General features: G+C 57.5%; 104 protein-coding genes and 13 pseudogenes (2 of these 117 running past the window's edge). 82 read left to right on the top strand and 35 right to left on the bottom strand.

Annotated elements, in window-relative coordinates:
* Positions 1-212 carry the 3' end of an MBL fold metallo-hydrolase gene (locus AC4CWF_RS19905; protein ID WP_491286992.1) on the top strand. Its footprint begins 628 nt before the window's first position, so 212 of the gene's 840 nt are visible here — the last part of the coding sequence; its start codon lies off the left edge, out of view; it ends in the stop codon at positions 210-212.
* 205 nt (positions 213-417) lie between these two features.
* On the opposite strand, the gene AC4CWF_RS19900 is transcribed toward AC4CWF_RS19905, so the two are convergent.
* Entirely contained in the window at positions 418-555 is a 138-nt protein-coding gene (locus AC4CWF_RS19900; RefSeq protein WP_491286991.1) for a hypothetical protein, read from the bottom strand.
* 26 nt (positions 556-581) lie between these two features.
* Positions 582-1,052 carry a hypothetical protein gene (locus tag AC4CWF_RS19895; protein WP_491286990.1) on the bottom strand — a complete coding sequence of 157 codons (471 nt, stop codon included), beginning with the start codon at positions 1,050-1,052 and terminating at the stop codon, positions 582-584.
* Positions 1,053-1,158: 106 nt separating this feature from the next.
* Between AC4CWF_RS19895 and AC4CWF_RS19890 the strand changes: the two genes are divergently transcribed.
* The 8 genes from AC4CWF_RS19890 (at position 1,159) to AC4CWF_RS19855 (ending at position 7,887) form a co-directional block, all read left to right on the top strand.
* Positions 1,159-2,130: a LysR family transcriptional regulator gene (locus AC4CWF_RS19890; RefSeq protein WP_491286989.1), complete on the top strand. Its 972-nt coding sequence runs from the start codon at positions 1,159-1,161 to the stop codon at positions 2,128-2,130.
* A complete protein-coding gene (locus AC4CWF_RS19885; RefSeq protein ID WP_491286987.1) occupies positions 2,127-3,602 on the top strand; it encodes an NAD(P)-binding domain-containing protein in 1,476 nt (491 codons plus the stop codon). The genes AC4CWF_RS19890 and AC4CWF_RS19885 overlap by 4 nt, the downstream gene beginning before the upstream one ends.
* The gene (locus AC4CWF_RS19880) at positions 3,599-4,081 is read left to right on the top strand and encodes a CMD domain-containing protein (protein WP_491286986.1); all 483 of its coding nucleotides are present in this window, start codon (positions 3,599-3,601) and stop codon (positions 4,079-4,081) included. The genes AC4CWF_RS19885 and AC4CWF_RS19880 overlap by 4 nt, the downstream gene beginning before the upstream one ends.
* The gene (locus tag AC4CWF_RS19875) at positions 4,078-4,671 is read left to right on the top strand and encodes a peroxidase-related enzyme (protein ID WP_491286985.1); all 594 of its coding nucleotides are present in this window, start codon (positions 4,078-4,080) and stop codon (positions 4,669-4,671) included. The genes AC4CWF_RS19880 and AC4CWF_RS19875 overlap by 4 nt, the downstream gene beginning before the upstream one ends.
* 61 nt (positions 4,672-4,732) lie before the next feature.
* Positions 4,733-5,692, top strand: a complete 960-nt coding sequence (locus AC4CWF_RS19870; RefSeq protein WP_491286984.1) for a tripartite tricarboxylate transporter substrate binding protein — start codon at positions 4,733-4,735, stop codon at positions 5,690-5,692.
* Entirely contained in the window at positions 5,683-6,156 is a 474-nt protein-coding gene (locus tag AC4CWF_RS19865) for a tripartite tricarboxylate transporter TctB family protein (RefSeq protein WP_491286982.1), read from the top strand. Before AC4CWF_RS19870 ends, AC4CWF_RS19865 begins: the two co-directional genes overlap by 10 nt.
* A 41-nt stretch (positions 6,157-6,197) precedes the next feature.
* Complete coding sequence (locus AC4CWF_RS19860) at positions 6,198-7,649, top strand: tripartite tricarboxylate transporter permease (RefSeq protein ID WP_491286981.1); 1,452 nt, start codon at positions 6,198-6,200, stop codon at positions 7,647-7,649.
* A gap of 19 nt (positions 7,650-7,668) precedes the next feature.
* Entirely contained in the window at positions 7,669-7,887 is a 219-nt protein-coding gene (locus AC4CWF_RS19855) for a hypothetical protein (protein WP_491287830.1), read from the top strand.
* A 263-nt stretch (positions 7,888-8,150) separates the two neighbouring features.
* On the opposite strand, the gene AC4CWF_RS19850 is transcribed toward AC4CWF_RS19855, so the two are convergent.
* Positions 8,151-9,986 carry a hypothetical protein gene (locus tag AC4CWF_RS19850; protein WP_491287705.1) on the bottom strand — a complete coding sequence of 612 codons (1,836 nt, stop codon included), beginning with the start codon at positions 9,984-9,986 and terminating at the stop codon, positions 8,151-8,153.
* A 730-nt stretch (positions 9,987-10,716) separates the two neighbouring features.
* On the opposite strand from AC4CWF_RS19850, the gene AC4CWF_RS19845 reads away from it, so the two are divergent.
* A complete protein-coding gene (locus tag AC4CWF_RS19845) occupies positions 10,717-11,823 on the top strand; it encodes a Fic family protein (protein WP_491286980.1) in 1,107 nt (368 codons plus the stop codon).
* 63 nt (positions 11,824-11,886) lie between these two features.
* Here the strand turns inward: AC4CWF_RS19845 and AC4CWF_RS19840 are convergent, their stop codons facing one another.
* Complete coding sequence (locus tag AC4CWF_RS19840; protein ID WP_491287703.1) at positions 11,887-12,630, bottom strand: helix-turn-helix transcriptional regulator; 744 nt, start codon at positions 12,628-12,630, stop codon at positions 11,887-11,889.
* A gap of 132 nt (positions 12,631-12,762) precedes the next feature.
* Between AC4CWF_RS19840 and tnpA (AC4CWF_RS19835) the strand changes: the two genes are divergently transcribed.
* From tnpA (AC4CWF_RS19835) to AC4CWF_RS19795, 9 genes are all read left to right on the top strand, one after another.
* Positions 12,763-13,104, top strand: a complete 342-nt coding sequence (gene tnpA / locus AC4CWF_RS19835) for an IS66-like element accessory protein TnpA (RefSeq protein ID WP_491281694.1) — start codon at positions 12,763-12,765, stop codon at positions 13,102-13,104.
* Entirely contained in the window at positions 13,101-13,448 is a 348-nt protein-coding gene (gene tnpB / locus AC4CWF_RS19830; RefSeq protein WP_491281693.1) for an IS66 family insertion sequence element accessory protein TnpB, read from the top strand. Before tnpA (AC4CWF_RS19835) ends, tnpB (AC4CWF_RS19830) begins: the two co-directional genes overlap by 4 nt.
* Positions 13,449-13,526: 78 nt before the next feature.
* On the top strand, positions 13,527-15,182 hold the full coding sequence (tnpC, locus tag AC4CWF_RS19825; protein ID WP_491281692.1) for an IS66 family transposase: 1,656 nt from the start codon (positions 13,527-13,529) through the stop codon (positions 15,180-15,182).
* The gene (locus AC4CWF_RS19820) at positions 15,182-15,766 is read left to right on the top strand and encodes a plasmid pRiA4b ORF-3 family protein (protein ID WP_491281691.1); all 585 of its coding nucleotides are present in this window, start codon (positions 15,182-15,184) and stop codon (positions 15,764-15,766) included. The genes tnpC (AC4CWF_RS19825) and AC4CWF_RS19820 overlap by 1 nt, the downstream gene beginning before the upstream one ends.
* A gap of 89 nt (positions 15,767-15,855) precedes the next feature.
* Positions 15,856-16,026 carry a hypothetical protein gene (locus AC4CWF_RS19815; RefSeq protein ID WP_491286979.1) on the top strand — a complete coding sequence of 57 codons (171 nt, stop codon included), beginning with the start codon at positions 15,856-15,858 and terminating at the stop codon, positions 16,024-16,026.
* 133 nt (positions 16,027-16,159) lie between these two features.
* Positions 16,160-17,131, top strand: coding sequence for a TonB-dependent receptor plug domain-containing protein (locus AC4CWF_RS19810; protein ID WP_491286977.1), 972 nt, complete (start codon positions 16,160-16,162; stop codon positions 17,129-17,131).
* Complete coding sequence (locus AC4CWF_RS19805) at positions 17,132-18,184, top strand: TonB-dependent receptor (RefSeq protein ID WP_491286975.1); 1,053 nt, start codon at positions 17,132-17,134, stop codon at positions 18,182-18,184.
* A gap of 6 nt (positions 18,185-18,190) precedes the next feature.
* Positions 18,191-19,408 carry an MFS transporter gene (locus AC4CWF_RS19800; RefSeq protein ID WP_491286973.1) on the top strand — a complete coding sequence of 406 codons (1,218 nt, stop codon included), beginning with the start codon at positions 18,191-18,193 and terminating at the stop codon, positions 19,406-19,408.
* The gene (locus AC4CWF_RS19795) at positions 19,405-20,580 is read left to right on the top strand and encodes an FAD-dependent monooxygenase (protein ID WP_491286971.1); all 1,176 of its coding nucleotides are present in this window, start codon (positions 19,405-19,407) and stop codon (positions 20,578-20,580) included. Before AC4CWF_RS19800 ends, AC4CWF_RS19795 begins: the two co-directional genes overlap by 4 nt.
* Positions 20,581-20,853: 273 nt before the next feature.
* Here AC4CWF_RS19795 and AC4CWF_RS19790 read toward each other — a convergent pair whose 3' ends face one another.
* Positions 20,854-21,894 carry an IS110 family RNA-guided transposase gene (locus AC4CWF_RS19790; RefSeq protein WP_491286969.1) on the bottom strand — a complete coding sequence of 347 codons (1,041 nt, stop codon included), beginning with the start codon at positions 21,892-21,894 and terminating at the stop codon, positions 20,854-20,856.
* A 239-nt stretch (positions 21,895-22,133) separates the two neighbouring features.
* On the opposite strand from AC4CWF_RS19790, the pseudogene AC4CWF_RS19785 reads away from it, so the two are divergent.
* The 5 genes and pseudogenes from AC4CWF_RS19785 to AC4CWF_RS19765 all read left to right on the top strand — a co-directional run.
* Positions 22,134-22,616: pseudogene (locus AC4CWF_RS19785) on the top strand (transposase); the annotation flags it as partial.
* Between the two features lie 619 nt (positions 22,617-23,235).
* The gene (gene ltrA / locus AC4CWF_RS19780; RefSeq protein ID WP_491287701.1) at positions 23,236-24,747 is read left to right on the top strand and encodes a group II intron reverse transcriptase/maturase; all 1,512 of its coding nucleotides are present in this window, start codon (positions 23,236-23,238) and stop codon (positions 24,745-24,747) included.
* A gap of 84 nt (positions 24,748-24,831) precedes the next feature.
* Positions 24,832-25,542, top strand: a pseudogene (locus tag AC4CWF_RS19775) (IS256 family transposase); the annotation flags it as partial.
* 321 nt (positions 25,543-25,863) lie between these two features.
* Positions 25,864-26,564, top strand: a pseudogene (locus AC4CWF_RS19770) (IS3 family transposase); the annotation flags it as partial.
* 473 nt (positions 26,565-27,037) lie between these two features.
* Positions 27,038-28,594 (top strand): ISL3 family transposase, encoded by a 1,557-nt coding sequence (locus AC4CWF_RS19765; RefSeq protein ID WP_491286967.1) that lies wholly within the window; start codon positions 27,038-27,040, stop codon positions 28,592-28,594.
* A 185-nt stretch (positions 28,595-28,779) separates the two neighbouring features.
* Here AC4CWF_RS19765 and AC4CWF_RS19760 read toward each other — a convergent pair whose 3' ends face one another.
* Together AC4CWF_RS19760 and AC4CWF_RS19755 are read right to left on the bottom strand one after the other, a co-directional pair.
* Positions 28,780-30,000 carry an ATP-binding protein gene (locus AC4CWF_RS19760; RefSeq protein WP_491286966.1) on the bottom strand — a complete coding sequence of 407 codons (1,221 nt, stop codon included), beginning with the start codon at positions 29,998-30,000 and terminating at the stop codon, positions 28,780-28,782.
* Positions 30,001-30,201: 201 nt separating this feature from the next.
* Positions 30,202-31,485, bottom strand: a pseudogene (locus AC4CWF_RS19755) (type IV secretory system conjugative DNA transfer family protein).
* Here AC4CWF_RS19755 and AC4CWF_RS19750 point away from each other — a divergent pair.
* Positions 31,461-31,772: pseudogene (locus AC4CWF_RS19750) on the top strand (transposase family protein); the annotation flags it as partial. The pseudogenes AC4CWF_RS19755 and AC4CWF_RS19750 sit on opposite strands and share 25 nt — an antisense overlap.
* Positions 31,773-31,887: 115 nt before the next feature.
* On the opposite strand, the gene AC4CWF_RS19745 reads toward AC4CWF_RS19750, so the two are convergent.
* The 9 genes and pseudogenes from AC4CWF_RS19745 to AC4CWF_RS19705 form a co-directional block, all read right to left on the bottom strand.
* The gene (locus AC4CWF_RS19745) at positions 31,888-32,532 is read right to left on the bottom strand and encodes a DUF6904 family protein (RefSeq protein WP_491286964.1); all 645 of its coding nucleotides are present in this window, start codon (positions 32,530-32,532) and stop codon (positions 31,888-31,890) included.
* A 36-nt stretch (positions 32,533-32,568) separates the two neighbouring features.
* On the bottom strand, positions 32,569-32,991 hold the full coding sequence (locus AC4CWF_RS19740) for a type II toxin-antitoxin system VapC family toxin (RefSeq protein ID WP_491286962.1): 423 nt from the start codon (positions 32,989-32,991) through the stop codon (positions 32,569-32,571).
* Positions 32,988-33,254: a type II toxin-antitoxin system Phd/YefM family antitoxin gene (locus AC4CWF_RS19735; RefSeq protein ID WP_491286960.1), complete on the bottom strand. Its 267-nt coding sequence runs from the start codon at positions 33,252-33,254 to the stop codon at positions 32,988-32,990. Before AC4CWF_RS19735 ends, AC4CWF_RS19740 begins: the two co-directional genes overlap by 4 nt.
* Positions 33,255-33,474: 220 nt before the next feature.
* A complete protein-coding gene (locus AC4CWF_RS19730) occupies positions 33,475-33,633 on the bottom strand; it encodes a hypothetical protein (RefSeq protein WP_491287829.1) in 159 nt (52 codons plus the stop codon).
* A gap of 28 nt (positions 33,634-33,661) precedes the next feature.
* Positions 33,662-33,760: pseudogene (locus AC4CWF_RS19725) on the bottom strand (type II toxin-antitoxin system RelE/ParE family toxin); the annotation flags it as partial.
* On the bottom strand, positions 33,750-34,031 hold the full coding sequence (locus tag AC4CWF_RS19720) for a ribbon-helix-helix domain-containing protein (protein ID WP_491286958.1): 282 nt from the start codon (positions 34,029-34,031) through the stop codon (positions 33,750-33,752). The pseudogene AC4CWF_RS19725 and the gene AC4CWF_RS19720, both read right to left, overlap by 11 nt.
* A gap of 157 nt (positions 34,032-34,188) precedes the next feature.
* On the bottom strand, positions 34,189-34,893 hold the full coding sequence (locus AC4CWF_RS19715) for a hypothetical protein (protein ID WP_491286956.1): 705 nt from the start codon (positions 34,891-34,893) through the stop codon (positions 34,189-34,191).
* A gap of 146 nt (positions 34,894-35,039) precedes the next feature.
* Entirely contained in the window at positions 35,040-35,744 is a 705-nt protein-coding gene (locus tag AC4CWF_RS19710; protein ID WP_491286955.1) for a DEAD/DEAH box helicase, read from the bottom strand.
* Positions 35,745-35,987: 243 nt separating this feature from the next.
* A complete protein-coding gene (locus AC4CWF_RS19705; RefSeq protein ID WP_491286954.1) occupies positions 35,988-36,953 on the bottom strand; it encodes a LysR family transcriptional regulator in 966 nt (321 codons plus the stop codon).
* Between the two features lie 101 nt (positions 36,954-37,054).
* Between AC4CWF_RS19705 and AC4CWF_RS19700 the strand changes: the two genes are divergently transcribed.
* From AC4CWF_RS19700 to AC4CWF_RS19660, 9 genes are all read left to right on the top strand, one after another.
* Positions 37,055-38,047: an MBL fold metallo-hydrolase gene (locus AC4CWF_RS19700; protein ID WP_491286952.1), complete on the top strand. Its 993-nt coding sequence runs from the start codon at positions 37,055-37,057 to the stop codon at positions 38,045-38,047.
* A 69-nt stretch (positions 38,048-38,116) separates the two neighbouring features.
* Positions 38,117-39,031 carry an aldo/keto reductase gene (locus AC4CWF_RS19695; RefSeq protein WP_491286950.1) on the top strand — a complete coding sequence of 305 codons (915 nt, stop codon included), beginning with the start codon at positions 38,117-38,119 and terminating at the stop codon, positions 39,029-39,031.
* 326 nt (positions 39,032-39,357) lie between these two features.
* Positions 39,358-40,449 carry an alpha/beta hydrolase gene (locus AC4CWF_RS19690; RefSeq protein ID WP_491286948.1) on the top strand — a complete coding sequence of 364 codons (1,092 nt, stop codon included), beginning with the start codon at positions 39,358-39,360 and terminating at the stop codon, positions 40,447-40,449.
* Positions 40,450-40,538: 89 nt separating this feature from the next.
* Positions 40,539-41,285: an SDR family oxidoreductase gene (locus AC4CWF_RS19685; RefSeq protein WP_491286946.1), complete on the top strand. Its 747-nt coding sequence runs from the start codon at positions 40,539-40,541 to the stop codon at positions 41,283-41,285.
* A 105-nt stretch (positions 41,286-41,390) separates the two neighbouring features.
* Positions 41,391-42,581, top strand: coding sequence for a (R)-mandelonitrile lyase (locus AC4CWF_RS19680; RefSeq protein WP_491286944.1), 1,191 nt, complete (start codon positions 41,391-41,393; stop codon positions 42,579-42,581).
* 59 nt (positions 42,582-42,640) lie between these two features.
* Positions 42,641-43,051: a cyclophilin-like fold protein gene (locus AC4CWF_RS19675; RefSeq protein ID WP_491286942.1), complete on the top strand. Its 411-nt coding sequence runs from the start codon at positions 42,641-42,643 to the stop codon at positions 43,049-43,051.
* Positions 43,052-43,449: 398 nt separating this feature from the next.
* Complete coding sequence (locus AC4CWF_RS19670) at positions 43,450-44,895, top strand: DUF7125 family protein (protein WP_491286940.1); 1,446 nt, start codon at positions 43,450-43,452, stop codon at positions 44,893-44,895.
* Complete coding sequence (locus AC4CWF_RS19665) at positions 44,892-45,929, top strand: sensor histidine kinase (protein ID WP_491286939.1); 1,038 nt, start codon at positions 44,892-44,894, stop codon at positions 45,927-45,929. The genes AC4CWF_RS19670 and AC4CWF_RS19665 overlap by 4 nt, the downstream gene beginning before the upstream one ends.
* A gap of 147 nt (positions 45,930-46,076) precedes the next feature.
* Positions 46,077-46,448 (top strand): response regulator, encoded by a 372-nt coding sequence (locus AC4CWF_RS19660; RefSeq protein ID WP_491286937.1) that lies wholly within the window; start codon positions 46,077-46,079, stop codon positions 46,446-46,448.
* 106 nt (positions 46,449-46,554) lie between these two features.
* Here AC4CWF_RS19660 and AC4CWF_RS19655 read toward each other — a convergent pair whose 3' ends face one another.
* The 4 genes from AC4CWF_RS19655 to AC4CWF_RS19640 all read right to left on the bottom strand — a co-directional run bounded on the left by AC4CWF_RS19655 (position 46,555) and on the right by AC4CWF_RS19640 (position 49,718).
* Positions 46,555-46,833, bottom strand: a complete 279-nt coding sequence (locus AC4CWF_RS19655) for a hypothetical protein (RefSeq protein ID WP_491286935.1) — start codon at positions 46,831-46,833, stop codon at positions 46,555-46,557.
* Positions 46,834-46,966: 133 nt separating this feature from the next.
* Positions 46,967-47,176: a cold-shock protein gene (locus tag AC4CWF_RS19650; RefSeq protein ID WP_007605510.1), complete on the bottom strand. Its 210-nt coding sequence runs from the start codon at positions 47,174-47,176 to the stop codon at positions 46,967-46,969.
* Positions 47,177-47,555: 379 nt separating this feature from the next.
* Positions 47,556-48,557, bottom strand: coding sequence for a sensor histidine kinase (locus AC4CWF_RS19645; RefSeq protein ID WP_491286931.1), 1,002 nt, complete (start codon positions 48,555-48,557; stop codon positions 47,556-47,558).
* Between the two features lie 162 nt (positions 48,558-48,719).
* Positions 48,720-49,718 carry an IS5 family transposase gene (locus tag AC4CWF_RS19640; protein WP_491286929.1) on the bottom strand — a complete coding sequence of 333 codons (999 nt, stop codon included), beginning with the start codon at positions 49,716-49,718 and terminating at the stop codon, positions 48,720-48,722.
* A gap of 265 nt (positions 49,719-49,983) precedes the next feature.
* On the opposite strand from AC4CWF_RS19640, the gene AC4CWF_RS19635 reads away from it, so the two are divergent.
* The 3 genes and pseudogenes from AC4CWF_RS19635 to AC4CWF_RS19625 all read left to right on the top strand — a co-directional run.
* Positions 49,984-50,238: a FitA-like ribbon-helix-helix domain-containing protein gene (locus AC4CWF_RS19635; protein WP_491286927.1), complete on the top strand. Its 255-nt coding sequence runs from the start codon at positions 49,984-49,986 to the stop codon at positions 50,236-50,238.
* A complete protein-coding gene (locus tag AC4CWF_RS19630) occupies positions 50,235-50,654 on the top strand; it encodes a type II toxin-antitoxin system VapC family toxin (RefSeq protein ID WP_491286926.1) in 420 nt (139 codons plus the stop codon). Before AC4CWF_RS19635 ends, AC4CWF_RS19630 begins: the two co-directional genes overlap by 4 nt.
* Before the next feature lie 181 nt (positions 50,655-50,835).
* Positions 50,836-51,468: pseudogene (locus AC4CWF_RS19625) on the top strand (IS6 family transposase); the annotation flags it as partial.
* 414 nt (positions 51,469-51,882) lie between these two features.
* On the opposite strand, the gene AC4CWF_RS19620 reads toward AC4CWF_RS19625, so the two are convergent.
* Positions 51,883-52,176, bottom strand: a complete 294-nt coding sequence (locus AC4CWF_RS19620) for a type II toxin-antitoxin system RelE/ParE family toxin (protein WP_491286924.1) — start codon at positions 52,174-52,176, stop codon at positions 51,883-51,885.
* Between the two features lie 2 nt (positions 52,177-52,178).
* Entirely contained in the window at positions 52,179-52,457 is a 279-nt protein-coding gene (locus AC4CWF_RS19615; RefSeq protein WP_132442741.1) for a type II toxin-antitoxin system ParD family antitoxin, read from the bottom strand.
* 249 nt (positions 52,458-52,706) lie between these two features.
* Between AC4CWF_RS19615 and vapB the strand changes: the two genes are divergently transcribed.
* Both vapB and vapC read left to right on the top strand, forming a co-directional pair.
* A complete protein-coding gene (gene vapB / locus AC4CWF_RS19610; RefSeq protein ID WP_491287700.1) occupies positions 52,707-52,946 on the top strand; it encodes a type II toxin-antitoxin system VapB family antitoxin in 240 nt (79 codons plus the stop codon).
* Complete coding sequence (gene vapC / locus AC4CWF_RS19605) at positions 52,946-53,347, top strand: type II toxin-antitoxin system tRNA(fMet)-specific endonuclease VapC (protein WP_491286922.1); 402 nt, start codon at positions 52,946-52,948, stop codon at positions 53,345-53,347. Before vapB ends, vapC begins: the two co-directional genes overlap by 1 nt.
* Before the next feature lie 111 nt (positions 53,348-53,458).
* Here the strand turns inward: vapC and AC4CWF_RS19600 are convergent, their stop codons facing one another.
* The 3 genes from AC4CWF_RS19600 to AC4CWF_RS19590 form a co-directional block, all read right to left on the bottom strand.
* Complete coding sequence (locus AC4CWF_RS19600; protein WP_491286920.1) at positions 53,459-54,580, bottom strand: DUF2218 domain-containing protein; 1,122 nt, start codon at positions 54,578-54,580, stop codon at positions 53,459-53,461.
* A gap of 18 nt (positions 54,581-54,598) precedes the next feature.
* Positions 54,599-55,636 carry an ABC transporter substrate-binding protein gene (locus tag AC4CWF_RS19595; RefSeq protein WP_491286918.1) on the bottom strand — a complete coding sequence of 346 codons (1,038 nt, stop codon included), beginning with the start codon at positions 55,634-55,636 and terminating at the stop codon, positions 54,599-54,601.
* 94 nt (positions 55,637-55,730) lie between these two features.
* Positions 55,731-57,881: a TonB-dependent siderophore receptor gene (locus tag AC4CWF_RS19590; RefSeq protein ID WP_491286917.1), complete on the bottom strand. Its 2,151-nt coding sequence runs from the start codon at positions 57,879-57,881 to the stop codon at positions 55,731-55,733.
* 158 nt (positions 57,882-58,039) lie between these two features.
* On the opposite strand from AC4CWF_RS19590, the gene AC4CWF_RS19585 reads away from it, so the two are divergent.
* Positions 58,040-58,690 (top strand): TetR/AcrR family transcriptional regulator, encoded by a 651-nt coding sequence (locus tag AC4CWF_RS19585; RefSeq protein WP_491286916.1) that lies wholly within the window; start codon positions 58,040-58,042, stop codon positions 58,688-58,690.
* 255 nt (positions 58,691-58,945) lie between these two features.
* Entirely contained in the window at positions 58,946-59,212 is a 267-nt protein-coding gene (locus tag AC4CWF_RS19580; protein ID WP_491286915.1) for a hypothetical protein, read from the top strand.
* A 141-nt stretch (positions 59,213-59,353) separates the two neighbouring features.
* Here the strand turns inward: AC4CWF_RS19580 and AC4CWF_RS19575 are convergent, their stop codons facing one another.
* Positions 59,354-60,277 (bottom strand): nucleotidyltransferase and HEPN domain-containing protein, encoded by a 924-nt coding sequence (locus tag AC4CWF_RS19575; RefSeq protein WP_491286913.1) that lies wholly within the window; start codon positions 60,275-60,277, stop codon positions 59,354-59,356.
* A 551-nt stretch (positions 60,278-60,828) separates the two neighbouring features.
* On the opposite strand from AC4CWF_RS19575, the gene repA reads away from it, so the two are divergent.
* The 3 genes from repA to repC all read left to right on the top strand — a co-directional run bounded on the left by repA (position 60,829) and on the right by repC (position 64,914).
* The gene (gene repA, locus AC4CWF_RS19570) at positions 60,829-62,097 is read left to right on the top strand and encodes a plasmid partitioning protein RepA (protein WP_491286911.1); all 1,269 of its coding nucleotides are present in this window, start codon (positions 60,829-60,831) and stop codon (positions 62,095-62,097) included.
* Positions 62,098-62,130: 33 nt separating this feature from the next.
* On the top strand, positions 62,131-63,261 hold the full coding sequence (repB, locus tag AC4CWF_RS19565) for a plasmid partitioning protein RepB (protein WP_491286910.1): 1,131 nt from the start codon (positions 62,131-62,133) through the stop codon (positions 63,259-63,261).
* A 387-nt stretch (positions 63,262-63,648) separates the two neighbouring features.
* A complete protein-coding gene (gene repC / locus AC4CWF_RS19560) occupies positions 63,649-64,914 on the top strand; it encodes a plasmid replication protein RepC (RefSeq protein WP_491286908.1) in 1,266 nt (421 codons plus the stop codon).
* Positions 64,915-65,046: 132 nt separating this feature from the next.
* Here repC and AC4CWF_RS19555 read toward each other — a convergent pair whose 3' ends face one another.
* Entirely contained in the window at positions 65,047-66,555 is a 1,509-nt protein-coding gene (locus AC4CWF_RS19555; RefSeq protein ID WP_491286907.1) for a methyl-accepting chemotaxis protein, read from the bottom strand.
* A gap of 245 nt (positions 66,556-66,800) precedes the next feature.
* Between AC4CWF_RS19555 and AC4CWF_RS19550 the strand changes: the two genes are divergently transcribed.
* From AC4CWF_RS19550 to tnpA (AC4CWF_RS19510), 9 genes and pseudogenes are all read left to right on the top strand, one after another.
* Positions 66,801-67,532, top strand: a complete 732-nt coding sequence (locus AC4CWF_RS19550) for a LuxR C-terminal-related transcriptional regulator (protein ID WP_491286906.1) — start codon at positions 66,801-66,803, stop codon at positions 67,530-67,532.
* Positions 67,533-67,771: 239 nt separating this feature from the next.
* A complete protein-coding gene (locus AC4CWF_RS19545; protein WP_491286905.1) occupies positions 67,772-69,577 on the top strand; it encodes a methyl-accepting chemotaxis protein in 1,806 nt (601 codons plus the stop codon).
* 264 nt (positions 69,578-69,841) lie between these two features.
* Complete coding sequence (locus AC4CWF_RS19540) at positions 69,842-72,043, top strand: ATP-binding protein (RefSeq protein ID WP_491286904.1); 2,202 nt, start codon at positions 69,842-69,844, stop codon at positions 72,041-72,043.
* Positions 72,036-72,494 carry a response regulator gene (locus AC4CWF_RS19535; RefSeq protein WP_491286902.1) on the top strand — a complete coding sequence of 153 codons (459 nt, stop codon included), beginning with the start codon at positions 72,036-72,038 and terminating at the stop codon, positions 72,492-72,494. The genes AC4CWF_RS19540 and AC4CWF_RS19535 overlap by 8 nt, the downstream gene beginning before the upstream one ends.
* Positions 72,481-73,551, top strand: a complete 1,071-nt coding sequence (locus tag AC4CWF_RS19530) for an HWE histidine kinase domain-containing protein (protein ID WP_491286901.1) — start codon at positions 72,481-72,483, stop codon at positions 73,549-73,551. The genes AC4CWF_RS19535 and AC4CWF_RS19530 overlap by 14 nt, the downstream gene beginning before the upstream one ends.
* A gap of 308 nt (positions 73,552-73,859) precedes the next feature.
* The gene (gmd, locus tag AC4CWF_RS19525) at positions 73,860-75,002 is read left to right on the top strand and encodes a GDP-mannose 4,6-dehydratase (RefSeq protein ID WP_491286899.1); all 1,143 of its coding nucleotides are present in this window, start codon (positions 73,860-73,862) and stop codon (positions 75,000-75,002) included.
* 2 nt (positions 75,003-75,004) lie between these two features.
* A complete protein-coding gene (gene fcl, locus AC4CWF_RS19520; RefSeq protein ID WP_491286898.1) occupies positions 75,005-75,967 on the top strand; it encodes a GDP-L-fucose synthase in 963 nt (320 codons plus the stop codon).
* Between the two features lie 146 nt (positions 75,968-76,113).
* Positions 76,114-76,917 (top strand): annotated as a pseudogene (locus AC4CWF_RS19515) (IS701 family transposase); the annotation flags it as partial.
* Between the two features lie 89 nt (positions 76,918-77,006).
* Positions 77,007-77,301 (top strand): annotated as a pseudogene (gene tnpA / locus AC4CWF_RS19510) (IS66-like element accessory protein TnpA); the annotation flags it as partial.
* A 47-nt stretch (positions 77,302-77,348) separates the two neighbouring features.
* Here the strand turns inward: tnpA (AC4CWF_RS19510) and AC4CWF_RS19505 are convergent.
* The 3 genes and pseudogenes from AC4CWF_RS19505 to tnpA (AC4CWF_RS19495) all read right to left on the bottom strand — a co-directional run bounded on the left by AC4CWF_RS19505 (position 77,349) and on the right by tnpA (AC4CWF_RS19495) (position 79,208).
* Positions 77,349-78,569: an IS256 family transposase gene (locus tag AC4CWF_RS19505; protein ID WP_491286896.1), complete on the bottom strand. Its 1,221-nt coding sequence runs from the start codon at positions 78,567-78,569 to the stop codon at positions 77,349-77,351.
* Between the two features lie 49 nt (positions 78,570-78,618).
* Positions 78,619-78,741: pseudogene (tnpB, locus tag AC4CWF_RS19500) on the bottom strand (IS66 family insertion sequence element accessory protein TnpB); the annotation flags it as partial.
* Complete coding sequence (tnpA, locus tag AC4CWF_RS19495) at positions 78,738-79,208, bottom strand: IS66-like element accessory protein TnpA (RefSeq protein ID WP_491286895.1); 471 nt, start codon at positions 79,206-79,208, stop codon at positions 78,738-78,740. The pseudogene tnpB (AC4CWF_RS19500) and the gene tnpA (AC4CWF_RS19495), both read right to left, overlap by 4 nt.
* A gap of 361 nt (positions 79,209-79,569) precedes the next feature.
* On the opposite strand from tnpA (AC4CWF_RS19495), the gene AC4CWF_RS19490 reads away from it, so the two are divergent.
* The 9 genes from AC4CWF_RS19490 (at position 79,570) to AC4CWF_RS19450 (ending at position 90,546) form a co-directional block, all read left to right on the top strand.
* Positions 79,570-80,865 (top strand): hypothetical protein, encoded by a 1,296-nt coding sequence (locus AC4CWF_RS19490; protein ID WP_491286893.1) that lies wholly within the window; start codon positions 79,570-79,572, stop codon positions 80,863-80,865.
* A gap of 413 nt (positions 80,866-81,278) precedes the next feature.
* Positions 81,279-82,448 carry a glycosyltransferase gene (locus tag AC4CWF_RS19485; RefSeq protein ID WP_491286891.1) on the top strand — a complete coding sequence of 390 codons (1,170 nt, stop codon included), beginning with the start codon at positions 81,279-81,281 and terminating at the stop codon, positions 82,446-82,448.
* Positions 82,449-82,472: 24 nt separating this feature from the next.
* Positions 82,473-83,747, top strand: a complete 1,275-nt coding sequence (locus AC4CWF_RS19480; RefSeq protein WP_491286888.1) for a lipopolysaccharide biosynthesis protein — start codon at positions 82,473-82,475, stop codon at positions 83,745-83,747.
* Position 83,748: 1 nt separating this feature from the next.
* Positions 83,749-84,201, top strand: coding sequence for an LbetaH domain-containing protein (locus AC4CWF_RS19475; protein WP_491286886.1), 453 nt, complete (start codon positions 83,749-83,751; stop codon positions 84,199-84,201).
* 2 nt (positions 84,202-84,203) lie between these two features.
* Positions 84,204-85,241, top strand: a complete 1,038-nt coding sequence (locus AC4CWF_RS19470) for a glycosyltransferase family 4 protein (protein ID WP_491286884.1) — start codon at positions 84,204-84,206, stop codon at positions 85,239-85,241.
* 4 nt (positions 85,242-85,245) lie between these two features.
* On the top strand, positions 85,246-86,445 hold the full coding sequence (locus tag AC4CWF_RS19465) for a glycosyltransferase family 4 protein (protein ID WP_491286882.1): 1,200 nt from the start codon (positions 85,246-85,248) through the stop codon (positions 86,443-86,445).
* On the top strand, positions 86,442-87,056 hold the full coding sequence (locus AC4CWF_RS19460; RefSeq protein WP_491286880.1) for a CatB-related O-acetyltransferase: 615 nt from the start codon (positions 86,442-86,444) through the stop codon (positions 87,054-87,056). Before AC4CWF_RS19465 ends, AC4CWF_RS19460 begins: the two co-directional genes overlap by 4 nt.
* A 14-nt stretch (positions 87,057-87,070) precedes the next feature.
* Positions 87,071-89,212: a glycosyltransferase gene (locus tag AC4CWF_RS19455; RefSeq protein ID WP_491286878.1), complete on the top strand. Its 2,142-nt coding sequence runs from the start codon at positions 87,071-87,073 to the stop codon at positions 89,210-89,212.
* On the top strand, positions 89,212-90,546 hold the full coding sequence (locus AC4CWF_RS19450) for a right-handed parallel beta-helix repeat-containing protein (RefSeq protein WP_491286876.1): 1,335 nt from the start codon (positions 89,212-89,214) through the stop codon (positions 90,544-90,546). Before AC4CWF_RS19455 ends, AC4CWF_RS19450 begins: the two co-directional genes overlap by 1 nt.
* Before the next feature lie 424 nt (positions 90,547-90,970).
* On the opposite strand, the gene AC4CWF_RS19445 is transcribed toward AC4CWF_RS19450, so the two are convergent.
* Positions 90,971-91,906 (bottom strand): nucleotidyltransferase and HEPN domain-containing protein, encoded by a 936-nt coding sequence (locus tag AC4CWF_RS19445; RefSeq protein WP_491286874.1) that lies wholly within the window; start codon positions 91,904-91,906, stop codon positions 90,971-90,973.
* 280 nt (positions 91,907-92,186) lie between these two features.
* Positions 92,187-93,080, bottom strand: coding sequence for an AraC family ligand binding domain-containing protein (locus AC4CWF_RS19440; protein WP_491286872.1), 894 nt, complete (start codon positions 93,078-93,080; stop codon positions 92,187-92,189).
* Between the two features lie 200 nt (positions 93,081-93,280).
* Between AC4CWF_RS19440 and AC4CWF_RS19435 the strand changes: the two genes are divergently transcribed.
* The 9 genes and pseudogenes from AC4CWF_RS19435 to AC4CWF_RS19395 all read left to right on the top strand — a co-directional run bounded on the left by AC4CWF_RS19435 (position 93,281) and on the right by AC4CWF_RS19395 (position 104,051).
* The gene (locus tag AC4CWF_RS19435; protein ID WP_491286870.1) at positions 93,281-94,747 is read left to right on the top strand and encodes an alpha-glucosidase/alpha-galactosidase; all 1,467 of its coding nucleotides are present in this window, start codon (positions 93,281-93,283) and stop codon (positions 94,745-94,747) included.
* A gap of 108 nt (positions 94,748-94,855) precedes the next feature.
* Complete coding sequence (locus AC4CWF_RS19430) at positions 94,856-96,940, top strand: ABC transporter substrate-binding protein (protein ID WP_491286867.1); 2,085 nt, start codon at positions 94,856-94,858, stop codon at positions 96,938-96,940.
* 81 nt (positions 96,941-97,021) lie between these two features.
* Positions 97,022-98,029, top strand: coding sequence for an ABC transporter permease (locus tag AC4CWF_RS19425; RefSeq protein WP_491286865.1), 1,008 nt, complete (start codon positions 97,022-97,024; stop codon positions 98,027-98,029).
* Position 98,030: 1 nt separating this feature from the next.
* Entirely contained in the window at positions 98,031-99,170 is a 1,140-nt protein-coding gene (locus tag AC4CWF_RS19420; protein WP_491286863.1) for an ABC transporter permease, read from the top strand.
* Positions 99,171-99,184: 14 nt separating this feature from the next.
* Positions 99,185-100,852: an ABC transporter ATP-binding protein gene (locus tag AC4CWF_RS19415; protein ID WP_491286861.1), complete on the top strand. Its 1,668-nt coding sequence runs from the start codon at positions 99,185-99,187 to the stop codon at positions 100,850-100,852.
* A 24-nt stretch (positions 100,853-100,876) separates the two neighbouring features.
* On the top strand, positions 100,877-102,250 hold the full coding sequence (locus AC4CWF_RS19410) for an alpha-glucosidase/alpha-galactosidase (protein WP_491286859.1): 1,374 nt from the start codon (positions 100,877-100,879) through the stop codon (positions 102,248-102,250).
* 736 nt (positions 102,251-102,986) lie between these two features.
* Positions 102,987-103,220, top strand: a complete 234-nt coding sequence (locus AC4CWF_RS19405) for a hypothetical protein (RefSeq protein ID WP_491286857.1) — start codon at positions 102,987-102,989, stop codon at positions 103,218-103,220.
* Between the two features lie 61 nt (positions 103,221-103,281).
* A pseudogene (locus AC4CWF_RS19400) lies at positions 103,282-103,624 on the top strand (GSU2403 family nucleotidyltransferase fold protein); the annotation flags it as partial.
* A 109-nt stretch (positions 103,625-103,733) separates the two neighbouring features.
* Entirely contained in the window at positions 103,734-104,051 is a 318-nt protein-coding gene (locus AC4CWF_RS19395) for a transposase (protein ID WP_491286855.1), read from the top strand.
* Between the two features lie 117 nt (positions 104,052-104,168).
* Here the strand turns inward: AC4CWF_RS19395 and AC4CWF_RS19390 are convergent, their stop codons facing one another.
* Positions 104,169-105,716: a Fic family protein gene (locus tag AC4CWF_RS19390; RefSeq protein ID WP_491286853.1), complete on the bottom strand. Its 1,548-nt coding sequence runs from the start codon at positions 105,714-105,716 to the stop codon at positions 104,169-104,171.
* Positions 105,717-105,924: 208 nt separating this feature from the next.
* Between AC4CWF_RS19390 and AC4CWF_RS19385 the strand changes: the two genes are divergently transcribed.
* Complete coding sequence (locus AC4CWF_RS19385; protein ID WP_491286851.1) at positions 105,925-106,122, top strand: hypothetical protein; 198 nt, start codon at positions 105,925-105,927, stop codon at positions 106,120-106,122.
* A 202-nt stretch (positions 106,123-106,324) separates the two neighbouring features.
* Positions 106,325-106,571, top strand: a pseudogene (locus AC4CWF_RS19380) (type II toxin-antitoxin system VapB family antitoxin).
* Between the two features lie 196 nt (positions 106,572-106,767).
* Here the strand turns inward: AC4CWF_RS19380 and tnpA (AC4CWF_RS19375) are convergent.
* Positions 106,768-107,060: pseudogene (gene tnpA / locus AC4CWF_RS19375) on the bottom strand (IS66-like element accessory protein TnpA); the annotation flags it as partial.
* A gap of 244 nt (positions 107,061-107,304) precedes the next feature.
* On the opposite strand from tnpA (AC4CWF_RS19375), the gene AC4CWF_RS19370 reads away from it, so the two are divergent.
* The 5 genes from AC4CWF_RS19370 (at position 107,305) to AC4CWF_RS19350 (ending at position 110,615) form a co-directional block, all read left to right on the top strand.
* The gene (locus AC4CWF_RS19370; RefSeq protein ID WP_491286849.1) at positions 107,305-107,568 is read left to right on the top strand and encodes a DUF4143 domain-containing protein; all 264 of its coding nucleotides are present in this window, start codon (positions 107,305-107,307) and stop codon (positions 107,566-107,568) included.
* A 43-nt stretch (positions 107,569-107,611) separates the two neighbouring features.
* A complete protein-coding gene (gene tnpA, locus AC4CWF_RS19365; protein ID WP_491281694.1) occupies positions 107,612-107,953 on the top strand; it encodes an IS66-like element accessory protein TnpA in 342 nt (113 codons plus the stop codon).
* Positions 107,950-108,297: an IS66 family insertion sequence element accessory protein TnpB gene (gene tnpB / locus AC4CWF_RS19360; protein WP_491281693.1), complete on the top strand. Its 348-nt coding sequence runs from the start codon at positions 107,950-107,952 to the stop codon at positions 108,295-108,297. Before tnpA (AC4CWF_RS19365) ends, tnpB (AC4CWF_RS19360) begins: the two co-directional genes overlap by 4 nt.
* A gap of 78 nt (positions 108,298-108,375) precedes the next feature.
* Positions 108,376-110,031 (top strand): IS66 family transposase, encoded by a 1,656-nt coding sequence (gene tnpC / locus AC4CWF_RS19355; RefSeq protein WP_491281692.1) that lies wholly within the window; start codon positions 108,376-108,378, stop codon positions 110,029-110,031.
* Complete coding sequence (locus AC4CWF_RS19350) at positions 110,031-110,615, top strand: plasmid pRiA4b ORF-3 family protein (protein WP_491281691.1); 585 nt, start codon at positions 110,031-110,033, stop codon at positions 110,613-110,615. The genes tnpC (AC4CWF_RS19355) and AC4CWF_RS19350 overlap by 1 nt, the downstream gene beginning before the upstream one ends.
* 270 nt (positions 110,616-110,885) lie before the next feature.
* Here AC4CWF_RS19350 and AC4CWF_RS19345 read toward each other — a convergent pair whose 3' ends face one another.
* Positions 110,886-111,239, bottom strand: a complete 354-nt coding sequence (locus tag AC4CWF_RS19345; RefSeq protein ID WP_491286847.1) for a MarR family transcriptional regulator — start codon at positions 111,237-111,239, stop codon at positions 110,886-110,888.
* 97 nt (positions 111,240-111,336) lie between these two features.
* Between AC4CWF_RS19345 and AC4CWF_RS19340 the strand changes: the two genes are divergently transcribed.
* The 4 genes in view from AC4CWF_RS19340 to AC4CWF_RS19325 are tightly spaced (at most 4 nt apart) and all read left to right on the top strand, a layout consistent with a single transcriptional unit that may run on beyond the window.
* Entirely contained in the window at positions 111,337-111,873 is a 537-nt protein-coding gene (locus AC4CWF_RS19340; protein ID WP_491286845.1) for a hypothetical protein, read from the top strand.
* Positions 111,874-111,876: 3 nt separating this feature from the next.
* Positions 111,877-112,539, top strand: a complete 663-nt coding sequence (locus tag AC4CWF_RS19335; protein WP_491286843.1) for a lysozyme family protein — start codon at positions 111,877-111,879, stop codon at positions 112,537-112,539.
* The gene (locus AC4CWF_RS19330; RefSeq protein ID WP_491286841.1) at positions 112,536-112,835 is read left to right on the top strand and encodes a TrbC/VirB2 family protein; all 300 of its coding nucleotides are present in this window, start codon (positions 112,536-112,538) and stop codon (positions 112,833-112,835) included. Before AC4CWF_RS19335 ends, AC4CWF_RS19330 begins: the two co-directional genes overlap by 4 nt.
* A gap of 4 nt (positions 112,836-112,839) precedes the next feature.
* Positions 112,840-112,860, top strand: partial view of a VirB3 family type IV secretion system protein gene (locus AC4CWF_RS19325; protein ID WP_491286839.1) — the 5' end (the start) only. It continues 324 nt past the right edge of the window; 21 of the gene's 345 nt are visible here — the first part of the coding sequence; the start codon lies at positions 112,840-112,842; the stop codon falls past the right edge of the window.

The following is a 112,860-nucleotide window of genomic DNA, read 5'->3' as shown; positions in this document are numbered from 1 at the left end:
ACATCGTTCATTTCCCCCAGATCCAGGTTCCGCGCCCGGAGGTGTCGATCGCGTTCGATCAGGATGCGTCGCTCTCAGCCGCGACACGATCAAGGCTTTTGAACTGCGTGGCCGCCGAGCAACTGCTGATCGCCGGCATGCACCTGGGCGAACCCGGCTTCGCGCGGATCGAGCGAAAAAAGCTGGCCTACGGTGTCGCATATGAGGAATGAGCGAGTGCCGCTGTTGGCGCGAGCTACGTTCGAAACCACAGAGCATCCGCCGCGGCGTGCTGGCCCACGGCCCTTCGCTGCTATCGAGGGCTATTATGGAAGCGGCAGCCGTTCATCCACGCTTACGCGCTCAAACCGCACGCAGCAGAAAATCTCTTACATGCAAAACACGAGGATGGCGGAGTGCCGTCTTATTCCAGACGAGCTAGAGCGCGTTGTCCGGCCCCAGGCGCGCCGTCGGCAGTTCCATGAGTTGCCCGGTGGCCAGAGCTTCGGCGCACAGATAGTCCAGCAGCACAGCCCATCCCGTTCCTGCCTGCGCCATGCCGATCAGGATTCGCACGAAGGTTCGTATTGGTTCAAGAGCAACTATTCTACAAGCCTCAGTCCAATCAGGCCCCGCAACCGACAAAACATGAAGCTCCTGGCCATAACGGGCGAGGAGCTTTTTGCGTTTGAGCTCACTGTCGAGCTCGCGAAAGCTGTACTCACCATCAGATCGTTGCCCGCAGTGAGGAACTGGTGCTCCATCAGATCCAGGACCTCCCTGGAGGCCATGATGTTAAAGATGGCGCAATGGACCTGCAAGCGCGCCGGCCGGTGGCCGGGTGTCTTGCCGATCCCAACCATCTGTATCAGATCGCGGACAATCGACATCAGCCGCTGCTTGGTTTTGTCGCCATTGTTGCGGGCAAGGAGGAGAAGCTTCCGTGTCGCAATCTGTATGTTCGCCGCACTGAACTGCGCTGTTAGATTCTCGATCTTCCCCTTTAAATCTTTCGCTGGCCACCCAGCGGTCGCCAGCTCTCGTGAATTCACGAGCCACTTGACCTTGCCCATAAATTAGCCCGCCGAAAAAATCTCACAGAGATTGACCATTCATGTTGACATATATCAAATGTGGATTGATCATCGATAATCATTCTTAATACGCATTAAGGAAAAAATGGAAACCCGCGATCTTCAGACATTCCTCGCCGTTGCTGCAAGCGGCAGCATCACCAAGGCGGCCGAGCTGCTTGGACGATCGCAGCCTTCGGTAACCCGCACGGTTCAGGACCTTGAAACGGAGCTTGGCTTTCAGCTGCTGCATCGGATCGGCCGGAGAATTCAGCTTTCGGAAGAGGGTGTCGCGTTCGAGGAGGAGGCCCGGCGCCTGCTGATGTCATTCACGGAACTGGCAGCGCGCGCAAAGACGATCGCCGCCGGCAAGGGAAGAATTCTCCAGATCGTTACAACATCCGCTATCGGAACCGGTTTGATCCCTTCCGCAATGGCGGAGCTTGTCGGCGTGGAATTGCCGCATGAAACCCATCTGGGGCAGTTTCTTCCCTCGATCGTAGCCCAGGAAGTTCGCTCGGGGCGCGCCGAGATCGGCTTTTCCAGCCTTCCGCTTGACACGCCCGGTCTGGATGTTTTGCGGCTTTATTCTGCGCCTGACGTCGTTGCCCTGCGCGAAGATGATCCACTCGCCGCGCTCGATGTCGTGCCCTTGTCCGCCTTCGCCGGTCGCCGCCTCGCAACGATGCTCAATCCATTACGCTTCCAGTTGCATATCGCAAAGGCGTTGGTCGCGCGCGGCATCGAGACCGGTCCGGTCATTCGGACGAACATCTCTTACGGCGCGTTGCAGATCGTACGCCAGACGGGGGTCGCCGCCATCATCGATCCCGTCACAGCCTACGGCCTGAGCCTGCCTGGCGTGGTCGTCAGACCTATTGACGTTACCGTTCCATTTTACTGGGGCGTTCTGGCCGCAGAGAAGCGGCCTCTGCGCCCCGTCGCACAGGCTTTGATGGATGCTGTCGAGGTGGTGGCGGAGAGGTCGATTGCAGGGTTCAGGAAGCTCGATCCTGCATTGGCGGGACAATTGGTGACGGGTCCTGTCTCGGACACAAACCATGGAAATGTATCATGAGCAAAATTCCCAACGCCGCGCTGCAATTGCCGGCAGGTCTCGCCGCACTTGAGGCCCAGCTCGCACAGGATCTGGAATTCCTTGAATTGCCCGCAAAGCCATGGGTTCCGGCTCACTCGAATGGCGGCGTCGAGGTTCGTGACGTTGTGGTTGTCGGCGCGGGTATGTGTGGACTGGCGGCCACTGCAAAGCTGGTCCTGACCGGTATCCCGAATGTCGTCGCCTATGACGCGGCTCCGGCTGGGCTTGAGGGGCCCTGGGTCACATTTGCAAGGATGCAGACACTCCGGTCGCCGAAAAGTCTGCACGGTCCGGCGCTGGGCCTGCCGCAGTTGACCTTTCGCGCCTGGTTCACGTCGCAGTGGGGCGTGGAAGCTTGGCAGGCGCTCGACAAGATCCCCAAGAGCCAGTGGATGGATTATCTTATCTGGTATCGCAAGGTTCTCGATCTTCCGGTGCGCAACGGCGTGCGGATGACCGGTGTATCGACCGTTGACGGTCTGATTGCCGTCGATATTGATGGAGCTGAAAAGGGCCGCGTTCTCACGCGCCATCTCGTGCTCGCAACGGGTCGGTCGGGGCTTGGTGGCTTTGCCGTCCCGGATTTCCTGACCGGTATCGCCCGAAAATACTGGGCGCATTCCGCGGACGACATCGATTTTGAGACCCTCAAGGGGAAGCGTGTCGCGGTCATCGGGGCAGGGGCCTCATCCATGGACAACGCCGCAACTGCGCTGGAAGCGGGCGCAGGCTCTGTTGACATGCTGATCCGGCGAAAGGAAATGCCGCGCATCAACAAGATGACCGGCATCGGTAGCCAAGGGGTTGTGCATGGCATGCACCAGTTGCCCGATGCCTGGAAGTGGAAATTCGTCGAATATACGGCGTCCACACAGACGCCGCCGCCCCGCTCATCGACGTTGCGCGTATCCCGCCACAGAAACGCACGCTTCTTTCTCGACTGCGGCATTGTCGCCGTCAGGGAAGATGCTGGTGCCTTGCTGATCGAAACCACGCAAGGGTCCATGCGCTACGATTTTCTGATTGCGGCGACCGGCTTTTCGAACGACTTCACCGGCCGGCCGGAATTCGCATCCATAGCACCCCATATCCGTAGTTGGGCGGATGGCCGCTATACGCCGGACATGGGGCCACCCCGCGGCGGCATGTCCGAAGCGCCGGATCTTGGCCCCGCCTTCGAGTTTCGCGAGCGGGTAGCAGGTTCCTGCCCGATACTCGCGCATATTCATTGTTTCAATGATGCGGCAATGCTGACGCATGGAAAGGTCTCCGGGGACATCCCTGCCGTCAGCGCTGGTGCCGACCGGCTGGTCCGTGGGATTGCGGCATCGCTTTTCGCTGCGGATGTCGAAGAGCACTTTGCCAACCTCACAGCCTATGACACCCCCGAACTTCAGGGCGACGAATGGGTCGATTCAACACCCTTGCTGCAGAAGGAGACTGCGTTGTGATTGACGCCATGGACAAGGCTGCCGGTCTCACTCCGGGTAATCCAGTTTTCGAGGCGCGGCGGTTGCGGTCGGAATTCGTGCAGGGTGCCGAACTCTGCCGTTTGTCGGTTTTGACCCCGCAACACGGTCTGGGGCTTGAAACCGGCCTGCGTATTGCGCTTGCCCGCCGCATTGCCGCGTTGAATGCCGATGAGATGCTAATTGCTGACTATGACGCCCAACTGGCGGAACACGACCCGTCCGGGCAGCTTCTAGCCCTTTCGCGAGGGGCAGAAGATCTGGATGAGCCGCTGGCGACGATCGCCCGCCATGTCGATCTCATCACATCGACACCCAGCAAAGCTGCGGCGAGTGATATTGCCAGATTGATGGAGGCGGGTCTGGATAATCCGCAGATTGTCGCGCTTTCCGAGCTCATTGCGTTCGTCAACTTTCAAACGCGTGTTGCGACCGGCCTGCGCCTGATGAGGGCACCATGATTTCCACTGTCCGCCTGAAGCCGCTGACGTGGCATCCCCACATAGCTCCGGTCGAGCTTTCCGAGGCCACACCGGAGCAACTCGATGCAATGAAGGTCACGCCCTCCGCAAAGAAGGTTTCGGAATATGTCCGGACATTGGCTCATGACCCTGAAAGCTATGTGGCCCGAACGGTGCTGTTCAATGCGATCATGTATGTCGAGGGCGGACTACCCCGCCCGGACAGGGAACTTGGCGCACTTGGCGCATCGATGGTCAACGGCTGCCGTTACTGTGCCGTGGTTCATGCGCGCCAGCACGCCCATCTGACGAAAAGCCATGCACTCGTTACGGCCCTTTATCTCGGAAAGCCGGAGATGCTCGGTGAGCGGGATGCGGCAATCTATCATTTCGCAAACCGGCTTTCGGTCACGCCGTCACAAGCGACGCAAGAGGATATCGCCAGGCTGCGTGCGGTCGGAATAGACGATATCGAAATCATCGATCTGATCCACGCTATCGCGATCTTCGGCTGGGCCAATCGGCTGATGCACGTCCTGGGACACGCCCAACCCGCGACATCTCTTCCCAATCACCAACCGGGCACCTGACAACGGGTGTCCTCGACAACAGTCGCACCAACGCGGCTCAACAAAAAAAAGGGGTTCTGAAATGAGTATAAAATCCTGGCTGCTTGGCAGCCTCATCGCCAGTATTGCCGTCTTTCCGGCCGCCGCTGAATATCCGGAAAAGCCGATCGAAATGATCGTCGCTTTCGCGCCCGGCGGCGGTACAGATGTCGCTGCACGCTCGATCGCGCTGTTCATGGAAAAACACCTGGGCAATGGAGCCAGCATCGCCGTCATCAACAAACCGGGCGCCGGTGGAGAAATCGGTTGGACGACGCTCGCCCGCGCCAATCCGGACGGTTACACGATCGGGATGATCAATCCGCCGGCCTTCAACGCGCTCGTCGTGGAAGGCAAGGCAAAATACACCATGGACAATTTCCAGCCGATTGGAAATCTGGTCTACGATCCGGGCATTCTCGTCGTCGGCAAGAACAGCCCCTACAAGACGCTGGCAGACATTATGGAGGCCTCAAAGGCAGCGCCGGGCGCCATCGTCGTCGGCACCTCGGGTGCCGCGGGTTCCTCGGAGCACATCGGCATCCTCAACCTCAATCGACTTGCCGGCACCACCTTCACGCCCGCATTCTTCGGTTCAACGGCCCCGGTTCGCCAAGCCATTCTAGGCGGCCACGTTCCTGCCGCGACCATGAACCTCTCTGAGGCGCTGCAACTGGCCCGCTCCGGCGACATCCGCATCCTTGGCGTCATGGCCGATCAGCGCCAGGCCTCCATGCCGGACGCGCCGACCTTCCAGGAACAAGGTGTCGATCTGATCGTAACCACCTCACGCGGTATCGCGGCGCCCGCGGGTGTCCCGCCTGAAATGGTTGCCCGGCTTGAGGCCGCACTCGACGCGGCGCTGAAGGATCCCGACTATTTGGCGTCGGCCAAGAAGGCGGAAATCCCGCTGCACTACCTGAACGCCACCGACTACAAGGCGCTGATCGCCAAGATCACTGCCGATCTCTCCGAAACTTGGAAGGTGACCCCGTGGCGTTGAGCTTCAATCCGACGCACAAGCAGGCGGAGATCGGGTTTGCGGCGGCATTGATTGCCGTTGCAGCCTGGGCCTTTGTCGAAGCTGGCACCTATCCGACGCAGAGCGCGGGATACCCCCGCGTGCTCTGCATCATGCTGGCGGGAGCATCGTTCCTGGTTATCCTGCGCGCTTTACTCGTGCAGCCGGACGACAAAAGCCAGCGCCTCCTCGATCATCCAGGCCGTTTCCTGCTCGGATTTGCCACGCTGCTGACCTACATAGTCGCGGTCGATCTTCTGGGATATGTGGTGCCGAGCCTCGTTGTGGGGGTCGGCTTGCCGGTGCTGCTGGGATACACAAACCTCCGCCTCGTCATTCCGGTCGTTGTCTGCACGATCTCCGTCATTCTGCTGGTCTTTGCAGGGCTTCTGGAGCGTCCCCTTCCGCCCGATCTTCTCGATTTCTTCCTGGAGGCCGTCCTGTGATAGATGCGATCTGGAGTGCGCTACCCAATGTCTTAGATCCCATGAACCTGTTTGCGGTGTTTTTGGGCACCGTTGCGGGGCTGGTGGTCGGGGCGCTGCCCGGCTTGACCGTGACCACGGGCATTGCCGTTCTTATTCCACTTACCTTCGGTCTCGATCCGCTTTTTGCGCTGGGGATGATGGCCGGCATGTACAATGGCGGCAGCTACGGCGGCGCGATACCAGCAATTCTGCTGCGGGTGCCGGGCACACCGGCATCGGTTGCCACCATTCTCGATGGATACGAGATGACGAAGCAGGGCAAGGCAGCATACGCTTTGCAGGTCGCCGTCGTCTCCGGCGTCATCGGGTCGGTGATTTCGGCCATCTCGCTCATCCTATTTGCGCCGGCTCTGGTGAAACTCAGCCTGCTGTTCGGCCCGGCAGAATATTTCTGGGTCGCGATTCTGGGCCTTGCAACGGTTGCTTCCCTGCTCGGGGACGATTTCCTCAAGGGTATCATTGCCACCGTGATCGGCCTCCTGATCGGCACCATGGGGACGGACATCTCGACGGGCGCGGAACGCTACACGTTCGGCCTGCTGGAATTTGCCGACGGGCTCGATATCGTCGTGCTTTTGACGGCTCTGTTTGCTGTTCCTCCGGTCATCCTGATGATCGAGGAAGCACTGAAGACGGGCATGGCGGGTGATCTTCTGAAGCTTCAGCGCCAGGGTTCGGTGTTCCGGGAGTGGAGACGGTTTCTTCCGGTCTGGATGCGAAGCTCAGTCATCGGGGTCATCATCGGGATCCTGCCGGGTGCCGGCGGCTCAATGTCCTGCTATCTCGCTTACAACGACGCCAAACGGACTTCCAAACATCCCGAGACGTTTGGCAAGGGCAATCCGGAAGGTGTCGCCGCTTCGGAATGCGGCAACGGTGCCGACAATGCGGCATCGCTGATCCCGGCCCTGACCTTGGGGATTCCTGGCTCCGGCGTGGCCGCTGTCATTCTTGGCGGGCTTCTGGTGCATGGCCTGCGGCCCGGCCCGCAACTGTTCAGCGAGTCTCCGGATATCGTCTATGGTTTCATGCTGCAGATGCTGTTGTCAGCCTTTCTGCTTGCAATCGTTGGCGGCCTGACGGCCACCCGCGTGTTCGGCCAGGCCCTGCGTCTTCCACGCGTGGTTCTAGCACCGATCATAATGCTGTTCGTGACAATTGGCGTCTATGCGGTGAACAACTCCATGTTCGACCTCTATATGCTCCTCGCCATTGGACTGATCGCGTATCTCCTCGACAAACTGCACTTTCCCAGCGCTCCGATCATCCTTGGCGTCATCCTCGGCCCGATCGCGGAAAGTCAGCTTGCACTTGCGGTGACGATCGCGGGCGGCAATGCATTCGCCCTGGTCTCGTCGCCGATGTCGATGGTCATGGTCGCCCTTACGCTGTTTATCCTGGCAGCCCCCGTCTGGGCCATGTGGAAAGATCGGCGCCGCTCCGCGATCTGAGCACAGGAAGGGCAAGGCGATGCTTGCCCTTCCTATTTTCAATAGCCTGAAATTGAATTCCCAAATCTTATGGGATTATGCGAGCGAGCGGCTGGATCAGCACGGTACAGCAGAACGATGCCACCGAATGGCTTCGTTGATCATGTACTTCGCTATCGTGTTGCGCGACAGCCGGGTGCGCCGGCTGATCTCGCGGATCGACTGCTTCTCGCGCAGTGCCCCGACGGATGATGTTTAACAGTGGTCCCATGTGAATCACTCCGTTGCCCCGTCGCTCACCGCGTTTGGAGGAAGGTTCACATGGCTCAACTCTCAAAGGAAATTATGCGCCTAACCAGCTCAGTTCTGCGTGGAAAGCAATAAACCAAATAGGCTAAGGTTATCAAAAGTTACAAATCTAGTACGCTGAACGATGGTTCGATCCCTCTCAAGGCGGAGACGAGGACGCTCGGCCCAGATGCAACATGTTCTGAGTGTCCGAGCCGAGCATCTCATTCGATCTTACGCAGCTTCCCAAACCTGATTGAGGATCTTGGCGGCCAGTGCGGCCTTGTCTTGCGGAAGGAAGCGGCCGTAGTGCTGCTGCACGACATCGGGCGTATCTTGAATGGCATAGCTCGCCTGCTCGTAGGATCCGGTCTGCTTCAGAATATGCGTCGCAAGAATGTCCCGCAGGTTATGCGGTCCATGCGGCAGGAGGCCCTTGATCGCACCCCGTCCGGTATAGGGATTATAGATGCCGTAACGTTGGATGACAGTCCGCCAAGCCTCGTAGAATGTGGTCGAATTGTAAGCAGCATCAATACTGGTCGTCTTCACCGTCTTGACGAATAGCGTTTGGGGATCTTTCGCACCGCCAAGCAGAACTCCACGATGCCTGTGGATGTAAGCGTCGAGGTATTTGTAGAGATCGAGAAGGTCGGGCAAAATCAACCGGAACGGCTTCTGTCCGAAGAAAGAAGAGCCAGAGTTTTTGAACGCGACCGATGGGATAAGGACCTCCCGCCCATGATCGCGGTCGTTCCAGCGCAGCTCACCGCACTTCATATCCTCCAGCCGGCGTTCTGACGTCGGATAGTGTCCACGGGGGCAGACACGAAGTTGGCGAAGGTTCTTCTGTCTGAGCCCAAGGTGCAGGCCCAGCCGAAGCAATAGGAATGATCTAACGGCTTCGGCGGCCGGTCGTGGATATCTCTTCTCATCCGGCATGTGTCTCACGATCTCGTCCGTGATCTTACGGTATTCCGCCAGCGGGCTGTCCGCTTCAAGTACACACATGATCGGTTCAAATGGATCGCGATGCACGCGCATCACTCGCTGGATCTCCTTGGAACGGTTAGCGGCATGTCGGTGAAACGCATCACAGGCGCCATGCCAATCGCGAGCCGCAAAATCGATTTCTTCCTGCTCAATCAAGCCCGCAATGGGCCTGACATTCCGAAGCAGCTCCGGATGCTGCCGGATCCAACCGACTTCCGCGCGAGATAGGGCTTGGGCGACCATCAGCATGTCTTCTTCCCACTTGGTGTAGAAGCCACGTCGCTGTTCCCGCCACTGCAGATACCAGTCCCAAACGCCAGGGAAGACGAGAAGGCCGAAGCTTAACTGGCTGACTGGCACACCGAAACCCTTCACGACACCGTTTGGCGAGGCAGCAAGCGCACCAAACATCAAGCCGAGGTGCTCAATCTTCTGGGAGGCCGTTTCTTCACCCCAGACGCCGTTCCGTTGGAACCCAATCGCCGTCAGCGTCGAAGTCTTGAAGCGGATGAGATCAGCCATTTCCATGGCAAGTCTCGGCGGTGCGTCGACAATGCCGGAGAGCAGATCAGGGTCATCAAGTTCTGCGGCAACGTTTTGATTGGTGCCGGCCGCCGATGCCAATGACCGAGAGGAAAGAAAACTGCTGCCATAGGTGAGGCCGGGAAATCGGATGGCATATCGCTGCTTGCTGGCCGCCGCCTGATAGCGGCGATATTCCGTAGAGCCGGAAATGATCACCCGGCGCACCCAATCGAGGATCTCCTCGCGCTTGGTAAAGGGCAGGCTGTTGAAGTCTTCGGGCAGGTGCAGTGAAATCCGTCGACGCTCAGCTGGGCTGATGTCACCGAGATCGTGACCATACAGCGAGCGTGCCTGATGCGGCAGTTTCTCTTTGAAATATCCCTCTGAAAGTCGATAGCGTCGCTTGATGCGGCGGAGGATGTTGAAACTGGCAACAGATCGGGGCACGCGCTCTCCGTGGATCCAGGATAGCAGCGTCTTGTTGTCGAAGGTCTCATTCAGATGAACAACGGCGCGGTAAAGCTGCCAATAGGTGTCGCCGAACCGACGCATATGGTAGACCAATGCGTCCTGAAAGCTCGTCGGATCTTCTGTCGCTTCAAATAGTGCTTCTGGGAAAGGGCTTATCGGTTTTGGTGCTGGGCCGGGCGATGTTGACGCAGACCGGACAAAGGTGCCAGCGATCGCCGCGCGTTGTGGCTGTCGGGCGGAGCGTGCGGAAGCTGCCTTCTTGGCGGGCGTCATTTTACCCGTGCTACCTGTCGGCTTTGGTGGTCGTCGTTCTTCGGTAGCTGGTGGTGCGCCGAGCCAGCGGATGATTGCATCCAAGCCTGGCCGGACCTGCTTTTTGAGTTCTGCCGTTAACTCGGCTTCGATCCCACAGGCCTGACCGATCATCTTCCAGTCGATATGGCCATTCAGAAGCGGGGGCGATTTGCGGTAGATGATCAAACTGGCCAGATAGGGCCGTATATTTTCGAACACCCGCCTGGATGCGACTGGAGCGATACGAAGCTCGCAGAATTCCGAAATTTTTTTGCTGAAAATGTCGTGATGAAAGGTCGTGTTTGGTCATGCTTATTCCTTTTCGCTCGGCACCAGTGCCGAGGGCGAGCGGAAATAGGGGGCGCCCATTAACAAAATATGTTTAGGGCAAGAGGTTAGCTGTCGATCGCTGCTTCTTGAATGGAGAGATGCAGATTGTGGTGCTGAGCGATAGACGGGCTTGCAATAGCTCATTTCGGGCAATAATTATGAGCTATAGAGAGGGATTCTATAACTCATGAAATGGAACTGGCAAAACACTAACTGGCCAAACTTCAGATACGATACCGCAAGCCTGATATCGTTGGAGCAGAAATTCTTGCAGTCCGCCGGCGAGGTTATCGGTGCTGTTCGACATTTCAACGATGACGACAGCAACCAACTTCGCATTGAGTTGCTGAGCGACGAAGCGGTCAAGACCTCAGAGATCGAGGGGGAATTTCTGGACCGCGTGAGTGTCCAGTCATCACTCCGCCGGCAGTTCGGGCTAAACACTGATGATAGACAGATCCGCCCCCAAGAGCGGGGGATCGCCGAGATGATGGCGGATGTCTATCGAAGTTGGCATAGGCCGCTGTGTCATGAGGGACTGTTCCGCTGGCATTCAATGCTGATGGCCGGAAACCGATATATTGAAACGGTTGGTGCTTACCGCACGCATGAAGACGCCATGCAGATTGTATCGGGTCGATTGGACAAACCCACTATCCACTTCGAGGCTCCCCCATCTCGTCAGGTTGCCGCTGAGATGGAGACCTTCAGCACATGGTTCAATCAATCCGGGCCAGATGGTCAAACGTCGCTTCAAGCTTTGACGCGCGCCGCAGTAGGACACCTTTACTTTGAAAGCATACATCCATTTGAGGATGGCAACGGCCGAATTGGGCGCGCGCTCGCCGAAAAATCCCTAGCGCAAAACATAGGGCAGCCAAGCCTCATTTCACTCGCCTTCACAATCGAGAAGCGCCGGAAGGCCTATTACTCAGAGCTTGAGCGGCACCAGCGCACGCTTGATATCACCGACTGGGTCATTTTCTTTTCAGAAACTATCCTGGATGCTCAACAGGCGACGCTTGAGCGCGTAGATTTCTTCATCCAGAAAGCAAAGTTCTATGATCGTTTTCGGGACAAGCTGAACGAGCGGCAAGAAAAGGTAGTCGCGCGCATCTTCAAGGAAGGCACGGCTGGCTTCAAGGGAGGTCTAAGTGCCGAAAACTATATCTCGATCACAGATACATCCCGCGCTACAGCAACACGCGACCTTCAGCAACTCGTGGAGATCGGTGCACTGACGCGTACGGGTGAACGTCGGCATACTCGGTACTCACTGTCATTGCAGAAATAATTCGCTACCACTCCAATGAACACCACCAAAGTCATTATCTAGCGAACGGCTGTTCGAGTCCTTTCAAGACCAAGAATTAGCAGCACTGTTCCGGTAGCGGCTGGGCAGCACACCCTTTGCTTCGCGGAACGCCTTGCTGAAATGGCTCAGATTATCGAAGCCAACGGCATAGGCCGCTTCGGTGACGCTTGAGCCTGCGGAAAGAAGCGTTGCGGCGACATCCAGCCGTGTCGCCCGTAGATGGGCATGGACCGACGTGCCGATCGCCAGACGAAATCCTTCCTTGAGACGGCGCTCATTGAGGCCGACCTCGCGAGCCAGCCGAGCGATGGTCCAGTCGGCGCTGTAATGCTGTTCGATCAGCGTCATGGCCGCGCGAAGCCGCTTCCGTTCCTCTCCCGTCAGGGGTTTGAGCGGCGAACCATCGGACTGGCGGGTCACGGCATCGAGGCCGATACTGACGGCCTGGATGGCCTTGCCATAGAGATAGGCGCGGCGCGCCAGCCCTGCGCCGAAGCGGGATTGCAGAACATCGGCGGCGACGGTCAGCAGTTCGGCAGGCGCCTTGAAGCCGATCAGGTAAATATCCTGATCCGGCAGGCTGTGCTCTGTTATCACGGCACCGCCAAGGCGCGCGAGCGAAATACCGCCTAACTTTTCGAGCAGCGGCCTTTCCACACGAATATCCACGATGCTCAGGCGGCGGCCGGCATCGACATGATTTTCGCCACGCGTAACCCGGTCGCAGGCGAAGAAAACGGCAGTTCCCGGCTGTACGCTGAGCGGTTTGGCCCCATCGACTGACAGCGTTCCGGTGCCGTCGAGAAAGACGGAAAGGGAAAAGGTCGGTATCCCTCCGGCGTGGACCGCCTTGCGAGTTTTTGGTGATATCGTGATTTTGCGCTCTTGAGAGTGAACTTAAGAGCGCAATGAGGAACGATGGCACAGGCCATTTTGCTGACGGGTCAAGAACGACGTCGTCGTTGGTCACCGGATGAACGGCGGGAGATTGTGGAGGCAGCATTTGCTCCGGGGGCAAATGTCTCGGCAGTAGCGCGTCGTTTTGATGTTTCGACGGGGCTGCTCTACACGTGGCGGCGCCAAGCGCTGTCTTTGAAAGATGAGCCCGCTTTCGTGCCGGCAACTGTCCTGGACGTTCCTGGCAACGGCGATGGTTGTGCGACAACCATCGTTGTGGACTTTGCGAACGGTATCAAGGTGAGGATTGCGTCCGGGGCGCCTTGTGATCTTGCTGCAGCCGTGATGCGTGCGCTCAAATGATCCCGATCAGTTCGAGCGTGCGGGTTTGGATTGCGAGCGGCCATTGCGATATGCGCAAGGGAATGCACGGCCTTGCTCTGATCGTGCAGGAAGGTTTGGGTCGTGATCCGTTCAAGGGTGACGTTTTTGTCTTCCGCGGGAAAAGCGGCCGGCTGATCAAGGCTCTTTGGCATGACGGATTTGGGCTTTCGCTATACGCAAAGCGGCTCGAGCGCGGCCGTTTCATTTGGCCGGCGACGCAGGGTGGAGCTATTGCGCTGACGGCTGGCCAGATGTCCTATTTGCTTGAGGGAATTGACTGGCGGAACCCGCAGCAGACATGGCGGCCGACGAGCGCTGGATAGTGTCTTTTGGGGCGGGATTTGCGAGCGGGGCGCCAGGAAAAGCTATACAAATCAGTGGTTTTATGATTCACTTCGAGCATGGAAACCGGCTCGGAAAATCCCCGTGATCATGCTGCTGCCCTGGAGGCAGAGCTGGCGATTGCGCGGTTGGAACGAGCTACCGCTTTGGCCGAATTGGCTGTTGCCAAGGCCAAGGAAGCCGATGATCAGGCCATCATTCTTCGCCAGAAAGTCTATATCGAAAAGCTGCAACGGGAACTGCGCGGTCAGAAGTCGGAACGGACGGCGCGGCTGATTGCTCAGATGGAGCTGATGCTTGAGGACGCCGAAGCGACGGCGACCGAAGATGAGCTTGCTGCCGAGATGGCCGTTGCGGCGGCGGCGATTGCGGTCACCGGCTTTACGCGCAAGCGGCCGGTCAAGAAGCCATTCCCGGAACATCTGCCGCGTGAGCGTTTTGTCGTGCCAGGCCCGGTTGCCTGCAACTGCTGTGGCGGTGAACGGCTTCGCAAGCTCGGCGAAGACATTACCGAAACGATGGAGAGCGTACCGCGGAGTTGGAAGATCATTCAGACCGTTCGGGAAAAGTTCACCTGCCGTGACTGCGAGAAGATCAGCCAGGCACCTGCACCCTTCCATGTCATACCGAGAGGGTGGGCTGGTCCGAGCCTTTTGGCGATGATGTTGTGCGACAAGTTTGGCCAGCACATTCCGCTCAATCGCCAGGTCGAACGTTTTGCCCTGGAAGGTGTGCCAATCAGTCTGTCGACTGCGGCAGACGCGATTGGCACGTGCTGCCAGGTCCTGGATCCGCTGGTGCGGCGGATTGAAAGCCATACGTTCGCGTCTGAACGGATCCACGGTGATGACACGACCGTGCCGGTTCTGGCTCTCGGCAAAACCGTTACCGGTCGGATATGGAGCTACGTCAAGGATGATGCTCCGTTTGGCGGTACGGCGCCTCCGTCGGCGATGTTCTATTATTCCCGGGACCGGGCCGGCGAACATCCACAGGCGCATCTGGCCAACTATAGCGGTATCCTTCAGGCGGATGCCTATACGGGCTATGGCCAGCTTTATCTTCCTGATCGAAGTCCGGGCCCGATTCATGAGGCAGCGTGTTGGGCGCATGCCAGGCGACCATTCTTTGCGCAAGCCGATCTGGAGGCCAACGCGCGCCGAAAAGCGCAGGGTAAAAGTGCCGCCGTCATCTCGCCGGTCGCCTTGAACATGGTGCAGCGGATCGACGCTTTGTTCGAAATCGAACGCCATATCAATGGCCGCACTCCCGATGAGAGAAAAGCAATCCGCCAGCAGTTGTCAAAACCGCTGATTGACGACATGGAGATATGGATACGCGAACACCGCGCCAGGTTGCCGCGCGACAATGACTTGGCAAAGGCATTTGACTATATGCTGAACCGCTGGGAATCCTTCACCCGCTTCCTGGACGACGGCCGTATCTGCCTGTCGAACAATTGCGCGGAGCGCTCTCTGCGCGGTGTGGCGCTCGGACGAAAAGCCTGGCTATTTGCCGGGTCCGATCGAGGGGGGCAGCGGGCGGCGTCCATGTACAGCCTGATCGTCACCGCGAAGATGAACCGCATTGACCCACAGGCCTGGCTTGCCGATGTTCTCGCCCGCATCGCCGATCATCCAGCCAGCCGTCTTGATGAGCTTCTCCCCTGGAATTGGCGGAAAACCGCAACATCGCCACTGAGGCAGGCGGCCTGATGGCTGGTCCTCTCGTTCGCTTGAAGGTCACGCTCGATGACGTTGACCCCTTGGTGATGCGCCGCGTTGTCGTGCCATTCCGCATTCGGCTGGACCGGCTTCATGAGATCCTTCAGGAGGCCTTCGGCTGGACCAACAGCCATCTGTATGAGTTCAGGATCCGTGACATCGGCTTCGGCCTGCCTGATGACGGCTTTGGTGGTCCCATCGATGCACGCAAGGAAACGCTTCTTGCTGCCATCGAAGATATTGGCGCGAAGTCATTCAAGTATCTCTATGACTTCGGCGACGGCTGGACGCACTCTGTGAAAATCGAAAAGATCTTTCCGGCGACCGCCGGCTTCGAAGATCCATTCCTTCTCGAGGTTGTCGGACGGTGTCCACCGGAGGATGTCGGCGGTCCCTGGGGCTATCAAGAGTTCCGCGAAGCCATTGCGGACACCAACCATGAGCGTCACCACGAACTTGTCGAATGGTGGGGCCACGCACACTACGATCCGGGCGATGTCGACGCCGCCAATCTCCGCAAAAACGTCGAGGCTCTAGCCGCAAAGTGGAAGCGCCGATCGCGCAAGAAAAGCTGACCTGCGGTCCTCGGCGAATGCTTACAAAGGTCGCGGGTCCCTCGGGCCGGAAAACCAGATCCTCAGGCAGCGTCACGTCGATCGTATAGATGGTGACGTCGTCGCCGGGCTGCTCTATCCGCGTCGCCTCCCGCCAGCCAAGCTGGTCGATCTCAGCATCGACGCATGTCTTCCAGCTGGTCGAGTCCTGCATCGCAACGGCATCTGCCCTTTCCTTCACCGAAGTCTCGATGCAGCTCATGCCTTTGTCCTTTTCGTGACCGTTTTTAGTCCGGATTCCGTCAATTCGCGTCCGGAAAACGTTAGCCTTTGCATTTGTTAACTGGAATACGGAACTCAAGTTTATTTCGCAGGCATTGGGGATTCAATATGTTGCGCGGTAGAAAAATGGCCTTGACGGCATCGGTGTGCCTTCTGGCGCTTTCCGGGGCGGATTCTCGTGCGCAGGACGCCGAAGGCGAGACAGTTCTGGAGAAAATTACCATTACCGCCACCAAGCGCGCGCAGGAGATCGGCAAGGTTGATGCCTCTGTCACGGTCGTCACCGGCAAGGAACTTGCGCAGCGCGGCGTGCGCACGGTGGACGATCTCCAGAAGGTGTTTCCCGGCGTCAGCATGGGCAATCGCGGCAATCGGGTCTATTCCAACGTGACGGTGCGTGGCATTTCCTCGCCGGATTATTTCAATCCGACCGTTCAGGTCTATGTTGACGGTGTGCCGCAACTGCCCTCGACCTTTGCGCAGATGCTGACCGATGTGGAGCGGGTCGAGCTTCTGCGTGGCCCGCAGGGTACGCTTTATGGGGCCAATGCCTATGGCGGCGTGATCAACATCATCACAAAGCGTAGCGACGCAAACCGCTTCTATGTCGAAACGAATGTCTCGTTAGACGAACCCTCCGTTGAGATCGGCGGAACGGCGGTGGTGGTGCCGGACGCGCTTTACTTCGATTATGCTGCCAGTTTCCGTCTCTTCTCCGGCGATATCGACGATGCAACGACCGGCAAGGATGACATTAACAGCTCCAATAACGGGTACGGTAGAGCGACGCTGCGTTATGCGCCGACCGGCGGCGATTTTGATGCCGCCGTCAGTTATTCGAAGGAAAAGCTGCTTTCCCACGAGGAACTCTATTCGTTTGAGGCCGATGTGGACGACCGGATTTACCGGAGCGGTCTCTACGGCGACATTCCCGATCTTCGTCGGGACGTGACCACGCTTTCCGGCCAGTGGAATTACTACTTCGGCAATTTTACATTGTCCGGCATCACCGGCTATCAGAAAAGCGATGTGAAGCGTGACTTCTCCGCCGGTGCGGGCAGCCGTTATCAATGGCCGCAGGATGACGAGACGATCTCGCAATAGTTGCGCCTGAGCTATGAAGGCGATCTGTTCAGCGGCGTTGCCGGGTTGTGGTACAGCCACAACGATTTCACAGGCTGGAAAAGCGCAATTGCACCCTATTATGGAGCGTCGACCAACACTATCGTGACAGATAGCGTTGCCGCTTTTGGCGAGGTTACCTGGCATGCGACTGAGCGGCTCGACCTGACAGGGGGCCTGCGTGCGACCTACGATCGCTCGAGCATCGATGCCTTCCGTGCCGATAGCTACGGCATGGGCATGGGGTTCGATTTTGAACGCGATGCTGACTTCACCAGCCTTCAGCCCAAATTCGCTGTCGGTTATCAGTTGACGCCTGATCTGCGTCTGTTCGGCGTGGTCTCGCGTGGCTACAAGCCCGGCGGCTTCAACCACAGCATTTCCTCGTCCATCGACGCGGCGCCCTACGATCCGGAATCGAACTGGAACTTCGAGGCGGGCTTTAAATCCACGCTTCTCAACGGCGATCTGGATCTATCGGCGAGCGTCTATCACATCCGCTCCTCCGACAAGCAGATCTATGTCGGCATGGTCGGGCAGCAGTTTATCCGCAATGCGGGTGAGGCCACCAGCACCGGCATCGAACTGGAGGCGGCATGGCGTGCCACCGAAAAGCTGACGCTGACCGGCAATGCCGCCTTCGGGCGCTCCAAGTTTACCGATTTCACCGATCCCTATACCGGCACGTCTTATGACGGAAACCGCATTCCCTATGCGCCTGATATCACCACCCACCTGAACATTGCCTATGTCCTGACCGACACTCTGTTCGACGGCACGTTGACGGCCAACGGTGCGGCCAACGTTTATTCGAAGACCTGGTTCGACGAGGCCAATGCCACCGGACAATCAGGTTACGCGACCTTCGACGCCAGCCTTGATTTTGCAAAGGCGGACGGGTTTTCGGCAAAGCTCTACGTCCAGAACATCGCAGACACATCCTACAAGACTTCGGGTTATGTGAATGGAGTCTCTGAGCTTGGCACGCTGGGCAAGGGACGGACCTTCGGCCTGACATTGCGCAAGGAATTCTGAGCGGCCATGCGCGCATCTTCGACTATGCCCCTGCCGCACCTGCTGCTCGCGGCAGGCGGCATCTACACCGCCCAGAGCCTCGTTGGCGGATTGACGTTTCTGGGCGTTCCCGCCGTGCTGCGCGCTGAAAATGTGGCACTTGACCGGATCGGTCTCGTTTCGCTTGCAATGCTGATCTGGGCCTTGAAGTTTCTCTGGGCCGGACCGGTTGAACGATGGCGCATCGGTACAGGCGGACGGCGCCGTTCGCGGGTTCTGATCCTTGCAGGTGAGGCCGTCGTCGTGCTGGCTCTCATGGCCTTTGGCCTTGCCGGGGGGACGGATTTTTCGGTTATTATCGGCCTGCTGGTTATCATGGCACTGGCATCAGCCACGGTGGACATTGCCTGTGATGCTTTCCTGATCGAACAGTTTCCCGATAATCGACGAGGGCTGGCCAATGTGGCGCAGGTTGGCGGCGGCTATCTCGGCATGATCTTTGGTAGCGGTCTCTTCGTTGCCGCGTATGCGGCGCTGGGCTGGTTGGCGGCATCCTTCGTTCTGGCCGCGCTCGTTCTTCTGTTTACAGTGCCGATGGCGATGGTTCGAGAGGCCACCGTGCCGACCGCCCCGCTCACCACTGCCGGATTGCTGAATGCCTTGCGGCGGCGCGAGATCCACATCGGCATCCTCATGGCGATCACGTTCGAACTGGGTGGACGGTTGGCGCAGGCGCTGACCGGGCCATTTCTGGTCGATGCCGGTTTGCCGCTCGCAACGCTCGGTCTGCTGAACGGCGGCGGCGGCGTCGCGGCGGGGCTTGCCGGCACTGCAGCCGGTGGCGCACTCGTCCAGCGCTTCGGGGCGGTCCGGGTTATGCTTTTCGTTGCCGGCCTTCACGTCTTTTCGCTGGTGGCGCTGGCCAGCGCCGTTTTGCTAGCCTCGGAGCATCTCTATCTTCTCGTGAGCCTGTTCGTCCTTGAAAGTGCGGTTATGGCTGCCGGGTTTGTCACCAGTTACGCGCGCTTGATGTCGCTTGCCTCTGCGGAACAGCCGGGTGTCGATTTCACGCTTTTCCAGTGCGCCAGTGCCATTGCCGCCGCGATCTGCGGCATGAGTGGTGCGATGCTGGCGGAAAGATCCGGCTACGCCCCGGTCTTTGCTCTGGCGGCATTGCTGACGGCAATCGTACCGCCGCTACTTTTCCTCTTCGAGCGTCTCTTGAGAAAGGAAGTTTCACCATGACCAGACCGCTTGCCGTCATAGTCGGTGCCGGTGTCGCCGGTCTTGCTGCCGCGTGGTGGCTGGACAAGGCCGGTTGGCGCTCGCTCGTGGTCGAACGAGCTACGGAACTGCGTCGGAACGGCTACATGCTCGGCCTCTCCGGCCTTGGGTTCGAGACCCTCAGCCGCATGGGCCTCATCAAGACGCTGGAGGCGGCGTCATATCGGATCGACGAGAACGTCTACAAGGATAGCAAGGGGCGTGAACTGCTGCGATTGCGGTATCGCGATTTCATTCGTGATCTTCCTTATCTCGCAATACGCCGGAGCGATCTGGTGCAGGCACTGGCAGACAGTCTGCCGGATAAGGCTGAAATTCGTTTCGGTGAGACCGTGGCCGGTTTCGAGGATAAGGGTTCGCATATCGACGTGACCCTGGCCGGCGGTGAGACGGTGACGGCGGAGCTGCTTATTGGTGCCGATGGTTTTCGTTCGCACACGCGGCAAGCGCTCTTCGGGCCGGACGGCGACTGTCTTCAGCCGCTGGGCTATTACTTTTCTGTCTATGATGTCGACGCTCCGAAGGATTTCGAGACCGATTTCGTATCCTATGCGGAACCGGGATATCTTGCCGAATATTATGCGCTGCATGGCGGGCGTCTGGCCGCCATGCATGTCTGGCGCGACAAGCGCAGCGGATTGGAACTGATGCCGGAGAAGGCGGTTTTGCTCAAAAGCGTCAGTTCGACGAGCCATCCACAGGTTCGCGCGCTGCTGGAACAGGCTGGAAGCGGAGAGGATCCCATTGTCGTTGACAGCTTGACCATGGTCGACCTGCCGCAATGGTCGAAGGGTCGGGTGCTGCTCCTCGGTGATGCCGCGCATTGTCTGACACTTGTTTCGGGGCAGGGGGCGGGTATGGCGCTCGCCTCTGCGGAAATGCTGGCGCAAGCGCTGAAGGATGGCGGTTCCGTGACCGGAGCGCTGGCGCATCACGAGGCGGGCCTGCGGCCGATCATCGGCCGACTTCAGGCGAGAAGCCGCAAGATGGCGGCAATTTTCATTCCGCAAAGCCGATTTGCATTCCGTCTGCGCAATTTCGTTATGCGCCACATGCCACGCGCATGGCTTGGCCGTTATTTCAGTGGCGCCATCCGGTCGGAAATAGAACTGGCGCGCATGCGATCGAACTGAATAAGTTCCTGCGTTGGATCGTGTCCCGCCGCGTTCTCTAATCGCGGTTGTCAAGCTGGTCGCAGTGGGCATCGCAGGTCAGGCTCATGGTTCTCTTCGAGGTCGGCACTGTGACCGCCTCATCATGGCGTTGGATAGGCTCAGTCGACCAATGTGGTGTTCGCGGTTATCTGGACGAACCAGCACTCGCATTCCTGGGATCGGTTTTGACTGCGCCATCGTCCTGACCGGACGATCTCGCTAATCTCAGCTAACTAGGGATAACGTCGTAAATCACGCGATCTGACTCGGCTCTTGCGATGACCAGCGGAAGGGTTCCCCGGAGATCCACATCGCGTGAAGGATCACGGCGAGCTTTCGGGCGACCGCCACCTTTGCTTTCCGATAGCCGCCACGCCGGGCGATGCGCAACCCCCAGCTCTTCAAAGCGGAGAACTGTGGGATACGCGTCAACAGCGCATTGGCTGCCTCATAAAGGCTGCGTCGAAGAAAGTCATCGCCCCGCTTAGACACCCGCCCGGATCTCATCGTCTCACCGGAGGCGTAGATGCGAGGCGTCAGCCCAAGATAGGCTCCGGCGCTGGATGATCGTTTGAAGCGTGTCGGGTCATCAATGGTTGCGGCGAAGCCGAGCGCAGTGATAACGCCGGCACCAGGGACCGACATCAGCCGTCTGACGACATTGTTCTGCCGCGCTAGCGAGCGAACCTTCGCCTCGAGATGACGGATCTGCTCAAGGATGTTGGCACGTGCCCGCATCAATGCTCCCACGACAGCCCGGATTGTCGGCGACGCATCGAGCTCGCCATCGATGATTTCCTCAGCACGCCTGGCGAACCCACCAACCCGTTTGCCAAACAGGATACCAAAGGTGCGAAGGACACCTCTGATCTGGTTCTCCAGGTCGCAGCGCGTTCGCACAAATTGGCTACGAGTGGCAAGGAGAGCCCGAGCTTCGTGGCTTGCCGTCGACTTGACATGAACGCTCTTGCACCAACCCGTACGAACGATCTGCGCCAAGCCGATGGCGTCGTTGCGGTCCGTCTTAGCAGGCATCATCTTCAAGGCCGCATTGGCATGGCGAGCATCCATGCAGATGATGGGAACGCCGCGTTCCTTCAATCCATTCCATAGCCAGACCGACAGGGGACCGGTTTCCAGTCCTGCACGGGTGACCGAGAACGGTTCAAGCGCTTCCCCAATCGCGTCTGGGCACGACGCTACCTTCCGCTCGGCAACAATTTTGCCTTCGTCATCAACGATGCAGATTGAGGTCGTTTGCTGGCTGACATCCAGTCCTGCATAATACTTCATGGCGGTTCTCCTCATAGCTTCGGCACACTGGCCACAGTTGACAAGGGGCAGTGTGGAGAGCCGCTGCCTGGAAGGCTAGGCCCTGAGCGATTACGCTATGTGGTGTAGCTGGTTGGTAGCGAAGCCGCTCGCGAACGCACTCTCCAATGTGCTGTAGGGAGCGGGCGGCTTAGCGGTGGTCACCAGTGTTTTCCGGTAGGGTCGGGTTGTTCAAGCTCAACCTGATGGAAAGACCACCGATGACCGACGACATGATGAACCTGCGCTCACTCGTTGAGAAGAGCGCCGACGCCGATTTGCTCCGGGATATGATCGGCTTTGCAGCCGAGAAACTGATGGCGCTGGAGGTCGGGACGAAGACCGGCGCGGGCTATGGCGAGAAGAATGGCTTCCGATTGGCCCAGCGCAACGGCTATCGCGACCGGGACTGGGAAACACGGGCTGGCACCGTCGAACTGCGCATTCCCAAGCTTCGCACCGGCAGCTATTTCCCGAGTTTCCTTGAGCCGCGCCGCATGGCCGAGAAGGCTCTGACGGCGGTCATTCAGGAGGCGTACATCCAAGGCGTCTCGACCCGATCCGTCGACGACCTCGTCAAGGCCATGGGAATGTCGGGCATTTCCAAAAGCCAGGTATCCCGCTTGTGCGAAGAGATCGACGACAAGGTGAAGGCCTTTCTCGACAGGCCCATCGAAGGGGAATGGCCCTATCTGTGGATCGATGGTGCGCCGTGCGGCGCGGGAGGTGCGTATGAGTTAGCGTGACCTCTCAAGCTTGCCGACTTCTAACCGGCGGCTGAGATGCCGCCCGATTTACAGGAGCAGTGGATCGAAGGGGGCCAAGAAGCTCGACCGGGCGTCGTCGGTTGGGTTGCATAAGCAGATTGGCCTTAACTGTACCGGATGCGGGCCATCAACCGCAGGCCGGGCTACCGCAGTGCCTATGGCGAGACAACGAAGTGGGCGTCCGAAACCTCGAAACACAGAAATCGCTTCCATTAGCGGGATGGCGTGGAAGCACCCAACAGCGATCAGAGGCGGCAAGGTTCGTCGATCCTTGCTGCCGGGCTCTCGAAGAGACCCGAGATGGGGCTGGCTCCTATGCCCCATCTCCCGCATTGCACGGGGTAGAGCTCACCGCCTAATGGCACAAGGTTGGGAATCGGAACACGGGAACTTGGATCGTCTGCCCGGTCGGAAGCCGGGCTCGCTGCGACGGCCAGATAGGGACGACACCAAGGGCGGAGCTTTCGTAGTAGTCGGAGTGCGGGAAAGCCGCATACAGGGCGAAGGGAAGCAGGAAGACGATAGGATTGTAGAGACGGGGGAGTGATCCGTGGACATGGATCTTCAGGCAGACAAAGTCTGGGTACTCGGCATTCAAAGCAAACTCTATCAGTGGAGTAAGGCGAATCCCGACGATCAATGGCGGGACATGTGGGGTTGGTTGACCGACCTCAGAGTGCTCCGCCATGCCTGGCATCGTGTTGCTTCCAACAAAGGAGGACGCACGGCTGGGGTTGACGGGATGACGGTGGAACGCATCCGGAATAGGAGTGAACAGCGCTTTTTGGTCGATCTCCAAGCGGATCTGCGCAGCGGCGCATATCGGCCAAGCCCGGCCAGACGCAAGCTCATTCCAAAGGCCGGGAAACCGGGGCAGTTCCGGCCCTTGGGAATCCCCACCATCAGGGACCGCGTTGTACAAGGCGCGGTCAAGATTCTTCTGGAGCCGATCTTCGAGGCGCAATTCTGGCATGTCTCTTATGGGTTCCGACCCGGTAGAAACACGCATGGCGCCTTGGAGTATATTCGTCGGGCAGCCTTGCCCCAGAAACGGGACAAGGACACCCGACGAAACCGGCTGCCATACCCCTGGGTCATTGAGGGAGACATCAAAGGATGCTTCGACAATATCAATCATCATCACCTGCTCGAGCGGATGCGCAAGCGCATCGGTGATCGACGAGTGGTGCGATTGGTCGGACTATTCCTAAAGGCCGGCGTTTTGACGGAGGATCAGTTCCTCCGGACGGACGCCGGTACCCCTCAGGGCGGGATCATCTCACCTTTGCTCGCAAACATCGCCCTTAGCGCGATCGAGGAGCGGTATGAAAGGTGGACGTATCACCGTCGAAAGACCCAAGCCCGTCGCAAAAGCAATGGGGTGGCAGCAGCGGCAAGCGCCCGGGACAGCGATCGCATAGCAGGACGCTGTGTGTTTCTGCCTGTGCGTTACGCTGACGACTTTGTGGTTCTTGTGTCTGGATCGCTGGAGGACGCGATGGCGGAGAAATCTGCACTAGCCGACTACCTGATCAAGACCACAGGGCTAACGCTGTCGCCGGAAAAGACGAAGGTTACGGCCATGACAGAGGGCTTCGAGTTTCTCGGATTCCGCTTCGGTGCCTATTGGGATAAACGCTACGGCTACGGCCCACGCGTTGAAATACCCAAGGCGAAGGCCGCCAACCTGCGTCACAAAGTCAAGCAACTGACGCAACGCGATAGCATCTCCGTCAGTCTTGGCGAAAAGCTCCGGAGGGTGAATTCCATCACCAGCGGATGGGCGAATTATTACCGCCACTGTGTAGGCGCCGGCCGGGTGTTTGTCGCACTCGACTGGTACATCGGTCTGCGTCTGTACTGCTGGCTACGTAATAAGCGCCCAAAGGCAACGGCGAGTGAACTGTGGGGCTCGAAACAGCCCAGCAGGCGCCGGGCAACGAGACGGGTCTGGAGAGAAGGGTCCATTGAGCAACATGTGCTCTGCTGGACGCCTGTCGAGCGATACCGTCTTGCTTGGATGGATATGCCTGACTTTGCCATGTCTTCTGGAGAGCCGGATGCGTAACGAAAGGCGCACGTCCGGTTCGGCGAGAGGCGATGCGAGACCTGCCGCCGTAATGCGGTAAGGCGCGTATCGCCTACTCATCCCACGTATCTGAAGGTCCGGCGCGGTGGGCGCATTGTCTCTGTCGCGGTCATCATCGCAGTCGGCGTCAACACCGACGGCCGACGCGAGGTGCTCGGCATGGAGATCGGCACATCCGAGGCGGAAGCGATCTGGACGGAGTTCCTGCGCAAGCTGACCAGGCGAGGCCTGCGCGGCGTCAAACTCGTCGTCTCCGATGCGCATGAGGGCATCAAGGCAGCCGTGTCGAAAGTGCTCTCCGCCACCTGGCAGAGATGCAGGGTTCACTTCATGCGCAACGCACTGGCCCATGCCGGAAAGAGTGGAAGGCGTGTCGTCTCCGCCTTCATCGCCACAGCCTTCGCCCAGGACACCCCCGAGGCGGCAAGCACCCAATGGCGCAATGTCGCCGACCAGATCAGGCCGAAGGTGCCGAAACTCGCTACCCTGATGGATAGTGCCGAACAGGATGTGCTCGCCTACATGACCTTTCCCAAGGCACACTGGACAAAGCTTCACAGCACAAACCCAATCGAACGGCTCAACGGCGAGATCAAGCGACGGACAGAGGTCGTCGGCATCTTTCCCAACGACGATGCCATCGTCAGGCTGGTCGGTGCCTTGCTGCTCGAACAGAATGACGAGTGGGCAGTCCAGCGCTCCCGCTACATGACACTTGAGACTATCGCCACGATGAGCGATGATCCGCTCATCAGCCTGCCAGCCGCAAGCTGATCCATTCCCGGCTCTGTCCGGAAGGCACGGCGACCGCCGAAGCTACACCACGCGGCGGGACACGATCAGGGCCGATCGTGTCCCGCCGAGTTCTCTAATCGCGGTTGTCAAGCTGGTCGCAGTGGGCATCGCAGGTCAGGCTCATGGTTCTCTTCGAGGTCGGCACTGTGACCGCCTCATCATGGCGTTGGATAGGCTCAGTCGACCAATGTGGTGTTCGCGGTTATCTGGACGAACCAGCACTCGCATTCCTGGGATCGGTTTTGACTGGACTTGCCTCGGAAAAGTGGAGAGGTTTTCTTGAGTTGAAAGGAAACCGGAATGCCGAAGCAGAAGAATTTTACGAAGGAATTTGAGACCGAAGCGGTGCGGCTGGCGCAGACGAGCGGGCGGACTCAGCGTGAGATCGCACAGGACCTGGGCGTCGGCCTATCGACGCTGGTGCGCTGGATCGGCCGTAGCCGTGATCGGGCGATGGATGCGCCGGCGGTATCCGCTGCCACCGAGGACATGGCGGCCGAGTTGAAACAGTTGCGCAGGGAGAACGAAATCCTTCGGCAGGAACGTGAGATACTGAAGCGTGCCGCGACTTTTTTCGCCAAGGAGGGAAGTCGATGAAGTTCCGTTTCATCGACGAGGCGAAAGATGAATTCCCCGCACACCGCCTCTGCAAAGTTTTGGGCGTCAGCCAGAGTGGCTATTTCGCTTGGAAAGACCGGCCAGCAAGTCGTCGGCAGCGCGAGGACATGGTGATGCTCGCGCATCTGCGCTCGGCCTATGCGCTGTCTCACGAGACCTATGGCAGCCCACGCATGACGCGGGAATTGCAGGACAGTGGCTTTGCCATTGGTCGGAGGCGCACAGCACGGCTGATGCGAGACAATGGCCTGCATGCCCGGCAGAAGCGTCGGTTCAAGCGCACGACCGACAGCCAGCATGCTTTCCCGATTGCACCCAACATCATCGATCAGGACTTCGCCGCGATCGGCCCCAATCAGAAATGGGGTGTTGATATTTCCTACGATGCGCCTCGCCCCAATCGGGGAGGCATATGACTGGAATGCAAAGAGAAAGGAGGATGTGAGTATTTGCCTGTCCCCTGCTGCGAGGGGGCATGAGCCCAAGCGGCGGTGACCTGCCGTCAACTGGCAGGGTGACGGAGCCCGCAGGTAAAGGGGATTGAGGCGAAGCCGTTACGCCAAGATGGTTCCCGAGGCTGAAGTATTGGAAGGTTGAGGAACACGAACCGGTTAACCCGCATCTGAGGGCTGAAATGTCGCCTCCGCCTACACGGCTTAACAGGCGGAATGCTGATGAAGCTGCCGGACACGTAAGTCGGCGGCATCCGAATACGGTAGTATATGTAGGTCGCCCGTATGGGGTGTCAATCGGCGTCGTAACGGGACCCCTTATCGGCTCCCAAAATTGGCTCTGACTCACTTTTGATGAATTCTGTGCGTCGGCTGGCGTTGGTTTTGCAAAAGGAATCAGCGCCATGGTTCATTCGCTTCGCCCCTCCGCACTCGTGCCCCGAGGCTTTGTCATCGATGAGACAGCTTCTGCTGGCGACGCGATCATACTCACTGTCCGTTCGACAGATATATCCAGCGGTTGTCCAGGCTGCGGAACAAGATCGGAGCGGATACACAGTCGTTATCATCGACGCCTGACGGATCTGCCCATCGCGGGAAAGTCTGTGCGATTGGTTATTGCCGCGCGCCGGTTCTACTGCGACGCGGTGCTTTGCGGCCGAAGGATTTTTACCGAGCGCTTCGAGACAGATGCCCTGGCGCCGTGGGCGCGGCGTACGGCGCGGCTTGATCATATCGTCCATCATCTCGGGCTTGCTTTGGGTGGGCGACCGGCGGCGGCTTTCGCCCGCAGACTAATGGTGCCGGTCAGCAACGACACCTTGTTGCGCGTCGTCCGACGGCGCGGCACGCCGCGTTTCGTCCCGCCGACGGTGATCGGCATCGACGATTGGGCGTGGCGGCGCAACCAGCGTTACGGGACGATCATCTGCGATCTCGAACGGCATAAAACCATTGCACTTCTGCCGGACCGAGAGCCGGCAACCGCTCAGGCCTGGCTTTCGGATCAGCAACAGATCAGTATTGTCGCCCGCGACCGCGGTGGCGCCTACGCCCTTGCTGCAGCAAAGGCACTGCCTGAGGCAACCCAAGTGGCCGATCGATGGCATTTGATGGAGAACGCCAGTCGGGCATTCCTCGACGCCGTCCGCAAATCCATGCGCCAGGTCAGAACAGCGATCGGGTCCGCAACGATCAATCCGGATCTGCTGACGGCCGCTGAGCGGATCCAATATCAGGGATATCTTCATCGAGAAGATACGAACGCCGTCATTCTGGACTTGGCCAAGTCCGGTGTTTCAATCAAAGAAATCGTTCGTCGCACCGGTCACAGTCGTGGCCTCGTCTGGCGAGTGCTACGCGGTCAGCGATCCGACGTGTTCCGCGTGCGGGAGAACTCGCTTGAAGTTTATCTCCCATGGCTCGATGCTCAATGGAGCGCCGGTCACCGCAATGGCACACAGTTTTGGCGAGAGCTGACGCGCCAGGGATTCCATGGCTGCCTTCGCGTCGTAACCGAATGGGCGACGCGTCGACGAAAGGCAGAAAAGATGGATTGCGAGGCGTTGAGCCGTACACCGTCGGCACGGGCTGTCGCACGCCTCATGACCATCGGTCGCGACGATCTCTCCAAGTCTCAGACCGTTACGGTTGCCGCGATTGAAGGCGGCGTGCCGCAACTCGTAGAAGCGCGGGAAGTCGTCGCCGCTTTCCAAGCCATGATAGGCAAGAAATCTCTCGCCGATCTCGAACCATGGCTGGAACGCGCCCGATCAAGCTTGGTCGCGGCCTTCGCCAAGGGTGTCGCCAAAGACTGGGCAGCCGTGAGTGCCGCGATCAGTTCGCCTTGGTCAAATGGACAGACAGAGGGGCAGATTACCAAGCTCAAGTTTGTAAAACGCCAGATGTACGGTCGAGGGAAAATCGACCTCCTTCAGGCCCGCGTCATTGGCGCCGGATAGGCATCTGACCACCAAAACTGGGTCAGAGCCCTTATTCCATGCCTAATCACACGCAAACCGGTCTGCGTGTTCCCCGCATGCGCGGGGATGAACCGGGTGACCTGTTCACGCAATGCGTGCGCGTTGAGTGTTTTCCACATATGCAGGGTCAAATCTTAGGCGGCGCCTATATGGTTCTGGTGATTTCAATCCCACAGGCACGATAAAGGCGCTGCTGCTAGCCTATCACCAAAGGGGACTGTATCAGTATTGTCATAAAGCACCACGCCAAAAGCGAAACGTTTGCCGGCCGCCTCAGCCATGGCCTTTAGGCCGGAAAAATCTCCTGCCTTGACCGTGGCGCTTGCTTTGACTTCTATACCGACAAGCATTCCGTCGTCGCGTTCCACAACAATATCCACCTCGTGGCCATCTCTATCCCGGAAGTGATGCGCCGTTGCCCTAATGTCAGATGCTGTCATGAGCTTCTGGACTTCGGAAAATACGAAACTTTCTAAGAGCGCGCCGAAGATCCCGCGGTCGGCCTTCACCCGGTCAAATGTGAGCCCGCGTACGGTTGCTAGCAAGCCTGAGTCGACAAAATGCAGCTTTGGTGTCTTTACCATTCGCTTCAGCGCGTTGGTAAACCAAGGTTGTACCGTTGTTATCAAGAAAACCTGTTCGAGCAGCCCCACGTAGCGTTGACCTGTTTTATGACTGACATTGATGCCAGCGCCAAACTGGGAATAATTGACCAACTGGCCGGAATGCTCGGTCAGTAACCGAACGAATTTCGGCAGTTCAGTCAGTTTTTCTACGTCTGCAATATCCCGCAAATCCCTGGTGAGGATGGACGTGAGATAAGATCGAGCCCAATCCTGACGGCGGCGCTCACTCTCTCGGCTAAGGGCTTCCGGAAAACCGCCAAGCAAGACGGTCCTAATCAGATCATCTCCAAGAATCGTGTTTTGCTGGCTTTTCAATTTGCCATCAAACAATCGTTCAAGGAAGCTGGGATGCTGCCCAACAATCTCCGCTCTTGCCAAAGGAAGCATTTGAATGGTTTCCATTCGGCCTGCCAGGCTGTCAGCAACTTTTGGAAGGGTTAGTACATTCGCCGATCCGGTGAGCAGGAAGCGGCCCGGCCTATAATCTTCATCAATGGACTTCTTGATCGCGAGCAGTAGGTCCGGTGCGCGTTGCACCTCATCGATAATCGCTTGATCAAGGCCTCTAATAAAGCCGATCGGGTCCGTTCTAGCGGCCTCCAGAACCGTTTGATCATCCAGCGTTACATATATGCGCTCGGGATTTCTCATCTTTCTGACGAGGGTTGTTTTGCCTGCCCGGCGGGGTCCAATAATTAAAACAACGGGCGTGTCGGAGAGAGCCTCCTCTGCCCGGCGTTCAACAAATCGTCCAAACATGCCATTCCTCGAATCTTCGCTGATTGGTACTATTGGCTTCGGCTAATTGGAAGTCAACTATCCGCTAATTGGGAGTGGTTGGTTTGAGTCACGAGCCGGGGAGCGGTCTATGATGCCTCATCTCAATCAGTATTAGTCTTTTCGATAGGAGAGTGTGGCTGTGCAATTCTTAAAGTCTAAATCTTGGTCGGGATCGCGCGGCTAAACCATCGGATTCCGGTCCAGCTTGCCCTGATATGCCGGATGCAGGTGCGACACGATCGCGTCGATGAGCGATGGCGGTTTCGATCCTGCGAGCAGCAGCATTTTGCCCGTCTTCATCTCCAAAATCTGATCAACGGTCATGAGTTTTTGTCGTTGCTCGGCCGTGGACGTCTTACGGCTCTCGCCAAACTTCGCGGCTGATTGTTTGGTACGGGTCAACACCGTCTGCTCGCCGAGCGCGTTCGCGGCCCAATTTGCGGTTTCGAACTCGGCGCGGCCGAGACCGAAAATGCGGGTGGTGACGCAGGAGCCGAGAATGCTGGCGGTGTCGCCCTTGCCATAGACGCTTTCGATCTGGCCCTTGTCCTGGGTGATGAACAGCGCCTCAATGCCGCAGCCGGCGGCGACGTTGGCGATGTTGATCAGCTTTTCCATGCGGCCGAGACGAACAAACTCGTCCAAGACCAGCAGCACATTCCTTTTCGGCTTCCTGGTTCCTTCAAGACGAACGGCCATGCCGAGAATGATGTTCGTCAGCAGCCGGAGAAATGCGGCCTGGGCGTCCACCTGATCGAGCGGCACGACCATGAAGAGGTCAGCGCGGCCCTCGAAAAGGTTTTCGAGCGAGCATGTGGAGGCGCTGAGGAAACTGCGGAGTTCGTCGGAACGCGCCCAATCGAAGGCCTTCTTGATGGTCGTCTTGATTGCGCCGCGCTCATTCTCGCCGGCTGCTAGGAAGGTGGCTGCGGCGGCGGCTGGGCGGGTACCGAAGGTCTCCGGCGCTCCGGCCCATTCCGTCAGCGTCTTTTCAAGGCCGGCGGAAAACAGCAGGTCCATGACGGTGATCAGGTTGCGATCGGCTTCCGCGCGCCTGACCATGACGACCTCGATCACGGCGGCAATCATGGATTTTGCCATTTCGGCGAAGTGTGCGCCGTTTCCGCCTTACGGTCGCACAAGCCCTTCGGCTATGACCTCGATGTCGCGGACCAGGTGCGCTTGCCGGATGTAGTTGAGTGGGTAGAAACTATCCTTCGATGGCTCAATGACGCCGAAAGGATTGAGAACCACGACCTGACGCCCGAGCGATCGGCGATAGCGGCGCGTTACGGCGAAGTTTTCACCCTTGATGTCGAGGACGGCGACCGGCCCGTCATGGTCGATGATGGCGGGAATGACGACGGACACGCCTTTCCCGGCGCGTGTGCCGGCGATGGCGACATGGTGGCCGGCGCGCCATCCGGTTTTCGGATTGGGGCGGTATCCCTGTTCTGCAGGCATCCCGCAAATCCTTCCCCTTCGTGGAGAAGGCGTTCGCCGACATGGGATATTCAGGCGACCGGCCGCAGAATGCGACGCTTGTCGATGTCGAGATCGTCCGCAAGCCAAAGGATCAGGTCGGCTTTACCGTTCATCCAAAGCGCTGGGTCGTCGAGCGTTTCTTCGCCTGGATCAGTCGAAATCGGCGGCTGTGGAAAGACCCGGAGGCGACCATAAAGGCCGCTGAGGCCTTTCTATATGTCGCATCCATCATGACCCTCATCAGGCGGATCGCACGATCAAAATGAATTCTCGGACAGACTCTAAGCGGAGAATTCTGCTTTTGATTTTGAGTTTACGGTTTCAACCTCAAGCAGGGAGGGAAACCAGTCCGGTTGAGATTGCTGTCGGCACGAATGCAATTTACCAACGCGGATCCGGCCACTCGGCATTTTCCCATGCCGCGAACTCTGTTGGAGAGATCAGGTTCTTTTCGCCGTTCTTCAAACGCATAGGGTAGAAGCGTTCATACATCGGATCGAAACTCGAAAGGAGCTGTGCAAAGCTGGCCTTCCTTTTCGCTTTCGTCCATGAGCAAAAGATTGCCCCTCGACTGTCGATCATGTCGAACACTTCAGGTTGTGCCGGATCAAGGCGCTGCCAGAGATCGATAATATGCCCCGCCTGCACACCAAAATCCTCGCGCAACGCATCTTCGATGACGGCCTCCAATGCGTAGGTGATGGATTGCGTTTTGGCCGTATGGCTGAGGAAGGCGAGGGATTGCCTCAGTAGCCTCTGCTGAAGAAGAAGGACGGGCCAGACGATCTGGACACCATATCGGACGCCGATTTCTTCAATATGTTTTGGCGGCTGAATAACCTCGCGCTGCCTTTCAAACGCCTTGCGCACATCGTAGGCCAAGCCAAGAAACGAGCCTTCCTTGTCGATGACAAGCGGCGAGCGGTCATTCACGTCATGGACGACCTCATGCAGCCAAGTCAGGGACGTGTGGTCTCCGATGAGCAGGATGCCGGCGTGGTTTCTGAGCAAGCTGTAGGAGAGCATCCAGGGAAATCCTTTCCATCACATCCAAGGGCCTTATCAGCCCGCCCACGGGTCAAAAATATCTATTCCGAAGCCTTCGAAATCCTTGGTGTTGCGCGTCGCAAGCGTTAGCTGATGAGCGACGGCAGTGGCGGCAATCAGACCGTCCATTGATGCGAGTCCCCGACCACTTCGCTTGGCAAGTGCCATGAGATCGCCCCAGGCCAGGGCGACAGGCCCTTCCACCGGCAAAATCCTGCTTTCGAAGCGTTGAGGCAGATCATGCGCGAGCCATTCGTCCAGGGCATCGCGTTTTCGCCCGGTATCCATCAACGCAATGCCGAGACGAATTTCAGCAATCGATACGATGCTGATGAACGTGCGGTCTTCGTCCAACCCGTGAAGCCATCGCAGAACACCTTCGTCTGGGCTAGGTTTTGTAACTTCCGACAGCACACTCGTATCGAGCAGCAGTCTCATAACGACAAGTCACGCGGCTCGTCATGTTGACGTTGAAGATCCAGATCCGCACCGCGCAGAGGCGATGCCAACAGAAATTCCGCAAGCGATCCCCGGCGCCCAGTTTTCTTCTGCCACTCATCTGCAGAAACGACGACCACGCTCGGCTTTCCGTTGCGTGTAATCGTCTGAGGGGCCAATTGCGCGCGCTCCATGACTTCCGAGAGCTTTGCCTTCGCGCCGGCGACCGTCCAGCTCCTATCGTCGTGCGTTGATGTTTTCATCGCTTCACCTATAACCAAAATGACTATAGTGACTATAATGCGTCAGCAGTTTTTCTGCAAGCGCTTGAACGGTAGGGGAGGGGATAGCAATCTGGCGCGTTTATCTGCCAGTTCGCATTTGAAGTAATGGCAGGTCGGCGGTTCGGTTCTGTTCAAGAGCATTTGGGACTTGTTCAGGACCTCAATTATTTTTTCAGAACAAGGCAGAAAGATCCCGCCGTCAATCCACCACTTGGATGATCTCAACTGTATGAACAGGTCCGTCCTGAGTGTCAGGCTTTATTTCATAAAGAATAACGTAGGGCGCCTCCACTAACATCCGGGCAGTGCGGAACACTTCCGGATGACGCTCGCCCAGACGAGGATGCTCGAGCAGCATTTCCGCTTTTTTTTCGGAATTTGGAAAAGTAACGTTCCGCGCTCCGAGGCTGCTCTTTAGCGATGTCGGTGTAGATCTTCTTAACGTCGGCTCGAGCCTTTGGTGTCCAGAGAAGCTTAACGGGCATGAGGGTTGGCGGCCGCCATTTCCTGACGCGCTTCATCCAACACCGCGTCAAAATCGACCTCGACCGCGGGGCCACTGGCCTTGCCTTCTTCCCACATCGCGCGCAACTTTGCGATATCGTCGCGCTTCTGGATCCACTTGGCCGACCAATCACGCATTGCTTCGCGGACAACTTCGCTTCCGCTGGCATAGGCGCCGCTGCTTACAGCATCGCGCAACAGCTCGGCATATTGTGGCGTCATCGAGACGCGTACTTTCTCAACATTGGGCATGGTGACCTCCGTATGTGGTGGTAGCAATTATTACCACCGCCCTGCCTTTGCACCAATGCCGATGTTTCGACTTGCACCGTGGAAACTCTTGATCGATCTAGCGCGCCTTGATTGCGCGAGAGGTCCATCCCTTTAAGAACTTAACATCTTCGTAATGTTAAAGGCGCTTTGAGACTGCATCTCCGGGTTCGTGTTCGAGGTCATGACCGTCGCAAAGGTTAATGGCGATGCCTTGGAGCGCGCCATAATCAAGCCGTTCCCGAAGGGTAACCATCGTCATCAGGTCCGATGAAAGATGGTTGTCGAAGCGTGCGATGTTTGGCCGGGCCACCCCCGTCATCAGGGCTTTGATCGCTGGCAGATTGCCCGCCGCCCACCGCGCGAGGCATTGGTTGACGCCATCGGGATCACAGTCTTGTAGTTCGAGGGAGTGTTGATACTGGGCTGTCCGGAAATCGCGGGCGAGGAAAGCAAGGTCGAGGGTGGTCAGCTTCCTGGTCCAGATCCAGGGGAGAACCAGAGCACCATCGGCGTAGGGCAGCATCGATCGCGTTGCCAGCCCGAGCTCTCCGAAGCAGTGTCGTGCATCGGAGAGCATCTCTGCAGCCACGCGCTCAACGTAGGCATACTGTTCGCTGCCTTTGAGCACGCGGTTCATTTCCAGCGCGATGCGATCGTGCAGCCCATCGCCATTTCCGCTGAAGCGTTGCGGCTTTCCACCACGGGTCGGCTTCACGGTGATGACCCGAGTGGCGTCGTCCACCTCGAGGACCTGCCAGCGCCGCCCGGCGAATATCAGTGTCTCGCCCGACCTGATCGCCGAATCCAGCGGGTAGGTGCCCTGCGTTTTTGCGTCGTGCATGATCCGATACTCCCGCTCCGTCGAAAAGACCGGGTAGAAGTCGTGCGCTTCTGTGATCCTCTCCCCGAATGCGGGTTTCACAAAGTCGCGGACAGGGATTTCAGTAAGTCGGGGACACCGATTTCAGTAAATACGGGACAGTGATTTCAGTAAGTCGCGGACAGTTGTCGCGGCGGATTTAGATCGATTTTCGTGAGCGCCGATCTGGCACTTTGCCCTCGTGGTTTGAGCGAGGACATGATGCCCGGGCGGAAGCAAGCGAGACATACTGACGTGAAGGATATCCGATCGATCCGCTCCCGCCCGCACTCGATCTCGATACGGTTGAGGATGGACTGTAGCTGCATGCCCCGCTCGGTCCCGATGAACGCGTGAAGTTCGTCGATGACCACGGCTTCCAGCGACGAGAACAGAAAGCGTATCTCCTTGCCGCGGCGGACGAGGAGGGCCTCCAGCGATTCCGGTGTGATGAGCACCACTCCGCTCGGGTTCTTGCGCGCCCGCGACTTGGCATCGGAAGATACGTCACCGTGCCATTTATGGAGCGGGATGTCGCAGGACTCGCAAAGCGACTCGAGCCGACGGTACTGGTCGTTGATGAGAGCCTTGAGCGGACTGACATATAGGATGCGGAAGCCGTCACGCGCATTGGCGTCGAGGACGCGGGTCAACAGCGGAAGGATCGCCGCTTCCGTCTTTCCCGCAGCTGTCCTAGCGGATACGACGACGTCGCCGCCCGCGAGGATGGCGGGGATCGCCTTTTCCTGAACGTCCCTCAGCCGCTGCCATTTCCGCGCCCAGATCCAGCGCCGGATCGGTTGGCCGAGGCGCTCAAAGGCGGAGGGTTGCAAGCTCGTCGTCCCCGTCGTCCGCGTCTGCAGGGATTTCCGCCTCGTCTGCGCGCTGACGATCCTCGCTCACTTCGATATGGGTCAGCAGGTCGTTCCACTTGACCTCGGGATTCTGCTCTATGTCAATCGGCGCTCACCGCCCAAAAACGACATCTGCGACGATGACTTTCCTTATGAAGTTGAAATCAAGTGCCCTCGCATCCGAACAAAAAAGTCCCTCTCCTTGGTTCGAATTGTGGTTTCTTACCCTCTCGATTGAGCGTCGCCAGTACGGTTTATCGACACGGCGGCTACCGCCTGTTTTAGTCCCGGTACAAGCGAAAAGCCTTGTGCGTTGGCCAGTTCGTCTACGAAACGATCCATAAAGATGGCCACACGGCGGCTCTTGCCCAGTGTGCCGGGCGCACGCACGAGGAATAGCTGCTTGGTGGCGAGTGGATGGGCCGGCAGCACCTCTTCGACAATTCCTGCCTCAAGTTGCGAGCTGACAAAGAACCGGGGAAGTGCTGCGATCCCGAGGTGGTTTTGTACGGCATGAAGCATCAGATCTGGCATTTGCGCTGCAAATGCTATCGTGATGGGCGCTTGGGCTCCATCGGCGAGTGGCAGGAACTTTTCATCAGGATCATCCTTGAACTGAATGTAGTCGAGCTTTGACAGGCCATCCAAACTCTCTGGACGACCCACTCGATCCAGGTAGCCTGGCGAGGCAATAAGCACTTGCTCAATGTCTGCAAGCTTTCGAATTGATCCCTCGGCAGGGCCAATACGGCAGGCTCGTAGCTCCAAGTCATAGGGATTCTGGATGGGATCTTGCGATTGGTCAGTTGCCTTCAGATCAATCTTGATTTTGGGATAACTGCGTCGCAGGTCCGCGAGAACCGGTACCAGTACCGTTTTTGCGATCAATGAAGGGCATGCCACGCTGAGGCGACCCTCTTCCGACGACTGCAGGGCAAACATGGCATCGTCCATGCGAGCCAATTGCGCAAGTACCTGCTCTGCGTGGGTCACCGCGACCTGTCCTGCTTCGGTCAGTCTGACACCATTGCGTCCTCGCACAACAAGTTCAACCCCATAGAGCTGTTCCAATGCGGCGATCTGTTGGCTGACAGCGGGCTGCGTGATTTTCAGGCGGCGCGCAGCAGCAGAAAGTGAGCCGTCTCGTGCAGCCGCCATAAGTGAACGCAACCCAGCGACGTTATCCATAAGCTACTCTTATGCTATCCATAAATACATCTGGAATGTTCATCCGCATTTCATAATCCTACTTATGGCTGGATGCATGGCCAGACAAGGGGCTTAGACCAATGACAGTCAACCGCAGAAGATTTCTCAGTGTGACAGCAATGCTTCCGGCAGCGCTGGCGGCGCCCGCCGTGCTACGAGTGAGCAGCCCCGCACATGCCCAGGAGATAGCTCCAGGCATCACCCGGGGCCCTTTGGCGATGCGGCGTAAAATCGGTGAAGTCGAGGTTTTTGCGCTGATGGATGGGTACGGAACCTTCCCAAACGGGATGTTCCCATCTTTCGAAGTGACTACGGGTGAAACTGCAGCCAAGCAGGCGCACAAACCTTTCGACCCTGCCACGTTTAATATCGGCATAAATGCCTATCTCATCCGGACAAGGGACCGCATTGTCGCCGTGGACGCCGGCGCTCCGGCTGCGGTAGGTCCAAACGTTGGCAACTGGGGGCGAGCCCTTGCCGCGATCGGCGTTGCGCCAGAACAAATCGATACGATGTTTGCAACCCATATCCACGTCGATCATGTCGGAGGACTGACGAACCCGCAAACCGGCATGCGAGTATTGCCAAATGCATCCTTCGTCGCATCGGAAGCCGAATGGACGTTTGTCCATGACGAAGCGATCTATGCGAAACAGCCGAAGGACTTCCAAGCCTACTGGGATGTCTCGCGTGCGATGGTGAAGCCCTATGACAGCGTCAAAGCGCTGATACAACCGGGGTCGGAGATCGCACCAGGGCTGACAACGGTTGCCTTACCTGGCCATACGCCGGGTCAGCTTGGCCTTCGCATCGACAGTGGCAATGAAAGCCTACTGATCTGGGGCGATCTCATTCACAGCACAGCCTTCCAGTTCACCCAGCCGGATTGGTCTTTTGTCCTTGATGCCGATCAGGAAAAGGCGGCGCAAACCCGCAAGGCAATCCTCGACATGGCTGCAACGGATGAGATCATGGTTGCCGGAATGCATCTTGACTTCCCCGGCTTCGGCTTCGTCGAGCGCGCCGGTGGCGCATATCGCTTCATCGGGGCCCCCTATGACTATCGCTCATAATCTCGGGTCCGCTCAGCACATGACGTGCTCCCTATATTTTCATCTCGTTACGAAGCATTGGAACGCACAATGACAGCCCTTCAACAGACCTTTCCTCTCAACGGTGACATGACAATTCCGGCTGTTGGATTTGGCACCTACCTGATCACCCAGGAGGATGCCCGGGAGGCCGTGCGCGTCGCCATCTTGAACGGGTATCGTCACATCGATACAGCAGAAGTCTATGACAACGAAGAAGCCGTTGGCGCTGGAATCCGTGCCGGCATCGCCGAGGCCGGTCTTACCCGCGAAGACATATTCGTTACCACCAAACTCTGGCAAGGCCACGCAGCTTGGGGTCAGAAGTTGAAAAACGAGGAAGAGACCGTGGCCGCCATCAATGGCAGCTTGGAACGACTTGGCCTGGACTATGTCGATCTCTACCTCATCCATGCACCTCACGGTGGCTCCGAGCGTTTGAACCAGTGGCGTGGGCTGCTCGAAATCAAGCGCCTTGGAAAGGCGCGAAGCATTGGTGTCAGCAACTACAGCGAAAAGCATATCGAGGAGATCAGGGTCGCAGGACTTCCTCTGCCCGATGCCAACCAGATCGAGCTCCATCCTTGGTCGCAAAAGCCTGAACTCCTTGCCTACATGAAGGCAAAGGGGATCGCACCGATTGCCTACAGTAGCCTTGCGCCTCTCTCGACCTGGCGAGCCGAGCCAGGTCAGGACAGCGCCAAGACCGAAGCGATGAAGACCAGCGATGGCGTACTTGCTGGAATGGCTGCAAAGTATGGCGTGACCGAAGCGCAGCTACTTTTGCGTTGGGGAGTCCAGAACGGTTACGCCATTCTGCCGAAGAGCCTAAATCCTGAGCGGATGCGCCAGAACATCAACCTTGGCGGCTTTGCCATCGATGCGGCCGATATGGCCTCGATGAGGGAGATGGATCGGGGCGACGGCATAGCGTGGTCGATTGGCGATCCCACACATGCCGACTAGTTCAGTAGTGCACAGCTGCGTGCAGACTTGGGTTGCTATGGCAATGACAGCAGATGATCTACGCTCACAAACAGGCCTTACGGGCATATGCCCGTACGCCACTCCTTTAATAGCAGCACCTCTAAGCTGCTTAAGAGGGGGCGCAGGTTGGACTCGCACACGGTGTTGGCTGCAACGGTGCCACCCAATTCATGCGGTTTGTCGATTCGCCACTGCGAAATTGATCGATGTGGCGCATAAACCCCAGTGACACTACGGGACTAATTCTGCGGATAAAAATGCTCACTTAATTGACCTGAAGTGAACTCAATCCGGAGCCCGGCATCATGGACAACACTCTATCCGCACCGACGCACAAGAAGGATCAACTGGACCTCGCCCGCCGCGACCTTTTGAAGGTCGCAGGCGCAGGCGCAGGTGCAATCGCAACCGGCCTTCTTTCCTATACGCAGACCGCCTCTGCGATGACCGATGAGGCGTGGGACAAAGTCTTTGCCAAGAGCGACAAGGTCGACCATCAGAAAGTGCGTTTCACCAACCGTTACGGCATCGAGCTGGCGGGTGACCTCTACATGCCGAAGAATCGCGCAGCGAGCCTTCCGGCGATTGTCGTGAGTGGACCTTTTGGCGCGGTCAAAGAACAATCGTCTGGATTGTATGCGCAGATTATGGCAGAGCGCGGCTTCGTAACGGTTGCATTTGACGGATCGTTCACGGGCGAGAGTGGCGGCCAACCGCGCAACATCGCGTCCCCGGATATCAACACGGAAGATTTCAGCGCCGCAGTCGACTTCATTGGCCTCCTGCCCGAGGTCGATCAGGAACGTATCGGTATGATCGGTGTGTGCGGCTGGGGCGGAATGGCACTCAACGCAGCAGCAGTCGACAAACGCGTCAAAGCCGTGGTTGCCAGCACAATGTATGATATGACCCGCGTACTTTCGAAGGGCTACAATGATACTGTCACTCTGGAACAGAGGACCCAGAGCCTGGAGCAGTTAAGCCGTCAGCGCTGGGCTGATGCGGAGGCGGGAACCCCCGGATACATGAAGGACTTCAACGTCCTCAGAGGCGGCGAACCTCAGTTCCTAGTCGACTACCACGACTATTACATGACGCCTCGCGGTTATCACAAACGCGCCGTGAACTCGGGCAATGGCTGGTCTTTGACCACGCCTCTGTCCTTCATGAATATGCCGATCTTGTCCTACATCGCCGAAATCTCTCCGCGCCCGCTACTGCTCATCCATGGCGAGAAGGCACATTCACGGTACTTCAGCGAGACGGCCTTTTCTGCAGCAGCGGAGCCGAAGGAACTGATGATCATCCCGGACGCGAGCCACACCGATCTCTACGATCGCCTGGACAAGATCCCGTTCGACCGGATCGCCGACTTCTTCAGCCAGCATCTGGCCTAGGCTACGCCATTTGCGACGCGGCGGGTGCTGGTAGCGCTAGCTGCCCGTAACGCCGCGCGCGTATTTGAATATCCTAAAGGACATTTAAAATGACCGACAACATTGCCGGAAAAACCATCGTCATCACCGGCGCCTCGAGCGGAATGGGTGCTGCCGCTGCACGCCATCTTGCCGCCAAGGGTGCAAGTATCGTACTCGGCGCCCGCCGTGCCGATCGCATCGACGCTCTTGCCAGCGAAATCAACAATGCCGACGGTCAAGCTACGGCTGCTGTGACCGACGTGACGAAGCAGGAAGACCTGCAAAAGCTGGTAGACACCGCTGTCGAGGCCTATGGCCGGATCGACGTTCTGATCAACAATGCCGGCGTTATGCCGCTTTCGCCGATGGAGAGACTAAAGGTCACCGAATGGGACCAGATGATCGACGTGAACCTCAAGGGCGTACTCTATGGAATTGCCGCGGCGCTCCCTTACATGAGATCTCAGAAATCCGGCCATATCATCAATCTCTCCTCCGTAGCAGGTCATAAGCTCTTCGGCGGCTCAGCTGTGTATTCCGCGACCAAGTTCGCGGTGAGGGCCCTGTCCGAAGGGCTGCGCCAGGAAATGGCGGCCTACAACATTCGCACCACGATCATTTCTCCGGGAGCCGTCAAGACAGAACTCCTCGAACACATCAGTGAGAAGGACGTGCGGGAGGCAAACCAGGACTATGTCGGACAGGTCGGCGTTCCCGCTGAGACCTTCGCCCGAATGGTCGCTTTTGCGATCAACGAACCAGACGACGTTGCGATCAACGAAATCCTCTTCCGGCCGACGGTTCAGGAGCTCTGACGCAAGCAGATGTACCGGTTTTGAATCCGCAATGCGGAAAGACATCGGCGGGGCCATCGTCGATATGGCCCCGCTCGTCCCGAATGTATTCCAGAGGAGTTATAGATGAAGTCGATTGCCGCAAGCATTGCAATCTCTGCCATTGCCGCGACAAGTGTTGAAGCTCAGGATGACCGGCGTAGGCTTGCTCCACCAGCCGCTTACGACGTCGCCCCGGGGCTCGGGCAGTTCACCGATAGCATTTTGTTCGGAGAAGTATGGCAAAGAAGCGAACTCACACCTCGGGATCGCAGCCTGGTTACCCTTTCTGCAATCATTTCCACCGGCAAAACAGCGCAGATTGCAGAGCACGTTAGCCGAGCACTGGACAATGACGTAAGCCCGTCTGAGATCGGTGAACTCATCACACATCTTGCGTTTTACTCGGGCTGGCCAAATGCTGTTTCCGCCGTGGCGGAGACTAAGGCGGTCTTCGATCAGCGCGGGCTCGCGTCCGTCACGAACAGCAATGCCCCGCGGGTCGAATTCGATCCGACCGCCGAGGCTGCTCGGAGAGCGACGATTGAGGCCACGGTTGCACCGACAGCTGCCGCGCTGGCCGATTTCACCAACAGAGTGCTCTATGAAGATCTGTGGCAGCGGCCTGATCTTGTCGCTCGCGATCGGAGTTTGGTGACGATGGCCTCCCTGATCGCGATAGGGCAGCCGGAACAATTTCCGTTTCACGCCAACCGCGCCATGGACAATGGGCTGAAGCCGTCAGAAGCTTCAGAGGTGCTAGCACAAGTCGCCTTCTATGCAGGCTGGCCGAGGGCCATGTCCGCCGTGCCCGTGCTCAAGCAGGTTCTCGAAAACAGGAAAGGAACTTCAGTGACCTCGCCTCAGGCAGACCTTACAATCACGCCCGCAGGAACCGGGGCTGCATCAGCTCCGGAGGAATACTTCACGGGCAGTGTTCAAATTTCGGGCCGGTATCAAGCCGATGCACCCGCCCGCATTGGTGGTGCAACAGTCTCCTTCTCGGCGGGTGCTCGAACCGCTTGGCATGCCCATCCCCTTGGGCAGACACTGTTCATCGTGAGCGGACGCGGCTGGGTCCAGAAGGAAGGTGAGCCAGTCCAGGAGGTCGGTCCGGGGGACGTGGTGTGGATCCCCCCGCTGATCCGGCATTGGCACGGTGCCTCGCGCACCGAAGCGATGACCCATTTCGCGGTGGCTGAATCGCTTGACGGCAGCGCGGTCACCTGGATGGAGAAGGTGGCCGACGAGGATTACAGCCTCGGTCTAGGAGAATGATGACAGCGGGGACGCGTGTCTGCGCCCCCCTTTCACGGAGCCAACAAGGAGACGACCACATGCTCAAGACAATTATAGCCGCGGTCGTTTTCGCAACAGGAGCGACCGGACCTGCCATGTCCCAAGAAGCGATTCGAATTTCTTCTGAATGGGGCGAAGTCACTGCTACCCTCGCTGACAATGAAGCCGCGAGATCTCTAGCACGGATACTGCCACTGAAGATCGAGATGTCAGACCATCTCCGTCAGGAAAAGACGGGATATCTGCCCGCAGCGCTCCCTGAGCAGGCAAGGCAGAGAGACTTCTCGGTCGGCACCCTCGGCCTGTGGGGCGGTGGTGATTTTGTGATCTACTATCGCAGCGGCCGCGTTCCATCTCCCGGCATCATCATCCTGGGGCAAGTGACAGGCGATGTTTCGATCTTCGACCGCCCTGGCTCCATCACCGTAACAATTCAGTCCGACGACTGAGTCATGCATGGAGCCATACTCTGTGGGAACGTGTTGATTGACGCAAACAAGTGGTCTCCGGTAAAGCTCAGGCGGCTTAAGTTCCATAATTAACGATTGCGCTGCAGCCCACGCGCGCTTGCATAAAGCTATTGGAGTTCAATTGCTTAGCGGACCACCGCGCGGGCCGACGGTTAGAAATCCTTCAAGGCGCCGATCTTGGCAATAGTTTTGGTCGGTGTACCTTCGAACTCGTCACTCGACATGGCAGCCCGCGATTGTGCTTGAACGGTGCCTGGGCGCCCGGTTCCAATTTCGTTGCAGTTTCGGCACGGCCACCTATAACTGCGGAGCGGCTCTTCTATGGCGAAGCGCGCTGTCGATTTAAAATGCGCCGATCATCAAAGTGGAAGATCATCATGCCCAAACAAAGAAAGCCTGCGGTCGTCAGCACCGGTATCGTGGGCCTTGACGAAATCCTGCGCGGTGGGCTCCCGGCGTCAAACCTTTACATGCTGCAGGGCGCTCCTGGCTCAGGCAAGACCACGGCCGCCCTCCAGTTCTTGCGCGCCGGTGTCGAGGCTGGTGAGAACTGCATATATGTGACTCTCTCGCAGACGGCGGCCGAATTGAAAGCTATCGCCATTTCGCACGGCTGGACGCTTGACGGCATCCGGGTGGAAGAGCTGGCAACGTCTGGTACGGTCAACGAGGCCGATGACCAGAGCATATTCCTGACCTCCGATCTTCGCCTGGATGAAACACGCAAAGCAATTGAAGCCGCGATCGAGGAACACAAACCCCGCCGCCTCGTCTACGATTCACTGTTAGAGATCCGTCTGATTACCGGCGACAGCCCCCGTTTTCGGCGAGAGTTGATCGGCTTCAAATCGTTCCTCGCCAAAAGAAATGTCGTTGCGTTGTTGTTGGACACCCAGACAGCGGGATCCGAGCGCAGCGGAGAGGAAGTCGAGGGTCTCGCCCATGGTGTCATTCGTTTTGACAAATCTCTGGAAGAATACGGTGGGGTGCGTCGTCGTATCGAGGTTTCGAAGATGCGCGGCGTACCCATCGCCGATGGTTATCACGATATGGCCATCCGCGAAGGGGAGGGTGTTGTGGTATTTCCTCGCATCATGCCGAGCGCGGCGGCAGAGGGCACAAAGCCGCAACTGATAAAATCTGGTGTTGCCGAGCTGGATGAGATGTTTGGCGGTGGCCAGGAATCCGGGACAACAACCCTCGTTATCGGCCAGTCGGGCACCGGCAAGTCGACAATGTCGTCACTATACGCAACAGCAGCACTCGAACGCGGGGAAAACGTCGCGCTTTTCCTGTTCGAGGAGCGGCTTGAGACGTTCTTCCGGCGGTCGGAAGGCCTGGGTATGAACCTGAGGCAGTTTCACAAGGACGGCAGACTTATTCTGCGCGATTTCAATCCCAATGAAATTTCACCCGGTGAGTTCGGGCAGATCGTTCAGGACGCCGTGACGCAGAACAAATCGCGCGTCGTCGTGATCGACAGTCTGACCGGGTATTTGAATTCCTTACCGCATCGCGAGAAAGCCGTCCGGGATATACAGTCGCTGCTGAAATACCTAGCACGCTCAGGCGTGCTCACGATGCTGATCGTTGCGCAGCATGGTCTGATCGGCCAGAATGTCGGCATTGATGTCGATGTCAGCTTCCTCGGTGATACCGTCCTGCTTTTGCGCATCATGGAGCACGAGGGACGACTTCGTCGGAACATTACCGTCGTCAAGAAGCGTCATGGACCACACGATCTCAATATCCGGGAGCTTGTCATCGAAAGCGGAGGTGTCAGCGTGATAGCGTACAATCCTCTCCCCGATTCAAAGGGATGACCGTTCTCCCCGAAAGTGAGTTGGACTGGGTGCTGGTGCTTGCTCCTTTTCGCAAGGATGCCGATTACATCGCGACCTTTCTCCAGGAACAGCAGATCGAGGTTACGGCGGCCAAGCCCGATGCAGATCTGGTCGACCATCTGGCCAAGTCGCCGGGCATGATCGTGATCACGCACGAGGCGCTCAATCCGCCTGTTGTCGAAACAGTTGCTGCGCACCTTTCCGAGCAGCCCGACTGGTCGGAAGTCCCAATCATCGTCCTTCTGGAGCGAGCGGCACCAATTGCTCGCATTCGAAGCCATCTGCAAGATTTCTGGCCGGGTGCACGCGTGCTGTTTTACTCTCGTCCGATCACGCCACTGGAATTCGTAAACGGCATCCAGTCCAATCTTTTGGTGCGTCTGCGCCAGCGGGAGGTCCGCAATTCCATCGAGCGAGAAAAGGAGCTGCGCCTCGAGCTAAACCACCGAGTTAAAAATATTCTTGCGAGTGTTCAGTCAATTTTTCAGATGACAAAACGGGGGGCTGCAACCGTGGAAGATCTGGCCATTGATTTTTCCGGTCGCCTACAGGCTCTGTCCAAGGTGCATGCCGCCGTTTTTGAAGCTGGTGGTGAGGAGGTCCCGCTAACGGCCGTCGTTGAACTGACAGTTTCTCCTTACAATGGTGACGGCGCCACCCGTATCGATGTCACCGGAGCTGAAATCGTCGTCAGCCGGGACGCGGGCACCACAATAGCGCTGTGCCTGCATGAACTGGTTACGAACGCCATTAAATATGGCGCGCTTTCGCAACCGGAAGGACATGTCGAAATCGCATGGACTATAGCGGCAAACGATCGAAGCGAGTTCTCGCTGACTTGGGTCGAGGTCGGTGGGCCAATTGTCCGTGAGCCGACGCGGCAGGGATATGGCACGCGCTATGTGCGCTCTGCGCTGGGTTCCTTGTTCGGCAACGTCCCCGAGATCGTGTTTGCTCCGGAGGGGTTTCGCTGCAACGTCCGGGGGCCTGCCGAAAGAATTGGCGCACGTTGACCAGTTTTGAAAAAGCGAATGATACCGCCATTTTAAATATAAGTGAAACGCGCCATTAAAGGCGGATCTATTCGGTTGGGTGCGCGTTCTAAAGGCTAACGCAGTCAGTAGACATATCTGTAGCGTCGCTGACGGAAAGTATCAGGAATGACGCATCAAGGGGCTACAGTCATCGTCGTGGAGGACGAAACGCTTGTTCGCATGCATATCGCGATGTCGCTTGAGGACGAGGGCTTCATCGTGCTCGAAGCGGCAAATGCCCACGACGCGATGGAACTTCTGGATCAGCATGCTGAGATAAGCCTGATGTTTACGGACATCGATATGCCCGGCAGCATGGACGGCTTGAAGCTGGCTGAGGCCGTGCGTGACAGGTGGCCTCCCATCAAGATCATCATTGCGTCAGGCCATCGCCATTTGCGCGGCGATCTTCTTCCTATAGAAGGCAAGTTTTTCAGCAAGCCGTATGATCATGCGCAAATCATATCCGCTATGAAAAAAATGCTTGTTGCAGTATAGGCGTCGCCTGAAGCGGTGGCCTTTCAGCAGAGCCGAGCCTTCACTTTTGAAAATGCTCATACTCTGCAGGCCCGAAAGCGTTGTGAAATCGGGGCTCAGTGTATCCTCACATCTTGTCGTAGGTGAACGACGTCAAAAGCGTGGTCACGAAGTTGCTGGCCTTCTCCTTGACGAGGACTTGCGTCCACTCGTCGGTGCCACGCAGAACCAAGCCTGAGTAGATGTTGTCGACGGCCGTCTCCTCAATACGCTTGACCTGCGACCTGAAGGCCGGCTCGTCGCCGGTCATGTACACATCGCGCACGACCACTCTCAGGATCTCCTGGATGGCGATCTGCCAAGCCGTGTTGATCGCCTGAAGTTCTGCTGTTGCTTCTTGCGTCATGAAGTCTCCCGTCTGCAGTCCGGTAGCGGCTGCGGGTGAGGCATAAAAAAGGCCAGGCAAATTGCCTGACCTTCATTGGTCTCACGCTCTCACACAGCCAGACATCCGTGGCCAGAGGAAAGCAGATCTTGGATCAGGCTGCTTGAAGATTGCAGGCCGACATCTTGCCCGACTTGTTGTCGCGCTCCATGTCGTAGCCGATCTTCTGGCCTTCAACGATTTCGCGCATGCCGGCGCGTTCAACGGCCGAGATGTGGACGAATGCGTCCGGGCCGCCGTTGTCAGGCTGAATGAAGCCGAAGCCCTTGGTGGAATTGAACCATTTAACTGTGCCAGTGGTCATGATGAACCCTCTCGTAGCAATAGGTGATACCACTGCGCATTGCGCAGCGGACTGTGATAGCGATGCTTTAAAGGGAGGGTTCGTTCAGGGCGCGGTGCCAAACGCGCGATAACCAAAGCTCAGCAGCAAAATATCGATGACTTCTCGTATTAGTCTTTGAGAAGGCTGTCAATCATTGGTTATTCACGACTGCATTCAATTGCCGGTGGTTCGGGGTCGGAAAGGGAGTGCCCTTCGTTGAACCGCGAGGCTTCGGAAGAGTGACTATCAGTATCGGGACCGTCCATTCACCAGCGATCTTGTGCAGCACCTGACGAACCTGCGCAGCACCACTCATGTGCAGCTCACCGAAGCCGCTAGGCAAGCACCAGGATCCGTTCTATTTCGCGAGCTTGTCGCCGTTCAACCTTAGCGTCACGATCACTCCGTCTCCTGCCCACTCAAAACCAATCGACCCGCCAAGTTGACCGGACACGCTTCGATTGACCAACTGGCTGCCATAACCTTCGACGCCGTTCGGCGGCTCAACTTGCGGCCCGCCCCGTTCCGTCCACACAAGCTCAAGATCAGGCCCAATCGTGGATCCGGATAAATCAAGCGTTCCAGTATCGGCGGACAGCGCACCGTATTTCAGGGAGTTGGTTGCCAGTTCGTGAATGACGAGGGCGAGCGCTGTTGCCGCGTGTTCCCCTATTCCCATACGAGGAACCGCAACTCTGATGCGACCGCTGAACGCACCGAGGTCTTCATAAGGTGAGAGCAGAATGGACAGAAGATCTCCCAGCAAGGCTGCCTGACCCTGATGTCCCGGAAGCGGGCGGACGAGGTCATGCGCTCGTCCCAGCGCGGCGAGCCTGCCAGTCAGCAACTCCGCCATCTCCTTGGCAGTCGTCGTCGATCGGGACGACATATTGGTGAGGCCCGTAGCGATGGCAAGCAGGTTTTTGACGCGGTGGCTCATTTCTCCGGCGAGCAATTCATGGCCTTCTTCGGCCTGCTTGCGCCCTGTCACATCCAGGAATATGCCGAACATTTGACCGAAATGCAGAGCTGCGTCATCCCCCAAGCCCCGCGCCGAGATCCAGCGTATCTCGTCTTCGATCATGATCCGAAAGTCGATTTCATACGATCCGACGATGCCGCGGGTCGCCGTAAACGCTTCGCGCACACGATCCCGGTCTGCGGGATGGATATGAGCCGACAAGTCTTCGAACTTCACTTCATGACTGTAGGGCAAGCCCCACAGACGGAATGCCTGATCATCCATCGCGAAACGGTCGTCATCCACGCTCCAGGACCAAAGGGCAACGCCGGCCGCGTGGATTGCTCTTCGCAAATTGTCAGGGCGTGCGAGCGGGTGGTTTGGATCGCGAAATGGCATGGACGAGCCCCCGTCAGGATTGTGGGTCAAAGGAAACCAGCTGACAGCGTCCTATAACACTCATGAACCTTGTATCAGCCAGAAAAACAGCGATGTCTGGATATGTATGGCGTTGGTGCAACGTTCAGCGACAGTTCATCATTCGGTCTTTGATGCGCCGGCTTATTTGGTTGCTCCCACTGAGGCTCGGCAACGAACGGAATTCGGGCGTCCACAGGCGAACATTCGGTTAAGAATGGCCACACCGATCGCAGCCTCTGTCTGTTGAGCAAGGAATGAACGAGCCCGTAGCCGCGGGCAGATGACGCCTTTGTATCGACCCATCGCGGTTTCAACCAAAGCTCGTTTGCCATAACCGGTGGACGTCTGCCATTTCAGCCGACCATCTGCCTGCATGGTTGCTATGTGGTCGTCTCTCTGGCAGCATGCTTGGGCGTTGGGCCGTTCAACCGCCTTCGAGCGCGGTGGAATAACGACCCTTGCGCCTGGACTGTGAGGCAGGACAGCTTCGTAGGTTGGAGTGCCATCATAAGCTCCATCGGCGGTGAACTGGTCGATCTCATCGTCGATCTGATCCAGCAACGGCTCCAGCTCCGAGGCATCGCCGGTTTCCTGATCTGTCAGACTATGTGCAATGATCTCGCCACTGTCGGCATCAACCGCCAGGTGCAGCTTGCGCCAGCCACGCCGGGACTTTGCCCCATGTTTTTCTTCCAGCCATTGGCCAGCGCCATAGATCTTCAGCCCGGTGCTGTCGACCAGAACGTGAATGGCGCCGTCCGCCACATGCTGTCGGCCGTTGCCTCCGGCCGATGGTTTCCAGGTTCTGGCCCGTCGGCTCAGCGTGGTGTGATCGGGCACAGGCAAGTCCAATTCCATCATGTCAAGCACCGAACTCAGAAGCCCTTCGCTCTGGCGCAACCGCAATCCGAATACCATGCCCAGCATCAGCGTAGTTTCGATCGCCAGATCCGAATAGAGAGGCTGGCCACCACGCGTCTTACGCCGCGGAGCGGCCCAGCCCACCAGCGCTTCTGGCGTTACCCGAAGAGTTAAACTGCCACGGCGGCGAAGGCCCGCCTCATACTCCGCCCAGTTCGTCACTTTGAACTTCATCTTACCGATGTGATGTCGGCGGGCGGCGTTATGTTTGTGCGGCATGCTGGATCAATCAACCTATTTTCGATCCCGGCCGCATAGCCGCAAAATGTTGAAATTTGATCCCTGCACCAATTCCGATCAGAATGCAAAGTTATCACATATATCCAGTACCTTGCGTCAATTATCCATATTCGTCGCAGGTTCGGGTCCTTTCAAGGCGAAGGAACGCGCGCAAGCACCGGCTTCTTTCTCATAGTGCGACTTGAAAATGCTATCACTTCTGTGGTAGTGATATCACAACGAAAATATAGATAGGATCGTATAAATGGCGGCGGTGACCATACGAAACCTCTCGGATGAAACTCATCGGGCTTTACGCGCAAGAGCAGCTCACCACGGTCGTAGTACCGAGGCTGAAATTCGTGATATTCTCGAAGCCGCTGTTCATCCATCTGGACGCGTGAAACTCGGCTCGCTTCTCGCGGCCATTGGCCGTGACGCCGAAATGTCAAAAAGTGACGTCGAAGCGCTGCAACAACAGCGCGACAGGACCCCGGCGGTACCGATGACTTTCGAATGATCTTGCTAGACACTAATGTAATATCTGAGCCTTGGAAGCCGGATCCTGATACTGCTGTGCTGACTTGGCTGGATGCACAGGCCATCGAAACGCTATTCATTTCCGCTATTTCAATCGCCGAACTTCGTTTCGGCATTGCCTCAATGCCGTCGGGGAAGCGTCAGACAATTCTCCACGATCGCCTTGAAGGTGAAGTTCTACCGATTTTTGACGGGCGCATTTTGACCTTTAACGTCGGTACCTCCCGATTCTACGCGGACCTGATGGCCAGCGGCCGAACATCCGCAAAGGCGATCGGGAAGGCTGATGGATACATTGCTGCTACGGCTGCAGAAAACCATCTCGCGGTCGCAACGCGAGATACAAGCCCATTTGAAGCAGCCGGATTGAGAGTTATTAATCCCTGGGCCACCTAAGCCTTTAGAATTACAGGTCGCTGGTTCGTTCTCATCAAGGCGAAACACCATAGCGCCCCGGACCCAGCTCCTGAGACCTAGGGCGGATCGACATTGACCACATCCAGATCATTGCTGCGGCGAGGCAGATGAATCCTTTGAAGTGCATAGTTGTGCGGTCGTAGCGGGTGGCGAAGCGGCGCGGTTTCCGCTCAGTTTTCGTGATGTTGTAGACCTGCTTGCCGAGCGCGGCATTGACGTCTCGTTTCAGACTGTCTCGGAATGGGCGGGGAAATTCGGGCCCAAATTCGCCCGACAGCTCAGACGGCGCTCCCGAGGCCAATTTGCGGATAAATGGCAGCTTGATGAGATGGTGGTCTCCATCAATGGAAAGAAATACTGGCTCTGGCGCGCCGTCGATGCCAACGGCTACATGCTCGATGCACTGCTGCAAAGCAGAAGAAATAAGCGCGCAGCTCTTCGCCTGATGCGCAAGCTGCTTAAGGGGCAGGGTACCGCTCCTCGGGTGTTGGTCGCCGACAAGCTGCGGTCCTATTCGGCTGCCAAGGCCGAATTGATGCCGGGCGTCGAGCATCGCTTGCATAAAGGGCTCAACAACCGCGCTGAAAATTCGCACCTTCCCGTACGACGACGGGAACGACGTATGATGCGCTTTAAGTCGGCTCGGCAATGCCAGCGGTTCGTCTCAACCCATGGCCAGATCGCCAATCTCTTCCTCCTTCACCGGAAACATCTGTCATCTGCAGATCATCGCCAGCTTCGCTCCAACGCCATCAGCATCTGGAGGGAAATCGCTTTGTGGATTGAGGCGTGAAATTCAGGCCGAGACGACTATCGCGTCTTATGCCTGGTTAAGGCGACGCCCCCCTCAACAGGCCCGTGCCGGCAATCGCTTCAAGCGGCCTCTAAGTCGAACTGGGGTTACGGGATATCGAACCGACCTGTTTCCAAGCGGGCCGGTTTACATCTCGTCACTTTTCAGCTGCAGGAGCGACCTTCGCTCATGACCGTCCGCAGGACGTGTTGTTTACTGATTGTGCGCAAACTCCTAGACGCACCGGTGCTGACCGGTGCCGCCCCAAGCTATCTTGACCGTCACGGAGTTCCAGCCACGCCCCACGACCTGATGCACCACGATTGCATCCTCTTTCGCGACCCATAGCTTCTATCGCGACCTCTCGTCGGCGTCGGCGTGTTTCGTGCCGCTAGCAACGCTGACAGGCCACCCTTAAACAACGACTTGGGAGGAAATCTTCCGGCGCCCGTGCAGCACGCGGATGATTTCGATTGCGCCGCCAGTGAGCCGATAAAGAGTTAGATACTCGCCTGAGACCAGATGCCGAATACCCGGTGCAATGTCGTCGCGCGCCACTCCCGAGTACGGGTGTCGTGCGAGATGCTGCCAGCGCGCCTCAATCGCATCGAGAACTCGATCAGCTGCGACTATGTTTTCAATGGCAATGTAGGACCATATCTCGATCAGATCCTCATCGGCACGATCCGTGCGGACAACGGAAAGCATAGTTAGCTTTCGCGTCGTGAAGATTCAATGCGATGGCGCGCGGCAGCTTTCACCTCTGCCATCGTCGAACGCGAACTCGGACCGCTGTCGATGCCCTCCTGAACAAGCGCTCGCAGATCCTCGACTGTGTAACCAAGCAAATCCCGTCTTTCCTTCCACTCACGCACGGCGTCGCGGATGGCTTCGCTAGTCGACGCATACTCGCCAGCATCAACCGCGCTTCGTACAAATCCGGCCATCTCAGGTGTCAGTGCAATTGTAATCTTCTCAACCGTCGTCATCGCAGGAAGCCTTCTTCTCGTCACATCTATGGTATGCGATCAGCATACCGAAGGCAAGATGCCGATATGTCGGTCTCGGCAACTACTTGATTCCCTTCCGCGTCGGCTTGCCGGCCTAGGTGGTCCGCGGTTCGGATCCCATCAAGCCGAAGGCGCTGGTTGCAGCACTGATCGCATAATCGTACGCCGGACCATCATGTATATCCCATCGACATATCCCAGTCGGCGATCTAAGTTGTTGTCTACGCAATTCGGAGTGATGCAGATGGAGCAGTATTCCAGAGCAATCGTAGCCAAGCAATCCGTTTGCCAAAGGCGGTTGCTTTGCCTGATGATGTAAAGCGTGTCGACATCGTTGCGGTGGGACGCACTCGCATCATTGCACCAGCTGGAGAGATCTGGGACAGCTGGTTTGATGAAGCGGACGCGACATCCGACTTCATGAGTGAGCGTGATCAAGCTGCTTCGCAGGAGCGCGAGGCATTTTAATGCTGAAGTACATGCTGGACACCAATATCTGCATTTTTACGATCAAGAAGCGCCCGCAGCAGGTGAGAGACGCGTTCAATCGCTCCCATGATCGGCTTTGCATCAGCTCGGTTAGCCTAATGGAATTGATCTACGGAGCGGAAAAGTCAGCCAGTCCTGAAAAAAACCTTTCCGTCGTGGAGGGCTTCGTGGCACGCCTCGATGTATTACAGTACGACGAAGTGGCAGCAAGCCATACCGGTCAATTGCGGGCCGAACTGGCGCGTAGCGGAACTCCGATAGGTCCATATGATCAATTGATCGCGGGACACGCGCGCTCGCGTGGACTGATTATGGTTAGCAACAATCGCCGGGAGTTTGATCGCTTACCCGGCTTACGAGTGGAAGATTGGACTGCTTAATTAGTTTCAATATTCAATCGCCTGGCCCCGAGTTCGGCGGAGTTCCCTAAGCATTTAAGCACAGGGTCGTCGGACCGTATACCATCAAGATCAGAAAGAGCTTTTGGGCTTTCACTGCGGCAGATATGCCTCTGCTCCTGCGGTTATGATTTCTTCTTCGCTGAGATGCCTGTGCCAGTGAGAGTAGAGCACGAGGCGATCGCGGGAAAGCCCGATATTCTTCTTCAGGTGCCGATAAATAGCACTGAAAGTTCGGTGCTCGCATCCGCCCCAGACAAAAACCGTATCGAGCTTCTCAGGCCATTTCACTGAGCGTACGGCATCCACCAGCAACGTCGTCGCGCCGGCGTCGGCGCCGTTTCGATGAAGCCAAGCGACCACCATGCCTGCGGGACAGCGAAGTGGCAACTCGTCTGCTTTGGTGTCCACCTCGATAAACACATGGCCGGTCGCGGTGGCGGGCAGGTTTTCGAGGACTCGTGCGATACCCGGCAAAGCGGTTTCATCTCCGACCAAAACATGGAATTCTGCGTGTTTGGGACCATTGGCGGCGGGGCCGAGGATGCCAGCAAGATCACCGGCTCGCGCATCCATGGCCCACCGGGTTGCAGGGCCGGGGTTCGCGTGAAGTGCAAAGTCGATCGTGATGTCTTGGGCTGACGCGTCGATATGCCGGATTGTGTAGACCCGTGTCGGAACAGCCTTGTCATCCGGCCACACGACATGGCCGCGGTGGTCGAGCATCGGCCATCGTGGTTCGGCTGTGCCACGCGGCTGGAAGATGAGCCGACAGTGGAACTGGTCGTTGCGATCGTATCGTTCGAGATTTTCCCCTTGGAACACGATGCGGCGGAGGCGCGGCGCAATGTCCTCGACGGATTTGACATGCAGGATGCGCAAATCGGCGGGCAGGGCCGGTTCGGCATGATCGCCTAGCCACTGGATTTCCAGCTTTTCACGGGCGGCGATGAAGCCGATTGGCCCGACGAGCGCGTGCTTCAGCCGATTGAGACCACCGGCGTCCGGGGCTTCCGCCGTCAGCCGGAAGCCGTTTCCGGTCGCTTCGAGCGTGGCAGTGCCGAACGGTGAGCGGATATGATGAATGCCATCGGCTTCTTCAACAGTCATGTCGTGGGTCGCGATCGATTCAACGATCGGCCCCACGTAGTCCCTGATGTTTGCAAACTGCACCATGGCGCTTGCGCGATATCGTTTGTTACTGATCAGTGACATCCGGATTGCTCCATGAACTCAGATCGAGGCCCACAACGGTCCTTCGATGGGGAATGCCGCGAAATCGCGATTGATGCGATCGAGCATGGCCGCAGGGTCGAGATCGGCGCATTGCTCGGGGTGCAGCCATTTTGCGGTTTGGGCTACAAAGAGAATATTGAGTGGAAGATTGGTGATCAGCCCGGTCCAAATCCCGTGAACGCGCTTTGCGCGAACACTGGCTAGATGTTCGAAGGTGGGCCTTCCGTCGATCAAACGCTGCAGTCCTTGCCGGCCCCAGGCGGGATCGATACCAGGCCCGATCGCGGGGCGGCTCCCCGAGGCCCATCCACCGCCAGAGGCTATGTAGACGTCGTGGGGCGTGGACAGCAGATATTCGAGCGAGAGTTTTTCAAACCAGGGCGCAGTCACGCCTGGCAAGGGTTGTCCGCCGGCAAGGGCCAGAAGATCGCCCCAGACCTTCCGCCCTGCCGCCCAGCAGCAGTCGTCAAGGGTGGACTGGACCTCCAGATAGGTCGTGACGGGTTTCGTGCCAGCAAGCCGCGCGGTTATCCCCGCCAATTCCCGCTCATAAAAGGCGATGAACGCCTCCGCCTTCGCCGATGCGCTGATGAGTACGCCCCACATTCTCATCGACTTCTTGAGTTCGGCAACAGGATCGGCGGTCTGCGTGCCGGCAATGGTATTGCTCGATGCATCGCTGAAGACCACCGGAATGCCAAATTGCGTCAGCCTTTCCACCATTGGGTCGGTGTCACCCTGCGGCGTCATGAAGGCGGTCGTGACAATGAGATCGGGCGCGAGGCCGATCAATCCTTCCAGTGAAACGGTATCGGGAGACTGTTTGCCGACGGTGCTGACCGGATGGCCGTTCAGCAGGCGCTTCTGCAGGTGCTCGCTATCGATCCGATCGACAGCCGCCCAGCCGTCGACGAGCGAGGCGGGATCGGTATGCAGGAGGGACATGGTCAGGAGATCGTGTGCCTCGAGAAGTATGATCCGCTTTGGCAGCTTGGGCAGTTGCACCTTGCGCCCAGCCATATCCGTCACTGTCATTGGTTGCTCCGCCGCCGCCGGCCGGGTCCCAGAAAGGATGCCGGTGGCGGCGATGAAGGTGCAAAATCGGCGTCGTGTGAATGTCACTGCCGCCTCACCACTTGTATCTCAGGCCGGCGAGGACCGTGCGACCGTTCCCGTACTGGCAATAATATTCGGAGCTGCAGGAGGAATAATATTCCTTGTCGAGCAGGTTCGTGACATTAAGTGTTGCCTGAAGCCCTTTCAGGCTTGAGTTCTTCGCGCCAAAATCGTAGCGCAGCGCTGCGTCGAGCAGCGTGTAGCCATCCGCCTTCACCGTATTTGCGTCATTGCTGTAGCTGGAGCCAACGAAGCGTGCGCCCCCGCCAATGCTCAAACCTTCCAGCGCGCCGGTGTCGATGGTGTAGTTTGCCCAGAGCGAACCGTAGTAGCGCGGCACGGCCTGTGGACGGTTGCCAATGATCGACGCGATGCTGGATTCGGAAACTTCCGTGTCGAGCAGAGACAATGCCGCAATCAGTTCAAGGTTGCTGGTCAGGTTGCCTCTGGCTTCAAATTCCACGCCGCGTGAATGGATCTCGCCCTGCTGTTCGTTGAATCCGGTTGAAGCATTGTAATAAACGACGTTTTGTTGGCGGATGTCGAAGACAGATAGGGTGAAGACGGCGTCCAACCCTGCTGGCTGGTACTTGATGCCCACCTCGTATTGTTCCGCTTCCGTCGGTTTCAGCGGACTGCCGACGGCTCCCACGCTGGTCGACGGCTCGAATGAGGTGGAGTAGCTGACATAGGGCGCTATGCCGTTATCGAATAGATAAAGCAAGCCTGCCCGATAGCTCGTCGCGCTGTCGGATCGCTCGGTTGACGTGCCGGTGAGGCGATTATCCGTATCCTGGTTTGCCCAGTCGTGCCGGACGCCGAAGACACCGCGCAGGCTGCCGATTTCGATCTGGTCCTGAACGTAGACACCCGTCTGGCGAAGCGTTTGGTCGCTATCGATCGCGGTCATGAACGGGCCGACCGGCTGACCATAAACGGGGTTGGTGACATCAAGCGATGTCGCGCCGCCGAGCAGATACTCCCAACTGCTGCTGGAGCGCTGGATGTCGAGGCCTGCAAGAAGCGTATGGCTGACGGCGCCAGTGTCGAAGTTGACTTCGGCTTGATTATCAAACGAAAAACCACGCGCGTCTTCAATGGAATGCACAGCCCAGCGAGGGATCAGACCGGCTGCCGACATCGGGCCGTTCATCTGGAGCGATTGCATGTCTGTTTCAACGCCGGAATACCGGAAGTTCGAACGTACAGTCACCTGTTCATCAAAACGGTGCTCGAACCTATAGCCAACGCCGTATTGGGTGCGCTCGAAAGCGTCGTAGTTTGGATCTCCAACATTCAGGTCGCGCGCCAAAAAACCGGCATAGCCTGAAGGTGCCAGAAACTTCGGATACAGGGAATTAAAATATCCGCCTTCCGGATCCCGTTGATAATAGCCGGAGATCACTAGCGAAGTGTCTGCGTCCGGCTCCCACTTCAGCGATGGCATCACGCCAAGGCGCTGCTCATCGACGTCGTCGTAGCGCGTGCCCGAGGACCGGCCGATGACCCCAAGCCCGTACTGCACAGTGCCATCCGAGGTGAGAGGCCCGGTGGAATAAAGTCCGCTCTGAATCCGCCCGTCCGATCCGACCTCAAGCCGCACCTCGTTTGATTGAACTTCGGACGGCTCCCGGCTAACCTGATTGACGAGGCCGCCGGGGCTGATCTGGCCATAGAGAAGGGCAGACGGCCCCTTCAGGACGTCCACATGATCCAGGAAGAACGGATCGATGGACGGCGTGGCGAAGGCCTGTCCTCGCTGCAGCTTGAGGCCATCGAGATAGCTGACATAGTTCGTGGCAGTACCGAATGCGCCGAAGCCACGGAGAAACACGGAATCGTAGCGGGAATTCGAATCCCGATCGGAAAGGACGCCGGCCGTATAACGCAGCGCCTCACTGACTGTTTGGGGGTTCAGGTCCTCGATCTGCTTGCGCGTGATGGTCGTTATGGATTGCGGCGTCTCTGCGACGGGCGTCACGGTCTTGGTCGCGGACCGAGCCGACTTGACGACAATGCTACCGGACGTGTCGTCAATGGTGCCGTCGCCATACACGAGGATAGGCGCCAACTGTGTGCTCTGGTCTTGAGCCCAGGCTTGGTTGGCGACGAGGAGAAAGGTCGATGCCGTCAGTATCTGTTTTAAAGAAATGCTGTGCTTCACGAAACGCCCCCATGGTCGCAACTTGCAGTATCTGGTAGGCTATTAAATCAAACGGGACCGTCCTGTCCAGTAAATATGAGCTTGTTAGTCAGCTTTCGCGTTGGCAAATTAACACTCGGCTTTGAGACGGGACGAGCCTAGGACAATCGGAGAGAAAGATGGCATCTGAAAACATACGTACGATGGCCCGAGTGGGCCGGCCGCCGAAAGCGAAACAGGATGCAGCGGCAATGCGAATTATAGAGGCGGCTACCGCGCTTTTTGCCAGCAGGGGATTTGCAGGCACGTCGATGGAACAGGTCGCCTCGCATTGCGGAGCCGGCAAGGACACCGTTTATCGCCGCTACCCGTCGAAAGTTGCCCTGTTCGAAGCGGTCGTCGAACACGCACATCAGTGCGCGACTGCCAAGCTCGAGAAGATGCCCCCGGCAAGCGGGAACGCACTTGAGCGGCTCCGATCACTGGTGCTTGAGCTCTTGCATGTGAACATGGAGCCGGAACTCATCGCATTGAAGCGTATCACCTTCAGTGAAGCCGTTGTTTTCGAGAAGAACGGGCCGATACCGCCGCAGCCGGATCCAATCATGGTGAAGCTGATTGAGGCGGTTGGCGAGGCGCAAGACTTCGGTGCCATCGGCGCTGGCGATGCTACCGAGATCGCTCATCATCTCATTCACTGTATGGTCGCGTTGCCGACGACCGCGGCAATGATGGGGAGCAATGAGTTTGACTCGCGCCGGAATATTGACGCACATTTTGACAAGACTTGGCATTGGCTCATCAATGGCGTGGGTGGGGGCAATATGTAGTAGCCCTACCGAATACAGCTCGGTGGCAATATGCCGTTTATTGCTTCGGTATCCGATCGTTGAGTTAAACCGAGCGCTCTCTTGGACCTCATCTGCCTGATTCCCAATCTTTTTTGACCGGGCAGCCGTGTGTTTTCCTCGGCGAGATCGCCATATTGAACGAGAGTGCAGATGAGTTTGTCAAACTGGAAGCACACTACGCGGTTGATATATTCCCCATAAGAAATGACGGGTTTTGCTATCAGGGAGGCTGGCTTGTCGGCGGGATCTTCAAGCTCGCTGTTTATCCCGGTCGTCGCTGCAGACTATAATCTGCATGCCGGGATACGCCCGCTGGATTTAGCGGTCGCGTATGGTGAAGAACGCCCGGCATCACTTGGGAAGGCCGATCTGTCGGGTTCTTCTACAATCAGCGCATGCTTGCCGAATGGCGTGAGGCTGACGCTGGAATACCGCGGCGTTCATTTCGTCGACGGCGATCATTGGAGTGCTTTGCCATGTTCAGACTGGGCGCTGATCTAAGGTCTATGCCCGCGCGCTACAAACCTTCGACCCTCGCTTGCTGGAGCCCGTCGAGCAGTTGTCGGAGCATGACCTGCCAACCCTGACAGTGGTAATGGCGATGAATGTAACCTGGAGCGGGGTCGATCACACACCCGATTATTAACCGCCGGCGCCTTCCAGTTCAATCGCCAGCCTTCGCATGTGCTCGGTGCAAACAACTTTTACGGCTTCAAGCAGGGTCGCGGTGCGATCGGCCAACCAAAGCAATGCCTCTTCGCTGATCTCGAAGTGCTTGGAGTACCGGGCTTTTACATAGGCCTCGTTCAGTGTGTTGAACCAGGCGCGTTCGCGATGCTGGTCGCGCGGAAATGCGTCAGCCAGGCGCCGATCTTGCTCTTCGGCAAGAGAACGGAGGAATTTCAGATTGTGCGATGGCGGACCATAGTTGGTGAGCGTCAAGAGGACGCACGCATACGCTTGCTCGATTGTCTGATGCAGGTCAAAAGCTGCAACGTCGAAGTTCTTTCTTTGAATATGAAATGCCATCCCCTCAGCAAACTGCTTCAGCAATTTCATGCGGGCCTGGTAGTGCTCGACAGCCACCCGCAGGCGCTCCTCTGGCGCAAGCGCCTCCGGTTCCGCCAGCGGCTCGTCATCGAGCTCGTAGAGGACGATGCCTTCCTTGCGGATGTCGGAGAAGAAGTACTGCCCTTCTTTTAGATAGGTGTTCACCTCGCGCAGCGAATGAACAATGAAGCTAACCGGCGTTTCGATGGCCTTGTCGCGGATTAGCCGGTCGGCCGCTTTGTGCCAGAAAGTGGCGTAGTCGCAGAGCTTGCGGTTGTTGACGATGATGAGGAGGTCGAAGTCTGAGCGATAGCCTTTCATCGTAAACGGCTCGTCCACCCAGCCGCCTTTGGCATAGGATCCGAAGAGAATGACCTTGAGAACGCGCCCGCGCTTCTTGAAGTCTGCCGTCCCTTGCCCGAGAGCGTCGGCGAACTCCTCATGCAGGATCTCAACAACGCGCGCCAGTTCCCGTTGCTTGCGAGGAGGCATATGGTCGATGGAGGACTTCATCATGACGGTAAAACATTCCGTGTGCGGGTTTCCGGATACCTTCAAACCGGGTTTGCGGATATTGTGCCGAGCTTGCACAAGACATCCTCAACCGCCAGCAAAGATAGACTTGGCCTACTGTGAACCGCAAGGCTGAACCTGGCCGAGTTCACCCCTTCCGCTCATTTGCGAACGTCCATTGACGAAGGCTTATACGTTCACCCGGCCAATCTTTACGGGTCGGCACATGTGACCACCTTCCTGATGAACGGCGCGCAGTGCTGGCCAATATTTCTCCTTCGACGACTGGTGGTCAATTTTCGCAAACAAAAAAACTTGACGCGACTCTGTGCGTGCATCAATCCTGTAACGGCTGGGGTGTAGATATGGGGTTGTTAGGCGTTAGTCGGCTTCCCCTCTGTTAGCAATCGCATCCGGCGTATAAGATCAGTCGAGAGAATCGTCTCCGCCTGATGCGGTGACGCGCCATCACCCTGTAGCAGAGCTTGGGCAGTGTGTTGTGGAATGATGGCAAAGGCCGCCGGGAAAGCCGGTCGGATTGACGGAGAAGAAACATGGCGTCCACGGCGCGCGGAGCGGCACAAAACAAGACGGCAGGCGGTTCGCAAGACACGCGCCAGCCGGCTGACGTCACCATTGCCGCCGATGCGCAGGCACTGTCCGAGCAATTGAAGGCCATGCGCGAGCGGTTGTTTCCGCCGGCAGCCTCCAAGACGCTGCGCGCCTTTTCCTCCGGCGAAGCTGCAAAGCTGATCGGGGTCTCTGACGGGTATCTTCGCCAGCTATCGCTGGCCGGCGAGGGGCCACAGCCGGAAACCGGGGCTGGCGGGCGTCGTTTCTACTCCCTATCCGATATCAATGCGCTGCGCGTCTATCTGTCGGATCAGGCGATTTCCAAGGGCAATCACGCCAAGGCACGTAGCTATCTGCCCAAGCGCGATGCTGAGCGCGGCGAGCATATGCAGGTGATTTCAGTCACCAATTTCAAGGGCGGTTCGGGCAAGACGACGTCTGCGGTGCATCTGGCTCAGTATCTGGCGCTTTCCGGCCACCGGGTTCTCGCGATCGATCTCGATCCGCAGGCCTCGCTTTCGGCACTGTTTGGTTACCAGCCGGAACTGGACCTCACCGGTAATGACACGCTTTACGGGGCCATCCGCTACGATAGCGATGTCCGGCCGCTGACGGATGTCATCCGCAACACCTATTTTCCGGGGCTGGATCTGGTGCCCGGCAATATCGAACTGCAGGAATTCGAGCACGAGACGCCACAGGCGCTGTTACGCCGCCAAAGCGGTGAGGAACACGGTCCGCTATTTTTCGCCCGCATCCAGGCGGCGCTGAAAACGGTGGAAGAGAATTACGACGTTGTCGTTATCGATTGCCCGCCGCAGCTTGGATACTTGACGCTGTCGGCGCTCTGCGCCTCCTCTTCGGTTCTCGTCACCGTTCATCCGCAGATGCTGGATGTGGCCTCGATGAACCAGTTCCTGTTCATGACCTCGGATCTGTTGTCCGTGGTGCGCGAGGCGGGCGGCGCGCTGAATTTCGATTTCCTGCGCTATCTCGTGACGCGCTTTGAGCCCAATGACGGGCCGCAGGCGCAGATCGTCGGCTTCATGCGCTCGCTGTTTGGAGACCGGGTGCTGACCTCGCCGATGCTGAAATCCACCGCCGTCTCCGACGCGGGTCTGACCAAGCAGACGCTCTACGAAGTCGGCCGCGAAAATTTTACCCGCGCCACCTACGACCGGGCGCTGGAAGCCATGAACGCCGTCAATGGCGAAGTCGAGGCACTGATCCATTCGTCCTGGGGCTGGTGACCTTGGGCAAAGCAGACGGAAAGGCATGATGTGATGGCTGGGAGCCGAAAGAACGAGTTGAAGGCCCTGTTTGGGGGCACACTTGCGCCCACAGCGCAGGCAGCACCTCAGCCCGACGCCCCGGCATCCGGGGAGGCACAAGGCAAATCACCGGGCAAGGGTGACGCATCGCCGGCGGTTGCCGCAACGGCGAGGACGGATACCCAAAAGCCGGTGGCTCAGCCGTCCGTGCCGCGCAGCGCATCGGGCGCGGTCAAGGCCATGGGGCTTTCGCTCGGCTCGATGTCGCGCGATGCAGACGAGGTGCGTGCCCTTCGCCAGGCGCTGTCGGACGGTGAGCGGGTGATTTCGGTCGCAACCGACCGCATTGAAGCCTCTTTCGTTGAGGACCGGCTGCGGCTGGAAGACCGTGACGACGAGGATTTTGCAAACCTTGTGGAGAGCATGCGCGACAGCGGCCAGCAGGTGCCGGTGCTGCTTCGCCCGCATCCGACCCGCGAAGGCCGCTACCAGACAGCCTATGGTCACCGCCGCATTCGCGCGGCCGCTCGCCTCGGCATCGAGGTAAAGGCGGTGGTGCGGGCGCTCAGCGACGATGAGCTGGTGCTGGCGCAGGGCAAGGAAAATGCCGAGCGCCGTAATCTCTCCTTCATCGAACGCGCCGTCTTTGCCCGCAATCTGTCCGCCCGCGGTTTTGATCGCAAGGTGATCGGAGAGGCACTGTCGGTGCAGAAAAGCGAGCTTTCGCGCCTGATGCAGGTGGTCGAAAGCGTGCCGGAAAAATACATCCGCCTGATTGGCGCAGCGCCCAAGGCCGGTCGCGATCGCTGGATGAAGCTTGGCGAACTGCTGCGCGAACCCGAGCGCCAGAAGGCCGCGGACGGGGAAGTTGCAGACCGCGAATTCTTGTCCGGTGACAGCGACCAGCGATTTCAGACCCTCTTTGCAGCGCTTGTGGCAAGCCCGCGCAAGGCCGCGTCACCAGGCGTTGCAGCAATTGACCTTACGGATGGCCAAGGCTTTGTTTTTGCAAGGCTTCGCCGTGATGGAAAAGTGCCGAGGATCGAGTTTCAAAGCGGTGTGGACGAGGCTTTCCTTGAGGAAGCCGCCATGCTGTTGAGTAAACGATATCAAGAATTTCTGGCGTCCCGAAAGGCCGGTTAACCGGCGCAGACGACAGAAGACATCCCCAGATGCTGATCTGGTGGCAACTAACCGATGAGACTGTCCGTCTGGCTTTCAGTCAGCGTGGACGTGTTGTGCGGTGGTGAGAGCGTGAAGGCAGCAATTAAGCGTCAGAAGAACGTGGTGCTGTTAAAAGTCCGGCCTTGTCGCCGGCAGATCAACGAAGCTTGAAAGGACGACGCGAGAGCAAGAAAAAAAAGGCCCCCAAAACGTTACCGTTTCGGAAGCCCTCTTCAATGTAGCAATTTAAGAGAATCACTTCCACGCTTCAAAGTCAAGAGTCGGCGGCTGCATTGCTGTTTCCGGCTGTGGATTCTGTTGTCTTTGGTGTCGTTTTAGGCCGCTTGCCTCCTGACGGAGAGGGACATGGCCGAAAGATTGGCAACGACGCCGTTTGGCGGCGCGCCTTTGCGCGCGAAAAATTTCGCCCGGATGACGAAGGTCGAACGGCAACAGAAGAGGCTGCGCGATGGCGACGGCGGCAACGAGACGGGCACGGCTGAAAAGTGGCAGCTGATCCGCGCACTGACCGAAGCCCGCGATGTCTATGGCCTTTCCGACCGCTCGATTGCGGTGCTGGAGGCGCTTTTGAGCTTCCACCCCGAGCGTCAGCTGGATGGACGCGCGCCGATCATCGTTTTTCCCTCCAATGCGGAGCTTTCGCTGCGCTGCCGGGGCATGTCTGCGGCAACACTTCGCCGCCATCTGGCCGCGCTTGTCGATGCCGGCCTGATCTTCCGTCGTGATAGCCCGAACGGCAAGCGCTTTTGCCAGCGCGACGAGCGCGGCGTCGTGGAAAACGCCTTCGGCTTTGATCTGGCGCCGCTCGTGCTCGCAAGCGATGAGATCGCAGCCCATGCGGAGGCCGCGCGCGATCTTGCACGGCGTATCTCGCGCGTGCGGGCCGAGATCAGCCTGCATCTGCGCGACATAGCAAAGACAATCGAGGCAGCGCTGTCGGAGGCGCGGCGTGGCGACTGGGCGGATTTCGTCCTGCGACTGCAAAGCCTGTCTGGACGCGTTGCCCGAAACGGCGAACTTGCAGACCATATGGCAAGGGCGTCGGAGCTTCTGCGGTTGCGGGCAGAGGTGGAGAAAGCCTATCTCGACAGCCTGTCGGAACAAGAAATGAGCGGCAATGAACTTGTTTCTGAGCGCCATATTCAGAATTCAAATACAGAACGATCATTTGAAAAAGACGGCCAAAGACTAATAAAAGAGGCAGAACCGGCAGCAAACACCAACATGACAGTCTCCGAGGCAGGCGATAACGGCATGATCGACGGCGACCAGGGTGTGCCGCCCAAGCTCGAGCGGAAGTCGGTTGGTATCAGCCTCAAACAATTCCTCTCCTCATGCCCGCAGATTATAGATTACGCCCGAGACGGTATTCGAAGCTGGAAGGATGTGGTGGCAGCCGCCGAAATTGTCCGCTCCATGCTGGGCGTCAGCCCAAGCGCCTGGGCTGAGGCGCGCGCCGCCATGGGTGAAATCGAGGCGGCGATCACGCTATCTGCGATTTTCGAGCGGGCAGAGGCCATTCGCTCGCCCGGCGGTTACCTGCGCGATCTGACGCGCAAGGCCGAGCTTGGCCGGTTTTCGGTGCGGCCGATGCTGAAGGCGCTGGAATGAGGCAGGGTGCGGTAAAGATCTGCGCCGACGCTGATAGGGGCGGGGTCAGGGAGAGCCACAGGTCCAGAAAGCTCTGAGAGACAGAAGGGGATGGGCAGGCCGTTCCCAGGCGAGAGAACGGCCTGCCACCCGTCAGGCCCGCTTGCGCGGACGCTGATCCTGATCCCGGTGCTGCTGCGTGGAACCGCTGGTGCGAAAACGCGACAGCAGTTCGAAGAGGCCGGAGGAAATGCCGACGAGATTTTGCGTCGAGGCGTTGGTTTCTTCCATCAGCGCGGCGTTGCGCTGGGTGATCTGGTCCATGCTGCGCATCGCCGCGTTGATTTCATCGATGCCCGACGCTTGCTCCTTGGCCGATCGGGCAATCAGGTCGATATGCCCGCTGATGGCATTAACGCCATCGCCGATACTGACCAACGCCTCGCCGGTCTTGTTGACAAGGCTGACGCCGCGGGTGACGTCGTTGGAAGACTGGTCGATCAGCGCCTTGATCTCGCGGGCAGCGGCTGCCGATCGCTGGGCCAGCTCGCGCACCTCCTGCGCTACGACGGCAAAGCCCTTGCCTTGTTCGCCGGCGCGGGCTGCTTCGACACCGGCATTCAGCGCCAGAAGATTGGTCTGGAAGGCGATATCGTCGATGACGCCGATGATCTGCGTCATCTTGCGCGACGAGGTTTCGATTTCGCCCATGGCGCTGATCGCCTGCTGCACCACTTCGCCGGAGCGCACGGTTTCGGCAGCCGATACCTTGACGATGGCCTGTACCTCGTTGGTGCGCTGCGCCGAACTGGCGGAAATGGTGGTTATTTCCTCAAGCGCTGCGGCCGTCTGTTCCAGCGCAGAGGCCTGCTGCTCGGTGCGTTTGGCCATGTCGTCGGTGGAGGACGAAATGCCGCTCACTTCGGCGCGCACCTGTTCGACGGCATCGCGGATCTCGCGCATGGCGCCATCAAGTTCCGATACCGAACGATTGTAGTTGGTCTTGATCTTTTCGAATTCCGGAGACAGCGTCTGGCGCACTTCAGCCGTGAGGTCGCGCGCGGCAAGTTCTCGAAGGGCGGTATCAAGCGCGCCGAGCGCCGTCTGCTGCTCCTGCGTCGCCTTTGCCTTTTCCGATTCCACCTGTGCGCGCTCGGAGGCGAGCACGTCAAGATAAACGGAGATGGCATAATCCATATCGAGAAGGGCAGCCTTCACCACAACACAAAGCTGCTCCTCCACGGCCTTTGCCTTCTTCTCCACGAAGAAGCCTTTCAGCTCGGATGCGATAACCGCCTTGATGATACCTTCCACGATCAGCGCATAACCGCCGATATACCAGCGCGGCTCCAGCCCGAGACGGGCATGGGTGCGCCCGACGGTCGATACCGCATCAACGTAGTGTTCGTTGAATTCGGCGGATGCGATGGCATCCCAGTGTTTTTCCTGGCGTGCCTTTGCATGGGCGATGTGGGCCGGGTTGTCGAAGAAGGCGGCGGTATGCGGATGTTTCCGCGCCTTGTCATAGAACGCATCAAGCGCCGGCCCGATGGAGCGGGCAACCAGTGGGCGCATGGAGGACAGGGTGCGGCGCTGGCCTTCGTCGAGGCCCATGAAATCGAGCCGGTCCTTCAGATCCTGAGTTTTTGCGTTCGTCGACATCGATTTCTCCAGGGGCGAGCTGGATCACCAGCATTGATGTATTTTAGCGTTCAATGCTTAATGCAGACTTAGCGTTGTCTCCTGCTTTCTTGTGAACGCAACCGCGGCACAACCGAGATTTGTACGGTTCTCGTCTCCCTTAAAATCTGTGCATGTGTCAGAATGGCGAATCGAAGTTTCGCCCTGCTTCGCTTCCTTTTTGTTCATGTCCTCCCCCCTACAGTCGAAGAAACCCCGATAGACCCATGCTGACCAGCCCCATGTTCCGACGTCCCGACCATCTCGACCAGTATGTCGATCTTGCTTCCGTGCCGCGCCATCGTTTCATCCACAACCATCCGTTCATCGAGCGGTTGCGGCGGGCCGTGCCGTTCGATTTCGTGATGGTGAGTGGCCTCGACCTCGACAAGTTTCGCTTTGGCACTGCGCAATCCATCGATACGGATTTTCCGCCCGCCTTTCTCGAAGCCTATTACGAGGGGCGATATCACCTGACCGATCCCTTTGTGAAACTGTCAAGCATTTCCGAGGGCGTCGTGATCGAGGGCGACGTGCTGAAGGATGTCGTCCTGCCGGAGCGGCTTTCCTATCTGCTCGACACGTTTAATGTGAAAAACCGCACGTTGTTTCCCATCCGGCGCGGCACGCTGATCTATGGATGTGTCGGCTTTACCCGATCGACGCCGTTTCTGGCGGATGAAATCAGCTTTTTTGCCGCCATTGCAGAAGCAGCCCATCGGGAAATCACCCGTCCGCTGGTGGAACGTTTTGCCGCTATCGAGTTGAAACTTTCCGCAGGTGAACTGATCTGTCTTCGGCTTGCGTCCAAAGGCATGACCAGCGATCAGATCGCATCCGAAAGCGGCTATCAGGTGGACACCGTCAACACCTACATCAAGCACGCCACCCGCAAGATCGGCGCCACCAACCGCACGCAGGCGATTGCCGAGGGGATCAGGCGTCGATTGATCGAATAAAAATTCGAACATTCGTCATGTTCATGGGCAAAAACCTGGAAATATACAAGTCGAACATACGGATTTACTAATCCTCAATGAGGTGAGCCTAATTTTTGGCAGTGTCGCGGCGGTTTTGCCGAACATATGGGCAAAATGTCCATGTCCCGTCCGTTTTGTCAGTTCCGGATTTCGTGCCGCTTGTGGCGCGCCAGGTAAGGCGCGGCCTTGATCGATCGATAGGCCGGTTGGAGCTCATAATGCCGTTTTCCGCCGTTTTTTCTTCCGATGCTGAACGCATTGTTGCTGCGATGAACCGCTCGTTTGCGGTGATCGAATTTGATCCGTCCGGCAGAATTCTCAATGCGAACGAGAACTTCTGTGCCGCTATCGGCTACAGGCCGGAGGAAATCAGGGGGCAGCATCACCGCATGTTCGTCGCGCCTGAAGAGGCGATGAGCGCTGAATATACGGAGTTCTGGTCGAAGCTTGCGGGTGGTGAATTCGACCGCCGTCAATACAAGCGCATCGCAAAAGGCGGACGCGAGATCTGGATCGAGGCCTCTTACAACCCGATCCTGAGAAACGGGCGTGTCTACAAGGTGGTAAAGTTTGCAACCGACATTACCGCCATCAAGCTGGAAGCGACCGAAAACGCCGGCAAGATCTCTGCGCTGTCGCGGGCCCAGGCCATCATCGAATTCACGCCTGAAGGCGACATCCTCACCGCCAATGAAAATTTCCTGTCCACGATGGGATACCGCCTGGACGAAATCGTTGGGCGCCATCATTCGATTTTCTGTGAACCGCAATTTGTATCGGCGCCGGACTATGCCCGGCTGTGGCAGGATCTGAAGCGCGGCCAATTCGTGGGCGGCGAGTTCATGCGGCTCGGGCGCGGCGGACGCCAAGTGTTCATCCAGGCATCCTATAACCCGATAATCGACATGGACGGCAAGGTCTTCAAGGTCGTCAAGTTCGCGACCGACGTCACGGAACGGGTCAACAATGTCACGACGCTTGGCTCTGGCCTGAAGGGCATGGCCGCCGGTGATCTCTCCGGCAATATCTATCAGCCGTTCATCCCGTCGCTGGAGCCGCTGCGAACCGATTATAACGAGGCATCCGCAAAACTTCGTGATGCGTTGTCGGCAGTGTCGCGCAATGCGGCTGCCATTGCTTCCGGTTCCGACGAGGTGCGCGGAGCAGCCGACGCGCTGTCGCGCCGCACGGAACAACAGGCGGCATCCGTCGAGGAGACGGCGGCAGCACTTGAGGAAATCACCACAACCGTGCGCGATGCCAGCCAGCGCGCCCAGGAAGCGGGAAGTCTTGTGGAGACAACCCGAAGCGGCGCTGAAAAGTCCGGCTTCGTGGTGCGCCAAGCCATTGCAGCCATGGGCGAGATCGAGGCGTCCTCGCGCGAGATTTCCTCGATTATCGGCGTCATCGACGAGATCGCCTTCCAGACGAACCTGCTGGCGCTGAATGCCGGCGTTGAAGCCGCGCGCGCCGGTGAAGCGGGCAAGGGTTTTGCCGTTGTTGCTCAGGAAGTGCGCGAACTTGCCCAGCGTTCGGCAAAGGCTGCCAAGGAAATCAAAGGCTTGATCAACGCATCTGCCGATCAGGTGAAAAAGGGCGTCGAACTGGTGGCGGAAACGGGCGTGGCGCTGGAGGAGATCGTTGCACGCGTGCGCGATATCTCCACCAATGTTGCGGCCATCGTCGAAGCCTCGCGCGAACAGTCGATCGGGCTGCAGGAGATCAACCAGGCGGTCAATACGATCGACATGGGCACGCAGCAGAATGCCGCCATGGTGGAAGAATCCAACGCCGCCAGCCATGCCTTGGCAACGGAAGCGAGCGCGCTTTTTCAACTCACCTCGAGCTTCCGGCTTGGCGAGAGCAAAAGAAACGACGCCACGCGCCACCGTGAAACGATCACTGCACCGGATTACACCGATGACCGCCCGGCCGCGCGGCCTGTGTCCATATCCCGACGCGCGGCTTCCATAACGCCTGGCGCTGCGGCACGTTCTGTCAAAGCCGAGTGGCAGGATTTTTGATCCGTCCGCCCGTATTTCAAGAGTTTGGCACCCGCCTGGGTCACAAAGCATGTCCGCTTCGTCTTCTGGTCGCGCAGCGCAAGGCCGCGGCCGGGATATATCCCAAACTAAATCGTTATCCGGCGTTTACATTCGCCGGCTAGCGACTATCTCCCCCGATGAAACGCGGCCCCTGAGGTCCCGCGCCGCCCTCCGCTTTGTCCATGACTTTGGATGAACGATGTGCTGTGCGGAATTGACCCGCATTACCGTCGGAGACGTCTTTTGACTGGAACGGACCTGGATCTGGAAGCCTGTGCGCGCGAGCCGATCCGCGTGCCGGGCGCCATTCAGCCCCATGGTGCGCTGTTTGTGCTGCGCCCGCACGACCAGGTGGTCGTTCAGGCGAGCGCCAACCTTTCCGATTACCTTGGGGATGCCGTGGCACTGGGCAGGCCGCCCTCTGCAGCACTTGACGCGGTGATGGCGGCGCTGATGCAGTGGCATGCCGGCAGCGAAGCCTTCTTTCAGACACGCATTTTGGAGCGCAACCTGACGCTTGTCGCCCACCGCGCCGGTTCCTTGATCGTCGTGGAAGTGGAACCCGCCGGGAGCGAGCCGCTGGACGCCATATTTGGTCGCCTGCGCAGTTTTACCCAAAGGCTCTCTGCTGAAAACGATATCACCCGGTCGCTGTCCATCGTCACGCAGTTCATTGCAGGCCTGACCGGTTTCGACCGGGTGCTGCTGTACCGGTTCGACGCGGAGTGGAACGGGCAGGTGGTGGCCGAAAGCGGCAATGGCAGGCTTCCATCCTATCTTGATCTGAGGTTTCCAAGCGGGGATATCCCGGCCCAGGCGCGGGCGCTCTATGCGTCCAACCGGCTGCGCATCATCCCCGATGTGGGCTACCGGCCCGTGCCGCTCAACCCGCCGCTCAATCCGCAAACCGGCGATCAGCTCGACATGAGTTTTGCCCAGCTGCGCAGCGTGTCGCCGGTGCATCTGGAATATATGCGCAACATGGGCACCGGAGCCTCCATGTCGGTTTCCATCATGGTCGACGGCACGCTCTGGGGGCTGGTGTCCTGCCACAGCGTCGAAGCGCATACCGTCCCGCATCCGCTGCGGGAAATCTGCGATTTTGCCGCCGAAGCGCTTGCCATGCGCATTGGCGCGCTGTCGCGGGCAGACGATGCCGCCCGCCGGGTGGAGCTGTCGCAGGTAACGAGCCGATTGCTCGGCGCGATGTCGGCAGAAGCCGATTGGCTGGACGGGCTTTTCCAGGAGGGCGACCTGCTGCTAGAACAGGTGTCGGCACTTGGCGCCTGCGTCATCACGCCGACGCATCTGCGCACGTTTGGTGTAACGCCTGGTGACGAAAATCTGCGCCGGCTCGTGTCGTTTCTGGAGCAACGCGGCGAAGACCGCGAGTTCTTTGCCACGCAGTCACTGGCAAGCTTTTACCCGGCGGCGGAAAGTTTTGCCGACAGCGCAAGCGGCGTTCTGGCCATCCGCATCTCCAGGTTACATGCCAGCTGGCTGATCTGGTTTCGGCCCGAACTGGTGCGCTCGGTGAACTGGGGCGGCAATCCGCACAAGCTGGTGGCCGAGCGCGGCCGCATCCACCCGCGCAAATCCTTCGATGCCTGGCGCGAACTGGTGCGGCTTCAATCAGCGCCGTGGAGCGATGCGGAGCTTTCGGCTGCGCGCGAGCTGCGCTCGGCCATTGTCGGCGTCGTCCTGCGCAAGGCCGAGGAACTGGCACAGCTTTCCAGCGACCTGCAGCGCTCCAACAAGGAACTTGAGGCCTTTTCCTATTCGGTCTCGCATGATCTGCGCGCACCGTTTCGCCACATCGTCGGTTTTGCCGAGCTTTTGCGCGAGCGCGAAAATTCGCTGGATGACAAATCCCGGCATTACCTGCAGACGATTTCGGACGCCGCCGTTTCCGCCGGCCGGCTGGTGGACGATCTCTTGAGCTTTTCCCAGCTCGGGCGCTCCTCCATCGCCTCAAAACCGGTCGACATGAACAAGCTGGTGGCCGATGTCATCAAGTCCGTTAGCCTCTCCAGCCGTGACCGGAAGATAAAATGGTCCGTTTCGGACCTGCCGCCGGCGTTTGGCGATGTGACGCTGCTGCGTCAGGTGTGGTTCAACCTCATCGACAATGCGGTGAAATATACCCAGCCGCGTCCCCAAGCCGAAATCACCATTGCCGGCGTGACCCGCGACGACATGACGATTTACTCCGTGTCCGACAACGGCGTGGGATTTGACATGGCTTACGTCGGAAAACTGTTCGGTGTGTTTCAGCGCCTGCAGCGGGCAGAGGATTTTGAAGGAACGGGGATCGGTCTTGCGCTGGTGCGGCGCATCATTGAACGCCACAATGGAAGTATCGAGGCGGAAGGGGAGGTGGACAAGGGCGCTTGCTTCACCTTCTGCCTGCCGACAGAGAAGAGGAAAGGTCGCGCAATTGCCTGATTTGCGTCCGATATTGCTCGTCGAGGACAGCCCTCGCGATCTTGAACTGACGCTGGCGGCGCTGGAAAAGTGCCAGCTGGCCAACGAAATCGTCATCGCCCGCGATGGTGCGGAAGCCATGGATTATCTCCTGCGCACCGGCCTGCACGATAACCGCACGCACGGCGACCCGACCGTCGTGCTGCTCGACCTCAAGCTGCCAAAGATGGATGGGCTGGAGGTTCTGGAAAAAGTGAAGACGAATGACCGGCTCCGGCATATCCCGATCGTCATGCTGACCTCCTCGCGCGAGGAGCAGGATCTGGTGCAAAGTTACGAGTTGGGCGTGAACGCCTTCGTGGTGAAGCCTGTGGAGTTTAGCGAATTCTTCAAGGCCATACAGGATCTCGGCGTGTTCTGGGCGCTGCTGAACGAACCGCCACCGGGAAATCTACGCAATGCAAAGTCCTGATCCCACCATCCGCATCCTTCTTCTCGAAGACAGCGTGCTGGATGCCGAACTGATTTGCGAACATCTCGAGCGGCTGCAGCCGCAGCCGGACGTTCACCGTGCGGCAAGCCGGGCCGACTATCTTTCAGCGCTCGATGCGACGGAATTCGACGTGATCCTTGCTGATTTCTCGCTTCCCGATTTCGACGGCATGGCAGCACTCGAGCTTGCCCATGAGCGCGTGCCCGAAACGCCGTTCATCTTCGTCTCGGGCGTGCTGGGCGAGGAGGTGGCCATTGAAAGCTTTCGCCGGGGAGCGACCGACTATGTGCTGAAGCAGCGACTGATCCGGCTGGCCGCCGCCGTGGAGCGTGCCCTTTCGGAAGCCCGTGAACGGGCCGAGCGCCGCCGTATCGAGCAACACCGTGAGCTTCTGGTGCGCGAACTCAGCCATCGGGTTAAAAATACCATGGCTATGGTGATGTCGATCGTGCGGCGGACCGCGCGCGGCGCGCAAAACGTCGAGGACTATGTCGAAAACCTGATGGGACGCCTGCGCGCCATGGCAGATGCCCATGCGCTGCTGTTTGAGACAAACTGGAACGAAGCCGACCTTCACGACATGATTACGCGGACGGCTGTCGCCACCCTGCGCGATGCCGAGCGCATTGCGGTTACGCCGGGACCGTCGATCCCGCTTGATCCCCGCGCCGCCCTTGCCATGTCGATGGTGCTGAACGAACTCGTGACCAATGCGGCGAAATACGGTGCGCTAAGCACCGCATCCGGTCGCGTCTCCGTCTCCTGGTCCAGGGAGATGAACAAAGAGGGCCAGCCACTTCTTTGCCTGCACTGGAAAGAGACCGGCGGCCCGCCCGTCCACCCGCCGCAGGATCTAGGCTTCGGCATGACGCTGATCCAGCGCACCATCGAATACGAACTGCTGGGCGACGTGACGATCACCTACCCCGAGACAGGGCTTTCCTGCGACATCTGCTTTCCGCTGGAAAGCACGTGTGATGAGACGCTTGGGACCGAAATTTCGGCAGCACGCCCGGACGGGGTAAACGGCCATTGAGGGTAGTGCAGCTGGAATCAGCCTTTCGCAATGCCAAGGGCCGCGGTTTGAGCTGTAGAGAACCTATAGGGTGCGCTATGACAGCTCGGAATCCCAGCAGCATGAGCAGCTATTAACTCCTCATGCAGCCGGGCAGCACTCTCGATGAGTCTGTGAAAGCAGCTATTTGCTTCAAGGCGAGAGGGGAAAGTTATTGCCAAGCGTGACCAATAATGCCACCTGGGTGAACGTGGAAATAAGATACCCTTTGATGGCGGGCGGCGGCGACCCACCAGTGATAATTGAGTTTGATTTTGCTCCGGGAAGCTATGACCTTGAATGCTGTCGGCAACAGTAAAGTTGCACTTATCACGGGTGTGACCGGCCAGGACGGTTCCTATCTTGCAGAACTGTTGCTCGAAAAGGGCTACATGGTCCATGGTATCAAACGCCGTGCCTCCTTATTCAACACCGCGCGCGTCGATCACATTTATCAGGATCCGCACGTCACCAATGGACGCTTCAAGCTGCATTATGGCGATCTCTCCGACACCTCGAACCTGACGCGTATCATCCGCGATATCGAGCCGGACGAGGTTTACAATCTCGGCGCCCAGTCGCATGTGGCCGTCAGCTTTGAGGCTCCAGAATATACCGCCGATGTCGATGCGATCGGCACGCTCCGCATGCTGGAGGCCATCCGCTTCCTCGGGCTTGAAAAAAAGACACGGTTCTACCAAGCATCGACGTCCGAGCTTTATGGTCTCGTCCAGGAAATCCCGCAGCGGGAGACGACACCGTTCTATCCGCGTTCGCCTTATGCCGTCGCCAAGCTCTACGCCTACTGGATCACGGTCAACTATCGCGAAGCCTATGGCATGTATGCCTGCAACGGCATCCTGTTCAACCACGAGTCTCCCCGCCGCGGCGAGACCTTTGTGACGCGCAAGATTACGCGCGGCCTGTCTAATATCGCCTTGGGTCTGGAGTCCTGCCTGTTCATGGGCAACATCGATTCTCTGCGCGACTGGGGCCACGCCAAGGACTATGTGCGCATGCAGTGGATGATGCTGCAGCAGGACACGCCCGAGGATTTTGTCATTTCCACGGGTCTGCAATATTCCGTGCGCGAATTCATCCAGTGGACGGCGAACGAACTCGGCGTGACGCTGGAGTTTTCCGGCACGGGTGTTGACGAGATCGCGACCGTGGCTGCGGTCACCGGTGATCTGGCGCCATCGATCAAGGTCGGAGACGTCGTCATGCGGATCGATCCGCGTTATTTTCGCCCGGCCGAAGTGGAGACGCTGCTTGGCAGCTCGGACAAGGCCAAGGAAAAGCTGGGCTGGGTTCCCGAGATCACCGCCCAGGAAATGTGCGCCGAGATGGTGGCCGAAGACCATAAGGCGGCGCGGCGCCATGCCCTGCTGAAGCTGCACGGCCTGAGCTTGCCTGTGAGCCTGGAGAGCTGAGCATGGTTTACGACCTGAAAGGCAAGAAGGTCTATGTGGCAGGGCACAGGGGGATGGTCGGTTCGGCCATCGTCCGCCGGCTTGCCTCCGAAGGCTGCGAAATCCTCACCGCTTTGCGCGCCGATGCGGACCTGACGCGTCAGGTTGAGGTCGAAGCCTGGATGGACAAGAACCGTCCGGACGCGGTGTTTCTGGCCGCTGCCAAGGTGGGCGGCATTCTCGCCAATGACACTTTTCCGGCAGACTTCCTCTACGAGAACATGATTCTCGAGGCCAACATCGTCCACGCAGCTCACAAGGTCGGCGTGGAAAAGCTGCTGTTCCTCGGTTCTTCCTGCATCTATCCGAAGTTTGCCGCCCAGCCGATCACTGAGGATGCACTGCTGACCGGGGCACTCGAGCCGACCAATGAATGGTACGCGATTGCCAAGATCGCCGGGATCAAACTGTGCCAGGCCTATCGCAAGCAGCATGGCCACGACTTCATCTCGGCCATGCCGACCAATCTTTATGGTCCCGGCGACAATTTCGACCTGAACTCCAGCCACGTCATACCGGCGCTGATCCGCAAGGCTCATGATGCCAAGACCGAGGGCAAGTCGGAGGTGGTGGTCTGGGGCACAGGCACGCCGCGCCGCGAGTTTCTCCACGTCGATGATTGCGCCGATGCCTGCGTACATCTGATGAAGACCTACTCGGCGGACACCCACGTCAATGTCGGCTACGGCGACGAAGTGACGATCCTGGAGCTGACGCAGCTGGTGTGCCGCGTCGTCGGTTTCGAGGGAGCAATCATCAACGACCTTTCGAAGCCAGATGGTACACCGCGCAAGTTGATGAGCGCCGACAAGCTCCGTGGCCTCGGCTGGACGCCCAGCATCGGTCTTGAGGAAGGGATCCGCAGTGCCTATGCCGCGTTCATCAGCGGACAATTTGCCGAGCGTCGGCAGGAAACCGCCGCATGATCTCATTTATTCTTGATGGGGTGTATGAGCATCATCATCAAGCCTAGCACTACTTTGGCAGATTGGGATACGGAGCTTTCAGCATTTTTGCTGCCATTTCTGGACAAACTCGGACACAAAAAGCGGCGACAGATGTGCCCTCTTTACGTCTGCGGGCTCATTGGATGCGCGCTGAGGCGGCTGGCGATCCTGGCCCGTGGCGAGAGCAAGCCATCTTGGGTCGTGGACGCTGGGACGCAGGCGGACTTCGCGACATTGTGCGCGAGTATGTTGTGGAGCACCTTGCCACAGATGATGCGGTCCTGGTCATTGATGAGACCGGCTTCCTCAAGCAGGGCAAGATATCTTGCGGTGTTTCACGTCAATATACAGGGTCAGCGGGCAAGCTAACGAACTGCCAAATCGGTGTGTTCACCGCCTATGTTTCCGATCGTGGTCATGCGTTTATCGATCGAGCCTTGTACTTGCCAAAGAGTTGGACCAGCGATCCGGCAAGGCTTGCCGCCGCTCATGTTCCTGAAGCTGTAGCCTTCGCTACCAAGCCTGCCCTCGCTGTCGATATGAATCGGCGAGCGCTGACAGCCAAAGTGCCGTTTTCATGGGTGGCAGCAGATGCTGTGTATGGCGTCGGAGACGTCGAAGGAGCGCTGCGCCGAGCCTGCAAAGGTTAAGTTCTTGGGGTTAAATACGACCATCATTTTGGCGCTTGGTCTGGTAAGCCTTTCGTCGCAGGAACGGCTCTTGAGATTGCCCGTGATCTCGATCCGGCTGCATGGCAGCGCCTTTCCGCTGACGATGGCACAAAAGGCGCGCGGCTTCATGACTGGGCCTACTGCGAACTGGCCGATCTCGATGCCGACGAATACAGTGATACGCAAACCGGGCTTTGGACGCGTGGCTTGTTGATCCGGCGCAATATCAGCGATGGCGACCTCGCATTCTTCGTAAGCGCCGTCTCTGTCCCATTGGATCCGCTGCTTTTTGACCATAGCTGGGCATGCGAGAAGACTTCCAGGTGTATCTGGAAGCTGAATGATGGATGATGGATGATGGATTTGTTGGTCGCTATGAGGTCGTTGAGCCGCGCCGCGGTAACCGGCGGTGGCCGGATGATGTGAAGGCTCGTATTGTCGCGGAAATGCCTTGAGCCTGGTGCGCGCGTCGTGGATGTCGCTCGTCGTCACGGTGTTGTAGCAAACCAGCTTTCCGATTGGCGGCGCCAGGCGCGTGAGGGCATTCTGGCCCTGCCGCTTGCGGCGGCACCGACGCCGTCGTCGCAAGATGGTGGCGAGCCGGCATTCGTGCCTCTGGCAATCGCTGCGGAGAACCTTGAGTGAGTGTCAGGAATTTCGTGTACGGGCGTGGGGTTGAACATTTCTGTTTACGCCCTCGCGGCCTGGAAACGATCCGCGAAGAGAACGGCAAATTGCGATTTCGCCATCGCCCATTCCCTCGGTGGCATTTTCCACTCTTTCTCCGATCTGTTCAAGACCAGATACAGGAGTTTCGTCGCCGCCTCATCGGATGGGAAATGGCCCCTTGCGCGCACCGCGCGGCGTAGCTTGGAATTCAAGGCCTCGATGGCATTCGTGGTGTAGATGATCCGCCGCACGTCCTTGGGAAAGGCGAAGAAGGGAATGACCTCCTGCCAGGCACGCCGCCACATCTGGCCGATGGCCGGGAATTTCTGGCCCCATAAGCCTGCTTCGAATGAGGCCAGCGCTGCCTCGGCGGCCTTATCGTCAATGGCCGAATAGATCATTTTCATTTCACGCGCCAAATCCTTGCGGTCTTTCCAAGAGGCAAAATCCAGCGAGTTTCTTAAAAGATGGACGATGCAGGTCTGCACGGTAGTTTCCGGAAAGACCGCGTTGATGGCATCGGGGAAGCCCTTCAGTCCGTCCACGACGGCAATGAGAATATCTTCCACGCCCCGGTTCTTCAGCTCGTTCATGACGCGTAGCCAGAACTTCGCGCCCTCGTTGGTTTCGATCCAAAGGCCGAGGATTTCCTTCGTCCCGTCACCGCAAACGCCGAGCGCGACATGCACGGCCTTGTTGCGCACCGTGCCTTCGTCGCGGATTTTGACCCGAAGCGCATCGAAGAACACCAGGGGATAGACCGGTTCCAGAGGGCGCGATTGCCAGGCCGCGATCTCATCGAGCACGGCATCCGTAACCGCCGAGATCAGGTCCGGCGAAACATCCACGCCATAGAGCTCCTGCACGTGGCCGACAATCTCGCGGGTGCTCATGCCCCGTGCATACATCGAGATGATCTTGTCGTTGAAGCCGGGAAACCGCCGCTGATACTTGGCCAGAAGCTGCGGATCGAAACTCGATTGCCGGTCACGCGGTATCGACAGTTCCAGAGAACCATCGTCTGTCAAAACTGTCTTCTTTCCATAGCCATTGCGGCTGTTGCCGCTGGAATTTTCGCTTGAGAGATGATGATCCATCTCCGCGTTCAGCGCCCGTTCCGCCAGCGCCTTCTTCAACTGGTCGATCAGACCGCCGCCGTCAAAGGCCGTCTTGGCATCGGCCCCGCCAAGCAATTGGTCCAATATCGCGTCCGGAATAATCGGCTCTTTTCGTCGTGCCATGGGTGGTCTCCTTCATACCCATTATGCACGCCCGTACACGAAATTCCTGACACTCCCGATCAGTGGCAAGTGCTGATGCCACCAATGCCACCAGGCCATTCATTCCCCGCCGGAAGTCGACAGGTTGCGTCGCAACCATGATCTTCACTCCACCAGGGGAAAGACAGATCACCGGCGACCCCGCAACGCCGTCACGACCGCTTGCGCCAACTCGGGCGCCACCGAGCCGATCATGGTCAGGCGTGCGCCGGCAATCTCGATCTCAATCCGACATGCGGCGTAGTCGGTGGCATCCGACGGCAAGTGTTCGGTCGCCGTTCGATCGCCAACCACGGCCACAGGCACGAACATCGCCTGCTGCGCGCAGACTTTGGCCGAGCGACGAGAGGTCAGCCCGGCATCCCGACGCCAAACATTCAGCAATCCGCGATTGACGCCCCAGCGCCGAGCGACGGCCGAGATGTTCACATCAGGTTCTGCGCTTTCCGCAAGGATGCGCGCCTTCTCCTCGTCAGTCCAATTCCGCCGCTGGCGCCGACCGGTAATCACCTCGATCCGCCGATATTTTCCCTCATGCCTGGCTTCATCCATGCCTTCATCCATGACTTCAAGCATGGCATCAGCGCGGTCTCCAACCATCCCGTTCAGCTCCTGTAGATGAAGCAGCATATCTCGCGGCTTTGGTCAGAAAAGCAAAGGTGGGATGTTCGTCGCATTCACGAATAAGCTTGCCCAGAGGCGTATAAAGCCCGCCTACATCATCGCATGGTCATGTTGGAGACGAGCGCATCAAGCGGCCGCACGACGAGCTCATTTGAAACTAAAACTGCAACTGTAATGCTAGAAATCCTCTCCAAATTTCCCCGAAGCAAATCCGCTTGGATCTGACTCGGAAATTTAGCATTTACGTAAAGCCTAGATATCGATAGATATCTAAATCCTAGAAAGGTCATTGTTGGTTATTGAATGACTGAAGCCATAGCTAAAACGAAGGTGACATTTGAGCGCTCTTAGCCAAATCCTATTTGTCGGGGTTTGCTTTTTAATCCTTTGGCGTTTTGGTTTGCTGACTGCAAAAGGCACGCCTTGGCATGGGTTATTGTCAGCAACCGCTTGCACATTGTACATTATCTGCCTGTATGGCTCGGCTCATATGCAGGTTGCTGAACTAAGCGGCACAAAACTCTGGGAACCTCACATCCTGCCCTCAACGCAAGCGTCTGAGATAGGGGGTCTTGTATTTAATTGGACCGTAGAGTTAATCGTTGTCCTGCTAGGTGAAATTGTTGCTGTTGCTTTATGGTCGCGTCGTAAAACTACACTCTTAGCCCCCCAGATGCTTCGAGAAAGATCTGAGCACAGTTTCGTCAATCGAAACGCGGCTACGATGCTCATCATTATCGGAACCATATCCACTATTTTGTTCAGAGCGGACCTGGCCACACGAGCAGATGGTGGGCAGGGATTGGTAACTATCCTTAAAACTTGTTTGGTGGTTGGGCTTTGCATTTTAGCATTCAATAATTTTTTCAATCAAAAATTTTATCGTGTTGTATGTTTGGCCGGTCTGCTGGTCCTAATCATTGGTGCAATTCGAAGTCCAATTCTATCTGTGGCGATAGCCTTCTTCGCAGGGAAAATTGCGCGCCAGGAAATAACACCAACTTTGTTGCTGCGTTACTCAATATATGGATTTGTATTCGCTGTTCTAGCTAGTACTATGTCAACTTTCCGCGGCAACCTAGTTTCAGGAAGAGAAGCCGACGTATATAGCGCCTTCATGGAAACGATCGATAATCCATTGGTGGCTATCTATGGTGGAGGCATCGACACTTTGGATGGCTATAGGCTTGCCCAGTATGTTCAACCTGGAGAGAAAGCTCGTCCAGAAAATGTTTTCGTGGCGGTTACGACTTTTATTCCACGTGCTCTCTGGCCAGACAAGCCACAGGATCTTAGTATCGATATAACCTATCGTTATCTACGTTGGGATCAAGGCGGCATGTTCCTGTCTTTGGTTGGATACCTGATGATTGCCTTTGGAGGATATATCGAGGCGCTCGCTGCACTTCTCGTGTTAATGGTCGGCCTGGGCGCCACCTATCAAAGAACGTTCCAAAGTTTCTATGGTTTTTCGGTACTGCTGATGGTATTTCGCTTATTTATAGGCGGATCACCGTTTGATATATATTATTGTCTAGTATACATCGTAATTTATCGACTATCTGGGATTCCATTTAATTACTGGATAAAATTCTCTAAGGCGTCACACCGAAAACGGCTACGCGCATGGTAGTCCTGCCTAAAATGTCACTTTGTCCTGTCATTAGCCTCGTATTGCCGTTTGTTGGCTGAATAAAACGCCGTTATAATGGGGGTAATCACATGAATTTTCACCTTTTATATATTATTCTGTCCTTTGAATTTTTCTTGTAATTATCCAGCAAATTTAACGTTGAGTTTTAATGAGCGTTCCTTGCATTACGTTGACCCTCCCAGTGTCTGTACGGGCGCGAATATTGAGAAAATTCGAATTTTAATTGCGACTCGAGAGTTGAATTAATTTTTTAGTATATTGTATTATTAAAAATCGCCCGGCCGAACCCGTTACATTGCGCACATCTTCAGCACGCTCTCAGCTGCATTCACACTTTAACTATCGGTCCACGTTAACGAAGACTGGAATAATTTTACGGAGACCTGCTTGAGATGAAGGATATAGAATCAAAAGTGCCTTTGATACCTGTGGTAATACTATCAACTGCTGATCTGGATGCCCCAATCTGGACTAATAAGCAACATATCGCTACACGACTGACAGCTGAGCGTGAAGTACATTACATTGAGTCCCTCGGACTGCGTGCGCCGACGTTGAGTGTGAAAGATTTGCTTCGCGTTTCTTCGCGCGCGGCAGCTGTGTTTCGAGTCAAGCGCGCCGCTACTTCCGTCAACAGAAACAAGAAGGGGAGAGAGGGAGTCGATGCGTTGCAGCGGCATTTGCCAATGGTCGTCCCTTTTCATTCATTCTCAATGGTTCGGGCATTGAATCAATGGATCATCTCGCGCCGCATCCTGTCACGCTTACCTAAGCGTTATGCGCTCTGGAGTTTCTCTCCCCTAACCTATGGGCTGGAGGACGGCGCGGAGACTGTCGTATACCATTCAGTCGACCTCTTGCACACGATTGAAGGCATTCCGCGCAAGGCACTGCTTGAGGCTGAACGTCAACTGATCAAGCGCGCGGATGCCGTAATCGCGTCCAGCAATGGCGTTGCAGAGCATCTTCGGACACAGGGAGCAAAGCCATTGGTGTGGGAAAATGTTGCAGACATTAATTTGTTTCAACAAATGCAGGCGCCGAGAGCCGCGCGCGAGCGCCGTGCGATATTTGTCGGGAATCTGACTCCGAGCAAAATTAACTTCGCTCTGCTGGAGGGCATTGTCGCCGAAGGTGTAAAACTTGCATTGGCCGGACCGGTTAGCATTGACGGCACTAAGCGTGATCCTGCGCTCAACCGTCTGTTGGCTTCACCCATGGTCACTTATCTTGGTACTCTGGACCAGCTGGAGATGGCTGGCGAGATCGGCAAGAGTTGGGTTGGGATCATTCCTTATCACCTCAATGAATATACGGCTGGTGTTTTCCCCATGAAAGTCTACGAGTACCTAGCCGCTGGTTTACCGGTTGTGGCAACACATTTGCCGAGTATTGCAGATCGGACGATTCCAGGAGTTTCCCTTGTTGGTCCGGATAATTTCGCTAAGGCTGTCGCTAAGGCTTGCCTAGGAGCCTACGAGCCGCCGGTCGGTGACTTCACCATTAACAGTTGGGAAGCACGCATCGAACAAATAAGAACGCTGCTCGATGCTAAACCGTGACGGGCGGTGGGAGGTTTTTTTCAAATGCTGACGCATTATATGCGCGCTGCCTTACCGCTGATGCGCAGTATATTGGCATATGCTGCAATGCCTGCGGCCGGGATCATAACGGCACCAATCTTAGCACATGCACTAGGAGCCACAGGAAGGGGGCAATTGGCAGGTATACTGCAACCCTTGACACTAGCAGCTGCGGTGGCAGCACTTGGCGTGCCTTCTGCCGTTACTTATTTCATAGGTCGTGGTTACCAGGCGAGCCCGATCGTTCGTCTTTCGGGTTTAATTTCTCTGATAACGACCTTTTTGGTCGGGATTGTGTTGTTCTTCTATTCATCAGCTGTTGCCGCACAACTCGATACAGACCGATTTCTCATGCTGATGATATGGGCAGCGTTTCTGCCTAGCGCGCTGATTTCAATTAGACGCGGCCATATACAGGGACTACGGCAATACAGCGCACTCGATCTTGAACGGTTGCTGGCCTCAGGGTTTCGGGTCGGGGTCATTTTGATGCTTTGGATTATCGGAGTGCAATCCGTGATCCTGTTCGCGGCAGCTTATATGATAGCCGGCCTCAGTGCATCGGCAGTGCTTCGACTTCCGCCCAATACAACCACGCGGACCTCATCCGCACAACCCATGCCGGCACCTGATTTCAACGGGAGAGCTTTTCTTTCATATTCGCTGCTATCGGCTTTCGGCGCGATTGCTGCAGCTATGTCCGCGCGGCTTGATCAGGCAATTATGCCTGCTATCGTTTCCGCAAATGAGCTCGGCTATTATTCGGTTGCTGTAACCGTTGCCGAAGTGCCAGGTATTGTAACGGCGGTTATTACGCGCAATGTATTGGCTGAAGTTGCCGGTGATGTCTCCACAAAAGTCATAATTCGCTCCGTCATCCTCGGCGGATTGGGCCAGTTTACATTGATAGCAGCCATCCTGATTTCGATGCCGTATCTTGTGCCGATAGTGTTCGGTGACGATTTTTTGCCGGCGATGGAGTTAATGAGAATATTGCTGCTGGGCACGTTAATTAGCTATGGGGCGAGTGTAATTGCCGCATACCTTGGCGGTTTGGGTAAGCCCGGCTATAACTCTCTAGGGCAAGCGGCGGCAGCCATAACAACTACCACTATGTTTTGGTTCGCTTGGGGCGAAATGAACTCCGTAACTGCGGCTTGGGTCAGCGTCTGGTCGCAAACGGTGGCTCTGGCAGTAATGATATTTCTTATGTTGAGAGTTCGTTCAAAGCCCCATAACGGGAAGTCCGGGAAATCAATCAAAGAAGATGCTAATTAAAATGCTCCTCTACAACCCCAGTCGCCTTTGGCTCCTATCAACAATGTATTATCGCGACGGAAAGTATCGCAGAGCGCGTTTCATAAAAGCTTATTTATTTGCAATATTCCGCGCGGTTCTTCCACCGGAGGCAATACTATCAAGTGAACCGGCCTTGGGACATTTTGCGATGAATATTGTTGTTCATCCCAATGTTTCACTCGGGAAAAATGTGGTTCTGTGGCACGGTGTTACTCTATCTGTAAGTGATTCACCGGGAACAGATTCGCGTTTGACGGTAGGTGACCGCGTAGAGATCGGTACGGGCGCTGTGGTCATCACCCCATTACGAGGCAGTTTGTCTATCTGCAACGATGTGAAGATCGGCGCGAACTCTGTCGTTACGCGCTCGCTGACAGAGCCTGGTACATATGCTGGCGCGCCAGCAGTTCTCATCAAACGCCTGGATACTTAATCATGAATATTCTCTTTGTTACGTTGGACGTATTCGGTGGCACAAAAAAAGGCGGCGGAGAACGCTACGTGACAGAGTTGGCACGGGCTGCGCGGGCACGCGGACTGACTGTCAGCGTTGCGGTTGTCCGATCCATGCGTGAATTTGCAGAACTGAGTGATCTCGACGCTCCGACTCGCCCTATTTCACCGCGCCGCTTCTTCGATTTGGTGCGTCGGTGCGACATCGTGCATGTCCATCAGCTTAATACACCAGGTTTTGACTACGCGGCAGTTCTGGCCAAGATGCTGCACAAACCGCTTGTCCTGACCGACCATGGCGGCGGAACCCTTACTCCCGGGCGTGCGCTTGGGAAACACCGGTTGCGCTTCATTGATGCTGCAGGCTTTGTGAGCGATTGGAGCCGAAAAGACGTTGACCCGACGGGGCAGATAAAAAAGAACATGGTCATTCTGGGCGGCGGGGATCACCTTCCAGACGCTGGGCCACTCGAGCGGTCTTATGATTTTGGTTTTGTTGGCCGACTGCTGCCTCACAAAGGTCTTCATGTGGCCTTGGCGGCCCTGCCTCAAGAAGCGAGCATGATTGTCGCGGGTCAGGCGCGCGACACTCAATATTACGATGAGTTGCTGAAGCTCGCGAAAGGCAAGGATGTAACCTTCATTGCCGATGCATCCGATCTGCTCGTTGCTTCGCTGATGAAATCAATTCGCTACCTGGTGGTTCCCTCGGTCAACTCATACGGCACTCAGGTTTATGCACGACCGGAACTGCTTGGACTCGTAGCATTGGAAGCTTTGGCCGCAGGTACTCCTGTTATAGGTTCTGACGTGGGCGGCCTCGGGGAGGTGTTACACACCGCTGGACAGATCGCACTACCTCCCGGTGACGTTGCGATCTGGCAGTCAGGTTTAAGCCTTGCCATTGCCTCAGAGCCGCCCGCACTAAACACCTCCGAGTTTACGTGGGATGCTGTGGCTGCACGTTGCGAAATACTCTATTCGATGCTACCCGCAATATCGGCCCGCGAACATGATTGAACCAATGCGCCTTTTATTCGTCTCGCGATCTCTTCCATTTCACCATCTTGGCGGCATGGAAGTAGTGGCTTGGGATTTGGCCCGTTCGCTCGCGCGCCGCGGCCACGAGGTTGAAATTCTGACGACTCAATGCACGAACCTTGAACCTGTCACGACAATTGAAGGGGTGCGGATACGAACTATTAATGCTAAGTCCGGTCGCTATTCGCCAACATTTTGGCGCAGCACTGTGGAGTTGTATAGAAACGATTACAAACGCCGTGTCGATGCAGTGCTTGGAATTGGCATGGGCGCCCATGCGATTGCGCGCACACGTCAGCCCAACGAAAAGCCCTTGGTCATAATGCAGTCCCATGGACAGCCATGGGGCGAATTTGTCTCTAAGCTCTCTGTACCCAAGCCCATGTCTTGGTTAAAGTCGGCCAAAAATGTGCTCGAATTCACGCGCGAAAGGACTTTACGTCATTATGATCGCGTTATCGCCGTCGGCCCGGCCGTTGCCGATGTACTCAACAGTGCCCCAACGTCTTGGATGCTGGGCAATACACCGGTGCAGGTCATTGCAAACGGTATAGATCAAGATCATTTCGTATTCCATACTAGCGCACGCGCCCGTATTCGCAATGCGCTAGGTATCCCACTGGATGCACCGGTAGTGATATCTGCTTGCCGGCTTCACGTCCAAAAGGGGCTTCGTGAATCGTTGAACGGATTCGCCCTGGCTTTTGGGCAGCGGCGCGAACTACATTATATAATAGCCGGATCTGGGCCATATGAACCAGATTTGCGAGCGCAGGTGTCCCATTTGGGGCTATCAGATGCGGTGACATTTGTCGGTGCAGTAAACCGGGAGCTACTGCCTCAATATTTGAGTGCTGGCGACGTATTCATGTTCACCTCGAAGCGCCGCGAAGGCCTTGCGCTTGGACCACTTGAGGCTGCAGCCACTGGCTTGCCATCAGTTCTCTCAGATCACCTGGCCATCGAAGGGTTAGCTGCAGAGACCGTTAAGCCCAATAGCCCGGCGCAGGTTGCGTCCGCCATTGAGGCCAGTCTGGCCGACAGACCTGCCGAAAGGCAGTCGCTCTTGCCCCACGCTTACTCTCTAACAAAAGCTAGCGACGATTACGAGAATGCACTCAGTGACGGTGCTTCGGGTGTCAAATCAGCGATGCATAGTCAAAATTCGAGAGACAAAATATGATTTTTAAATTTTTAGAGATTTTACTGCGCGCCTTCGCACGACCGGTGAAAGGCGTGCTGGTAGAGGACCGAGTGGCTTTGGGTGATTGCAGTTTGCATGCACCTGTAATGGTTGGCTATCGAACTTACTGTAACGACAGCATGCTGCGAAATGTGACCATTGGTAGATTTTGTTCAATTGGCCGCCGTTGTACAATAGGCGCTCCGCGTCATGCAGTAGAAGCTATTTCCACTCACCCATTTATAGCACCGTCCACTCAGGAACATACAAGCATTTCCAATGACGTTTGGATTGGGGACAACGTGATAGTTGTCGCTGGCGTTCACATCGGCGACGGAGCCGTTATTGGGGCAGGTAGCGTAGTTACCAAGCCGGTACCGGCATACGCAATTGTTGGAGGAGTTCCCGCGCGAGTAATCCGTATGCGGTTTTCTCCAGATGTCATACAAAAATTGATCGAAAGCCGGTGGTGGGACAAAGGCGATCTGGCGGCTTCACCCGCCGTCAGGTCTATTGATGAATTAGTTAAGTTAGCCAAGATGACCGACGATTTTAGATATAAGCAATTCTCCTACCGCAAGTCGCGTCCCTCTGCGCCATTCAAGGCTTAATGAAAGATACCTCGATGAGTGGACTAGCAAAAAGGTTTTTTGCGAAGATTGCCTTGAGATTGCGTGGCTTAATGCAGATTAGTTTAATGCATCTGCCCGGCCGCCACTTCGGCCCGCGCCGCGCCGGCGTAATTGTCAGCCTGACCAGCTTCCCGGCGCGTATCGATACCGTCTGGCTCACTATTGAAACTCTTTTACGTCAAACAGTTAGGCCAGAGCGGCTAGTTCTCGTTCTGGCGCGGTCTGAATTCCCAGACGGAAAGTTACCGCCATCGGTTACTGATCGTGACGTGGAGATTTTGTGGACTGAGTCCAATTCGCGCAGCTACAAAAAGCTTTTACCTGTTCTCCAGGCCTATCCAGATGCGGTCATTGTGACAGCTGATGATGATATTCTGTATCCACGGTGGTGGCTGGCACGACTGCTTTCTGAACATGCGGCACAGCCCGATTCAATAATTGGCTTGAGAGGTGCGGAAATTTTGGTGGACAATGGTCACATCGCGCCATACGCACGATGGCCTGGCGCTACACGGTCAACCCCTTCTGTTCGCACTTTCCTAAAAGGCGATGGTGGAATTCTTTATCCACCACACTCGCTTCCTGATATCGCGCTTAACGAGCGTCTTGCCATGGAAATATGCCCCTATGCAGACGACATTTGGTTCAAACTTGCCTCGCTTGTGGCCGGCACTCGCGTAAATCGGGTCATGGATGGCGATTTCGACTTGCCGACAATCAAGTCGAGCCAGGCGTTCAGCCTGAGGATCCATAATGTTGGTGAAGGTGGAAATGACAATCAGCTAGCGCGAGGCATATTGCATTTTGGTCTTCATCAGCTCATTGCTGGCGATATTGACACTGCAATCGTGAAGCTGCCTCTGCATGCTGAAAACAGCGATGCTCGCATTTTAGGCGTAGGTGCAAGTCACACTCAGTCAGTGCGATACGGTGCTGAGCGTCCCTCCGATACCCCATTGGACAAACTGGGCGACTCAGAATCTTTTGACAAGAAAGCAAGCATTAATAATGAACTCGATGTTGTCGTTGCGCATGACTATTTGACTCAACGAGGGGGTGCGGAAAGGGTTACAATTGAGCTTGTGCGGGCACTGCAACCACGGAGTATCGTCACCTCAATTTATGCCTCTGAGGGAACATTCCCAGAATTTAAAAACATGCGAATTAAGGCAACCTGTCTCAACAAGGTGACTTTGTTCCAAAGAGATTCGCGTCTGGCTTTCCCTTTCTTGGCAGCGGCCTGGTCGTCAGTCAAACCGGTCCGTGCCGATGTCGTGGTATGCAGTTCCTCCGGCTGGGCTCATGCACTGCCTACTGCTGGGACGACGCGCAAGATCGTGTACTGCCACAATCCGGCCCGCTGGCTTTATCAGGCAGATGATTATTTGCTGGGACAATCTTTTTTCGTGAGGGCTGTGCTCAGGACCTTGCGATCTTGGATGATCAAGTGGGATCGCCAAGCCGCCCGTTCGGCTCATGTCTACATAGCCAATTCGACCTCGGTTGCGGAGCGCATACGTCGCGTCTATGGGCGTGATGCGCGTGTTGTTTTTCCACCTATTTCGGTTGATGCCAGCTTGCCGGGCGAAGCGGTACCGGCGCTAGTGGGCAAAACATTCTTCTTGATGGTCGGCCGGGCACGCGGCTACAAGGGAGCTCAACCACTCGTCGAAGCCTTCAAGAGTATGCCGGAGCATACTCTTGCCGTAGCCGGCGGCGGTAAAATTTTGGATGCTCCCGACAATGTTGTGCCCACGGGTTACGTCAGCGAGGCGCAACTACGTTGGCTTTATGCAAATGCAAGAGCATTGATCTCGGTTTCACGCGAAGATTTCGGGCTAACGCCCATTGAAGCAAACGCCTTCGGGACACCAGTCTTGCTGCTGCGCGCGGGTGGCTTCCTCGATTCGACGCATGAGGGAACAAGCGGGCTTTTTATCGAGGAGGCAACCCCGCAGGCAATCCGCAAGGCTGTATGCGCATTTCCGACCACGTGGGATCGCGATGCCATCAAACGCCATGCTGAAAAGTTCAGTCCTCAGCGTTTTCACGAAACGATCCGCCGCATCGTTGCTGAAACCATTGCTACTGAAAAACAAGGTCCTTCGCAAGGTGGGCAGCAGAAAGGACAGTGATGTTTATGCATCGTAGAAAATTTCTGAGATCTTCGATTTTTTTTGCAGCTTTATCTATCACTGGAGTGCTGCCTCTCAGCGTGGCTGTTGCAGCATCAGATCGCGTCGTATTTGATGTGACCAACTTTGGCGCGAAAGGCGACGGGCAAACGGATGACACAGCTTCCATCCGCCGTGCTATGATGCGTGCGGCGGCATCTCGCAAACCTTCACATGTTTTTTTTCCTAAAGGGGTTTACAAATTCAGCCATCTGGAGGTGGTATTTGATGATGTGGAAGTGAGCGGGGATGGCGCTGTGCTCATGTCCGCATTGCCTCTCGGAGCGGCTGAGCCTGCGATTTGGCTTCATGCAAAGAAGATCTGGGTTCACGATCTTGCAATTGATTACGTCGATAAAATCGATGTGCGTCGGACAGGTGTCGTGGAGAGCCGTAAGCCTAATGCCTATGGTCTACGCCTTGGTGGCGCACGAGATCCCCTCCTGTGGAACGCCGATTTGGTCCGTGTCGAGCGCGTTGAGGTTAGCAACGCGCGTGGTGGGGGTATACAGATTTCCTATGCCAATAATGTATCCGTCATCGGCTGCCGCGTGCGCCAGGTCTTAGGTAACGGTTTGGGTTTTGACAATTGCGTCCATGACGTCTTGGCGGAAAAAAATGACATTTCTCTGACCGGCGACGATCTTCTGATTATCGTCACCGACGCTAAGGTCCCTGGCGGAACCCGAAATGTCGTATTTCGCCATAATACTGTAGCGCAGGGTTATGCCAAAGGAATAGCTTCAAGCGGTGTTGATGGCATGATTATTGAGGGTAATAACGTCAGCGATACCTTTGCCGGCGGAATTGTTGTTTTCTCGGATGCTTATTACGGGCTGGGTCGGTCAGCGAATGTCAAGGTCATTGGCAACGTTGTAAAGAACGCCGGTAAATTCTTTGGGGAGGGACAATTCCGGAAGGAAGCCTCATCAGTTGGAAATTCGATCTATATAGCAGGCGGTTCTAGCGATGTAGCCGTGCGCGGCAACACCCTTATTGGATCGGTGCGCGACGGTATTGTTGTCACGACGATCAATGGCTTGTCTATTGTAAAAAACGTTGTGCTTGATCATCCTGGTGTCGGCATATTGGTGGGTGATCCAAGGAACAATGATAAAGCGCGGATCCGCAATTTTGAAATCGCCTCAAACATTGTTCGGGGCAATCGTGATGGCATCATCGTAGGATCGGCAACGAATGGTGTTGTACACGAAAACATCATTTCACCAAAGGAGCTAGGAAAAGGCAATATTCTAGTAGTTGCCAACACTAGCGCCGTCTCTGTCAAAGATTAACCTTGACAGTGCAATGATGCCCCAGATCGTCGGTCGGCAATCCGTTGGCGATTGCAAACTCGGTCAAGGACGGCGTATCAGCAGTGTCGGGCGCCTCGTTCGGTGTCGTCACCGAAGCCGCCATCACATCAACATCGAAAGCGCTTCTCTAATCGGCGTGGTGAAGTCATGCGCGATCGAGCTTTCCACTTCTGCGGCGGGTAACGTCTTTTCGTAAGCATTCGCCGAGGACCGCAGGTTCAGCTTTTCTTGCGCGATCGGCGGTAAGCGGTTAGACTGACAAACGCACTTATTCTAATCGACAGCCCAAGTCCGATGTCCGCACTGTCGATGTCATTTCCACCACGGAAATTCTATTCTGCCAAAGTAGTGCTAGCATTTTCCGTAGCTGCCTCGGCGAGGGCCGAATGGAGATAGCTCACGTTTATTGGGCAGCATCCGGCTCCGATAACGATTGAACAACCTCGTCTGCCAAGATGCCCAGGCGCTCCACACAAACGGCTTCAACGAGGTCGAGGAGGACCGCGGTTTGCTCGATCAGCCACTGTAGGGCTTCCTCGCTGATTTCATAGTGCCGGGAGTACCGTGCCTTCACATAGGCCTCGTTAAGGATATTAAACCAGGCGACCGCGCGGATACCATCCCTCGGCCATGCTTCAACAAGCCGCGGGTCACACCCTTCCGCGAGGCTCCGTAGAAACTTGATATTGTGGGATGGCGGGCTGTAATTTGTGGCCGTAAGCAGCACCGACGCGTAGGCGCTTTCAATTGACTGATGAAGTTCGAAAGCTGCCAGCTCTAGATTGCCCTCATTGACATAGAACTTTGATCCTTTTGCAAAATCTTTCGCAAATCGGAACCGGGACTGAAAATGTTCCTTTGCAACACGAAACGCGTCCGCGGGATTGAGTGTTTTGGGTTCCGCAAGCGCCGTCTCGTCCAACTCGTACAGCGCGATGCCGTCCCGACGAATGTCGGAAAAGAAGTAATGGCCGTCCTGGAGAAAGCGGTTCATTTCGCGCAGGGAGTGGGCAATGAGGCCGACTGGCGTATTGACGGCCTTGTCATGCATGATCCGGTCCGTTGCCTTTTGCCAGTACTCGGGACTTGCCAGCTTTCGTGTGTTGACGATGACGAGAATATCGTAATCCGAGCGGTAGCCTTTCATGGTATGGGGTTCATCGACCCAGTTGCCACGGGCGTAGGAGCCAAAGAGTATAATCTTTAGGATACGTCCCTTCTTCTTGAAATCGGCCGTACCGCCGCTGATTGCATCTGCGAATTCTTCGTGGATCAACTCGACGATGCGGGTGAGTTCGCGTTGCTTGCGCTCCGGTAAATGGTCCAGGCTTGATTTCATCGGCATCCGGTCCGTCGTCGTTCTGTCTTAACGTGCATTGAAGAGACCTGCGAAGGCGATATCATATTGATAGGTGAGCTTTCCGGCAATGATCGGTCGTTGTCCAGCGAGGAATAGCGGTTCAGTGTCGGCGGGCAATGTGCGAGCCTCCTCCGGGGTGGCAGCGGCAGCGCGGTGAACCTTCTGGGAAGCACCCCTCCAGCCTTTCCTACGACGTCCTTGATCAAGGTTTATCCTAATCGCCCCGCCGTTCCCAACCCTCCTGGGCTCCATTCTGACGTTACCTCTGCGAATTCCCCACGCTCGCATACATCCCCGTCGTGCGAAAATCGCTCGGGTTGGTGCCATAAAGGCGCCTGAAGACTTTGGAGAAGTAGTTGGGGTCTTCGAAGCCGCACAGCGCCGAGACTTCCTTGATCGGCATGTCGGCGGCGGTGGTGAGCAGTTTGGCGGCGCGGCGCAGGCGTTTTTGCAGCACGAATTCAGCGGGGGGCAGGCCTTCGCTGGCGGTGAAGATGCGGGAGAAATGGGCGCGGCTGAGGCCGGCGACTTCGGCAAGATCGCTCACCGTTAACCGGTCGCCCAGATGGGTTTGGATATGTGCGAGCACATGCTGCAGCGTGCGGTATTCCTGCGCGAATGTCGGGTGAGAGCCGAAGACGTCGTCATAAAGTGCCATGGCTCCCTCGTAAGCGATGGCGGATGCTGAACCCGGCGTCTCGCCGCCCGTCACCAGGCGGTGGCAGCAATCGGCCAGTTGGTCGATGGTTTCAGGTTTCAGGCGCAGGATCGGGCCGGTAATGGCAAGGATCGACCGATGGATGCGCAGCGCCTCCTCGCCATTCATCGAGATCCAGAAGAATTCCCAGCTTTCGTCCCGTTCCAGCCAGTAGCGGTGATTGTGCGGGATGAGCAGAAGCAGCGTTTCACCCGGCTTCACCTGCGTCAGGCGGTTCTCGTAACGCAAGTTTCCTCGCCCGCGGATACAATGCTGCAGCACGGTAAATGGTGCCTGGCCACGCTTGCGCCCGTCCCAGTCGTATCCGCCGCCTTTGCGGATTTCATAACCGCTGCTTGTGGGCATCGTGTGTAGCGTATGGCGCCCGCGCGGCAGGGAAACGGTGCGGACCGAAGGCCCTTTGTCGACCAGATCCTGCAGCACAAAATTACCCATGATAGCATAATCCTTCTCTGGCCCGGGGGCGGAATATGCGCATAATCCTGCACCGAGGAGACATTAATGGGAAGCCTTCGGGAGGCGCGCAAGTGGCTTGTCCCTGTATTTCAGGGTTTTCCATGGGTGAGGAGTATTTCTGACATCCTGTCCCCTATCCCGGCGGCTTTCCGCGCTCGGTTCGCAATGAGGATGTGAAAATGGGTTTCAAAATCGCTATCATTGGGGCCGGCAGCGTCGGCTTCACCAAAAAGCTGTTCACCGACATCCTGTGCGTGCCGGAGTTTCAGGATGTGGAATTCGCGCTGACTGATGTCAGCGAGCACAATCTGTCGATGATCCGCGAGATCCTCGAGACGGTGGTCAAGGTCAACAAGCTGCCGGCGAAAGTGACGGCGACGACCGACCGGCGCAAGGCCATCGAAGGTGCGCGTTATATCATCAGCTGCGTGAGGGTCGGCGGTCTCGAAGCCTATGCGGATGATATCCGCATTCCCCTGAAATACGGTATCGACCAGTGCGTCGGCGATACGATCTGCGCCGGCGGCATTCTCTACGGCCAGCGCAACATTCCGGTGATCCTCGATTTCTGCAAGGATATCCGCGAGGTGGCAGCGCCCGGCGCCAAGTTCCTCAATTATGCCAACCCGATGGCGATGAACACCTGGGCTGCCATCGAATATGGCAAGGTCGATACGGTCGGCCTTTGCCATGGTGTTCAGCACGGCGCCGAACAGATCGCCGAAGTGCTCGGCGCAAAATCCTTGAGCGATCTCGATTACATCTGCTCGGGCATCAACCACCAGACCTGGTTCGTCGATCTGAAGCTGAATGGCCGGCCGATCGGCAAGGATGAGTTGGTGGCCGCCTTCGAGGCGCATCCGGTGTTTTCGCAGCAGGAAAAGCTGCGTATCGACGTGCTGAAGCGGTTTGGCGTCTATTCGACGGAAAGTAACGGCCACCTGTCGGAATACCTGCCGTGGTATCGCAAGCGGCCGGAAGAAATCACCCGCTGGATCGACATGTCGGACTGGATCCACGGCGAAACCGGCGGTTATCTGCGCCACTCCACGGAAACCCGCAACTGGTTCGAGACGGAGTTCCCGCAGTTTCTTAGCTCCGCGGCAAAGCCGTTCGACAAGTCCAAGCGGTCGAATGAGCATGCCAGCCACATTCTGGAAGCGCTCGAGACGGGCAGGGTCTATCGCGGCCATTTCAACGTCAAGAACAATGGCATCATCACCAACTTGCCGACGGACGCCATCATTGAATCGCCCGGTTTTGTCGATCGCTTCGGCATCAACATGGTCTCGGGCATCACCCTGCCGGAAGCTTGTGCTGCCACCTGCATGGCCTCGATCAACGTCCAGCGCATGTCGGTTCATGCCGCCATCACCGGCGATATTGACCTCCTGAAGCTTGCCGTGCTGCACGATCCGCTGGTGGGTGCGGTCGCCACACCGGAGGAGGTCTGGCAAATGGTGGATGAGATGGTTGTCGCGCAGGCTGAGTGGCTGCCGCAATACGCCCATGCGGTTCCAGCCGCCCGCGCGCGGCTTGCCGAAGGCAAGGTGAAGACACGCGACTGGGCGGGCGCTGCCCGGCGCACCGTGCGTTCCATCGATGAATTGCGGGTGGAAAAGGCGGCGCAGAAAGCGGCCGTCTGACCCGAAAAAACAAGGCGGATGCGGCGAAGGACGGGAGACCCGTCGCTGCACCCGTCAAAACTAGGGAGAGGCAGGCGCGGGGCGTACTGCCGTTTGGGAGGAATGATGATGACACAGACACGCAGGCTCCGTACCGCCGCCTTGAGCTTCGGCGTTTCGCTGATTGCGCTCTGCGCCCACGCCTTTGAAACCTCGACGCCGCCGGAGCCGCCGCAGTTTCCGGCGGAAGGCAAGATTACTTATGTGGCGCGCGATACCATTTTGGAATTCAAGGCGCTGCCGAGCTACAGCCAGCCGCAATGGGTGGTCGACAAGTTTGAAAAGACCGGCAAGCTGCCGCCCCTGAAGGACCGGCTGCCGGAAGAGCCGCTGGTGGAAAAAACTGCCAACATGCCGGATGGCCCCGGCGTCTACGGCGATACCATGCGCCATGTCATTGGCGGGCGCCCGGAAGGTTGGAACTATACCGCCGGCCAGAGCCAGGGTTGGGGCGGCATCGATATTGCGCTGTCGGAATGCCTCACACGCACCGCACCGCTGTTCCAGGTGAATGCCAAGGACACAGAACCGCTGCCGAACCTTGCCAAAAGCTGGGAATGGTCGGCCGATGGCCACAAGCTCACCATGCATCTGGTGAAGGGCGCCAAATGGTCGGATGGCGTGCCGTTCACGGCAGATGACGTGATGTTCTACTGGGAAGACGCGGTGCTCGATCCCAATGTCTCGCCGCTCGGCGGCGGTGCCTCGCCGGAAGCCTTTGGCGAGGGCACGACGCTTGCAAAGGTTGACGACTACACCGTCGAATGGACCTTCAAGAGCGCGTTTCCCAAGCAGTATCTCTACACCATGTCCTATCCGAGCTTCTGCCCGGGGCCGGCGCATATCCTGAAGCCGCAGCATCCGAAATATTCCGGCAATACCTACAACCAGTTCAAGAACGCCTTTCCGCCGGAATACATGAACATGCCCGTGATGGGCGGCTGGGTGCCGGTGGAATATCGTGCTGATGATATCGTCGTTCTCCGGCGCAATCCCTATTACTGGAAGGTGGACGAGAAGGGCCAGCAGCTGCCCTATTTGAACGAGCTTCACTACAAGCTTTCCACTTGGGCAGACCGCGACGTGCAGGCGGTGGCCGGCTCCGGCGATATTTCCAACCTCGAACAGCCGGAAAACTTCGTCGCCTCGCTGCGGCGGGCAGCCGATGCCAATGCGCCGGCACGCCTTGCTTTTGGTCCGCGCCTCATCGGTTACAGCCTGCAGATGAACTTTTCCGGCAATGGCTGGGGCAATCCGGACGAGCGGGAACAGGCGGTGCGTGAACTGAACCGCAACGCCGATTTCCGCAAGGCGGTTACCTCGGCGCTCGATCGCAAGGCGATCGGGGATTCGCTGGTCAAGGGGCCGTTCACGGCGATCTATCCGGGCGGGCTGTCCTCCGGCACCAGTTTTTATGACCGCGCCTCCACCGTCTATTATCCGTTTGATCTGAAGGCGGCGAAGGATGGGCTTGCCAAGGCGGGGCTGAAAGACACCGATGGCGATGGCATCGTCAACTTCCCGGCAGGCACGGCCGGCGGCAAGAATGTCGAAGTCGTCATGCTGGTCAACAACAGCTACACGACCGACAAGAGCCTTGCCGAAGGCGTGGTCGGCCAGATGGCAAAGCTTGGCATCCGGGTGGTGATCAATGCGCTGGATTCCAACCAGCGGGATGCCGCCCATTATGCCGGCCGCTTCGACTGGATGGTGCGCCGCAACAGCACGGAGCTTTCCTCTGTCGTGCAAAACACCGACCAGCTTGCCCCGGTCGGCCCGCGCACCAGCTGGAACCACCGCGCGCCAGAGGGAAAGCCGATCGATCTGATGCCGTTTGAAAAGGAGATGGTGGATCTCGTCAACCGCTTCATCGGCACGCAGGACAATGCAGAACGTGCCAACCTGATGAAGCAGTACCAGAAGATCTACACGGAAAACCTCTACACGATTGGTCTCACCGAATATCCGGGTGCGCTGATCATCAACAAGCGCTTCTCCAACGTCCCCCCGGGCACGCCCATCTTCATGTTCAACTGGGCTGAAGATGCCATCATGCGCGAACGCCTGTGGGTTTCTGCCGACAAACAGGGAAAATACGAGCTTTATCCCGAGCAGCTTCCGGGCAAGCCCGGCGATAAAGGCACGGTCAAGTAGTCCTCCTCCCACAAGACGACCGGCCGCGCGTGAGGCGCGGCCGGAAGGGGACGGCACCCGCATAGAAGGAGGAAGAATACCATGCTGAGATTTCTGCTGATGCGCCTCGGCGCTGCCATCCCGGTGCTGCTGATCCTCAGCATCGTGACCTTCGCCATCATCCAGGCGCCGCCCGGCGATTATGCCGATTATATCCGCTCGCAGCTGATGAACCAGGGCGGGGCAAGTTTCGCGCAGGCGCAAGCGCAGGCAGAGGCGTATCGCATCGAACACGGGCTCGATCAGCCGATGATCGTGCAATATTTCGACTGGATTACGGGCATCGTGACGCGCGGCGATTTCGGCTACAGCTTCTATTATAACAAGCCGGTGGCCGAAGTGGTTGGCGAACGGCTGCCGCGCACGCTGGCGCTGGCACTTGTCTGCCACATCCTGGCGTCCATTCTCGGCATTACCTTCGGCATCTGGGCAGCGACCCGCCAATATTCCTGGGTCGACAACCTGCTGTCGGCCATCTCTTTCCTCGGCATGACCATTCCGCGCTTCCTGATGGCGCTGGTCATGGTCTACCTGATGGTTTTCCATTTCAACGTGTCGGAAATCGGCAGTTTCTTTTCACCGCAATATGGCGGTGCGCCCTGGTCCTTTGCCAAGTTTGCCGATCTCGTCAGCCATGTCTGGCCGGTGGTGGCAATCGCCGTGTTCGGCGGGCTTGCCTACAATATGCGGGTGATGCGCGGAAACCTGCTCGACACGCTGAACGCCCAGTATATCGAAACCGCCCGCGCCAAGGGGCTGTCGGAAAGCGCCGTCATCCTGCGCCATGCGGTGCCCAATGCCGTCCATCCGCTCATCATGTATCAGGGTGTCGTGCTGCCCTACATGCTGAGCGGCGAGATCGAGACGGCGATCATCTTTTCGCTGCCAACGGTCGGGCCGGCTATCGTCGGGTCGATGGCGGTCGGCGACGTTTATGTCACCGCAACCTTCATGATGGTGCTCGCGGCAACGCTGATCATCGGCAATATCATCGCCGACATGCTGCTTGCCCTTCTTGACCCGCGCGTGCGCGAATTCGGGGGAGCATGAGATGATGGCGCTCGACAACAATCCAAACCAGATTGTCGCGGAAGAAACGGCTGCCCCCGCAAGCCATGCCGCCAATGAAACCTATGTCGCGCTGGTCTGGCGCCGCTTCCGGCGCTCGTTCACCGGCATGGTCGGCCTGGTGCTGGTGGTTCTCCTCATCGTCACGGCGATCTTTGCCGATTTCTTTGCGCCGATGGACCCGCTGGAGACGAACGCCAGCTTCACGCCGCCGCAGGCGATCAGCTTTACCGACAAGGACGGCAGTTTCAGTTTTCGCCCGCGCGTTTATGTGCTCGCGGAAACCGAAGAACTCGACCCCGTCACCTTCCAGCCCATCGTTGGGCCTGACTATGACAACCCGCGTTACCTCGGCTTTTTCGTCAAAGGTGCCGAATACCGCCTCTTCGGCCTGGTCCCGGCGAGCCGCCACTTCTTTGGCGCAACCGATGGCCAGCCGGTCAATTTTCTGGGCACTGACAAGTTCGGCCGGGATGTGCTGTCGCGCGCCATTCACGGTTCACGCATCTCGCTTGCCATTGCGCTGAGCGTCGTCTTCATCGTCACCGTGATCGGCACGAGTGTGGGCCTGATGTCGGGTTATTTCGGCGGCGCTATCGACGCCTGGGTGCAGCGTTTTGTCGATATCGTGCTCGCCTTTCCGCAACTGCCGCTGTACCTGGCGCTGACTTCGCTGATCCCGGTTACGGCCCCGACAAACGTGTTCCTCGCCTTCGTGGTGGCGGTCATGTCGGCGCTCGGCTGGGCACAGATGTCACGCGAGGTGCGCGGAAAAACCATGGCCCTGTCGCGCATCGAATATGTGCGCGCCGCCATGGCGATTGGCGCCACCGACTGGCGCATCATCTTCCAGCACATCCTGCCGAACGTGATGAGCCATGTCATCGTGGCCGTGACGCTCAATATCCCGACAGTGGTGCTTCTGGAATCCTTCCTCGGCTTTTTGGGCTTTGCCGTGAAGCCGCCGCTCATCTCCTGGGGGCTGATGCTGCAGGATACCGCAACCTATTCGGTCATCGGCTCCTATCCGTGGATCCTTGCGCCTGTTGGCTTCGTGCTGATCACCGTTTTCGCCTTCAACGCGCTGGGTGACGGCCTGCGCGATGCTGTCGATCCCTATTGAGGAAGGTTTTGACCATGGCTCTTTCAGCACAAAACGCCTTTGCACCGCCGGTGCGCTTCGATCACGCCGGCCGCGACACTGCACCCGTTATCGATGCCCGCAATATCGGCGTTACCTTCAAGGTGGAACACGGCACGGTGGATGCGGTGAAGGACATTTCCTTCCAGCTCTACCGCGGTGAAACCATCGCCATTGTCGGCGAATCCGGGTCGGGCAAGTCGGTGACGGCCCGCACCATCATGGGGCTTCTGTCGAAGCGGGCCAAGATCTCGCCCGCGGCCTCCGTTGCCTTTGATGGCAAAAACATCCTGAAGTATTCAAAGGATGCCCGGCGGGCGCTGCGCGGCAACCGCATTTCGATGATCTTTCAGGAGCCGATGAGTTCGCTCAATCCGCTCTATACAGTCGGCAGCCAGATCGTCGAGGCGATCCGCATCCATTCCCGCATGAGCCAGAAAGAGGCAGAGGGCAGGGCGCTTGACCTGTTGCGCCAGGTTCATATTCCGCAAGCCGAAGCGCGGCTGAAACAATATCCGCACCAGCTTTCCGGCGGCCAGCGCCAGCGCGTGATGATTGCGATGGCGCTCGCCAATGATCCGGACGTGCTGATTGCCGACGAGCCGACCACAGCACTCGATGTGACCGTGCAGGCGCAGATCCTCAACCTCATCCGCGAGCTGCAGAAGGAACGCGGCATGGCGGTGGTGCTGATCACCCATGATCTCACCATCGTGCGCAAGTTCGCCGATTACGTATATGTCATGCAGCACGGCGCCATGTGCGAGCACAATGCAACGGAAGAGATTTTTGCCCGCCCGCGCCACCCCTATACCAAGAAGCTCCTGTCGTCGGAGCCGCACGGGGTGGCACCGCCGCTGCCTGATGGTTCCGATATCCTCCTGTCGGCCACGGGTGTCCGGGTCTCGTTCATGATGCGCCACGGCGGTTTCTTCAAGCCGGACCTTCGCGAACTGGTGGCCGTCGACAGCTTGGGCCTCACCCTTCGCCGCCACGAGACCCTGGGGCTCGTCGGCGAATCCGGGTCAGGCAAGACGACATTTGGCCAGTCGCTGCTGCGGCTCAACGAACCGACATCAGCCGAAATCCGCTTTGATGGCGAGCGCATCGACGGGCGCACGCGCGCCGAGATGCGGCCACTGCGCGCCCGCATGCAGATCGTGTTCCAGGACCCGTTTTCCTCGCTCAATCCGCGCATGACCATCGGCCAGATCATCGAGGAGGGGCTGATCGTCAACGGCATCGGCCACAGCAAGGCCGAACGGCTGGAGCGGGTGCGCGATGCCCTGGAGGCAGCGGGCATGCCGGGAAATATCCTGTCGCGCTTTCCGCACGAGTTTTCCGGCGGCCAGCGCCAGCGCATTGCAATTGCCCGTGCCGTGGCGCTGGAGCCCGAATTCATTCTGCTCGATGAGCCGACATCGGCGCTCGACCTGTCCGTCCAGGCGCAGATCATCGAGCTTTTGCGCAAGCTGCAGGCGGAGAGGGGCCTCAGTTACCTCTTTATCTCGCATGACCTGAAAGTGGTGCGCGCCCTCTGCCACCGCGTCATCGTCATGCAGCACGGACAGATCGTCGAACAGGGACCTGTGGAAGACGTCCTTTCAAACCCGAAAACCGAATACACGCAGCGGCTCGTCAAGGCCGCTTTTGAAATCGCCTGAGTGCGGAATATGCCGGAGGTAAACATGGCAAGACAACCGAAAATCACCTTCATTGGCGCGGGATCGACCGTGTTCATGAAAAACATCGTTGGCGACGTGCTGCAGCGCCCCGCGCTGTCGCAGGCGCGCATCGCCCTGATGGACATCAACCCGCAACGGCTTGAAGAAAGCGCCATCGTCGTCAACAAGCTGATTGCGACGCTTGGCGTGAAAGCAACGGCGGAAACCTTTTCCAACCAGCGTAAAGCGCTGGAAGGGGCTGATTTCGTGGTCGTCGCCTTCCAGATTGGCGGTTTCGAGCCCTGCACGGTCACCGATTTCGAGGTGCCAAAGAAATACGGCCTGCGCCAGACGATTGCCGACACGCTCGGCGTTGGTGGCATCATGCGTGGCCTGCGCACCGTGCCGCATCTGTGGAAGATCTGCGAGGACATGATGGCGGTCTGCCCGGACGCGATCATGCTGCAATACGTAAACCCGATGGCGATCAACACCTGGGCGATTGCGGAAAAATATCCCTCGATCCGCCAGGTCGGCCTTTGCCATTCGGTCCAGGGCACGGCGATGGAACTCGCCCATGACCTCGATATACCCTACGAGGAAATCCGCTACCGCTCCGCCGGCATCAACCACATGGCGTTTTTCCTCGAATTCGAGCATCGCCAGAAGGACGGCAGCTATCGCAATCTCTACCCGGATCTCGTGCGCGGTTACCGCGAGGGGAGGGCGCCAAAGCCCGGCTGGAACCCGCGCTGCCCCAACAAGGTGCGCTATGAGATGCTGACGCGGCTTGGTTATTTCGTCACCGAAAGCTCCGAGCATTTTGCCGAATACACGCCCTATTTCATCAAGGAGGGCCGCGAGGACCTGATCGAAAAGTTCGGCATTCCGCTCGATGAATATCCAAAGCGCTGCATCGAGCAGATCGAGCGCTGGAAGGGACAGGCGGAAACCTATCGCTCGGCCGACAAGATCGAGGTCAGCCAGTCGAAGGAATATGCCTCCTCCATCATCAATTCCGTGTGGACGGGCGAACCCTCGGTCATCTACGGCAACCTGCGCAACAATGGCTGCATCACCTCGCTGCCAACCAATTGCGCTGCAGAAGTGCCGTGCCTTGTCGATCACAACGGCATCCAGCCCACCTATATCGGCGAGCTTCCCCCACAGCTGACGGCGCTGATGCGCACCAATATCAATGTGCAGGAACTGACGGTGCGCGCTCTCACCACCGAAAACCGCGAGCATATCTACCATGCCGCAATGATGGACCCGCACACGGCCGCCGAACTCGATCTCGACCAGATCTGGTCGCTGGTCGATGATTTGCTCATCGCCCATCGCGAATGGCTGCCCGAGTGGACGCAAGTGCCGCAGACACGCGCGATCGCGGTTTAAACCTCAGGCGAAACGGCGGGCTGGGTGCCCGCCGTTTCTGTGGATGTGGCGCCTGGTCGAACTTTGGCAGCGCCGCAGCGGGATCACATCGGAACGCCGTCTGTCTGTCAGCATCATAGCGAACCAGACAGATACAATGGCATTTTTTCCTTTTGCTTTTCCGTCGCGCCGGGCAAGAGGGTGGCGGTAGAGGCTCGCCATCATCGCGGCAATGCCTGCCTCTGCCGGGTTGCTGTGGAAGGCAGGTGCGGAAATTTCGAGCTGCTGGCGAAGGGATGGTTGCACCCTGTCGCGTTCAAGGACTTCACCCGCAATTGTTGATGTGCCAAAGCATCCGAGCTGACCAGTCCGATCACGACGTTATCGCGGTCATACTTGCCCGGATCGTGCATGGTGCGACGGTGATAGCCGCATTCTCGACGGATGCTTGTCCCTGACCCGTAGCAGTTCGGGGTTCCATTCGAGATCCGGCCACCTCTCAAATTCCCATTTCACGCATGAGCCATAAACGCCCACTTTATCGCCCATTACGCGGCAATAAAGTCGGCGATAAAGGCGATTTCTTTTGCTTATCGCGCGGGGTCAGACCCGTGGGCTCCATTCTTTCGAACGATGCTTCTCCTTTTCCACGCCACAATGGCGCGCCCCATCCAGGTGACGATCCTGCCGCAAGGTTCGGGCTTGCCATCGATCTGTGCCTGTGGAACAGGATTCGATCAAGACAGAGGAGCGGAGAATGGAAGACGCAATCCAGATTGATAATCGAGGCGATTTTGGGCTTTGGGCCATCGAGGTGGCCAAGCAGATCGTCGCCGATCAGGGTTTCGAGCTTGCCCGCGCGGCGCGCGATGGCACTGAAGACGATGTCCGTGTCGCCGGAAATGCGCTCGGTCAGGCCATCACCAACGCGATGATGGAAGTCTTCGACGGTCTGATGGAGGGGGTTTCCGACGATGAGGCAGAGGCTTGAAGCGCACCCACCCGCCGGATGTGTCGTTCCCGGCTTCCGCTAGTCGGCGTTGATTTGTGCGGTCCACCGAAGCGGCGTCCTAGCCGTTGTTCCCGATCCCTACCGGCACGCGATCGACAAGCTCATCGTCGCCAGACACCGGCACACTGATGGGCAGTGGCCAGCGAAGCGGGAGAAGGACGTTCGCCAAGCCGCGCTGCTCTTCGAAGCCCTGCAGCAGACGAGGCGATCAGCCGACCTTGCGCCCGTCTACAATGAGGCGTGGGAGCGCGGAACTGCATGGCAGGAAGCGGTTCAAACAGGGCGGGATCTTGCCAGCAAAAGGTGCTGAGCGTTTCAAAACAGTCCTTATCGAGGGAGAAAAGAAAAACCGGGAAGACATTGCGCTTCCGTTCGAAGGTTAGTCCTCATGCCGTAACCGTTGCGAGCGCCCACATTCAACACAGATTTCGAATCGCGCGCAATGGCCGTCTGTTGAATGCTGCAGTCGTGAGGTTGGACGAGTGGCAAACGATGACAGGTTGGTTTCGCATCATGCTGATGATGGTCATCAGCATGATGCGCAAGGCAGTTCGGACAGATCGGGAAGGTCAGCGCACCGTGTCAGTGATCATTGGCGGTAACCAGCGGCGCCTATCCGGGGTAGACAAGGCCAAGATCACGGCGGCGCGTTTCGGGCCTGGTGCCAATATCGCAGCTGTGGCGCGCGAGCATGGTGTCAGCCAGGGCTTTCTCCATGACTGGCGCCGCTGCGCCAGCGCGTGGGTCTCGGACGAACAGGAGATGCGATTTGTGCCCGTTGTGACACGTGATGAAGAGCTGCTGGGGTGAGGATGGCCGATCCTTGTAAACGTCTCCAATGCAGCTTGTCTGACGTTGATGTCTCCTGAATGACCGGTATTTCAGCTTCAACGGCCGCCGCCTGCAAACGTGGTGGATGACATGGCGTCACCCTGCTGCTCGCTGGATTTCGGCGTAAATTGCCTCAATTCGAGCGGCCTCTGCGTCGCTGAGCGCTGAAAACTCCTTGTCGCGAGCTCGCTTTGACAGTCGTCCTTCGCTCTGGCGTAGGAAGCGGAACAAGAGGTCCAGCAAGCGATCGGGCATATCGATCATCTGCTGCACTTCGATCTTAAACGCGTCATAGACGCGTAGGAATGCCGTCTCGGCCGGCAGATCCACATCAATCGTTCGGGCGACGCATTCGAACAGGAATTCAGCGTGCGGCGTTGCGTCGAAGTAGCGGTAGAAGTCAGCGGTGTCATTCAGCACCGCGACATTGCCACGATCCGTTGGTTGCCAGTAAACAAGCGGCAAAAGGCGGCGTGAGTAGCTTTCCAAGACGGTTCGATAGTCATTGATGCGGTCCAGGATGACGGACGAGACCGGAAAGACGAGTCCCGGAGGGTTGAACCCGCGCTCGGCGAGAACATGATGGACCACATAGCGGTGCAGTCGGCCGTTTCCGTCCTCGAAAGGGTGGATGTAGACGAAGCCGAAGGCGAGGGCTGCTGCGGCGAGAACAGGATCGAGGTGCTGTGCCGCGCTGCGGTCGAAAGAGGCCAGCCCGTCGATCAGCGAGGGCAGGTCTTCATGTCGGGCGCTGATATGATCGGGGATAGGCGCGCCCGACAGGCGATCATGTTCGCCGATGAAGCCACCCTCGACGCGCAGGCCGAGATGGACGAAGCGCGCGTCGCCGATGACAATCCGTTGAAGCCGTTCCAGTTCAGCGCGGTCTATTGGCCGGCGACCGGCTTCACCGATCACCTGGCCCCAGCGTTGGATGCGATCTTGCGGTGGATCTTCTCCCTCGATCTGGAAGCTCGAGCGCGAATCCTTGAGCAGCAGGAATGCGGCGGTGCGTGCAAGCAGGTCCGCCGGCACTTCGGCGATCAACTGCCGCGCTTCGTCTCCAAGACCGCGCGCAACGAACGCGTCGAGGGCGGGCGTACGGAAGATCATCGGGCAGAATGCTGGTGTGCCGGGCAAATTGTTCTTCACCCGATGTCTTGTCGAACTCGCTCCACCCACCGCGAATTGCCGGTCGGGATCGACAACAAGGGCATAGGTGCCCTGTGCTGCGTCGGGCAGATCGAGCCGTATACCGAGCAGCCATTCGTAGAGAAACCACAGCCGTCGCGCATAGGCGCCAGTAGGCGCCGCGCGCACCATATCAGCGATCGGTTCAGGCCCAATTTCCCGGAACAGGGCTTTCAGAACGGCAAGGTCCAACCCTTCATAGCGCAGCGCGAAGGTCAAGTGCCCGGCAAGGTCATTGTCCGGCTGATGGCGTGGGGTGTAAATGTTCCAACTCTCGGCCTTATAAACTTTGTGGCGTGGGCCGATCGCTGACAGGTTGATTGGCACAGGCACGGGTAATTCAAAGGCATCGATCAGCGCAGCGTAGCCGACAGGGGTGGCGGCTTCTGGTATCCTGCGGCCGTGAATAATGCTGACCGCGCCTGAAAACGGCTTTCTTCGTTCCTGCGCCATGAATTGTTACCCGCCTCTGAAAGTGAGTTCCGGTGTGAATTTCTCATGAAATTCGATTATCACCAATGAATTTCGATGACTACGAGGCTAAATTTGCGAAGATTGATACCGAGGGACGGCATGAGCCAAGGGATCCTCCACAAACGGCTGATCGATCTGGCGGACAAGCTCTCCGTCGAACATCTGAGCGAGTTGGAGAGGACGAAATATGGATGATCTCGATAAGCTGACACAGACGCCGCCTGAGGATGAGCAGCGCGTAGTTGCGGAGCGTGCGGACAACCTGAGCAAGAAACACCATCTGCTGGAATTGTGGACGCTCGCTTGGCGGACGCTGGAGAACGTGTCGACTGAACCAGCTTCAGGTAGACCGTCGTTTCAAGACCGGGGAAGCGCGACGAAATGAAACTGCCGACGCTTCGCGACGATGTCGAATCCCTCCGCTGCACGTTTAAGATCATCGCCGATGTTACATCGATCGATGCGGGCGAAAGAAGCCGCCGTACCAGATCGGTATCGCGCGTCTGCCGGGACAGACGCCGAGCATGTCCTTGAAAAAGGCACGTTGATCGTCTAGATTTTTTTTAAATTATCTACATGGCGCCGTTATGGCCATTCACGTCAACAATCCGGAAGCCGATGCGCTGACACGAAAGTTCGCGCAGATGACAGGCGTCGGCATCACCGATGCGATCGTCATCGCCATGCGGGAAGCGATCGAACGGCGCAGTCGCGCCGAGACGCCGTTCGAAACGGCCGCCCGCATCAGAGCAAAGCACCAGGTGGTGCTCGGCGGCCACGCGCACAATACTCTTTCCCCGTGAAGCGTTTGACGCGATGTGGGACGATCGCTGATGTTCGTTGACGCATGCGCGATTATAGCCCTGCTGTAGGACGAGCCGGAAGCGTTGCGCGTATCCGATGCCATAGCTTCAGCCAAGCGGCCATTCACATCACCGATCGCTGTTCTCGAGACTGTTCTTGGCTTGGCCCGCCCGGATAAATTGAACATGCCGATATCGTCGACCGAAAGCCTGCCGCAGGCCAGCTTTGGCAGCGACAAAGGATTGACAGGTTCAGGCGGCTCCGCAGCGATTACCAGAGGCACGAATGCCGGTCCGATACCGTCGTGCTGCGACGGAGTCGTTGTTGCCGCAAACGGCAGTCGCGCACCTGACGTCGCCAATCGGAAAGCTGGTTTGCCGCAACACCGTGACGACGCACGACATCCACAACGCCCGCACCAGGCTCAAGGCTTTCCGCGATAATGCGAGCCTTCACGTCATCCGGCCCACCGCCGGTTACCGCGGCGCGGCTCAACGACCTCTCATAGCGACCAACAAAACATTATCCATCATTCAGCTTCCAGATAAACATGGAAGCCTTCTCGCATGCGCAACCATGCTCAAACAGCAGCGGAACGAATGGGACAGAAACGGCGCTTACAGACGACCTCAGCAAGGCGCACACTTTGCTGGAATTGAGGCCCCTCCGCTTGACGGGCGCTGGAAGACGTGTCGGTTGAACCAGTTTCAAGCAAACCGCCGCTTCAAGACCGGAGGCCCGTGGTTTCGTCGTCTCCGAATTGATGAAGCTGGTATCCCGGTCCGAGAGACGTGTATCGTTTTCGCTTTATAGAACGAAGGATCTGGATGAGGTTGAGGTCGTGATTGAGGATCGGCGTGGGCGGGTCATCGGTATTGAAGTGAATGCGTCTGCGACTGTCAAGACCGATGATTTTCGCGGGCTACGTCAGTTGCAGGCAGCGGTCGGTGACCGCTTCTTGCGAGGCCTCGTCCTTGCAGTATCCCTCCGGCGTGGACCGCCTTGCGAGTTTTTGGTGATATCGTGATTTTGCGCTCTTGAGAGTGAACTTAAGAGCGCAATGAGGAACGATGGCACAGGCCATTTTGCTGACGGGTCAAGAACGACGTCGTCGTTGGTCACCGGATGAACGGCGGGAGATTGTGGAGGCAGCATTTGCTCCGGGGGCAAATGTCTCGGCAGTAGCGCGTCGTTTTGATGTTTCGACGGGGCTGCTCTACACGTGGCGGCGCCAAGCGCTGTCTTTGAAAGATGAGCCCGCTTTCGTGCCGGCAACTGTCCTGGACGTTCCTGGCAACGGCGATGGTTGTGCGACAACCATCGTTGTGGACTTTGCGAACGGTATCAAGGTGAGGATTGCGTCCGGGGCGCCTTGTGATCTTGCTGCAGCCGTGATGCGTGCGCTCAAATGATCCCGATCAGTTCGAGCGTGCGGGTTTGGATTGCGAGCGGCCATTGCGATATGCGCAAGGGAATGCACGGCCTTGCTCTGATCGTGCAGGAAGGTTTGGGTCGTGATCCGTTCAAGGGTGACGTTTTTGTCTTCCGCGGGAAAAGCGGCCGGCTGATCAAGGCTCTTTGGCATGACGGATTTGGGCTTTCGCTATACGCAAAGCGGCTCGAGCGCGGCCGTTTCATTTGGCCGGCGACGCAGGGTGGAGCTATTGCGCTGACGGCTGGCCAGATGTCCTATTTGCTTGAGGGAATTGACTGGCGGAACCCGCAGCAGACATGGCGGCCGACGAGCGCTGGATAGTGTCTTTTGGGGCGGGATTTGCGAGCGGGGCGCCAGGAAAAGCTATACAAATCAGTGGTTTTATGATTCACTTCGAGCATGGAAACCGGCTCGGAAAATCCCCGTGATCATGCTGCTGCCCTGGAGGCAGAGCTGGCGATTGCGCGGTTGGAACGAGCTACCGCTTTGGCCGAATTGGCTGTTGCCAAGGCCAAGGAAGCCGATGATCAGGCCATCATTCTTCGCCAGAAAGTCTATATCGAAAAGCTGCAACGGGAACTGCGCGGTCAGAAGTCGGAACGGACGGCGCGGCTGATTGCTCAGATGGAGCTGATGCTTGAGGACGCCGAAGCGACGGCGACCGAAGATGAGCTTGCTGCCGAGATGGCCGTTGCGGCGGCGGCGATTGCGGTCACCGGCTTTACGCGCAAGCGGCCGGTCAAGAAGCCATTCCCGGAACATCTGCCGCGTGAGCGTTTTGTCGTGCCAGGCCCGGTTGCCTGCAACTGCTGTGGCGGTGAACGGCTTCGCAAGCTCGGCGAAGACATTACCGAAACGATGGAGAGCGTACCGCGGAGTTGGAAGATCATTCAGACCGTTCGGGAAAAGTTCACCTGCCGTGACTGCGAGAAGATCAGCCAGGCACCTGCACCCTTCCATGTCATACCGAGAGGGTGGGCTGGTCCGAGCCTTTTGGCGATGATGTTGTGCGACAAGTTTGGCCAGCACATTCCGCTCAATCGCCAGGTCGAACGTTTTGCCCTGGAAGGTGTGCCAATCAGTCTGTCGACTGCGGCAGACGCGATTGGCACGTGCTGCCAGGTCCTGGATCCGCTGGTGCGGCGGATTGAAAGCCATACGTTCGCGTCTGAACGGATCCACGGTGATGACACGACCGTGCCGGTTCTGGCTCTCGGCAAAACCGTTACCGGTCGGATATGGAGCTACGTCAAGGATGATGCTCCGTTTGGCGGTACGGCGCCTCCGTCGGCGATGTTCTATTATTCCCGGGACCGGGCCGGCGAACATCCACAGGCGCATCTGGCCAACTATAGCGGTATCCTTCAGGCGGATGCCTATACGGGCTATGGCCAGCTTTATCTTCCTGATCGAAGTCCGGGCCCGATTCATGAGGCAGCGTGTTGGGCGCATGCCAGGCGACCATTCTTTGCGCAAGCCGATCTGGAGGCCAACGCGCGCCGAAAAGCGCAGGGTAAAAGTGCCGCCGTCATCTCGCCGGTCGCCTTGAACATGGTGCAGCGGATCGACGCTTTGTTCGAAATCGAACGCCATATCAATGGCCGCACTCCCGATGAGAGAAAAGCAATCCGCCAGCAGTTGTCAAAACCGCTGATTGACGACATGGAGATATGGATACGCGAACACCGCGCCAGGTTGCCGCGCGACAATGACTTGGCAAAGGCATTTGACTATATGCTGAACCGCTGGGAATCCTTCACCCGCTTCCTGGACGACGGCCGTATCTGCCTGTCGAACAATTGCGCGGAGCGCTCTCTGCGCGGTGTGGCGCTCGGACGAAAAGCCTGGCTATTTGCCGGGTCCGATCGAGGGGGGCAGCGGGCGGCGTCCATGTACAGCCTGATCGTCACCGCGAAGATGAACCGCATTGACCCACAGGCCTGGCTTGCCGATGTTCTCGCCCGCATCGCCGATCATCCAGCCAGCCGTCTTGATGAGCTTCTCCCCTGGAATTGGCGGAAAACCGCAACATCGCCACTGAGGCAGGCGGCCTGATGGCTGGTCCTCTCGTTCGCTTGAAGGTCACGCTCGATGACGTTGACCCCTTGGTGATGCGCCGCGTTGTCGTGCCATTCCGCATTCGGCTGGACCGGCTTCATGAGATCCTTCAGGAGGCCTTCGGCTGGACCAACAGCCATCTGTATGAGTTCAGGATCCGTGACATCGGCTTCGGCCTGCCTGATGACGGCTTTGGTGGTCCCATCGATGCACGCAAGGAAACGCTTCTTGCTGCCATCGAAGATATTGGCGCGAAGTCATTCAAGTATCTCTATGACTTCGGCGACGGCTGGACGCACTCTGTGAAAATCGAAAAGATCTTTCCGGCGACCGCCGGCTTCGAAGATCCATTCCTTCTCGAGGTTGTCGGACGGTGTCCACCGGAGGATGTCGGCGGTCCCTGGGGCTATCAAGAGTTCCGCGAAGCCATTGCGGACACCAACCATGAGCGTCACCACGAACTTGTCGAATGGTGGGGCCACGCACACTACGATCCGGGCGATGTCGACGCCGCCAATCTCCGCAAAAACGTCGAGGCTCTAGCCGCAAAGTGGAAGCGCCGATCGCGCAAGAAAAGCTGACCTGCGGTCCTCGGCGAATGCTTACTCCTTGCAGGATCATGACCGCATTACACCGTTCCCCTAACGCATGCAGGCAACGCCCCTCTCAATCCTGTGGTCAATGTGAAAAGGATTTCTCGGCTTGTGAGGCTTTGCTTGCTGCAGCGGCAGCGAGAAACCGTGGCGCATCATGTCTGTCGACGCAGGGATTGGGCCTATGGATGCAGACCAATGAAGATATGGTGTCGGCGTTTCTTTAACTGGTTGAAATGTATCATATAAAGGCTCGATTTAATCGCCTTTGAACGTGCTGATCTTTTTCAGAAGAACCTCTGAAATCTCGAATTGACGCGCCGTCCCGCGGCCCATCGAATTCTTGACCATGGTTTCCGTCAGCATGCCCCGTTTAACGAGGAGATCGATTGTCTCCTTCACGCCACCACGCGTGAGCTCTGTAACTTCAACGATATTCGAGAGGGTTAGCTGCTGATGGGCTTGGGTCATGGTGTAGAGGATCGTCATCATGCCGATCTGCTTCAGCCGCGCTTGCGGGGTCTCGTCTTCAAGCGGGTTGTCGAGGATCTCGTGGAGTATGAGACCTGAAAAGGCAAGGCTGTGCCATTGTGTCTTGAGTGCTCTTGTCATAACTTTTTACTGTGTTATATAAGTTAGTAAAGGATGAGTCGTTGGAGCAGAACACTGCTCCCGAATTGGGTTGCCGCCGTCTCGGAGGGTCCGGTCCATGAAAAACCTTCTACAGAGCACTGTGCTTCTGATCGTGTGCATATTGCCACTTTACCTGATTTCCAGCGTGAGTGCGCGAGCCAATGATTGGGGATGTGAAGTAATCCTGTGCCTCTCCAATCCCGGCGGCCCGACCCAGTATGCGCAATGCCGTCCTCCGATCCAGAAGCTTTGGCGGGAGCTTGCCAAAGGGCATTCGTTCCCGACGTGCAGTGGCGTCAGCTTTCAAAGCTCCCGGCCGGGATATGAGCCCTACTATTGCGATGCGGGTTACGGGCTGTCGGGGCGCTACAGTCCCCGTGGTGACCAGGCGACCTGTGTTTCGGAAACCCTCCGGCAGGTCAGCAATTCCCTTTGCTCTTCCGACCGCGACAATTATGGCGGGTCTGACCCGGTCGTCTCACCACGCTGGCAGCGGATAGGCGATCGCCTGCAATGCATGGGTTATGCAATCATGCGCCCGAATGTGCGGCCCCAGCCCCATTATGTCGACGTGACAATCGATGGCGTCGGCAAGCAGCGTGTGTGGTACTAAGCGATGGCGGCCGGCTTCGTCGAACTCGCGCAAAGTTGCGCCCCTATGGTTCAGGTGGAAACGCTCGCCAGCGTGGTCAGCTTGCAGAGCCGCTTCCACCCATTCGCAATCCGTATCAGCAAGGGCTCGCCGCTTTCCGCTCAGCCGGCCAGCAAGGCCGAGGCGATCGAGGTGGCTACGTCGTTAATCGCAAAGCGCAAGGATATCCAGATCGGCCTTGGGGGGCTTGGAGTCGAAGAACTCCATAAAATGGGGCTTTCGCTGTCCGATGCCTTCGACCCATGCCTCAACCTGAAGGCCACAGGCATCCTTCTTGATGGCTACTATCGTCTCGCTTTGCGTGCAGGGGCCAACCAGCGTAGGGCCGAAACCGTCATGCTTGAATTCTATTATGGGCGTGACGATCCGTCCGCCGGTGTGATGGACAAATACGATGAGCAAATCCGTCGTGAGACGACGCGACGGTCCGGGAAGCTGGCTTCGGTGACCGTCGCTGGCCCTGATGATGAAGCAATGTCCGCCACGAAGCCCAAAGATGAAGCCGTGCGGGAGCTTCCACATCAATTTCCCGAAAGTGAACAGGCAGCATCCTGGGATGTCTTCAATTCCAGACGGCGTTCCTCGGCCCTCGTGTTCCAGAACAATCCATCGGAGCAAAGTGAATGACGTTCAAAGTTCATATTCGTCCATATGCAGCCCCGGCACTGATGGCCGCAGTTATACTCGTAGGCGCCATTGAGCCGGCTTTCGCGCAAGCAGCCGGCATCGAGAGCGTTCTGCAGAATATCGTGACCATGCTCACCGGCAACATCGCCAAGTTGCTGGCGGTCATTGCCGTGATCATCATCTGCATCGCCTGGATGTTCGGCTACATGGATCTTCGAAGAGCCGGTTTCTGGATCATCGGCATCGGGGGAATTTTCGGCGCCACCGAACTTGTCAACACCATCGTTGGAAGCTGACGCCATGACGAACGCTCCAGCACTT

The sequence above is a fragment of the Neorhizobium sp. PAMB6630 genome, assembly GCF_058242775.1.
The sequence above is the reverse complement of the archived record's forward strand: the minus strand, read 5'-3'. Positions and strand labels throughout refer to the sequence as shown.

Coding starts and splice junctions, on each gene's coding strand:
- AC4CWF_RS19620 (WP_491286924.1), bottom strand. CDS start 52,176: ATGCTTTCCGTTGTCCGCACGGATCGTGCCGATGAGGATCTGATCGAG.
- ltrA (WP_491287701.1), top strand. CDS start 23,236: ATGGATCTTCAGGCAGACAAAGTCTGGGTACTCGGCATTCAAAGCAAA.
- AC4CWF_RS19660 (WP_491286937.1), top strand. CDS start 46,077: ATGACGCATCAAGGGGCTACAGTCATCGTCGTGGAGGACGAAACGCTT.
- AC4CWF_RS19630 (WP_491286926.1), top strand. CDS start 50,235: ATGATCTTGCTAGACACTAATGTAATATCTGAGCCTTGGAAGCCGGAT.
- AC4CWF_RS19615 (WP_132442741.1), bottom strand. CDS start 52,457: ATGACGACGGTTGAGAAGATTACAATTGCACTGACACCTGAGATGGCC.
- tnpB (WP_491281693.1), top strand. CDS start 107,950: ATGATCCCGATCAGTTCGAGCGTGCGGGTTTGGATTGCGAGCGGCCAT.
- repC (WP_491286908.1), top strand. CDS start 63,649: ATGGCCGAAAGATTGGCAACGACGCCGTTTGGCGGCGCGCCTTTGCGC.
- AC4CWF_RS19480 (WP_491286888.1), top strand. CDS start 82,473: ATGCTGACGCATTATATGCGCGCTGCCTTACCGCTGATGCGCAGTATA.
- AC4CWF_RS19670 (WP_491286940.1), top strand. CDS start 43,450: ATGCCCAAACAAAGAAAGCCTGCGGTCGTCAGCACCGGTATCGTGGGC.
- AC4CWF_RS19390 (WP_491286853.1), bottom strand. CDS start 105,716: ATGGCGCAGGAACGAAGAAAGCCGTTTTCAGGCGCGGTCAGCATTATT.
- AC4CWF_RS19845 (WP_491286980.1), top strand. CDS start 10,717: ATGAAATGGAACTGGCAAAACACTAACTGGCCAAACTTCAGATACGAT.
- AC4CWF_RS19720 (WP_491286958.1), bottom strand. CDS start 34,031: ATGCCCAATGTTGAGAAAGTACGCGTCTCGATGACGCCACAATATGCC.
- AC4CWF_RS19505 (WP_491286896.1), bottom strand. CDS start 78,569: ATGGCACGACGAAAAGAGCCGATTATTCCGGACGCGATATTGGACCAA.
- AC4CWF_RS19385 (WP_491286851.1), top strand. CDS start 105,925: ATGGATGATCTCGATAAGCTGACACAGACGCCGCCTGAGGATGAGCAG.
- AC4CWF_RS19885 (WP_491286987.1), top strand. CDS start 2,127: ATGAGCAAAATTCCCAACGCCGCGCTGCAATTGCCGGCAGGTCTCGCC.
- AC4CWF_RS19655 (WP_491286935.1), bottom strand. CDS start 46,833: ATGACGCAAGAAGCAACAGCAGAACTTCAGGCGATCAACACGGCTTGG.
- AC4CWF_RS19685 (WP_491286946.1), top strand. CDS start 40,539: ATGACCGACAACATTGCCGGAAAAACCATCGTCATCACCGGCGCCTCG.
- AC4CWF_RS19870 (WP_491286984.1), top strand. CDS start 4,733: ATGAGTATAAAATCCTGGCTGCTTGGCAGCCTCATCGCCAGTATTGCC.
- AC4CWF_RS19485 (WP_491286891.1), top strand. CDS start 81,279: ATGAAGGATATAGAATCAAAAGTGCCTTTGATACCTGTGGTAATACTA.
- AC4CWF_RS19700 (WP_491286952.1), top strand. CDS start 37,055: ATGACAGTCAACCGCAGAAGATTTCTCAGTGTGACAGCAATGCTTCCG.
- AC4CWF_RS19545 (WP_491286905.1), top strand. CDS start 67,772: ATGCCGTTTTCCGCCGTTTTTTCTTCCGATGCTGAACGCATTGTTGCT.
- AC4CWF_RS19705 (WP_491286954.1), bottom strand. CDS start 36,953: ATGGATAACGTCGCTGGGTTGCGTTCACTTATGGCGGCTGCACGAGAC.
- AC4CWF_RS19745 (WP_491286964.1), bottom strand. CDS start 32,532: ATGCTCTCCTACAGCTTGCTCAGAAACCACGCCGGCATCCTGCTCATC.
- AC4CWF_RS19465 (WP_491286882.1), top strand. CDS start 85,246: ATGCGCCTTTTATTCGTCTCGCGATCTCTTCCATTTCACCATCTTGGC.
- AC4CWF_RS19550 (WP_491286906.1), top strand. CDS start 66,801: ATGCTGACCAGCCCCATGTTCCGACGTCCCGACCATCTCGACCAGTAT.
- AC4CWF_RS19440 (WP_491286872.1), bottom strand. CDS start 93,080: ATGGGTAATTTTGTGCTGCAGGATCTGGTCGACAAAGGGCCTTCGGTC.
- AC4CWF_RS19855 (WP_491287830.1), top strand. CDS start 7,669: ATGCTTGCCCTTCCTATTTTCAATAGCCTGAAATTGAATTCCCAAATC.
- AC4CWF_RS19460 (WP_491286880.1), top strand. CDS start 86,442: ATGATTTTTAAATTTTTAGAGATTTTACTGCGCGCCTTCGCACGACCG.
- AC4CWF_RS19735 (WP_491286960.1), bottom strand. CDS start 33,254: ATGAAAACATCAACGCACGACGATAGGAGCTGGACGGTCGCCGGCGCG.
- tnpB (WP_491281693.1), top strand. CDS start 13,101: ATGATCCCGATCAGTTCGAGCGTGCGGGTTTGGATTGCGAGCGGCCAT.
- tnpA (WP_491281694.1), top strand. CDS start 12,763: ATGGCACAGGCCATTTTGCTGACGGGTCAAGAACGACGTCGTCGTTGG.
- AC4CWF_RS19330 (WP_491286841.1), top strand. CDS start 112,536: ATGACGTTCAAAGTTCATATTCGTCCATATGCAGCCCCGGCACTGATG.
- AC4CWF_RS19820 (WP_491281691.1), top strand. CDS start 15,182: ATGGCTGGTCCTCTCGTTCGCTTGAAGGTCACGCTCGATGACGTTGAC.
- AC4CWF_RS19370 (WP_491286849.1), top strand. CDS start 107,305: ATGAAGCTGGTATCCCGGTCCGAGAGACGTGTATCGTTTTCGCTTTAT.
- AC4CWF_RS19335 (WP_491286843.1), top strand. CDS start 111,877: ATGGCGGCCGGCTTCGTCGAACTCGCGCAAAGTTGCGCCCCTATGGTT.
- AC4CWF_RS19815 (WP_491286979.1), top strand. CDS start 15,856: ATGGTGACGTCGTCGCCGGGCTGCTCTATCCGCGTCGCCTCCCGCCAG.
- AC4CWF_RS19415 (WP_491286861.1), top strand. CDS start 99,185: ATGGCTCTTTCAGCACAAAACGCCTTTGCACCGCCGGTGCGCTTCGAT.
- AC4CWF_RS19645 (WP_491286931.1), bottom strand. CDS start 48,557: ATGCCATTTCGCGATCCAAACCACCCGCTCGCACGCCCTGACAATTTG.
- AC4CWF_RS19850 (WP_491287705.1), bottom strand. CDS start 9,986: ATGCGTCGGTTCGGCGACACCTATTGGCAGCTTTACCGCGCCGTTGTT.
- AC4CWF_RS19635 (WP_491286927.1), top strand. CDS start 49,984: ATGGCGGCGGTGACCATACGAAACCTCTCGGATGAAACTCATCGGGCT.
- AC4CWF_RS19340 (WP_491286845.1), top strand. CDS start 111,337: ATGAAAAACCTTCTACAGAGCACTGTGCTTCTGATCGTGTGCATATTG.
- AC4CWF_RS19895 (WP_491286990.1), bottom strand. CDS start 1,052: ATGGGCAAGGTCAAGTGGCTCGTGAATTCACGAGAGCTGGCGACCGCT.
- AC4CWF_RS19555 (WP_491286907.1), bottom strand. CDS start 66,555: ATGTCGACGAACGCAAAAACTCAGGATCTGAAGGACCGGCTCGATTTC.
- AC4CWF_RS19345 (WP_491286847.1), bottom strand. CDS start 111,239: ATGACAAGAGCACTCAAGACACAATGGCACAGCCTTGCCTTTTCAGGT.
- vapC (WP_491286922.1), top strand. CDS start 52,946: ATGCTGAAGTACATGCTGGACACCAATATCTGCATTTTTACGATCAAG.
- AC4CWF_RS19395 (WP_491286855.1), top strand. CDS start 103,734: ATGACAGGTTGGTTTCGCATCATGCTGATGATGGTCATCAGCATGATG.
- AC4CWF_RS19475 (WP_491286886.1), top strand. CDS start 83,749: ATGCTCCTCTACAACCCCAGTCGCCTTTGGCTCCTATCAACAATGTAT.
- AC4CWF_RS19420 (WP_491286863.1), top strand. CDS start 98,031: ATGATGGCGCTCGACAACAATCCAAACCAGATTGTCGCGGAAGAAACG.
- AC4CWF_RS19715 (WP_491286956.1), bottom strand. CDS start 34,893: ATGCACGACGCAAAAACGCAGGGCACCTACCCGCTGGATTCGGCGATC.
- AC4CWF_RS19875 (WP_491286985.1), top strand. CDS start 4,078: ATGATTTCCACTGTCCGCCTGAAGCCGCTGACGTGGCATCCCCACATA.
- AC4CWF_RS19730 (WP_491287829.1), bottom strand. CDS start 33,633: ATGCTGCTCGAGCATCCTCGTCTGGGCGAGCGTCATCCGGAAGTGTTC.
- AC4CWF_RS19600 (WP_491286920.1), bottom strand. CDS start 54,580: ATGTCACTGATCAGTAACAAACGATATCGCGCAAGCGCCATGGTGCAG.
- tnpA (WP_491286895.1), bottom strand. CDS start 79,208: ATGGTTGGAGACCGCGCTGATGCCATGCTTGAAGTCATGGATGAAGGC.
- AC4CWF_RS19760 (WP_491286966.1), bottom strand. CDS start 30,000: ATGTTTGGACGATTTGTTGAACGCCGGGCAGAGGAGGCTCTCTCCGAC.
- AC4CWF_RS19675 (WP_491286942.1), top strand. CDS start 42,641: ATGCTCAAGACAATTATAGCCGCGGTCGTTTTCGCAACAGGAGCGACC.
- repA (WP_491286911.1), top strand. CDS start 60,829: ATGGCGTCCACGGCGCGCGGAGCGGCACAAAACAAGACGGCAGGCGGT.
- AC4CWF_RS19425 (WP_491286865.1), top strand. CDS start 97,022: ATGCTGAGATTTCTGCTGATGCGCCTCGGCGCTGCCATCCCGGTGCTG.
- AC4CWF_RS19585 (WP_491286916.1), top strand. CDS start 58,040: ATGGCATCTGAAAACATACGTACGATGGCCCGAGTGGGCCGGCCGCCG.
- AC4CWF_RS19680 (WP_491286944.1), top strand. CDS start 41,391: ATGAAGTCGATTGCCGCAAGCATTGCAATCTCTGCCATTGCCGCGACA.
- gmd (WP_491286899.1), top strand. CDS start 73,860: ATGACCTTGAATGCTGTCGGCAACAGTAAAGTTGCACTTATCACGGGT.
- repB (WP_491286910.1), top strand. CDS start 62,131: ATGGCTGGGAGCCGAAAGAACGAGTTGAAGGCCCTGTTTGGGGGCACA.
- AC4CWF_RS19430 (WP_491286867.1), top strand. CDS start 94,856: ATGACACAGACACGCAGGCTCCGTACCGCCGCCTTGAGCTTCGGCGTT.
- AC4CWF_RS19455 (WP_491286878.1), top strand. CDS start 87,071: ATGAGTGGACTAGCAAAAAGGTTTTTTGCGAAGATTGCCTTGAGATTG.
- tnpC (WP_491281692.1), top strand. CDS start 13,527: ATGGAAACCGGCTCGGAAAATCCCCGTGATCATGCTGCTGCCCTGGAG.
- AC4CWF_RS19740 (WP_491286962.1), bottom strand. CDS start 32,991: ATGAGACTGCTGCTCGATACGAGTGTGCTGTCGGAAGTTACAAAACCT.
- AC4CWF_RS19595 (WP_491286918.1), bottom strand. CDS start 55,636: ATGACAGTGACGGATATGGCTGGGCGCAAGGTGCAACTGCCCAAGCTG.
- tnpA (WP_491281694.1), top strand. CDS start 107,612: ATGGCACAGGCCATTTTGCTGACGGGTCAAGAACGACGTCGTCGTTGG.
- tnpC (WP_491281692.1), top strand. CDS start 108,376: ATGGAAACCGGCTCGGAAAATCCCCGTGATCATGCTGCTGCCCTGGAG.
- AC4CWF_RS19795 (WP_491286971.1), top strand. CDS start 19,405: ATGACCAGACCGCTTGCCGTCATAGTCGGTGCCGGTGTCGCCGGTCTT.
- AC4CWF_RS19530 (WP_491286901.1), top strand. CDS start 72,481: ATGCAAAGTCCTGATCCCACCATCCGCATCCTTCTTCTCGAAGACAGC.
- fcl (WP_491286898.1), top strand. CDS start 75,005: ATGGTTTACGACCTGAAAGGCAAGAAGGTCTATGTGGCAGGGCACAGG.
- AC4CWF_RS19450 (WP_491286876.1), top strand. CDS start 89,212: ATGTTTATGCATCGTAGAAAATTTCTGAGATCTTCGATTTTTTTTGCA.
- AC4CWF_RS19860 (WP_491286981.1), top strand. CDS start 6,198: ATGAACCTGTTTGCGGTGTTTTTGGGCACCGTTGCGGGGCTGGTGGTC.
- AC4CWF_RS19665 (WP_491286939.1), top strand. CDS start 44,892: ATGACCGTTCTCCCCGAAAGTGAGTTGGACTGGGTGCTGGTGCTTGCT.
- AC4CWF_RS19575 (WP_491286913.1), bottom strand. CDS start 60,277: ATGATGAAGTCCTCCATCGACCATATGCCTCCTCGCAAGCAACGGGAA.
- AC4CWF_RS19445 (WP_491286874.1), bottom strand. CDS start 91,906: ATGAAATCAAGCCTGGACCATTTACCGGAGCGCAAGCAACGCGAACTC.
- AC4CWF_RS19410 (WP_491286859.1), top strand. CDS start 100,877: ATGGCAAGACAACCGAAAATCACCTTCATTGGCGCGGGATCGACCGTG.
- AC4CWF_RS19765 (WP_491286967.1), top strand. CDS start 27,038: ATGGTTCATTCGCTTCGCCCCTCCGCACTCGTGCCCCGAGGCTTTGTC.
- AC4CWF_RS19790 (WP_491286969.1), bottom strand. CDS start 21,894: ATGAAGTATTATGCAGGACTGGATGTCAGCCAGCAAACGACCTCAATC.
- AC4CWF_RS19690 (WP_491286948.1), top strand. CDS start 39,358: ATGGACAACACTCTATCCGCACCGACGCACAAGAAGGATCAACTGGAC.
- AC4CWF_RS19405 (WP_491286857.1), top strand. CDS start 102,987: ATGGAAGACGCAATCCAGATTGATAATCGAGGCGATTTTGGGCTTTGG.
- AC4CWF_RS19350 (WP_491281691.1), top strand. CDS start 110,031: ATGGCTGGTCCTCTCGTTCGCTTGAAGGTCACGCTCGATGACGTTGAC.
- AC4CWF_RS19435 (WP_491286870.1), top strand. CDS start 93,281: ATGGGTTTCAAAATCGCTATCATTGGGGCCGGCAGCGTCGGCTTCACC.
- AC4CWF_RS19640 (WP_491286929.1), bottom strand. CDS start 49,718: ATGCCGCACAAACATAACGCCGCCCGCCGACATCACATCGGTAAGATG.
- AC4CWF_RS19650 (WP_007605510.1), bottom strand. CDS start 47,176: ATGACCACTGGCACAGTTAAATGGTTCAATTCCACCAAGGGCTTCGGC.
- AC4CWF_RS19890 (WP_491286989.1), top strand. CDS start 1,159: ATGGAAACCCGCGATCTTCAGACATTCCTCGCCGTTGCTGCAAGCGGC.
- AC4CWF_RS19695 (WP_491286950.1), top strand. CDS start 38,117: ATGACAGCCCTTCAACAGACCTTTCCTCTCAACGGTGACATGACAATT.
- AC4CWF_RS19470 (WP_491286884.1), top strand. CDS start 84,204: ATGAATATTCTCTTTGTTACGTTGGACGTATTCGGTGGCACAAAAAAA.
- AC4CWF_RS19800 (WP_491286973.1), top strand. CDS start 18,191: ATGCGCGCATCTTCGACTATGCCCCTGCCGCACCTGCTGCTCGCGGCA.